Annotated in this window: 106 protein-coding genes, 27 pseudogenes and 1 riboswitch (2 of these 134 cut by a window edge); of the genes and pseudogenes, 65 read left to right on the top strand and 68 right to left on the bottom strand. The window is 51.8% G+C overall.

Annotation, left to right across the window (positions count from 1 at the left end; translation table 11 throughout):
• The 7 genes from BJF97_RS30915 to BJF97_RS30945 all read left to right on the top strand — a co-directional run.
• Positions 1–507, top strand: the end of a protein-coding gene (locus BJF97_RS30915; RefSeq protein ID WP_001054786.1) for a TerD family protein. Its footprint begins 651 nt before the window's first position; only the last 507 of its 1,158 coding nucleotides appear in the window; the start codon falls outside the window, past its left edge; it ends in the stop codon at positions 505–507.
• A 22-nt stretch (positions 508–529) separates the two neighbouring features.
• Positions 530–1,039 (top strand): tellurite resistance TerB family protein, encoded by a 510-nt coding sequence (locus BJF97_RS30920; protein ID WP_070083097.1) that lies wholly within the window; start codon positions 530–532, stop codon positions 1,037–1,039.
• Complete coding sequence (terC, locus tag BJF97_RS30925; protein ID WP_000255079.1) at positions 1,008–2,048, top strand: tellurium resistance membrane protein TerC; 1,041 nt, start codon at positions 1,008–1,010, stop codon at positions 2,046–2,048. The genes BJF97_RS30920 and terC overlap by 32 nt, the downstream gene beginning before the upstream one ends.
• Before the next feature lie 48 nt (positions 2,049–2,096).
• Positions 2,097–2,675 carry a tellurium resistance membrane protein TerD gene (terD, locus tag BJF97_RS30930; protein ID WP_000116680.1) on the top strand — a complete coding sequence of 193 codons (579 nt, stop codon included), beginning with the start codon at positions 2,097–2,099 and terminating at the stop codon, positions 2,673–2,675.
• Between the two features lie 68 nt (positions 2,676–2,743).
• Positions 2,744–3,319 carry a TerD family protein gene (locus BJF97_RS30935; RefSeq protein WP_000301247.1) on the top strand — a complete coding sequence of 192 codons (576 nt, stop codon included), beginning with the start codon at positions 2,744–2,746 and terminating at the stop codon, positions 3,317–3,319.
• A 428-nt stretch (positions 3,320–3,747) separates the two neighbouring features.
• Positions 3,748–4,989 (top strand): vWA domain-containing protein, encoded by a 1,242-nt coding sequence (locus tag BJF97_RS30940; protein WP_001053340.1) that lies wholly within the window; start codon positions 3,748–3,750, stop codon positions 4,987–4,989.
• A gap of 90 nt (positions 4,990–5,079) precedes the next feature.
• Positions 5,080–5,535, top strand: coding sequence for a hypothetical protein (locus tag BJF97_RS30945; protein WP_000374058.1), 456 nt, complete (start codon positions 5,080–5,082; stop codon positions 5,533–5,535).
• Positions 5,536–5,775: 240 nt separating this feature from the next.
• Here the strand turns inward: BJF97_RS30945 and BJF97_RS30950 are convergent, their stop codons facing one another.
• Positions 5,776–5,967 (bottom strand): DUF7706 family protein, encoded by a 192-nt coding sequence (locus BJF97_RS30950; protein WP_000398479.1) that lies wholly within the window; start codon positions 5,965–5,967, stop codon positions 5,776–5,778.
• A 91-nt stretch (positions 5,968–6,058) separates the two neighbouring features.
• Complete coding sequence (locus BJF97_RS30955) at positions 6,059–6,400, bottom strand: hypothetical protein (protein WP_001151572.1); 342 nt, start codon at positions 6,398–6,400, stop codon at positions 6,059–6,061.
• A gap of 625 nt (positions 6,401–7,025) precedes the next feature.
• Here BJF97_RS30955 and BJF97_RS33620 point away from each other — a divergent pair.
• Both BJF97_RS33620 and BJF97_RS30960 read left to right on the top strand, forming a co-directional pair.
• Positions 7,026–7,246: pseudogene (locus BJF97_RS33620) on the top strand (type I restriction-modification system subunit M N-terminal domain-containing protein); the annotation flags it as partial.
• Between the two features lie 140 nt (positions 7,247–7,386).
• The gene (locus BJF97_RS30960) at positions 7,387–7,641 is read left to right on the top strand and encodes a hypothetical protein (RefSeq protein WP_000880375.1); all 255 of its coding nucleotides are present in this window, start codon (positions 7,387–7,389) and stop codon (positions 7,639–7,641) included.
• A 2-nt stretch (positions 7,642–7,643) separates the two neighbouring features.
• Here BJF97_RS30960 and BJF97_RS30965 read toward each other — a convergent pair whose 3' ends face one another.
• The 3 genes from BJF97_RS30965 to BJF97_RS30975 form a co-directional block, all read right to left on the bottom strand.
• Entirely contained in the window at positions 7,644–8,189 is a 546-nt protein-coding gene (locus BJF97_RS30965) for a 3'-5' exonuclease (RefSeq protein WP_335604640.1), read from the bottom strand.
• 111 nt (positions 8,190–8,300) lie between these two features.
• Positions 8,301–9,305 carry an IS110-like element IS4321 family transposase gene (locus BJF97_RS30970; RefSeq protein WP_000427623.1) on the bottom strand — a complete coding sequence of 335 codons (1,005 nt, stop codon included), beginning with the start codon at positions 9,303–9,305 and terminating at the stop codon, positions 8,301–8,303.
• Positions 9,306–9,383: 78 nt separating this feature from the next.
• A complete protein-coding gene (locus BJF97_RS30975) occupies positions 9,384–9,818 on the bottom strand; it encodes a mercury resistance transcriptional regulator MerR (RefSeq protein WP_010981353.1) in 435 nt (144 codons plus the stop codon).
• A gap of 67 nt (positions 9,819–9,885) precedes the next feature.
• Between BJF97_RS30975 and BJF97_RS33625 the strand changes: the two are divergent.
• The 5 genes and pseudogenes from BJF97_RS33625 to BJF97_RS35320 all read left to right on the top strand — a co-directional run.
• A pseudogene (locus BJF97_RS33625) lies at positions 9,886–10,101 on the top strand (mercury(II) reductase); the annotation flags it as partial.
• A 14-nt stretch (positions 10,102–10,115) separates the two neighbouring features.
• Complete coding sequence (gene merB, locus BJF97_RS30980; protein ID WP_000761850.1) at positions 10,116–10,754, top strand: organomercurial lyase MerB; 639 nt, start codon at positions 10,116–10,118, stop codon at positions 10,752–10,754.
• Between the two features lie 111 nt (positions 10,755–10,865).
• The gene (gene merD / locus BJF97_RS30985; protein WP_000995361.1) at positions 10,866–11,231 is read left to right on the top strand and encodes a mercury resistance co-regulator MerD; all 366 of its coding nucleotides are present in this window, start codon (positions 10,866–10,868) and stop codon (positions 11,229–11,231) included.
• Positions 11,228–11,464 (top strand): broad-spectrum mercury transporter MerE, encoded by a 237-nt coding sequence (merE, locus tag BJF97_RS30990; RefSeq protein ID WP_005413392.1) that lies wholly within the window; start codon positions 11,228–11,230, stop codon positions 11,462–11,464. The genes merD and merE overlap by 4 nt, the downstream gene beginning before the upstream one ends.
• Before the next feature lie 48 nt (positions 11,465–11,512).
• Positions 11,513–11,800, top strand: a pseudogene (locus BJF97_RS35320) (DUF3330 domain-containing protein); the annotation flags it as partial.
• A gap of 38 nt (positions 11,801–11,838) precedes the next feature.
• Here the strand turns inward: BJF97_RS35320 and BJF97_RS31000 are convergent.
• Genes BJF97_RS31000 through BJF97_RS31015 form a run of 4 tightly spaced genes read right to left on the bottom strand, consistent with a single transcriptional unit; the run spans position 11,839 to position 16,321 of the window.
• A complete protein-coding gene (locus BJF97_RS31000) occupies positions 11,839–12,453 on the bottom strand; it encodes a recombinase family protein (RefSeq protein WP_010981357.1) in 615 nt (204 codons plus the stop codon).
• A gap of 60 nt (positions 12,454–12,513) precedes the next feature.
• Positions 12,514–13,731: a TniQ family protein gene (locus BJF97_RS31005; protein ID WP_011405615.1), complete on the bottom strand. Its 1,218-nt coding sequence runs from the start codon at positions 13,729–13,731 to the stop codon at positions 12,514–12,516.
• A complete protein-coding gene (locus tag BJF97_RS31010) occupies positions 13,728–14,636 on the bottom strand; it encodes a TniB family NTP-binding protein (RefSeq protein WP_000393453.1) in 909 nt (302 codons plus the stop codon). Before BJF97_RS31010 ends, BJF97_RS31005 begins: the two co-directional genes overlap by 4 nt.
• Positions 14,637–14,638: 2 nt before the next feature.
• Positions 14,639–16,321, bottom strand: a complete 1,683-nt coding sequence (locus tag BJF97_RS31015) for a Mu transposase C-terminal domain-containing protein (protein WP_010791757.1) — start codon at positions 16,319–16,321, stop codon at positions 14,639–14,641.
• A gap of 46 nt (positions 16,322–16,367) precedes the next feature.
• Here BJF97_RS31015 and BJF97_RS35575 point away from each other — a divergent pair.
• A pseudogene (locus BJF97_RS35575) lies at positions 16,368–16,472 on the top strand (NTP-binding protein); the annotation flags it as partial.
• Positions 16,473–16,619: 147 nt separating this feature from the next.
• On the opposite strand, the gene BJF97_RS31020 reads toward BJF97_RS35575, so the two are convergent.
• Entirely contained in the window at positions 16,620–17,324 is a 705-nt protein-coding gene (locus tag BJF97_RS31020; RefSeq protein WP_059331711.1) for an IS6-like element IS26 family transposase, read from the bottom strand.
• A gap of 361 nt (positions 17,325–17,685) precedes the next feature.
• Between BJF97_RS31020 and BJF97_RS31025 the strand changes: the two genes are divergently transcribed.
• On the top strand, positions 17,686–19,368 hold the full coding sequence (locus tag BJF97_RS31025) for a methyl-accepting chemotaxis protein (protein WP_070083098.1): 1,683 nt from the start codon (positions 17,686–17,688) through the stop codon (positions 19,366–19,368).
• Positions 19,369–19,743: 375 nt separating this feature from the next.
• Here the strand turns inward: BJF97_RS31025 and BJF97_RS31030 are convergent, their stop codons facing one another.
• Positions 19,744–20,766, bottom strand: a complete 1,023-nt coding sequence (locus BJF97_RS31030) for an IS110 family transposase (protein WP_000156887.1) — start codon at positions 20,764–20,766, stop codon at positions 19,744–19,746.
• Positions 20,767–21,271: 505 nt separating this feature from the next.
• Here BJF97_RS31030 and BJF97_RS31035 point away from each other — a divergent pair.
• The 4 genes from BJF97_RS31035 to BJF97_RS31050 all read left to right on the top strand — a co-directional run bounded on the left by BJF97_RS31035 (position 21,272) and on the right by BJF97_RS31050 (position 25,520).
• Entirely contained in the window at positions 21,272–22,750 is a 1,479-nt protein-coding gene (locus tag BJF97_RS31035) for a SulP family inorganic anion transporter (RefSeq protein ID WP_032951231.1), read from the top strand.
• Between the two features lie 17 nt (positions 22,751–22,767).
• A complete protein-coding gene (locus BJF97_RS31040; RefSeq protein ID WP_032951234.1) occupies positions 22,768–23,595 on the top strand; it encodes a universal stress protein in 828 nt (275 codons plus the stop codon).
• Between the two features lie 96 nt (positions 23,596–23,691).
• Positions 23,692–23,880 (top strand): hypothetical protein, encoded by a 189-nt coding sequence (locus tag BJF97_RS31045; RefSeq protein WP_223226815.1) that lies wholly within the window; start codon positions 23,692–23,694, stop codon positions 23,878–23,880.
• Positions 23,881–24,311: 431 nt separating this feature from the next.
• A complete protein-coding gene (locus BJF97_RS31050) occupies positions 24,312–25,520 on the top strand; it encodes an IS256 family transposase (RefSeq protein WP_048213841.1) in 1,209 nt (402 codons plus the stop codon).
• Here the strand turns inward: BJF97_RS31050 and BJF97_RS31055 are convergent.
• From BJF97_RS31055 to BJF97_RS31070, 4 genes are all read right to left on the bottom strand, one after another.
• The gene (locus BJF97_RS31055; protein WP_070083099.1) at positions 25,511–25,711 is read right to left on the bottom strand and encodes a thioredoxin family protein; all 201 of its coding nucleotides are present in this window, start codon (positions 25,709–25,711) and stop codon (positions 25,511–25,513) included. The two genes, BJF97_RS31050 and BJF97_RS31055, sit on opposite strands and share 10 nt — an antisense overlap.
• Before the next feature lie 13 nt (positions 25,712–25,724).
• Positions 25,725–26,726: a permease gene (locus tag BJF97_RS31060; RefSeq protein ID WP_032951239.1), complete on the bottom strand. Its 1,002-nt coding sequence runs from the start codon at positions 26,724–26,726 to the stop codon at positions 25,725–25,727.
• A 156-nt stretch (positions 26,727–26,882) separates the two neighbouring features.
• A complete protein-coding gene (locus BJF97_RS31065) occupies positions 26,883–27,425 on the bottom strand; it encodes a sigma-70 family RNA polymerase sigma factor (protein ID WP_032951250.1) in 543 nt (180 codons plus the stop codon).
• 117 nt (positions 27,426–27,542) lie between these two features.
• A complete protein-coding gene (locus BJF97_RS31070; protein ID WP_025714552.1) occupies positions 27,543–27,725 on the bottom strand; it encodes a hypothetical protein in 183 nt (60 codons plus the stop codon).
• Between the two features lie 118 nt (positions 27,726–27,843).
• On the opposite strand from BJF97_RS31070, the gene BJF97_RS31075 reads away from it, so the two are divergent.
• From BJF97_RS31075 to arsH, 11 genes are all read left to right on the top strand, one after another.
• Entirely contained in the window at positions 27,844–28,197 is a 354-nt protein-coding gene (locus BJF97_RS31075; protein WP_025714553.1) for a metalloregulator ArsR/SmtB family transcription factor, read from the top strand.
• A gap of 56 nt (positions 28,198–28,253) precedes the next feature.
• Complete coding sequence (locus BJF97_RS31080) at positions 28,254–28,733, top strand: arsenate reductase ArsC (protein WP_032951254.1); 480 nt, start codon at positions 28,254–28,256, stop codon at positions 28,731–28,733.
• Between the two features lie 24 nt (positions 28,734–28,757).
• A complete protein-coding gene (gene arsD, locus BJF97_RS31085; RefSeq protein WP_032951256.1) occupies positions 28,758–29,123 on the top strand; it encodes an arsenite efflux transporter metallochaperone ArsD in 366 nt (121 codons plus the stop codon).
• Positions 29,114–30,913, top strand: a complete 1,800-nt coding sequence (arsA, locus tag BJF97_RS31090; protein ID WP_191225709.1) for an arsenical pump-driving ATPase — start codon at positions 29,114–29,116, stop codon at positions 30,911–30,913. Before arsD ends, arsA begins: the two co-directional genes overlap by 10 nt.
• Positions 30,914–30,953: 40 nt before the next feature.
• Positions 30,954–32,243 (top strand): arsenic transporter, encoded by a 1,290-nt coding sequence (locus BJF97_RS31095; RefSeq protein WP_032951259.1) that lies wholly within the window; start codon positions 30,954–30,956, stop codon positions 32,241–32,243.
• Between the two features lie 57 nt (positions 32,244–32,300).
• Positions 32,301–32,729: a glutaredoxin-dependent arsenate reductase gene (gene arsC / locus BJF97_RS31100; protein ID WP_025714558.1), complete on the top strand. Its 429-nt coding sequence runs from the start codon at positions 32,301–32,303 to the stop codon at positions 32,727–32,729.
• 72 nt (positions 32,730–32,801) lie between these two features.
• Positions 32,802–33,296: an arsenate reductase ArsC gene (locus BJF97_RS31105; protein WP_032951261.1), complete on the top strand. Its 495-nt coding sequence runs from the start codon at positions 32,802–32,804 to the stop codon at positions 33,294–33,296.
• A 153-nt stretch (positions 33,297–33,449) separates the two neighbouring features.
• The gene (locus BJF97_RS31110) at positions 33,450–33,947 is read left to right on the top strand and encodes a phosphatase domain-containing putative toxin (protein WP_025714560.1); all 498 of its coding nucleotides are present in this window, start codon (positions 33,450–33,452) and stop codon (positions 33,945–33,947) included.
• Between the two features lie 277 nt (positions 33,948–34,224).
• Positions 34,225–35,238 (top strand): permease, encoded by a 1,014-nt coding sequence (locus BJF97_RS31115; protein WP_032951263.1) that lies wholly within the window; start codon positions 34,225–34,227, stop codon positions 35,236–35,238.
• Between the two features lie 102 nt (positions 35,239–35,340).
• Positions 35,341–35,664: an ArsR/SmtB family transcription factor gene (locus BJF97_RS31120; RefSeq protein WP_032951265.1), complete on the top strand. Its 324-nt coding sequence runs from the start codon at positions 35,341–35,343 to the stop codon at positions 35,662–35,664.
• Positions 35,665–35,672: 8 nt separating this feature from the next.
• The gene (arsH, locus tag BJF97_RS31125; protein WP_032951268.1) at positions 35,673–36,395 is read left to right on the top strand and encodes an arsenical resistance protein ArsH; all 723 of its coding nucleotides are present in this window, start codon (positions 35,673–35,675) and stop codon (positions 36,393–36,395) included.
• Positions 36,396–36,632: 237 nt separating this feature from the next.
• Here the strand turns inward: arsH and crcB are convergent, their stop codons facing one another.
• The 7 genes and pseudogenes from crcB to BJF97_RS31160 all read right to left on the bottom strand — a co-directional run bounded on the left by crcB (position 36,633) and on the right by BJF97_RS31160 (position 41,878).
• Positions 36,633–36,986: a fluoride efflux transporter CrcB gene (crcB, locus tag BJF97_RS31130; RefSeq protein ID WP_032951270.1), complete on the bottom strand. Its 354-nt coding sequence runs from the start codon at positions 36,984–36,986 to the stop codon at positions 36,633–36,635.
• 104 nt (positions 36,987–37,090) lie between these two features.
• Complete coding sequence (gene eno, locus BJF97_RS31135; protein WP_032951272.1) at positions 37,091–38,380, bottom strand: phosphopyruvate hydratase; 1,290 nt, start codon at positions 38,378–38,380, stop codon at positions 37,091–37,093.
• Between the two features lie 16 nt (positions 38,381–38,396).
• Positions 38,397–38,822 carry a universal stress protein gene (locus BJF97_RS31140; protein ID WP_009652877.1) on the bottom strand — a complete coding sequence of 142 codons (426 nt, stop codon included), beginning with the start codon at positions 38,820–38,822 and terminating at the stop codon, positions 38,397–38,399.
• Positions 38,819–39,727, bottom strand: a complete 909-nt coding sequence (locus BJF97_RS31145) for a DHHA2 domain-containing protein (RefSeq protein ID WP_032951275.1) — start codon at positions 39,725–39,727, stop codon at positions 38,819–38,821. Before BJF97_RS31145 ends, BJF97_RS31140 begins: the two co-directional genes overlap by 4 nt.
• 77 nt (positions 39,728–39,804) lie before the next feature.
• Positions 39,805–39,873: riboswitch (Fluoride riboswitch) on the bottom strand.
• Between the two features lie 146 nt (positions 39,874–40,019).
• Positions 40,020–40,487, bottom strand: coding sequence for an NAD(P)/FAD-dependent oxidoreductase (locus BJF97_RS35325; protein WP_050593594.1), 468 nt, complete (start codon positions 40,485–40,487; stop codon positions 40,020–40,022).
• Between the two features lie 276 nt (positions 40,488–40,763).
• The gene (locus BJF97_RS35330; RefSeq protein WP_223195099.1) at positions 40,764–40,976 is read right to left on the bottom strand and encodes a hypothetical protein; all 213 of its coding nucleotides are present in this window, start codon (positions 40,974–40,976) and stop codon (positions 40,764–40,766) included.
• Positions 40,977–41,019: 43 nt separating this feature from the next.
• Positions 41,020–41,878: pseudogene (locus BJF97_RS31160) on the bottom strand (MBL fold metallo-hydrolase).
• A gap of 154 nt (positions 41,879–42,032) precedes the next feature.
• Between BJF97_RS31160 and BJF97_RS33660 the strand changes: the two are divergent.
• The 8 genes and pseudogenes from BJF97_RS33660 to BJF97_RS31195 all read left to right on the top strand — a co-directional run bounded on the left by BJF97_RS33660 (position 42,033) and on the right by BJF97_RS31195 (position 46,466).
• Positions 42,033–42,344: pseudogene (locus BJF97_RS33660) on the top strand (metalloregulator ArsR/SmtB family transcription factor).
• Positions 42,334–42,762, top strand: a complete 429-nt coding sequence (locus tag BJF97_RS31165; RefSeq protein ID WP_032951277.1) for a YeeE/YedE family protein — start codon at positions 42,334–42,336, stop codon at positions 42,760–42,762. The pseudogene BJF97_RS33660 and the gene BJF97_RS31165 overlap by 11 nt, the downstream one beginning before the upstream one ends.
• A gap of 40 nt (positions 42,763–42,802) precedes the next feature.
• Positions 42,803–43,234 (top strand): DUF6691 family protein, encoded by a 432-nt coding sequence (locus BJF97_RS31170; protein ID WP_032951278.1) that lies wholly within the window; start codon positions 42,803–42,805, stop codon positions 43,232–43,234.
• A 36-nt stretch (positions 43,235–43,270) separates the two neighbouring features.
• Entirely contained in the window at positions 43,271–44,068 is a 798-nt protein-coding gene (locus BJF97_RS31175; RefSeq protein ID WP_009652868.1) for a sulfite exporter TauE/SafE family protein, read from the top strand.
• 467 nt (positions 44,069–44,535) lie between these two features.
• A complete protein-coding gene (locus tag BJF97_RS31180) occupies positions 44,536–44,856 on the top strand; it encodes a DUF134 domain-containing protein (RefSeq protein WP_032951283.1) in 321 nt (106 codons plus the stop codon).
• Positions 44,831–45,292, top strand: a complete 462-nt coding sequence (locus BJF97_RS31185) for a NifB/NifX family molybdenum-iron cluster-binding protein (protein WP_009652880.1) — start codon at positions 44,831–44,833, stop codon at positions 45,290–45,292. The genes BJF97_RS31180 and BJF97_RS31185 overlap by 26 nt, the downstream gene beginning before the upstream one ends.
• 232 nt (positions 45,293–45,524) lie before the next feature.
• Entirely contained in the window at positions 45,525–45,875 is a 351-nt protein-coding gene (locus BJF97_RS31190) for a PaaI family thioesterase (protein WP_223195104.1), read from the top strand.
• 114 nt (positions 45,876–45,989) lie between these two features.
• Entirely contained in the window at positions 45,990–46,466 is a 477-nt protein-coding gene (locus BJF97_RS31195) for a Dps family protein (protein WP_009652867.1), read from the top strand.
• 301 nt (positions 46,467–46,767) lie between these two features.
• On the opposite strand, the gene BJF97_RS31200 is transcribed toward BJF97_RS31195, so the two are convergent.
• The gene (locus tag BJF97_RS31200; protein ID WP_032951288.1) at positions 46,768–47,118 is read right to left on the bottom strand and encodes an ArsR/SmtB family transcription factor; all 351 of its coding nucleotides are present in this window, start codon (positions 47,116–47,118) and stop codon (positions 46,768–46,770) included.
• A gap of 160 nt (positions 47,119–47,278) precedes the next feature.
• Here BJF97_RS31200 and BJF97_RS31205 point away from each other — a divergent pair, with 160 nt between their 5' ends.
• From BJF97_RS31205 to BJF97_RS31225, 4 genes and pseudogenes are all read left to right on the top strand, one after another.
• Complete coding sequence (locus tag BJF97_RS31205) at positions 47,279–48,937, top strand: FAD-dependent oxidoreductase (RefSeq protein WP_009652879.1); 1,659 nt, start codon at positions 47,279–47,281, stop codon at positions 48,935–48,937.
• Between the two features lie 94 nt (positions 48,938–49,031).
• Positions 49,032–49,415: pseudogene (locus BJF97_RS31210) on the top strand (IS6 family transposase); the annotation flags it as partial.
• A gap of 91 nt (positions 49,416–49,506) precedes the next feature.
• Positions 49,507–50,450, top strand: a pseudogene (locus tag BJF97_RS33670) (integrase core domain-containing protein).
• 13 nt (positions 50,451–50,463) lie between these two features.
• Positions 50,464–50,766: pseudogene (locus BJF97_RS31225) on the top strand (DDE-type integrase/transposase/recombinase); the annotation flags it as partial.
• A gap of 194 nt (positions 50,767–50,960) precedes the next feature.
• Here the strand turns inward: BJF97_RS31225 and BJF97_RS31230 are convergent.
• The 7 genes and pseudogenes from BJF97_RS31230 to BJF97_RS31255 all read right to left on the bottom strand — a co-directional run bounded on the left by BJF97_RS31230 (position 50,961) and on the right by BJF97_RS31255 (position 56,296).
• Positions 50,961–51,701 (bottom strand): sulfite exporter TauE/SafE family protein, encoded by a 741-nt coding sequence (locus BJF97_RS31230; protein ID WP_032951290.1) that lies wholly within the window; start codon positions 51,699–51,701, stop codon positions 50,961–50,963.
• Between the two features lie 9 nt (positions 51,702–51,710).
• On the bottom strand, positions 51,711–52,334 hold the full coding sequence (locus tag BJF97_RS31235; RefSeq protein ID WP_007372374.1) for an FmdE family protein: 624 nt from the start codon (positions 52,332–52,334) through the stop codon (positions 51,711–51,713).
• Positions 52,335–52,882: 548 nt separating this feature from the next.
• Positions 52,883–53,262 (bottom strand): annotated as a pseudogene (locus tag BJF97_RS33675) (transposase); the annotation flags it as partial.
• A pseudogene (locus BJF97_RS31240) lies at positions 53,259–54,199 on the bottom strand (IS110 family transposase); the annotation flags it as partial. The pseudogenes BJF97_RS31240 and BJF97_RS33675, both read right to left, overlap by 4 nt.
• 137 nt (positions 54,200–54,336) lie before the next feature.
• Positions 54,337–54,708, bottom strand: coding sequence for a winged helix-turn-helix domain-containing protein (locus BJF97_RS31245; protein WP_009651828.1), 372 nt, complete (start codon positions 54,706–54,708; stop codon positions 54,337–54,339).
• Positions 54,709–54,727: 19 nt separating this feature from the next.
• A complete protein-coding gene (locus BJF97_RS31250) occupies positions 54,728–55,540 on the bottom strand; it encodes a sulfite exporter TauE/SafE family protein (RefSeq protein WP_007372378.1) in 813 nt (270 codons plus the stop codon).
• A gap of 114 nt (positions 55,541–55,654) precedes the next feature.
• Entirely contained in the window at positions 55,655–56,296 is a 642-nt protein-coding gene (locus BJF97_RS31255) for a recombinase family protein (RefSeq protein ID WP_009651826.1), read from the bottom strand.
• Positions 56,297–56,463: 167 nt separating this feature from the next.
• Between BJF97_RS31255 and BJF97_RS31260 the strand changes: the two genes are divergently transcribed.
• The 3 genes from BJF97_RS31260 to BJF97_RS34890 all read left to right on the top strand — a co-directional run bounded on the left by BJF97_RS31260 (position 56,464) and on the right by BJF97_RS34890 (position 61,651).
• A complete protein-coding gene (locus BJF97_RS31260; protein ID WP_070083100.1) occupies positions 56,464–59,529 on the top strand; it encodes a Tn3 family transposase in 3,066 nt (1,021 codons plus the stop codon).
• Positions 59,526–60,548, top strand: coding sequence for an IS110 family transposase (locus tag BJF97_RS31265; protein WP_000156887.1), 1,023 nt, complete (start codon positions 59,526–59,528; stop codon positions 60,546–60,548). The genes BJF97_RS31260 and BJF97_RS31265 overlap by 4 nt, the downstream gene beginning before the upstream one ends.
• Before the next feature lie 314 nt (positions 60,549–60,862).
• A complete protein-coding gene (locus BJF97_RS34890) occupies positions 60,863–61,651 on the top strand; it encodes a hypothetical protein (protein WP_187418277.1) in 789 nt (262 codons plus the stop codon).
• Positions 61,652–61,841: 190 nt separating this feature from the next.
• On the opposite strand, the gene BJF97_RS31270 is transcribed toward BJF97_RS34890, so the two are convergent.
• On the bottom strand, positions 61,842–62,726 hold the full coding sequence (locus BJF97_RS31270) for a RepB family plasmid replication initiator protein (RefSeq protein WP_004186900.1): 885 nt from the start codon (positions 62,724–62,726) through the stop codon (positions 61,842–61,844).
• A 1,227-nt stretch (positions 62,727–63,953) separates the two neighbouring features.
• Here BJF97_RS31270 and BJF97_RS31275 point away from each other — a divergent pair.
• Positions 63,954–64,436, top strand: a complete 483-nt coding sequence (locus tag BJF97_RS31275) for a hypothetical protein (RefSeq protein ID WP_004210306.1) — start codon at positions 63,954–63,956, stop codon at positions 64,434–64,436.
• A 242-nt stretch (positions 64,437–64,678) separates the two neighbouring features.
• Here BJF97_RS31275 and BJF97_RS31280 read toward each other — a convergent pair whose 3' ends face one another.
• Positions 64,679–64,993, bottom strand: a complete 315-nt coding sequence (locus tag BJF97_RS31280) for a hypothetical protein (RefSeq protein WP_070083101.1) — start codon at positions 64,991–64,993, stop codon at positions 64,679–64,681.
• A gap of 975 nt (positions 64,994–65,968) precedes the next feature.
• Here BJF97_RS31280 and BJF97_RS31290 point away from each other — a divergent pair.
• Both BJF97_RS31290 and BJF97_RS31295 read left to right on the top strand, forming a co-directional pair.
• Positions 65,969–66,181, top strand: a complete 213-nt coding sequence (locus BJF97_RS31290; protein WP_004210286.1) for a hypothetical protein — start codon at positions 65,969–65,971, stop codon at positions 66,179–66,181.
• Positions 66,182–66,274: 93 nt separating this feature from the next.
• A complete protein-coding gene (locus tag BJF97_RS31295; RefSeq protein ID WP_070083102.1) occupies positions 66,275–66,553 on the top strand; it encodes a type II toxin-antitoxin system TacA family antitoxin in 279 nt (92 codons plus the stop codon).
• Between the two features lie 346 nt (positions 66,554–66,899).
• Here the strand turns inward: BJF97_RS31295 and BJF97_RS31300 are convergent, their stop codons facing one another.
• On the bottom strand, positions 66,900–67,904 hold the full coding sequence (locus BJF97_RS31300) for an IS110-like element IS4321 family transposase (RefSeq protein ID WP_001567384.1): 1,005 nt from the start codon (positions 67,902–67,904) through the stop codon (positions 66,900–66,902).
• A gap of 360 nt (positions 67,905–68,264) precedes the next feature.
• Between BJF97_RS31300 and BJF97_RS31305 the strand changes: the two genes are divergently transcribed.
• The 3 genes from BJF97_RS31305 to BJF97_RS31315 all read left to right on the top strand — a co-directional run bounded on the left by BJF97_RS31305 (position 68,265) and on the right by BJF97_RS31315 (position 71,147).
• Positions 68,265–68,684 (top strand): DUF2946 domain-containing protein, encoded by a 420-nt coding sequence (locus tag BJF97_RS31305; RefSeq protein WP_077270239.1) that lies wholly within the window; start codon positions 68,265–68,267, stop codon positions 68,682–68,684.
• Positions 68,685–68,766: 82 nt separating this feature from the next.
• Positions 68,767–70,830 (top strand): TonB-dependent copper receptor, encoded by a 2,064-nt coding sequence (locus BJF97_RS31310; RefSeq protein ID WP_032435791.1) that lies wholly within the window; start codon positions 68,767–68,769, stop codon positions 70,828–70,830.
• A 56-nt stretch (positions 70,831–70,886) separates the two neighbouring features.
• A complete protein-coding gene (locus tag BJF97_RS31315; protein ID WP_023313931.1) occupies positions 70,887–71,147 on the top strand; it encodes a DUF2534 family protein in 261 nt (86 codons plus the stop codon).
• Positions 71,148–71,243: 96 nt separating this feature from the next.
• Here BJF97_RS31315 and copC read toward each other — a convergent pair whose 3' ends face one another.
• Both copC and BJF97_RS33700 read right to left on the bottom strand, forming a co-directional pair.
• Positions 71,244–71,615, bottom strand: coding sequence for a copper homeostasis periplasmic binding protein CopC (copC, locus tag BJF97_RS31320; protein ID WP_025861851.1), 372 nt, complete (start codon positions 71,613–71,615; stop codon positions 71,244–71,246).
• 58 nt (positions 71,616–71,673) lie between these two features.
• Positions 71,674–71,871 (bottom strand): annotated as a pseudogene (locus BJF97_RS33700) (helix-turn-helix domain-containing protein); the annotation flags it as partial.
• On the opposite strand from BJF97_RS33700, the pseudogene BJF97_RS33705 reads away from it, so the two are divergent.
• From BJF97_RS33705 to BJF97_RS35580, 3 genes and pseudogenes are all read left to right on the top strand, one after another.
• Positions 71,864–72,190, top strand: a pseudogene (locus BJF97_RS33705) (Tn3 family transposase); the annotation flags it as partial. The pseudogenes BJF97_RS33700 and BJF97_RS33705 sit on opposite strands and share 8 nt — an antisense overlap.
• Before the next feature lie 78 nt (positions 72,191–72,268).
• Positions 72,269–73,273, top strand: coding sequence for an IS110-like element IS4321 family transposase (locus tag BJF97_RS31325; RefSeq protein WP_000427623.1), 1,005 nt, complete (start codon positions 72,269–72,271; stop codon positions 73,271–73,273).
• 333 nt (positions 73,274–73,606) lie between these two features.
• On the top strand, positions 73,607–73,768 hold the full coding sequence (locus BJF97_RS35580) for a replication initiation protein (RefSeq protein ID WP_077270240.1): 162 nt from the start codon (positions 73,607–73,609) through the stop codon (positions 73,766–73,768).
• Between the two features lie 157 nt (positions 73,769–73,925).
• Here BJF97_RS35580 and BJF97_RS33715 read toward each other — a convergent pair whose 3' ends face one another.
• From BJF97_RS33715 to BJF97_RS31340, 4 genes and pseudogenes are all read right to left on the bottom strand, one after another.
• Positions 73,926–74,081 carry a colicin release lysis protein gene (locus BJF97_RS33715; protein ID WP_071561715.1) on the bottom strand — a complete coding sequence of 52 codons (156 nt, stop codon included), beginning with the start codon at positions 74,079–74,081 and terminating at the stop codon, positions 73,926–73,928.
• Between the two features lie 107 nt (positions 74,082–74,188).
• The gene (locus BJF97_RS31330) at positions 74,189–74,446 is read right to left on the bottom strand and encodes a bacteriocin immunity protein (RefSeq protein WP_227525358.1); all 258 of its coding nucleotides are present in this window, start codon (positions 74,444–74,446) and stop codon (positions 74,189–74,191) included.
• 1 nt (position 74,447) lies between these two features.
• Positions 74,448–75,504, bottom strand: a pseudogene (locus BJF97_RS31335) (klebicin B-related nuclease bacteriocin); the annotation flags it as partial.
• Between the two features lie 148 nt (positions 75,505–75,652).
• Positions 75,653–76,633: an IS5-like element IS5 family transposase gene (locus BJF97_RS31340; RefSeq protein WP_070083104.1), complete on the bottom strand. Its 981-nt coding sequence runs from the start codon at positions 76,631–76,633 to the stop codon at positions 75,653–75,655.
• A 366-nt stretch (positions 76,634–76,999) separates the two neighbouring features.
• Here BJF97_RS31340 and lldD point away from each other — a divergent pair, with 366 nt between their 5' ends.
• Positions 77,000–78,178 (top strand): FMN-dependent L-lactate dehydrogenase LldD, encoded by a 1,179-nt coding sequence (gene lldD, locus BJF97_RS31345; RefSeq protein WP_001572339.1) that lies wholly within the window; start codon positions 77,000–77,002, stop codon positions 78,176–78,178.
• Positions 78,179–78,491: 313 nt separating this feature from the next.
• On the opposite strand, the gene BJF97_RS31350 is transcribed toward lldD, so the two are convergent.
• The 3 genes from BJF97_RS31350 to BJF97_RS31360 all read right to left on the bottom strand — a co-directional run bounded on the left by BJF97_RS31350 (position 78,492) and on the right by BJF97_RS31360 (position 82,566).
• A complete protein-coding gene (locus tag BJF97_RS31350) occupies positions 78,492–79,472 on the bottom strand; it encodes an IS5-like element IS5 family transposase (RefSeq protein ID WP_070083104.1) in 981 nt (326 codons plus the stop codon).
• Between the two features lie 368 nt (positions 79,473–79,840).
• Positions 79,841–81,106: a hypothetical protein gene (locus tag BJF97_RS31355; RefSeq protein WP_004118118.1), complete on the bottom strand. Its 1,266-nt coding sequence runs from the start codon at positions 81,104–81,106 to the stop codon at positions 79,841–79,843.
• Between the two features lie 212 nt (positions 81,107–81,318).
• Positions 81,319–82,566, bottom strand: coding sequence for an MFS transporter (locus tag BJF97_RS31360; RefSeq protein WP_017146651.1), 1,248 nt, complete (start codon positions 82,564–82,566; stop codon positions 81,319–81,321).
• A gap of 373 nt (positions 82,567–82,939) precedes the next feature.
• Between BJF97_RS31360 and BJF97_RS31365 the strand changes: the two genes are divergently transcribed.
• The 6 genes from BJF97_RS31365 to BJF97_RS31390 all read left to right on the top strand — a co-directional run bounded on the left by BJF97_RS31365 (position 82,940) and on the right by BJF97_RS31390 (position 88,556).
• Positions 82,940–83,788: an iron-sulfur cluster-binding protein gene (locus tag BJF97_RS31365; protein ID WP_016151336.1), complete on the top strand. Its 849-nt coding sequence runs from the start codon at positions 82,940–82,942 to the stop codon at positions 83,786–83,788.
• Complete coding sequence (locus tag BJF97_RS31370) at positions 83,781–84,722, top strand: dihydroorotate dehydrogenase (RefSeq protein ID WP_004118113.1); 942 nt, start codon at positions 83,781–83,783, stop codon at positions 84,720–84,722. The genes BJF97_RS31365 and BJF97_RS31370 overlap by 8 nt, the downstream gene beginning before the upstream one ends.
• A gap of 36 nt (positions 84,723–84,758) precedes the next feature.
• Positions 84,759–86,015 carry a Zn-dependent hydrolase gene (locus BJF97_RS31375; RefSeq protein ID WP_004118110.1) on the top strand — a complete coding sequence of 419 codons (1,257 nt, stop codon included), beginning with the start codon at positions 84,759–84,761 and terminating at the stop codon, positions 86,013–86,015.
• Positions 86,012–87,088 (top strand): dihydroorotase, encoded by a 1,077-nt coding sequence (gene pyrC / locus BJF97_RS31380; RefSeq protein ID WP_016151338.1) that lies wholly within the window; start codon positions 86,012–86,014, stop codon positions 87,086–87,088. Before BJF97_RS31375 ends, pyrC begins: the two co-directional genes overlap by 4 nt.
• 164 nt (positions 87,089–87,252) lie before the next feature.
• Positions 87,253–88,149, top strand: a complete 897-nt coding sequence (locus BJF97_RS31385; protein WP_004118106.1) for a helix-turn-helix domain-containing protein — start codon at positions 87,253–87,255, stop codon at positions 88,147–88,149.
• A gap of 80 nt (positions 88,150–88,229) precedes the next feature.
• Positions 88,230–88,556 (top strand): hypothetical protein, encoded by a 327-nt coding sequence (locus BJF97_RS31390; protein ID WP_032435793.1) that lies wholly within the window; start codon positions 88,230–88,232, stop codon positions 88,554–88,556.
• Between the two features lie 238 nt (positions 88,557–88,794).
• On the opposite strand, the pseudogene BJF97_RS33730 reads toward BJF97_RS31390, so the two are convergent.
• Positions 88,795–88,977: pseudogene (locus BJF97_RS33730) on the bottom strand (integrase core domain-containing protein); the annotation flags it as partial.
• Positions 88,978–89,032: 55 nt separating this feature from the next.
• Here BJF97_RS33730 and BJF97_RS33735 point away from each other — a divergent pair.
• Positions 89,033–89,728, top strand: a pseudogene (locus BJF97_RS33735) (IS1 family transposase).
• 14 nt (positions 89,729–89,742) lie between these two features.
• Here BJF97_RS33735 and BJF97_RS33740 read toward each other — a convergent pair.
• From BJF97_RS33740 to lacI, 4 genes and pseudogenes are all read right to left on the bottom strand, one after another.
• Positions 89,743–89,883 (bottom strand): annotated as a pseudogene (locus BJF97_RS33740) (maltose acetyltransferase domain-containing protein); the annotation flags it as partial.
• A 65-nt stretch (positions 89,884–89,948) separates the two neighbouring features.
• Positions 89,949–91,202 (bottom strand): lactose permease, encoded by a 1,254-nt coding sequence (gene lacY / locus BJF97_RS31400; RefSeq protein WP_046654864.1) that lies wholly within the window; start codon positions 91,200–91,202, stop codon positions 89,949–89,951.
• A 51-nt stretch (positions 91,203–91,253) separates the two neighbouring features.
• The gene (lacZ, locus tag BJF97_RS31405; RefSeq protein ID WP_042948535.1) at positions 91,254–94,313 is read right to left on the bottom strand and encodes a beta-galactosidase; all 3,060 of its coding nucleotides are present in this window, start codon (positions 94,311–94,313) and stop codon (positions 91,254–91,256) included.
• Between the two features lie 107 nt (positions 94,314–94,420).
• Positions 94,421–95,502: pseudogene (lacI, locus tag BJF97_RS31410) on the bottom strand (DNA-binding transcriptional repressor LacI).
• 586 nt (positions 95,503–96,088) lie between these two features.
• Here lacI and BJF97_RS31415 point away from each other — a divergent pair.
• Complete coding sequence (locus BJF97_RS31415) at positions 96,089–97,093, top strand: IS110-like element IS4321 family transposase (protein WP_001567384.1); 1,005 nt, start codon at positions 96,089–96,091, stop codon at positions 97,091–97,093.
• Positions 97,094–97,435: 342 nt separating this feature from the next.
• Positions 97,436–97,633, top strand: a complete 198-nt coding sequence (locus BJF97_RS33745) for a diguanylate phosphodiesterase (protein WP_231792067.1) — start codon at positions 97,436–97,438, stop codon at positions 97,631–97,633.
• Positions 97,634–97,655: 22 nt separating this feature from the next.
• On the opposite strand, the pseudogene BJF97_RS34570 reads toward BJF97_RS33745, so the two are convergent.
• The 21 genes and pseudogenes from BJF97_RS34570 to BJF97_RS35350 form a co-directional block, all read right to left on the bottom strand.
• Positions 97,656–97,914: pseudogene (locus tag BJF97_RS34570) on the bottom strand (IS66 family transposase); the annotation flags it as partial.
• A gap of 49 nt (positions 97,915–97,963) precedes the next feature.
• Complete coding sequence (tnpB, locus tag BJF97_RS31420) at positions 97,964–98,257, bottom strand: IS66 family insertion sequence element accessory protein TnpB (protein ID WP_070083105.1); 294 nt, start codon at positions 98,255–98,257, stop codon at positions 97,964–97,966.
• Between the two features lie 98 nt (positions 98,258–98,355).
• The gene (fecE, locus tag BJF97_RS31425; protein WP_004152282.1) at positions 98,356–99,123 is read right to left on the bottom strand and encodes a Fe(3+) dicitrate ABC transporter ATP-binding protein FecE; all 768 of its coding nucleotides are present in this window, start codon (positions 99,121–99,123) and stop codon (positions 98,356–98,358) included.
• Entirely contained in the window at positions 99,124–100,080 is a 957-nt protein-coding gene (fecD, locus tag BJF97_RS31430; protein ID WP_004118246.1) for a Fe(3+) dicitrate ABC transporter permease subunit FecD, read from the bottom strand.
• Positions 100,077–101,075, bottom strand: a complete 999-nt coding sequence (gene fecC / locus BJF97_RS31435) for an iron-dicitrate ABC transporter permease FecC (RefSeq protein WP_004118243.1) — start codon at positions 101,073–101,075, stop codon at positions 100,077–100,079. Before fecC ends, fecD begins: the two co-directional genes overlap by 4 nt.
• Positions 101,072–101,974, bottom strand: a complete 903-nt coding sequence (fecB, locus tag BJF97_RS31440) for a Fe(3+) dicitrate ABC transporter substrate-binding protein FecB (RefSeq protein WP_004118241.1) — start codon at positions 101,972–101,974, stop codon at positions 101,072–101,074. The genes fecC and fecB overlap by 4 nt, the downstream gene beginning before the upstream one ends.
• Positions 101,975–102,018: 44 nt before the next feature.
• The gene (gene fecA, locus BJF97_RS31445; RefSeq protein ID WP_017146589.1) at positions 102,019–104,343 is read right to left on the bottom strand and encodes a TonB-dependent Fe(3+) dicitrate receptor FecA; all 2,325 of its coding nucleotides are present in this window, start codon (positions 104,341–104,343) and stop codon (positions 102,019–102,021) included.
• An 86-nt stretch (positions 104,344–104,429) separates the two neighbouring features.
• The gene (gene fecR, locus BJF97_RS31450; RefSeq protein ID WP_070083106.1) at positions 104,430–105,383 is read right to left on the bottom strand and encodes a ferric citrate uptake sigma factor regulator FecR; all 954 of its coding nucleotides are present in this window, start codon (positions 105,381–105,383) and stop codon (positions 104,430–104,432) included.
• Positions 105,380–105,901 (bottom strand): RNA polymerase sigma factor FecI, encoded by a 522-nt coding sequence (fecI, locus tag BJF97_RS31455; RefSeq protein ID WP_001572456.1) that lies wholly within the window; start codon positions 105,899–105,901, stop codon positions 105,380–105,382. Before fecI ends, fecR begins: the two co-directional genes overlap by 4 nt.
• Positions 105,902–106,377: 476 nt before the next feature.
• Positions 106,378–106,800 (bottom strand): annotated as a pseudogene (locus BJF97_RS31460) (Mu transposase domain-containing protein); the annotation flags it as partial.
• 7 nt (positions 106,801–106,807) lie between these two features.
• Positions 106,808–107,116: pseudogene (locus BJF97_RS34575) on the bottom strand (integrase core domain-containing protein); the annotation flags it as partial.
• A 16-nt stretch (positions 107,117–107,132) separates the two neighbouring features.
• Positions 107,133–108,209: an IS110 family transposase gene (locus BJF97_RS31465; RefSeq protein ID WP_000227969.1), complete on the bottom strand. Its 1,077-nt coding sequence runs from the start codon at positions 108,207–108,209 to the stop codon at positions 107,133–107,135.
• Positions 108,210–108,481: 272 nt separating this feature from the next.
• Positions 108,482–108,670 (bottom strand): annotated as a pseudogene (locus BJF97_RS33765) (DDE-type integrase/transposase/recombinase); the annotation flags it as partial.
• A gap of 80 nt (positions 108,671–108,750) precedes the next feature.
• Positions 108,751–110,258: pseudogene (ltrA, locus tag BJF97_RS31470) on the bottom strand (group II intron reverse transcriptase/maturase).
• Positions 110,259–110,766: 508 nt separating this feature from the next.
• On the bottom strand, positions 110,767–110,892 hold the full coding sequence (locus BJF97_RS35440) for a hypothetical protein (RefSeq protein WP_257786681.1): 126 nt from the start codon (positions 110,890–110,892) through the stop codon (positions 110,767–110,769).
• A gap of 37 nt (positions 110,893–110,929) precedes the next feature.
• Positions 110,930–111,509, bottom strand: a pseudogene (locus BJF97_RS34580) (IS3 family transposase); the annotation flags it as partial.
• A 34-nt stretch (positions 111,510–111,543) separates the two neighbouring features.
• Positions 111,544–111,684, bottom strand: a pseudogene (locus BJF97_RS33790) (maltose acetyltransferase domain-containing protein); the annotation flags it as partial.
• 83 nt (positions 111,685–111,767) lie between these two features.
• Positions 111,768–113,004: pseudogene (gene lacY / locus BJF97_RS31480) on the bottom strand (lactose permease).
• A 94-nt stretch (positions 113,005–113,098) separates the two neighbouring features.
• Positions 113,099–113,356, bottom strand: coding sequence for a hypothetical protein (locus tag BJF97_RS35385; RefSeq protein WP_236945579.1), 258 nt, complete (start codon positions 113,354–113,356; stop codon positions 113,099–113,101).
• Between the two features lie 49 nt (positions 113,357–113,405).
• Positions 113,406–113,540 (bottom strand): annotated as a pseudogene (locus BJF97_RS35405) (hypothetical protein); the annotation flags it as partial.
• A gap of 13 nt (positions 113,541–113,553) precedes the next feature.
• Positions 113,554–113,811, bottom strand: partial view of a beta-galactosidase domain 4-containing protein gene (locus BJF97_RS35350; RefSeq protein ID WP_148722768.1) — the end only. Its footprint extends 513 nt past the window's final position; 258 of the gene's 771 nt are visible here — the last part of the coding sequence; the start codon falls outside the window, past its right edge; it ends in the stop codon at positions 113,554–113,556.

Genomic DNA, 113,811 nt, shown 5'->3' on the forward strand with positions numbered 1-113,811 from the left:
CACCGGGGCAGCGGCAAATCAGGCTTTGCAGGCATGTTCGGCTCCAAAGGAATCGACCTGGATCTGGGGGCCTTTGTTGAGCTTCAGGACGGGTATAAATCGGTCATTCAGGCGCTCGGTAATGCATTCGGTGATTATCGCGATGAACCGTATGTTCAGCTCAAGGGCGATGACCGGACGGGTGATGTATCAGACGGCGAGTGGCTGCATATCAATGGACGTGAATGGAAGCATATCCGCGAAGTGCTGATTTACGCCTTTATTTATGAAGGTGTTCCCAGCTGGGACAAGACTGATGGTGTGGTCACCATTCATGTGCCGGATCAACCGCCCATTGAGACCCGCCTGACCGAAGGTGAAAACCGTCGCACATTGTGCGCCATTGCCAGACTCGTAAACGAAAACGGCGCAATTAAAGTCGAGCGAATTAACCAGTACTTCAAAGGCCAGGACGAAATGGACCGGGCATTTGGCTGGGGATTTCGCTGGAGCGCCGGTTCTAAATAACACAGCAACAAAGGAAACAGGTATGAGCTTTTTCGACAAAGTTAAAGGTGCCATTAACTCAGGCCGTGACGAACTGACCCGCCAGGTTGGCCGTTTCAAAAACAAAAAATTCATGCAGGGCACCGTTGCTGTATGTGCCCGTATTGCCGTATCGAGTGACGGCGTAAGTTCGGAAGAAAAGCAGAAAATGATGGGCTTTCTGCGCTCTTCAGAAGAGCTGAAGGTCTTCGATACCAATGAGGTGATTGAGTTCTTCAATAAACTGGTTTCAAGCTTCGATTTCGATGTTGAAATCGGCAAGGGCGAAACCATGAAATACATCCTGGCGCTGAAAGATCAGCCTGAGGCCGCTCAGCTGGCCTTACGTGTTGGTATTGCCGTTGCGAAAAGTGACGGTAACTTCGATCAGGACGAGAAACTGGCCTCCCGCGAGATCGCTATCGCGTTGGGCTTCGACCCGGCTGAATTTGGCCTCTGTTCCACATCCCTAAGGGTAAAATATGGTTTCCACACACATCGGCTTCCCGACTGAAACGGTCATTGTTTTTATTGCGCTTTCAGTCGGTGCCATCTTTATTGACCTGTTTATGCACCGTGATGACAAGCCTATTTCGCTGAAGAGTGCGGCGCTCTGGTCCGTATTCTGGGTTGTGGTTGCGATGGCATTTGCCGGTTTCCTCTATATCCACCACGGTGCTGAGGTTGCCAGTCTGTTTGTCACGGGTTATGCGCTGGAGAAAGTGCTGTCGGTCGATAACCTGTTCGTCATGATGGCCATCTTCTCCTGGTTCGCCGTTCCGGATCGTTATCGCCACCGTGTTCTCTACTGGGGGATCATTGGTGCCATTGTCTTCAGGGGCATCTTTGTCGCCATCGGTACGAGCCTGCTGAGTCTGGGGCCGTATGTTGAAGTTGTCTTCGCTATTATCGTTGCCTGGACAGCGGTCATGATGCTTAAAAGCGGTGATGACGATGATGAAATTGAGGATTACTCCCAGCATCTGGCTTACCGCATGGTTAAACGCTTCTTCCCTATCTGGCCGAAGCTCAGAGGGCATGCCTTCCTGCTTAACCAGAAGGAAGTGGATGCTGAACTGGCGAAACCAGAAAACAGCGATGTCACCATTGGCCGTGGTAAAAAAGCGGCGCTGTATGCGACCCCGCTGTTCCTGTGTGTGGCTGTGGTTGAACTCTCGGACGTAATGTTCGCGTTTGACTCGGTACCGGCAATCATTGCCGTCAGTCGTGAACCGCTTATCGTCTATAGTGCCATGATGTTTGCTATCCTGGGCCTGCGTACTCTGTACTTTGTCCTTGAGGCACTGAAACAGTACCTGGTTCATCTGGAGAAGGCCGTTATCGTGCTGCTGTTCTTCATCGCGGCAAAACTCGGCCTGAATGCGACCGATCACATCTGGCATCATGGTTACAGCATCGCGGCAACAACCAGCCTGTATGTTGTACTGGGTGTACTGGCGCTGGGCATTCTCGCAAGCGTCATGTTCCCGGGCAAACCTGAATCTGAGGAAAAGGGGAGTTAATCCCCTTAAGTGTTAACCTGAACAATTACTAATCGAAGAGGTTATTTTATGAGTGTTTCTCTTTCCAAAGGCGGGAACGTCTCCCTAAGTAAAGCAGCTCCGTCAATGAAAAACGTCCTGGTGGGCCTTGGCTGGGATGCGCGTTCAACAGACGGTCAGGACTTTGACCTGGATGCTTCAGCATTCCTGCTGGCCTCAAACGGCAAAGTGCGCGGCGATTCAGATTTCATCTTCTATAACAACCTGACGTCATCCGACGGTTCCGTAACGCACACCGGCGATAACCGCACCGGTGAGGGCGATGGTGATGATGAATCGCTGAAAATTAAACTGGACGCCGTCCCGTCTGAAGTTGACAAGATCATCTTCGTTGTGACCATCCACGATGCTCAGGCTCGTCGCCAGAGCTTTGGTCAGGTATCCGGTGCGTTTATTCGTCTGGTTAATGACGATAACCAGACTGAAGTTGCTCGCTACGATCTGACCGAAGATGCGTCCACTGAGACTGCCATGCTGTTCGGCGAGCTGTATCGCCACAATGGTGAGTGGAAATTCCGCGCAGTAGGTCAGGGTTATGCTGGTGGTCTGGCATCTGTATGTGCTCAGTACGGCATTAACGCGTCCTGATCAAAAAGTAACTTTTCTACCCGGGGCTGTTAATGCAGCCCTCATTCAACTGTTTGCAGGAGCTAAAAATGGCAGTTTCTCTCGTAAAAGGCGGCAATGTATCTCTGACCAAAGAAGCACCAACCATGAATGTTGCTATGGTTGGCCTAGGCTGGGATGCCCGTGTAACCGATGGTCAGGGTTTTGACCTGGACGCTTCCGTGTTCGCAGTAGGCGAAGACGGTAAAGTGTTGTCAGATGCGCATTTCATTTTCTTCAATAACAAAACCAGCCCTGATGGCGCGGTAGAGCACCAGGGCGACAACCGTACCGGTGAAGGCGACGGCGACGATGAGCAGGTCAAAATCGATCTGACCAAAGTCTCAGCAGATATCAAAAAACTGGTGTTTGCCGTTACCATCTATGATGCAGAAGCGCGTAAACAAAACTTCGGCATGGTGAGCAACAGCTTCATGCGCGTTTACAACAACGACAACGGCACGGAAATTGCCCGTTTCGATCTGTCTGAAGATGCCTCAACCGAAACCGCTATGGTCTTCGGTGAACTGTATCGTCATGGCGCTGAGTGGAAGTTTAAAGCTGTCGGTCAGGGCTTTGCCGGTGGCCTGGCGGCTCTTGCCTCCCAGCACGGCGTTAACATCTAAAATAACGCTGAATCATACCCCGGCAATGCCGGGGTTTTTTTTGGTTGCGATCCGCTATCAGGAGGGGGGGGGCAGAAAGGGTTCGGGAATCTCAGAAAGCAGAGAGATGTTAATTCTGACGTGAGCCTTTTAAAGGCAGGAAACGGATTTTTCTCTGGTTGCTGGTTAAAGCCTGTATTCCGTGCCTTATATCAACAGCATGCCCCTCTGATATATGTTACGTTTGCGACTTATGAAGGCACGGGTTCTGGAAGATAAAATACCCGACCAATGGAAATTCCAATTCAACAGGTATAGAAACTTCAACGTGATGAAATATGGTGTCACACCATATATACGCCTCACCAGAAATCCAGCGTCCTGAACTAAGCCAGGGGAACCTATATAAACGCTGCGCTTTAAAATAATCAAAAATCAGGAGAGTTAATGTGAATCTACAATCCGGACAAAACATACCACTTCAGCAATCTGCGATCAGGCTGAATCTTCAGTACCCTACCAAATCCGGCTTTAAAGGCGAACCCGATACCTGCCTGTTCCTGCTTAATGCTCAGGGAAAGGTCAGCGGCGATTCTGACTTTATCTTTTACAATAATCTGTCTTCTCCTGAAGGGGCAGTAAAGCTCGTTACCGGTTCTCAGCAGTCCAGCATTGAGATAGCACTGGATCGTGTTCCTGCGAACATCAGTAAAATTGCAATCACAGTTGTCATTGATGGTGAAGATACCATCAGTGGGCTCAGTTCGTTGAGCATGCAGGCTCAAGGAATCGCTGAGTTCCAGGCTGAGACTCAGGGCCGCAGTGAGAAAGCAATTATCCTGGGTGAAGTATATCGGCACAATGGCGCCTGGAAGCTTCGTGCGCTCGGGCAGGGTTTCAACGGTGGTCTTGAGCCTCTGGCCATTAGCTATGGCGTTGATGTCGCACAGCCAGCTCCGCAGCCAGCAAAGCCTGCTCGTATCAGTCTGGAAAAGAAACTGGAAACCAGATCTCCGCGCCTTGTAAGCCTCGCTAAAAAAGCCTCGGTCAGTCTTACTAAAAATAAACTGGACACCCTTGAGGCAGCGGTTGCATTTGTACTTGACGCATCCGGCTCAATGAGTGGCCAGTTCAGTAAGGGTAACGTTCAGTCTGTGCTGGACCGCATCGCCGTTCTTGCCGCCCAGTTCGACGACGACGGTGAAATGGATGTCTGGGGATTTGGAGAGAAGCATAAGAAGTATCCAAACGTCACACTGGACAACCTGGACACATATATTCAGTCCATTCGCGGGGCTGGAAAGCGTTCAGCCTGGGAGAACCTGCCGGGCCTCGGAGGGACAAACAACGAGCCTCCTGTGATGGAAGAAATAGTCGACTACTTTAAGGACTCGAAAATCCCGGTGTATGTTGTATTTATTACCGATGGCGGGATCAGCAAGACCCGGGCGATTAAAGATGCAATCCGGCGTTCTGCCAACTACCCCATCTTCTGGAAGTTTGTCGGCCTGGGTGGTTCAAGCTACGGTATCCTCAAAAATCTGGATGACTTTACTGACCGCCGGGTTGATAACACCCACTTCTTTGCCATGGATGATTTCGGTTCGATTAGCGATGAAAAGTTATATGATAATCTACTGGAAGAATTCAGACCGTGGATCGATGAAACAAAAAGGTTAGGCATCCTTTAATACGCACAGTTTGAGCTTGGTTGAATGAGCTCTACAGCAGCTTAATACTGTAGAGCCTTTGTTCATTGGAAATCGTACAGGGAGGCGCATATGGACCGCATCAAGTACCTGAAATGGATAGCTGAAGAATCACCAAGTACGGCTCAGCAGCTGGTGGCCTGGTTAAACAGAGCAAGGCACTATACGCCCGACATGAAAGAGCATCAGGCAGGTGTACAGATTCAAGAAAAGGGGATTGTTGTAGGGCTTAGACAAAGTACTAATCGTTATCATGGAGATTGTCTGACCATACATGTGGTACGGCTTCCGGAAGAAATACAAAACAAGGGATGGTTTAAGTCTTTTCTGAAGCTTTGCTGTGAATCGAATCCCTGGTGCGATGTTGTAATAGAAGACGTGAAAAACCCATATTTATTAAGCTTTTGTAAGAAACTAAACTTTACTGTATTAGATGAATTTTACCCGAATACTTACATAGTAAACACAGATGCCATTATGAGTTTACCTATCCCACCCTTAGGGAGATACGAAACCTATCTTTATTAAACCTGCGAACCTTTACCGGTTGCGTGGGGAGCGGATGGACTTCGGCTAAAGAAAAATCACATCGTCTATTTTGACCAGAAAAAGCTAATCTGCTTGATGTAATGCAGAAACGCATTACATTAATATCTTCTCCCAACAATCACCTGAACAATTCCCTGATTGCTTTTCACCTCATACCAGTGCTGGCTCATAGTTAGTCCTTAAGCAAATTTGTTATCGGAATAAAGAACGAAGCCAGCCTCATCGAGGCGCATAACCTTCTTCCCTTAACGCCTGTTGTAATTTTTCAATTGCGCTTTTCATTACCCAGGCTTCTTCGTCACTCACAGCACAGCCACGAAGATCGCTCCAGCTCAGACGTTTAACTAATTGAGCAAGGGCCATAGTTTCATTCTCATCAAGCTGCAAACTCAGTGTCTCAATACCTTCCACTATCTAACCTCCCTTATACTGAAAAATGGCGCTTTATTTCTGACCAGATGCCGAAGCCTTGAATGCGGCCGGAACTGCCGTTGTTTCTACTTTACAGAAATGGAATTAAAAAGTGGTGGTGCTGGGCACGTTTCTTTTCCAGTCGGGGTTTAAGCCAGAGCCGAAACTCATTCAACTTCTCAGCAGCCAAAACCGCTTCAACGGGGAAAACTTTATATTTACCCTGCTGCTGAGGTTCACCCAACCATCGCCTGATGGCTCCGTCAGTCCATAAACGAGTCTCTTTGAGCCTGGTTACAGTGACCCATTTCCTGGACCATTCATCAAATTGTCGCTGGCGATCCCGATAACGTTGTTCTTCCTGCTGACGAAGCCAGTCGCGATCAACAGCGAATTTTCGGTATCCAACAAAGAGCCCTTGTACTTTGGCCATGACAACATTCCGGTTTGCTTAGAACTGTTCAGACAGACATGTCAGGGATAAAGCTGAAGAAAAAGGTACAACGAAGAATAACCAAGACATAGGCCTGCCGGGTAAGTGGTGCGGTGCACAGGACTGTCGGAAAGTACGCTCAGAGAGGGTCGTTTAAGCATGATGCACCACCGCCAGCCAGCCTTAATAATGGTAATGTACCACTGGGTTACCAGACAGACCAGTAACGCATCAAACATAAAACTGTTTTTTAAAAAACGTCAGGAACGTAGCCTGACCTTTTAACCAGTGGTGTAAAAAACATACAGATTGCTCTGAGGTATGAGGTTCAGCAACTAGCCTTGTCGACGCAGAAACATTAAGTAATCAATAGCAGCTATCGCAAACAATGGTGAAAACCACCACGTGCTTTTCAACAAGCCAAGCGGCAGAAAGAGTACAGTTGCCATCGAATAAACAAAAACACGAACCATACCATCTGTAATAAACATAGGCTATTTGCAATCTGAGGTTGGATTGTAGATTTTAGTTAGAAATGGATCAAAGTCCGTTTTGTGCAAAACTTGGTTGACAACCCTCTTTTGGAAGATGTGCCGTTTCGTGCAAAAGTTGGTTGGAGGCCAAGATGGCAGAGTTCGTAGGTTCGGCTGCTTCGCAAGCTGATTTCATTTGGAAGAACGCGGAAGACCTGTGGGGGGGGATTTCAAGCATACCGACTTCGGCAAGATCATTTTGCCGTTTACTCTGCTGCGTCGATTGGAGTGCGCACTGGAGTCTACACGGGAAGCATCGCTCGATAGCCAACCAGCCACGATTGAGTTCTTAGAAGCAGAGTTCAGTGTTGATTTCGATGCGCTGCTATCTTGACCGCCAATCAGACCCGCATGGTTCAGGTTTGTGTATGAGAGTCCCCAAATGGCTGTAGTTCTAACCAAAGCCTTGATTGAAGCCGGCCGCGCCGGAAATAGTGGGTACAGAAAAGGCAGTTGCTTGCGCTGGGCGTAAGTTACCCGCCGAAAAGCGGCTGGATCGAACGACTGATCGGCACTGAGGTATCTGACGAGCAGTACGAACGCTTTCTGGGGCACAGCACGAGCAAGCAGGCTGAACAGATCCTACGCGGAGAGCAGCCAGCCAAGGGGCTTCAGTATGCAAAGCGAGCGAAGAAGCTCGCTTCTGAAAGAAAAGCCACAATTGATCTGGATAACGAGCACCTGTCTGAAATCGAAAAGTATCGGTAGCCCTAGACTTTTAGCCGCTGAAGATCTCTTAGATACCATTGGTGAAACTTGCTGAAGTCAGCCTTCTGTTTCTCTACCGTGCTGTTATAGATCGCATCACTGGTAACCGCACAAGCAGTCCAGCCAGCCTCATAGACGAAGCGAGTAGCTATCGGTGACTTCTTCGGGGTGCTATCCCAGCGGTTTTTGAGCCACCGCGCAAGCCCTTCATCAAGAGGGACCACCAGATTTAGCTGCTGTTTTGTGCGAGTGATACCGACATAAAACAGCCGACGTTCCTCCTCGATTTCCTCTTCGGCCGGAGGGGTGTTCATCGATGTGCGAACGCTGTAAACATCATCGGGTTTGCCGCCAGGAAATTCCTGCTCATTCAGCCCGATCAGGGGTCGTCTCAGAAAACGGACTCTATGGTCACTCCCGTTTTTGCAACACCGATTTTGACGACAAGTTGGCTTGCTTGAATCTATCCGGCGTCTGAATGGGATTTTATTCCCGCGCCTTGATGAGTTCCGCGCCTGATGAACCTCCAGAAAATATACGGCTTCAATGAGCCTTTCCGTTTTACAGGTTCCTCAACAGGCCGGTGGGCCGTTAGTATCATCAATATCAGTATTCGCAAAACCAGATCAGTAATTCTTTAAACCGGTGTATTTCTGCCGTTATGCTACATAAGTTTGCTGTCGTGCCGTTAGGGCCCAGGCTATTCTGGCCAGCTTGTTTGCCAGAGCACAAGTGACGACAAAGTTGCTTTTCCGGCACAGTAAATCCCTGACCCAATCGGCCAATTTGCCAGACTGGTGTTCCAGTTTTTGTATGAATACCCTGGCACATTGAACCAACAAAGTTCGGATCTTTTTATTACCTCGCTTACTAATTCCCAGCAATGTCGTCCTACCTCCCGTGCTGTACTGCCGAGGTACAAGCCCTGTTGCCGCCGCAAAGTCACGGCTGCTGGCGTACTGCTTCCCGTCGCCAATCTCAGTTGAAATAGTACTCGCTGTCAGTGTTCCGACGCAGGGAATGCTCAGCAAGCGCTGTCCAACCTCATCTTCGTCCAACTTTCGTTTCAACTGGGATTCCAAATCTTTAATCTGCTCAACAAGATAGTGATAATGCTGTTGTAATTTCAGCAATAACTGGCTGAGGTAAAGAGGCAAACTATTATCCTCAAGAATGGTACTCAGTCGGCTAATAACGGCAGCTCCTCGGGGAACGCTAATGCCAAATTCCAGCAGAAAAGCATGCATTTGATTGGTTGTTTTTACCTTATCCTGAACCAGGGATTCACGGACACGATGCAGAGCCCGCATTGCCTGCTGAGATTCCGTTCTGGGCTGCACAAAACGCATAGACGGACGCGATGCAGCTTCACAAATAGCTTCGGCGTCGACAAAGTCGTTTTTATTGCTTTTAACGAACGGGCGGACAAATTGTGGTGATATCAGCTTTGGGGAATGCCCCAACTCTTCCAACTTGCGTGCCATAAAGTGAGAACCGCCACAGGCTTCCATTGCGATGGTTGTAGCGGGGCATGTCGCCAAAAATTCGATCAACTTTGGCCGGGTAAATTTTTTACGGTAAACAGCCTTCCCGCGACGATCCTGGCAATGAATATGGAAAGAGTTTTTACCCAGATCGATACCAATGAGCGCAATGTTTTCCATGATAGTTCTCCGAATGAAAGCCTGTCCTCAGCATAGTACCGGGAAGGAGGGAGTGACCATCTCATTAAATAAAGCACGCTAAGCTGTGGAAGCCCCTGCCAAGCTCGTTCCACCTTGCAACGACGCAATCAGCGGACACGAAACATTCCCCTGCCGCGAATGGCAGGCGCACACCAGGTCAGACAGCACAGCCTCCATGCGCGCCAAATCGGCCATCTTCTCGCGCACGTCTTGGAGCTTGTGCTCGGCCAGGCTGCTGGCCTCCTCGCAGTGGGTGCCATCGTCGAGCCGCAGCAACTCGGCGATTTCATCCAGGCTGAAGCCCAACCGCTGGGCCGATTTCACGAATCGCACCCGTGTCACGTCCGCCGCGCCATAGCGGCGAATGCTGCCATAGGGCTTGTCCGGCTCGGGCAACAAGCCCTTGCGCTGATAGAACCGGATGGTCTCCACGTTGACGCCGGCTGCCTTGGCAAAAACGCCAATGGTCAGGTTCTCCAAATTATTTTCCATACCGCTTGACTCCGTACATGAGTACGGAAGTAAGGTTACGCTATCCAATTCAAATTCGAAAGGACAAGCCGAGGAAGGTAGCGGACGACTCATTGGGGTACAGGCAGTGGCCCCGGAAGCGGGCGAGCTGATCCAGACGGCGGTGCTCGCGATCCGTAACCGCATGACCGTACAGGAACTGGCTGACCAGTTGTTCCCCTACCTGACGATGGTCGAGGGGCTGAAGCTCGCGGCGCAGACCTTCACCAAGGATGTCAAACAATTGTCCTGCTGCGCAGGATGAAAGGAGATGGAACCATGAAGCTCGCCCCATATATTTTAGAACGTCTCACTTCGGTCAATCGTACCAATGGTACTGCGGATCTCTTGGTCCCGCTACTGCGGGAACTCGCCAAGGGGCGTCCGGTTTCACGAACGACACTTGCCGGGATTCTCGACTGGCCCGCTGAGCGAGTGGCCGCCGTACTCGAACAGGCCACCAGTACCGAATATGACAAAGATGGGAACATCATCGGCTACGGCCTCACCTTGCGCGAGACTTCGTATGTCTTTGAAATTGACGACCGCCGTCTGTATGCCTGGTGCGCGCTGGACACCTTGATATTTCCGGCGCTGATCGGCCGTACAGCTCGCGTCTCATCGCATTGCGCTGCAACCGGAGCACCCGTTTCACTCACGGTTTCACCCAGCGAGATACAGGCTGTCGAACCTGCCGGCATGGCGGTGTCCTTGGTATTGCCGCAGGAAGCAGCCGACGTTCGTCAGTCCTTCTGTTGCCATGTACATTTCTTTGCATCTGTCCCGACGGCGGAAGACTGGGCCTCCAAGCATCAAGGATTGGAAGGATTGGCGATCGTCAGTGTCCACGAGGCTTTCGGCTTGGGCCAGGAGTTTAATCGACATCTGTTGCAGACCATGTCATCTAGGACACCGTGATCGGATATCGACCCAATGTTCTACGGCACCGGCATCGGATTCGCAGCGCGCGGATTGAACTCGGCGAAACGGTATATGCATTGCCGTGAACCGACCAAAAGGAGGTGTTCGATGAACGCCTACACGGTGTCCCGGCTGGCCCTTGATGCCGGGGTGAGCGTGCATATCGTGCGCGACTACCTGCTGCGCGGATTGCTGCGGCCAGTCGCCTGCACCACGGGTGGCTACGGCCTGTTCGATGACGCCGCCTTGCAGCGACTGTGCTTCGTGCGGGCCGCCTTCGAGGCGGGCATCGGCCTCGGCGCATTGGCGCGGCTGTGCCGGGCGCTGGATGCGGCGAACTGCGATGAAACTGCCGCGCAGCTTGCTGTGCTGCGTCAGTTCGTCGAACGCCGGCGCGAAGCGTTGGCCAATCTGGAAGTGCAGTTGGCCGCCATGCCGACCGCGCCGGCACAGCATGCGGAGAGTTTGCCATGAACAGCCCCGAGCGCATGCCGGCCGAGACGCACAAACCGTTCACCGGCTACCTGTGGGGCACGCTGGCCGTGCTGACTTGCCCCTGCCACCTGTCCATCCTCGCTGCCGTGCTGGCCGGCACAACCGCCGGTGCATTCCTTGTCGAGTATTGGGTCATCACGGCGCTCGGTTTGACCGGCCTGTTTCTTCTGTCACTGGCGCGGGCGTTGCGGGCATTCAGGGAAAGATCATGAGCGCTTCCCGGCCGGATGGATGGACTACGGCGGAGGGCCCAAGCGTTCGAGCGCGGGCAAGGCTTTCTGTTCGCAAAGCCGATGCCGGCGGCGGCATTCGCCGTCTTCGTCAGTCAATGGAGGGGTGCCACCATGAATGCAAATGATCCGACCGCCACCAGTTGCTGCGTGTGCTGCAAGGAAATTCCGCTCGATGCCGCCTTCACACCGGAAGGCGCGGAGTACGTCGAGCACTTCTGCGGGCTGGAGTGTTATCAACGTTTCCAGGCGCGGGCCAGCACTGCGACCGAAACGAGCGGCGAACCGAACGCTTGCGGTTCGCCGCCGTCAAATTGAGACAAACCACGCTTTCGCTACGTCGCCTCATGTCGGCATCAAATTCGGCTGAGTAGCTTCTCGCCATCTGGACGTAGCTCGCCCTTGGGTGAAATATGCCGATACAGGGTCTGCCGCGTGATGCCAAGTTCCTGGCACAGGTCGCCGACCTTGGTCTCTGACTGCCCCATTGCCGCCATCGCCAGCCGCAGCTTGGCGGCGGTCATCTTGAACGGCCGGCCGCCTTTCCGGCCGCGTGCCCGTGCTGAGGCCAGGCCCGCCACGGTGCGCTCGGCGATCAACTCGCGCTCGAACTCGGCCAGCGCGGCGAAGATACCGAAGACCAGCTTGCCGGCGGCGGTCGTGGTGTCAATGGCCGCGCCGTGCCCGGTCAGCACCTTGAGGCCGATGCCGCGTCCGGTCAGGTCATGGACGGTATTGATCAGATGGCGCAGGTCGCGCCCGAGCCGATCCAGTTTCCAAACGACCAACGTGTCGCCTGGCCGTAGTGCCTTCAGACAGCTCGCCAGACCGGGACGATCCTCGCGTTTTCCGGACGCTTGGTCTTCATAGAGATGCGCCGGATCAACACCGGCCGCGACCAGCGCATCGCGCTGCAAGTCCGTCGCCTGGGAGCCATCCGCCTTCGATACTCGCATGTAGCCAATCAGCATCTTGTACCTGTCACATATACGTTCGATTATGTGACAGTTTGCATCGGGAAGCTCTGCACGTCAAAATTTGTCACTTAACCCGTCATTCTGTCTAAGGCATGCAAAGGGTAGGCTAGGCTCATAATGTGACAGAAATTCCGGGGGGATGCCTTCCTTCGCGAAGGTGGCGCGCAACTGTTCCAAGGAAGCGGGGTCGCGCCGACCATAGGAAGCCAACGCGAACAGCGAGCGTGCCGTCTCGGGGTTGTGTCGTGCTTCAATGATGGCCTCATCAATGGCCTGGATTGCACGCTGCCAGTGATCGACGGGTTCGGGCTTCGGCGCTTTCGCCGGCAGGCCACTGGTGAACCCGGTTTGGGGCTCGGACCAGAATAGCTTTGCGTGCTCGCCTGGCGGGCTTATATCCCTCACCTCAATCAAGCTGATTGCCGTTGCCGCCGCCTCCAGCATCTGCAACCGTACTGCCGGGTTCAGGGTTTCATACGGTCGCCACAGACTTTGCCCAGCACGCAGCGGATGCCCGCAGCATTCCCAGATTTGGCGGAGATACCCCGCGTAGGTGCCGCACGTCGAAAGCGGGGTGTTCAGCTCATCGAGCAGCGTGCGTAGCAGCCTAAACCACAATCCGGCGTGGATGCGTCGGCGCGGCAACTCCACGTGGCCGGTCGTCAGTGCCTGCCAGGTACGCTGGTCCATCGCCGCAATCGCGTCGCTGGCAGTGCGCGGTTCGGCGTCGGCGTTCTCCCAGCCGAGAAACCGCCCTGGCACGCCCCAATAGGATTCCAGCCAGCAGCCATGCAGTGGGCAGCTCAGCATCAGGGGCAGCTTCCACGCGAGCAGTACGGCTTGGTTCTCCGGATCGTTCAGACAGAGCGGGCAGGCGCGATGTATCGGCTGGCTGGGCAGCCAGGCACGCCAGCTCGTGATGGATCGCGTCCTACGGCGGAGTTTCGGCAGCAGCACCGAGAGCTGGAACGCATAGGTTTCCAATGCATCTGGAATCTGATCATCAAGGCTGTCCAGTAGCCAAGGCACCCAGCCGGCGAAACTCATGCAACGCAGCCGGTCCGGCTCGATGCCGCTCCGCTGGGAGAGCATCGCCAGCAGCGCCAGTGGTGGCGCGGTGTCCAGGTCATCAACCTGGCCGTGACCAAGATCGTGCTCCAGCAGCTCGGACACCTCCATGTGATAGCAAAGGGCCACGCGGTTGAGCCACGAAGACAAGGCTTCGCCTTCCCTGGGAGCCGGATGCAGTGGCCAGTGTGGCGCTGGCTTCACATCAGTTCCCGCTCGAATTGCCGCCGCCGCTCGCTGGGACCGGTGTAATCGGCCATGCTGAGCGTGCGATGGTTGATCGCTTCCTCACCGCTCTCCACGGCAGCGACGGCCGCCGCCATCAACAGGTGCGCCAGCTCGCCGATGGTGCCCTCGCTGCGCGTGAGCAGGTAGCGGGCCATATCCAGCGTGGCAATCGACGAGGGTCGCCGCAGCGGGAGCGAAGCCGCGAAGCTGGCCAGCAGTGAGCAGCAATCGTCGTTGGCCTCCCACACCGGCAGCATCATCGGCTCGAAGCGGTTTTCCAACTGGTCGTCCGAGCGGATCGCCAAGTAGGCATCGCGTGTGCCGACCCCGACCAGCGGGATGCGCAGCTCGTTGCCGAGGAAACGCAGCAGGTTGAGGAATTCCCGGCGGTTGACGCTGTTGCCGGCCAGGACGTTGTGCAATTCGTCGATCACCAGCATGCGCACGCCGACCTTGCGTAGCAGTGCCAGCGCCAATTGCTCCATTTCCGGCAGCCGTGGGCGCGGGCGCAATGGCGCGCCCATCGCGGCAAGTAGCGCGACGTAGAAGCGGATTACCGACGGTTCGGATGGCATCTGCACGACCAGTACCGGAATGTGCTCCTGGTCGGCGTCGGAGCTGGCCGGGTGGGTGCGGCGGAATTTCTCGACGATCATCGACTTGCCGTTGTTGGTTGGACCGACCAACAGCAGGTTGGGCATGCGTTGTTTGTTCGGCCACGCATACAGGGCTTCCAGCCGATTCAGCGCCTCGACTGCTCGCGGATAGCCGATCCAGCGGTCAGCGCGAAGGCGATGGATGCGTTCGTCCGCCGGAAGACGGGCCAAGCCCTGGGCCACCGGCATCAGGTGGGACAAGTCGATGATGGGATATTCTTCCACGGCTACCACTCCTCAATCTGGTCGAACGGTTTGGCAGGTGGCTGGTTGTCTGCCTGCGGGTCAGCCATGTCCGCGTCCGGTGGTGGCGTGGTTTTGAAAAGAACTGCCGTTGCCTTGAGATGCTGGCGTCGATCCGCGTCGCGCCGCGCCTTGCGCGTAGCTTTCTGCGCGGTGGACACGATTTCGCGCATCTGGCCGATCATGCGAAACAGCGCCGACTCATCCACCTGTTCGCGCCCTTGCTGCCGCAATTTCGCCAGCGCCTGTCGTTGTTCCCAGAGGGTGACAGCCGGGTGCGACAAGGTGCGGTATGGAATTTCCAGATAGTGCTGCCCCTCCGGCTCCAGCACCCAAATGCGGCTGATGTCGCGCGGGTCGCGCCGGATCAGGAACGCAGGCAAGCGGTCGCGCCGAGCTATCCACGGCTTGAGCGCATCGGCGTAGTAATGGATGTGGTCGATGACGAAGCCGGTGCGGGTCAGCGTGCGGCGGATGATGGGCAGAAAATCGACCAGAAAAGCCGTGGTGCGAGTGATGACGGTTGGCACGCCGGTCCGCGCGATAGCTTCGGCCCAGCGCGCTGCCGGCGGCTGGAGCAGGCCGTTGTGCACGGAGCCGTGGTAGGTGCCGACCGCCAATGTGAGCCAGCGCTCCAGCTCACGCAGCGTCAGGGCGGCCTTGTTTTCGGAATCGTAGTCGCCGCGCTGGTCAGGGTTGGAGAAGGTCGTCCCTGGCAATTCGTCGTGGATCATCTGCATCGCCGTGCCGATGATCCGTTCCACGATGCCGCCGTAGTGCGGCTGCCCGAGCGGGCGATAGTCAAGCCGGATGCCATGCTGCTCGCAGCCTCGGCGTAGCGCTTCGCTCTTGAACTCGGCCGCGTTGTCCAGGTAGAGCAGCCTGGGCTTGCCGCTCATCGGCCACTCCATTTCTATGTTCAGACCCTCCAGCCAGGGACGCTTGTCGCAGGCGACATGCACAAGGCACAGGCCGACCGAAACAGATGACGGCGCTTCCAGCGTGACGACCATGCCGAGCACGCAGCGGGTAAACACGTCGATGGCGATGGTCAGATACGGACGGCCAATCGGTTGCCGGTCGCGCTCGTCCACCACGATCAGGTCGATGACCGTGTGATCAATCTGCACTTGTTCCAGTGGCGCGGTCACGGCGGGAGGCTCACCACCGACACCTTGCAGGCTGCGGGACGCATCCTGACCTTCCCGGCGGCGAGTGGCCTTGAGCGGATCGAGGCCGGCGATCCGCAGAGCCACGGTGTTGCGCGCCGGCGCCCGCAGCTTTTGCGCTTTGCAAGCCTGCGCGACCTCGCGGTGGAACGCTGCCAGGCTACGCTTCTGCTTGGTCAGGAAGCGCTTTTGCAGCAACTCGCGGATGATGCGCTCAACTGATTCCGGCAAGCGTCCCTTGCCTTTTCCGCCGCCGGATCGGCTGCGAGCCAGGTCCGTCACAAGCCCAGCACCTTGCCGGGCACGGCGGATTAGGACATACACCTGCCGCCTGGACAGGCCAAGCGCGTGAGCAGCGGCATCGGCGGCTTCATGCCCGACCACATCAAGCGCTGCCAGCGGCCCGATGATTTCCGCCCGTTGCCGGGCCTGCGCCCAAGCCGCATCGGGCAGGGTGGCCACGCCTTGCTCGGCAATCAATGATGTGTCTGACGCCATGCTCACACCTCGCTTTGGTGCACACGAGTATTGAGCATAGTCGAGATTGGTGCAGATGACTTCTGATATTGCGTTGTCAGGAGTCGCCTGCACATCTGGCGTTACGCCCCGTCAATTGGTGCAGTCGTCTTCTGAAAATGACACGCGCCGGTTGCCTTGGCGGGCTTGTCACAAACCTACGTTTTCAAGAAGAAGGAAACCGCATGCCCCGCCGTTCGATCCTCTCCGCCGCCGAGCGCGAAAGCCGGCACTGTTGCAAAGTTAGCGATGAGGCAGCCTTTTGTCTTATTCAAAGGCCTTACATTTCAAAAACTCTGCTTACCAGGCGCATTTCGCCCAGGGGATCACCATAATAAAATGCTGAGGCCTGGCCTTTGCGTAGTGCACGCATCACCTCAATACCTTTGATGGTGCCGTAAGCCGTCTTCATGGATTTAAATCCCAGCGTGGCGCCGATTATCCGTTTCAGTTTGCCATGATCGCATTCAATCACGTTGTTCCGGTACTTAATCTGTCGGTGTTCAACGTCAGACGGGCACCGGCCTTCGCGTTTGAGCAGAGCAAGCGCGCGACCATAGGCGGGCGCTTTATCCGTGTTGATGAATCGCGGGATCTGCCACTTCTTCACGTTGTTGAGGATTTTACCCAGAAACCGGTATGCAGCTTTGCTGTTACGACGGGAGGAGAGATAAAAATCGACAGTGCGGCCCCGGCTGTCGACGGCCCGGTACAGATACGCCCAGCGGCCATTGACCTTCACGTAGGTTTCATCCATGTGCCACGGGCAAAGATCGGAAGGGTTACGCCAGTACCAGCGCAGCCGTTTTTCCATTTCAGGCGCATAACGCTGAACCCAGCGGTAAATCGTGGAGTGATCGACATTCACTCCGCGTTCAGCCAGCATCTCCTGCAGCTCACGGTAACTGATGCCGTATTTGCAGTACCAGCGTACGGCCCACAGAATGATGTCACGCTGAAAATGCCGGCCTTTGAATGGGTTCATGTGCAGCTCCATCAGCAAAAGGGGATGATAAGTTTATCACCACCGACTATTTGCAACAGTGCCGTTAAAGTTTACCGGACTGTTGCCGATAATCTTATTAACGTTGTGACAGCCCTCTACGCAACGGTAGACCCCATAGACATTGTCAGATTTCAGACCAGCCCTCACCGGCTTGTCTTTTTTGGCAGGACGCTCCGGGGTATTAAATGGTCGTGTCTGACACACTCCATTCAGGCACACTGATACCGATAACAGATCTCGTTAATCAAAATATGATTCCTCATAAATAAGTCTGGAGGCACCAGTTATTTGTCAGGGACACCGGGGTCCGAAATAACCAGTTTCATTCACGAGTAATAAAATGAAAATCAAAGACTTTAGTGTGGGTATCAGGCTGGCTGGCAGCTTCAGCCTAATTCTGGTTCTTGTCATGATCATGACAGTGACCGGAGTGGGGTACCTGTACTCTATGCTCACTTCCACCGAGCGCGTGACGGATGAATATCTTCTGCAGGAGCGTATGGCGAATGAATGGCAGACCGGTATTGAATCAAACGGTGCGCTTGGACTGGTTCTGCTGACGTCGGGGGACCCGGATATCAGGACATATGCACAGCAGCGGATAGAGAAAACCGCTGCTCGCGTGGATATACTGCAGGATAAATTTAACAGGGAGTTTACTTCAGAGCAGGGTATTAAGCTGCTGAAAACCATTGGTGAAAAGCGTCAGGTGTATGCAGATACCCTGGTAAAAGCTCTTCAGATCAGTGAGCAGGGGGACCGTGAAGCCCTGAACAACTTCATTCGGTCACAGCAGTTACCGATCATAAATGACTACATTGCCAGTCTGCAGGCACTGGTGGAATACGAAAAAACAAGCATAGATAAAGCGGATGAAGTTATCCATGATAATGGTACGACAGCCATACTGACACTGATCATCACTGGGTGTATGGCGCTTCTTCTGGGAGGTGTGCTGGCATGGCTGATCACCAGAAGCATTACCTGTCCGTTGATTTCAGCCGTCCGGATTGCCCGGGAAGTGGCGGAAGGTAACCTGTGTGTGGAGATTAAAGTGGACTCACAGGACCAGCTGGGGCAACTGATGCAGGCACTGCGTGATATGTGCGGGAGTCTGAGTAACACCGTCCGGGAAGTACGTCAGGGAGCGGACAATATTGCGCTGACTGCAGCAGAAATCAGCAGTGGTAATACAGACCTGTCAGCCCGCACCGAAGAGCAGGCTGCCGGTGTGGAACAGACGGCGGCCACTCTGGAACAACTGACGGCCACCATAAACAATACTGCCGGCAATACAGCACAGGTTTACCAGTTTGTGACAGAAACAACGGCCATTGTGAAACAGAATGGAGTGGTCATGAGTGAGGTGTCTTCCCGGATGCAGGAGATTTACGACACCTCGTCTGAAATGACAGCCATCATCCAGGTCATCGACGGGATTGCCTTCCAGACCAACATTCTCGCGCTTAATGCTGCCGTGGAAGCCGCACGCGCCGGCGAGTCCGGCCGTGGATTTGCGGTTGTGGCCGGAGAGGTTCGTAATCTGGCTCAGCGCAGTGCTTCTGCCGCGCGGGAAATAAAAGAGCTCATTGATGACTCCGTTTCCCGCATTGCATCCGGCCGTACCCTGGTTGAAAAAGCAGACAGGGGAATGGAGGATATCATCAGTAACGTCCAGAGCATGGAAGGGCTGATTGACGAAATAGCCAAGGCCAGTCGTGAGCAGGGAGATGGTATTGCCCAGATTAACAGCGCCATGGGCCAGATAGACAGCACCACCCAACAAAATGCAGCTCTGGTGGAACAGTCTGCAGCCACTGCCGCTTCGTTGCAGAATCAGTCACGGATTCTGCAGGAGAAGGTGAGCGTATTTCGTCTCCGTGATAATAAAAAACGCGATGCTGAACGAAAAAATACCATAGTACCGACAATCAGCAACACCAGCCCGCAGAGTAAGGTTAAAGCGGTAAAGTCCGTTCGTGAAACGGAACAACACGCCAGCGAGAACTGGGAAACCTTCTGACCCCCGACAACAGCGGGATCCTGTCGTTCCCGTTTTGTCAGCCATAATCTCCCGGCATGGTGTTCGCACTGTGCCGGTTATTTAGGGGTCAGTTTGGATATCGAAAATTATTGTACTATAAGGACTTCCCCGGCATGTCAAAGCCGGTATTTATGGTTTCTGTCTGCTCTTCAGTAAAAATAAAGGGGAGAGACTGCGGTACTATAAACGGCCATGATGAATCGTCATCGATTCGGGCCCTGATGAAAGACGCGCGTGAGGTTCTTGTTCGTTAAGCGGATACGTATATCCTGTACAATAGCCAGATAGGCCTCACGGGGTCTAACCCTTTATCATCAACGAATTGCAGGTCAGATGGTTATACAGCTTCGAGCTTTAGTTGACTGAGTACAGCCGGAAATCATCACCGTAATGTAGTGATGCCCAACACAGCCGCGCATTTTTGGCGGCGATGGCCACAACAGCCCGCCAGTACCCTCTGCGCTCAACCAACATACAAACCCAACGGCTGAATGAGTCAGTCCTTTTCCCGGCGCCAATAAGCACTGAACGAGCCCCCTGAACCAGAAGCGTTCGCAGATACGAATCACCGGCTTTTGTGATCCTGCCGAGTTTCGACTTTCCCCCGCTGCTGTATTGTGATGGCGTCAGCCCCAGCCAGGCTGCCAGTTGACGTCCATTTTTAAAATCATGTGCATTACCGATACTGGCGACCAGTGCACAGGCCGTTGTGGGACCAACGCCCTTTAGCTCCATCAGCCGCTGACTGCGATGATCTGTTTTGGCTATGTGGGACAAAATTCGGTCATATTCAGTGATGTTAGCTTCAATGCGATCAACGTGTTCCATCAAATCATCAACACATTGCTGAACCTGAAGCGGTAAAGAGCTCTTCTGCACAGAAACCATGTGGCGCAGGGCATCAGCACTTTGTGGCGCGATGACACCGAATTCAGATATCAATCCTCGCAGACGATTATACGTTGCTGTTTTCTCTTCGATAAAACCCTGACGGGTACGATGTAAACACTGCATGGCCTGCTGGCTTTCGTCTTTCACTGGTACGAACCGCATATGCGGACGACGAACAGCTTCACAGATAGCCTGAGCATCAGCTGCATCATTTTTTCCTGATTTTCCGGCCATACGATAAGGCGATACAAACTTAGCAGCCATCAGACGTGGCTCATGACCATACTGCCGAAACAATCTTGCCCAGTAGTGAGCCCCGGAGCATGCTTCCATCCCGATAACACAGGGAGGCAAACTTGCAATTAACTCAGGAAGTGCAGCACGCGATACTTTAGGCTTAACCAGAACAGTTCTACCATTTTGATCAACACCGTGAACAGCAAACACATTTTTAGCAAGATCGATACCGACAGTCGTGATAGTCATAACGAATTCCTCCGGGACGATGTGTACCCCATGATTGCACAAGAGTTAATCAGGCGCATAATCAGGGGAAGTCCCTTCCATTCGTTAAGCTCATTTTTTATCATTTCTGGTTTTTTTGGAAACGTAATATTCTGGATGTTAAGACGGTCATGCGGGGACATTGAACACAGATAATCATGTCCAGGTACGAACGTCCCATATAGAGTGTGAGCATTGATCGTGCTGTATTTTCGTTTATAGTAGATAGATTCTGTATCATACAGAGCACGTGGTCAGCACTAAAGTACATTACGCTGACTTATTCTGTTCACTGAGGGCTGAGTACCTGCTTTCAAGGATTTATCTGCTGATCATGCGCATTACGCCACCCTGAGTTTTCCCTTCCTCCGCCGTACTGAGCGAGCCTCAGAACGCACGTAATAACATCCCGTCTGCGGATGTGTTTTATCGTATTTGAAACCTATGTCCTCCGGGGCTAACTACATCTAAAAACTGAGAAATTACTATGTTGCTGTCCTCGACGCGTAAGGACTGGCTGGGTAACGTCCGTGGTGACGTGCTGGCTGGTATTGTTGTCGCGCTCGCACTCATTCCAGAAGCGATCGCCTTTTCCATTATTGCCGGTGTTGACCCTCAGGTGGGGCTTTACTCCGCTTTCTGTATCCCGCTGATTATGGCCTTCTTTGGTGGTCGCCCGGCGATGATATCTTCATCAACGGGGGCAATGGCGCTCCTGATGGTGACCCTGGTGAAGGATCATGGACTGCAGTACTTACTGGCTGCCTCCGTACTGACCGGCGTATTCCAGCTGATAGCCGGTTATCTTAAACTCGGCGGGCTCATGCGCTACGTCTCACGCTCCGTGGTAACCGGATTCGTTAATGCACTCGCGATCCTAATTTTCATGGCGCAGTTACCTGAGCTCACCAATGTGACCTGGCATGTTTATGCTATGACGGCAGTAGGGCTCGCCATTATCTACCTCTTCCCGTATCTGAATAAAACAATCCCCTCACCCCTTGTCTGTATCGTGGTGCTTACGGCTATTGCCATATGGCTGCATCTGGACGTGCGTACGGTCGGGGATATGGGCAAACTGCCTGACAGTCTGCCGGTCTTCCTGGTGCCGGACATCCCGCTGAATCTTGATACGCTCCTGATTATTCTCCCTTACTCCGCAGGCCTCGCCATTGTAGGGTTACTGGAATCAATGATGACAGCCACGATTGTGGACGATATGACGGATACCCCCAGTGATAAAAACAGGGAATGCAAGGCTCAGGGCATCGCTAATATCTGCACCTCATTTGTCGGAGGAATGGCGGGCTGTGCAATGATTGGTCAGTCTGTTATCAACGTGAAATCCGGCGGTCGGGGCCGTCTGTCCACCCTCACTGCCGGTGTGGTCCTGCTGTGTATGGTAGTCTTTCTCAGGGACCTGGTCTCGCAAATCCCTATGGCCGCGCTTGTCGCCGTAATGATCATGGTTTCGGTTGGTACCTTTTCATGGCGTTCAGTTACCGACCTTAAAAGCCATCCCATTTCTACCAGCGTGGTGATGCTGGCAACAGTGGTGGTGGTGGTGGCCACTCATAATCTGGCATTCGGGGTACTGACCGGTGTGCTTATCGCTTCCCTGAATTTTGCCACTAAAGTGGCGCGTTTTCTGGCTGTCTCTTCAGAACTCAGGGAAGAGTCCCGGCTCTATAAGGTCACCGGGCAGGTGTTCTTTGCCTCCGCCGACCGCTTTATGGCGTATTTTGATTTTCGCGAAGCGGCAGAGAAAGTTGTCATTGATGTTACGCATGCCCATTTCTGGGATATCACGTCGGTCAGCGCACTGGATAAGGTGGTTATTAAATTCCGCAGAGAAGGAACAGACGTTGAGATCCGCGGGATGAACGAAGCAACCCGTACTATCGTTGATCGCTTTGGTGTTCACGATAAACCCGAAGAAGTCGAAAAACTGATGGGAGGTCATTAATGTCAGGATTTAATGCTATGGACAACACCGTTATTGCCTGCGTGGATGGATCGTCATCAACACGCGCCGTGTGTGAGTATGCAGCCTGGGTTGCCGGGAAGCTTGACGTTCCTCTTGCCCTGCTGCATGTGCTTGAAAAAAATGAACAACCGGCAGTTTCTGACCTTACGGGGGCTATCGGTATTGACAGCCGGGAGCAACTGACGCAGGACCTTGTCCGGATAGAAGGGGAGCGTAACCGCCTGCTGATGACTCAGGGACGCGCCATTCTTGCCGGATGCGCGGAACTGCTCAGCCAGATCGGTATCCCGGATGTTCAGCAACTTCAGAAACATGGCGCACTGGATATCATCCTGGCTGACCTGAAAGGTATTCGTATGATGGTGCTCGGTCGCCGGGGAGCACAGAACCCGGTTGGCAGCAATCTGGAGAGCATTATCCGCCTGCAGAAAAAGCCGGTAATGATTGTACCTGAAACTTTTTCTGTACCTTCAAGAGTCATGTTTGCGTTTGATGGCAGTGAGGAAAGCCGGAGAAACCTGCGTCGACCGACGCTCAGCCCTCTGCTGCAGAGCCTGGAATGTCATATCGTAATGGTTAACGGCGATGCTCATACCCTCGAAGAGGCAAAGCGTAGTCTGCAGTGCGCTGGCATCAGTGCGATATCCCGGTTAGCTGAAGGACGCTCGGTAACGGAGGCGCTTTGTCGTTACGCCGCAGACAACGGCGTGGATTTGATTGTCATGGGGGCATATGGGCACTCTTCCCTGCGACGTTTTTTCATCGGCAGTAACACAACTGCGATGCTCGAACAGACCAGAGTCCCGCTGTTAATGCTCAGATAAGTCGGAACCCGGAGGAAACTCCGGGAAAACTTAATTCAAGACTGGCATTAAAACCCTGAGTCGGGAAGAAAAGGCGACATTATGCAGAAAACCCTTATGATTGATGAAGTTCTTGCGCTTGCCCGGCTTAGCCAGGTTGCATTTGATAAACCCATAAAATATATGGATGACACGGATGCTGAACTCATCGCTCGTTTTAAAAAAACCATCACACCAGAACTTATTGAGCAGATGTGTCTCAGAATACTTGAGCTTGAAGCGAAGTTTCAGACTTTAAACGAATAAGCGTCAGGAATATGATAATTAAAGGCTGAACAGGGACTGCAGTAAGACGGCCAGCGGTCAGAGAGCAAAAAACGGGACTGAACTGGCTGTGATAAGTGAGATATCAGAGTGTTAACTTTACCTGCTGTGGCGGAGCTCCGCGACAGAGATGAAGGTATACCTTCATCTCTGGGTCTGAACTTTTCATTAAAAAAGGGGCTGCCGGGAGTCCTCTACAGAGATCAGAGCTTGATATTTCAGGCAATGAACGAACAGGAATTATTTCCCTGCCTGCAGGTCAGAGCCAGCTTTCGATAATGTCTCTTGATGGTATTCCTCCGGTATGTACAACGATGTTATCAACGACAACCGCCGGGGTCGAGCCTGTACATAAATTTGTGTAATTGCCTGATTTTGATATGTTCAATTCAACATCAAAGGCAGGTTACTTTATGGACGAAAAACAGTTGCAGGCTCTGGCTAATGAACTGGCCAAAAATCTCAAAACTCCCGACGATCTTAGCCAGTTCGATCGTCTGCTGAAGAAAATCAGCGTTGAGGCGGCTCTCAATGCTGAGATGTCTCACCATCTGGGGTACGATAAAAATCAGCCTAAACCGGGCTCCAATACCCGCAACGGCTACTCAACAAAGACCGTAGCGACTGCGGATGGTCCACTTGAACTGCGTACTCCCCGGGATCGCGAAGCCACCTTTGAGCCTCAGTTGCTGAAGAAAAACCAGACCCGCATCACCGGGATGGATAATCAGATTTTATCCCTGTACGCCAAAGGGATGACCACCCGCGAGATAGCGACTGCATTCAAAGAGATGTACGACGCGGATGTCTCGCCAGCGCTGGTCTCAAAAGTCACTGACGCCGTCATGGAGCAGGTTGTTGAGTGGCAAAACCGGCCACTGGATGCAATCTATCCTATTGTTTACCTTGACTGTATTGTCCTTAAGGTCCGGCAGGACAGTCGCGTCATCAATAAATCCGTGTTCCTGGCGTTGGGCATCAACATCGAAGGCCAGAAGGAACTGCTGGGTATGTGGCTGGCCGAAAATGAAGGCGCGAAGTTCTGGCTGAATGTGCTGACAGAACTGAAGAATCGCGGCCTGAACGACATCCTCATCGCCTGTGTCGACGGACTGAAAGGCTTCCCGGACGCCATAAACGCGGTATATCCGGAGGCCCGCATCCAGCTGTGCATCGTACATATGGTGCGCAACAGCCTGCGGTTCGTCTCCTGGAAAGATTACAAGGCCGTTACCCGCGATTTGAAGGCGATTTACCAGGCGCCGACGGAAGAAGCAGGTCTGCAGGCGCTGGAAGCGTTCGCCAGCGCCTGGGACAGCCGCTATCCGCAGATAAGCCGGAGCTGGACGGCAAACTGGGTGAACCTTGCGACGTTCTTCGCCTACCCGGCAGATATCCGCAAAGTCATCTACACGACCAACGCCATTGAGTCACTGAACAGCGTGATCAGGCATGCGATCAAAAAGCGCAAGGTGTTCCCGACGGATGAGTCAGTGAAAAAGGTCGTGTGGCTGGCAATCCAGGCCGCCTCACAAAAATGGACGATGCCGCTGAGGGACTGGCGCATGGCAATGAGCCGTTTTATCATCGAGTTCGGTGACCGCCTGAGCGGTCACTTCTGAGAAAAGGCATTTACACAGAATGGTGTACAGGCTCCCGGGGTCGCCATCACTTTGTGTTTCATTATTTCAGACAGTGACTCCACTTTTTCAAGCTGAATAGCGACGCCTCTCTCATCAGCCACCTGCTGGATAAGCCGGATGGTTGTTTTACAACCGGAACAGCCTGTACCCAGTACTTTTACATGCTTCATTTTATAATCCTCTTCAGGGAATTAACGGGAATACAACGTTAAAAATCCAGCCAACCAGTGTGAAAGAGGTCAACAACAGCAACAGCAGGGTGCACAGTAATTGCCACTTCATCACCTGTTTGAGCAGAATGAACTCAGGAAAGCTGGCAGCCACAGTGCTCATGCAAAAAGCCAGAGTTGTCCCCACTGGCAGGCCGTTCGTGATCAGACTCTCCATCACAGGGATCACACCGGTAGCATTGGAATAGAGAGGTATGCCAACCAGCACAGCTACAGGGACAGTCCACCACTGACCGGCACCGAGATGCGACGCGATCCATCCGTCGGGCACAAATCCATGCAATGCCGCACCAAGTCCTACTCCGAGAATGACCCAGAGCCAGACACGCTTAAAAATGGTGAGAGTTTCCTCTTTAGCAAAGGCATGTCGCTTTGAGAGAGGCATATGCGGTGCCATGGTAGATTGTCGGATCTCATCAGTTTGATGTTGCTGCCCGTCTCTGAGGGCATCGGCGGCAAAATCGGCTAACCAGCGTTCGGCCTTAATCCGATCAAGAAAAGCACCGCCAGCCATACCAACAGCCATTCCGACAGCAATATAAATGAGCGTGAACTTCCATCCGAGCAGGCTGACCAGAAGCAGGACGGCGACTTCATTGATAAGGGGGGATGTGATGAGAAAGGCCATGGTAATCCCGAGGGGGATACCAGCCGAAGTAAACCCCAGAAATACCGGGATACTTGAGCAGGAACAGAACGGAGTAACGGCGCCAAAGCAGGAGCCCAGTAAATACCCCATTCCACGGTGCTTACCTGCAAGATAGTTTCTTACCCTCTCAATATCCAGCGAGGCCCGTAGTATGGCCACAAAGTAGATCATGACCAGCAAGAGAACGAAAATTTTGCTCACGTCTTCGACAAAAAAGTGGATCGCCTCCCCGAGTTTGGTTGCAGGACTCAGACTAAGGCATTCATAGACCAGCCAGGTGGCAAAATCAGTGAAAATCTGGAACATAACGGACAGGCCTCACGACGGTTGTTTTTCGGGAAGACGCTGTTTGACAGAAAAGGATGCAGTTTTTTTCGATTTATTTCATTTGCTGAGAAATGTTATTGAACAGGATTTCACTGCAATAGCTTATCGGTAACCCCAGAAGGGGAAACAGATTCTTTACTTGGGAGTGAAACAACATACCCGACCATACTCATCCAGTCTGATCTGGCAATTGCTGGAAAGTTTCCTATGCAGCCTATCCCTCGCCCGGGATAAACGCGATTTGGTTGCCGCAAGTGTCAGACCATTTCGGTCTGCAAAATCAGCCTGTTTCATCCCCTCAAGATCACAGAGCGTAAGGATAATCCGATCAGACTCTGCCATTTTATCCAGGATGCGGGGCAGACAACCAGCCAGTGAGTCGACAGTTTCAGGCGTATTATCCGGCAATGATAAATCATCGTGGAGAGGCATAAATGGACGCTGCTGGCGGCTTTTATCAATAAGCAGATGCCGGGCAACCTCAAACAGCCAGGCTCTGGCATTCACGATGGCACAGAATTTCCCCTGTTGTCGTATTGCCCGGAGAAAGGTTTCCTGTATCAGATCATCAGCATCAGCCTCATTACCCACTTGTCTGAGTAACCAGCAAAGAAGTTCGTGTTCATGCTTCTTCCACGCCTTCATAAGGCAAGGCGGCGTGCCGTTCAGTTGCTCCATTTATGACTCTCTCGTTAAATACACCGCATAGCGGGAGGATATTGGTTCTGATGCTGTCGGGGATGGGGTCCGGGAACTGTCGGTGCCATGATGATGTGATGGACTGATAGCATCCGATCAGTTATCCACCTTTCGGAAACCTCTTCCTGCAACAGGGTATGCTGTCTTGTGTTCAGTATCATGCAGTAAACCGTCATGCGCAATACCATCAATTTCCGCGCATTCGGTTCCGGATAAAACGTCAAAAAAGCGGTCCGGAATCTGCCTGATAAGCCAGCTAATGACTTTTTCGATACGCATGTTAACCCCCTTTACTCAGCATCATAATTATAGATTGTAATATTCGATTTTTCGAATGTGTTGTTGACATGAATTCAGAGAGGACTAAGATGAAGCCGAACGAAACCATGGAGTATTTATGTCCCCAATCACCGCGCTTCAGCTTTTCAAAAATCTCTCGGATGAAACTCGCCTGAAAATCGTGCTGTTGCTGAGAGCGTCAGGAGAACTCTGTGTTTGCGAGCTTTGCGGAACGCTGGAGGAATCTCAGCCCAAGATATCCCGCCACCTTTCCATGCTACGGGAAAGTGGGCTGCTTATTGACCGCCGTGAGGGTAAATGGATCCACTATCGGCTTTCAGCGCACATGCCCGCCTGGGCGGCGGCAGTCATTGAGCAGGCTTATTTGAGCCAGGAAGAGGAAATTGCGCTTCTGGTCAGACGGGTTGCCCGTAACAGTTCCACAACCGGTGGCAGAGCGGTGTGTCTTTAACAGATATAAAAATCCATTAGTACATATATGATTTAACGAATTTATAGGGTGGCATTATGAATATACTATTTTTGTGTACCGGTAATTCCTGCCGCTCCATCCTGGCCGAAGCAACATTTAATGCGCTTTCACCGAAAGAGCATCATGCATTCAGCGCCGGCAGCCAGCCAAAAGGTGAAGTCCATCCCCGTTCCCTGGCTCTTCTCAGAATCAAAGAGATACCCACGGATGGGTACTACAGTAAATCGTGGGACAACCTCCCGGTGACACCTGATGTGGTGATCACGGTGTGCGGTAATGCGGCTGGTGAAACCTGTCCTGCGTATCTTGCTCCGGCAGTCAGGGCACACTGGGGAGTGGAGGATCCTGATAAGGCTACCGGGAGTGATCAGGAAATCGACGCTGCTTTCGAAAAGGCCTGGCAAATTCTTCATCACCGGATTGAAGCTTTTCTGTCGCTTCCGTCATCAGTCATTTCCGGCCCTGAAGAGCGTCTTCAGGCTGAACTGAACCGGATCGGTGAGACCATTTTTTAACTTAAACCTGAAGGAATAGAGATAATGAAAACACTGTCAGTATATGACCCGGCACTTTGCTGCAGTTCTGGTGTGTGCGGTACGGAAGTTGATCAGACTTTAGTGTCATTTTCCGCAGACGTGACATGGCTGAAACAGCAGGGTGTTTCGGTGGAACGCTTTAATCTGTCACAGCAACCGATGGCGTTTGCTGAGAATCCGACAGTTAAAGCCTTTCTTGAACGCTCCGGCGCTGAAAGCCTGCCATTGATTCTGCTGGATGGCGAGTTCGTCCTGTCCGGGCGCTATCCGACGCGCCAGGACCTGGTTCGCTGGTTTGGGATTGTTGAGGAGAAAGCTGGTAGAGCTCCGGTAAAAAGCTGCTGCGGCGGCAACACTTCATGTTGCTGAACTCAGCCGGACAGGAGCCCATCGTGAACTATCTGAACAGTATTCCGAAGTTTCTCTTTTTTACCGGGAAAGGCGGGGTCGGAAAAACCTCGCTTTCCTGCGCAACGGCTATTCGTCTTGCTGATGAGGGAAAACGTATCCTGCTGGTCAGTACCGATCCGGCGTCAAATGTGGGGCAGGTTTTCGGGCAGCAGATCGGTAATACCCTGACGGTCATCTCTGCCGTCCCTGGAATCACAGCGCTTGAGATCGATCCGCAGGCGGCTGCACAACAATATCGTTCCCGCATCGTTGATCCGGTTAGAGGCGTTCTTCCCGAAGAGGTGGTGCGCAGCATTGAAGAACAGTTATCCGGTGCCTGCACAACAGAAATTGCTGCCTTTGATGAGTTCACCGGCCTGCTGACCGATGACGCGTTACTGAATGATTTTGACCATGTGATTTTTGATACCGCCCCTACAGGACACACCATTCGCCTGCTCCAGCTGCCGGGAGCCTGGAGCAGTTTTATCGAGACAAATCCTGACGGTGCGTCCTGCCTTGGTCCGCTGGCCGGACTGGAAAAACAACGAGAACGCTACTCGCACGCCTTATCGGTACTGGCAGACGGGGAAAAGACACGGATAATTCTGGTCGCCCGCGCTCAGCAGTCAACGCTGGCTGAAGTCGCCCGCACGCATGATGAACTGCTGCATGTCGGTCTTAAGCACCAGTACCTGGTGATAAACGGGATGATGCCGGCCGGAGAAGCCTCACAGGACAATCTTGCCAGTGCGTTGTACCAGCGAGAACAACGTATTCTTTCCGGAATGCCGCCGGTACTTACCGCACTACCGACTGACAGGTTAAGCCTGCAGCAGGAAAATCTGGTTGGAGTGAAGGCACTTCGGCGTCTGCTGGACAAAGATAACATCCCATGTGTATCAGCTGATGCGATATCACGCTCTGAGGTCATCTCTGCACCGTCCCTTGAAACGCTGGTTGATGATATTGCCAGGGACGGACATGGTCTGGTGATGTTGATGGGCAAAGGGGGCGTGGGAAAGACCACTCTGGCCGCTGCTGTCGCCGTGGCGCTTGCAGACAAAGGGTTTGATGTTCACCTGACCACCTCCGATCCCGCAGCTCACCTTGAAAACACCCTGAACGGACAATGCCATAATCTCCAGGTCAGTCGTATCGATCCGCATACGGAGACAGAGCGCTACCGGGAACATGTTCTTGCCACGAAAGGAAATGCTCTGGACACACAGGGACGCGCGTTACTGGAAGAAGATTTACGCTCTCCCTGTACGGAAGAAATTGCCGTGTTCCAGGCGTTTTCCCGTGTGATCAGGGAAGCCGGGAAGCGTTTTGTGGTCATGGATACAGCCCCGACGGGCCATACCCTGTTGCTGCTTGATGCGACGGGTGCCTACCATCGTGAAGTGGCCAAACGGATGGGAGATAAGGGACATTATCTGACACCAATGATGCAGTTGCAGGATCCTGAGCGGACCAAAATTATGCTCGTTACCCTGCCTGAAACTACCCCAGTTCTGGAAGCTGCCGGTTTACAGGAGGATTTGCGCCGGGCCGGGATTGAACCCTGGGCATGGCTCATCAATAACAGTCTGGTCGCAACAGAGACAACTTCACCGCTGTTATTGACGAGGGCCGCACACGAAGCTACTCAAATCAATAAGGTCAGGACCGAGCTGGCCTCTCGTATGGCGCTGATCCCTCTGCAACAGGAAGCGCCGACGGGTATTGAGCAACTGCAACGTCTGATCCGTCAGGCGGAAAAATAATAAAGAAGGGCGGGTATCGTTCTGCCCGACAGGAGGTTTTATGTGGCTGGCTGCAGCTATTTTTATTCTGACCATTGTACTGGTCATCTGGCAACCCCGCGGACTGGGAATTGGCTGGAGTGCGATGCTCGGCGCCGCACTTGCACTGATTTCAGGCGTGGTTCACGTCGGTGATATTCCGACCGTCTGGCATATCGTCTGGAATGCGACGGCAACATTCATTGCGGTCATTATCATCAGTCTGTTACTCGACGAATCGGGTTTCTTTGAATGGGCTGCTCTGCACGTCGCACGCTGGGGAAACGGGCGCGGACGCTGGTTGTTTACCTGGATTATTTTACTGGGTGCTGCGGTAGCGGCCCTGTTTGCCAACGACGGAGCGGCGCTGATCCTGACACCTATCGTAATTGCCATGCTACTCGCTCTGGGATTCAGTAAAGGCACAACGCTGGCGTTCGTCATGGCAGCAGGGTTTATCGCGGACTCAGCCAGCCTGCCGCTCATCGTTTCGAACCTGGTAAACATCGTCTCGGCAGATTTCTTTAAACTCGGGTTCAATGAATACGCGTCAGTTATGGTGCCGGTTGATATCGCTGCCATCATTGCCACACTGGTGATGCTGCATCTGTATTTCCGCAAGGATATTCCTGCAACCTATGAAATCTCCCGTCTGAAAGCACCTGAAGAAGCTATCCGCGATCTGAACACCTTCCGGACAGGCTGGGGCGTACTGGCTCTATTGCTGATCGGGTTCTTTGGTCTTGAACCTCTGGGGATCCCCGTCAGCGCAGTTGCTGCTGCCGGGGCACTTATTCTGTTTCTTGTCGCCAAAAAAGGACATGCGATTAATACCGGAAAGGTGCTTCGCGGAGCCCCCTGGCAGATTGTGATTTTCTCCCTGGGTATGTACCTGGTGGTCTACGGGCTGCGTAATGCCGGACTGACTGACTACCTGTCAGCCGTACTTAATCAGTTTGCCAGCCAGGGGCTGTGGATGGCCACGCTGGGCACGGGCTTCCTGACCGCCTTCCTCTCCTCGATCATGAATAACATGCCAACCGTCCTGGTGGGAGCACTGTCTATTGATGGCAGCACGGCGACCGGGGTGATTAAAGAGGCCATGATTTACGCCAATGTTATTGGCAGCGATCTGGGACCCAAAATCACCCCTATCGGCAGTCTGGCCACCCTGCTGTGGCTACATGTACTGGCGCAGAAAGATATCCGGATCTCCTGGGGATATTACTTCCGGGTCGGCATTGTAATGACCCTGCCCGTGCTGTTTGTGACGCTTGTTGCCCTGGTATTACGTTTATCCGTTTCGTTGTGATTAACCTGGCTCCGGTCGTCACGGACCTGTGCCCGTCAAACCTGAAGAGAGTGATTTATGAGCGCAATTACGATTTATCATAACCCGGCCTGCGGTACGTCCCGTAATACCCTCGAGCTGATCCGCAACAGTGGTGTGGAACCCACGGTCATTTTATACCTTGAGACACCGCCAGCGCGTGCTGAGCTGGTCAGGCTCATCGCTGATATGGGGATCAGCGTGCGTGCCCTGCTGCGAAAAAATGTGGAGCCTTATGAGCAACTGGGCCTGGCAGAGGATAAATGGAGTGACGATGAGCTGATTGATTTTATGCTGCAGCATCCCATCCTGATCAATCGTCCTGTTGTGGTCACACCTGTGGGTACCCGGCTGTGCCGTCCGTCTGAAGTGGTGCTGGATATTCTGCCGGATGCACAAAAGGGAGCGTTCAGCAAAGAGGACGGCGAACAGGTGATTGATGCCCAGGGGCAGCGTGTCGCGAAGTAATCCCAGCGGTCGGGCTGTCAGCACCTGAGCGGCCCGATCATACCTTTCCGGCCTGACATAAGGTAAGCCGCGATGATGAGTAAAACATACAATGTCCTGTTCCTGTGTTCCGGGAATTCGGCACGAAGCCTGTTTGCTGAAGTGCTGATGAACCAGCTCGGCGGGGGAAAATTCCGGGCATTCAGCGCCGGTACTCAACCGGCAAGTTCACCTCACCCGCTGACGCTCAGGGTGCTTAACGATCAGGGATTCAGTACTGAATTCCTGAAAAGCAAACATCTGCAAAACTTTCAGCATCCGGATGCTCCGCAAATGGATTTCATTTTTACGCTGTGTGACAAGATGGCGGGAGAAGGATGTCCGGTGTTCCCGGGCGGCCCCATAACAGCTCACTGGGGGTTCCGGGATCCAGCTTCAGCAGAGGGTACCGATAAGGAGAAGTACCACGCCTTTGTGGAGGTTGAAAAACAGATAGCCACGCGCATCCGGCTGTTTCTGAGCCTTCCCCTGGATAAAATCGACCGGATTTCATTACAGCATCAGCTGCAGGCAATGGGACATACCTGATCTGACGAACAATAAACCGTAACCGATCGGTCTCCCTTCCTTACAAACCCTGACTGCGCCCTGAAAACGTTATCCCGGCTGATACAAACAGCACGGATAAGGTAACGGCATAACGTCGAAGATTAATAAACCATTAGCATGGAGCCTTTATTGATGTTTCACCCGTTTGATATTCTCACCCTGGACAATGGCGCCAGGCTGATATTTACCCCCTGTCCGGGAACCAGAGGGGTGCCACTTGCTAATTCATTGAAATCATTAAAAGAAGCCGGGGCACAGGCTGTTATCACCATGATGACGCTGGCTGAACTCAGTGAAAATGAGGCTGATGCCCTCCCGTCACTGTGCGCTGACTTTTATATGGACTGGTTTCACCTCCCCGTAGAAGACAGCTGTGCACCTGAAGCCCCATTTGAACAGGCATTTGCCCGGGAAAAAACGAATCTGCTGGCGATCGTCAGGTCTGGCGGAACGATGGTTATCCATTGTCATGGAGGTTCTGGCCGGACAGGGATGATGGCCGCTATCCTGATGCTCGAGTCAGGGTATCTGCCTGCTCAGGTGAAAAAACAGGTCCAGCTAATCAGGCCAAAATCACTGACTTCTCCGGTGCAGGTCAGTTATCTTAACAGGCGATACGGCTACCAGTAACAACGGCATAATGGTCAGACTGCCCTGCCAGTCGAAACGTATCCATCAGGGGCAAACCTGTCCCCTGATGGTCCGGGGGCGTGATATGTGTCTTTCAAATGCCCGGCAAGCCGGACACTGCACTTTGTTCCGGCGTCAAGATCACAGGCGATATACCAGTGACCCCTCTCTTTTCCTGCTTTACATTTCTATGTTTCCAGAAATATGATTTACAGTAATGGTTGTTTGTATTACCCTTGCTTAATATTCGATACATCCGGAAATACAGGAGGGTTATATGTCCGCAGAACTGCAGGATGTCGCCGGCATGTTTGCCTTACTCGCCGTCGAACTGTCGGCTTTATTTTTACTCATCAGTTTACTCGTTGGTGTACTGCAAAGGCATGTTCCGCCGGCACGTATCGAGGCATTACTCAGTGCTGGCCGCTTCAGAAGCTATTTTCTGGCGGCGGGCCTGGGGGCTATCACGCCGTTTTGCAGTTGCTCAACCATTCCTGTGCTGAAGGGACTCATCCGCGCGCGCGCCGGATTTGGCCCTATGATGGTCTTTCTCTTTGCATCTCCTCTACTGAACCCGGTCATTATTGCCCTGATGGCCGCGACATTTGGGTTAAGCCTGACGCTGATTTATGCCGGCGCCGCGCTTCTGGTATCACTAATTGCGGGATGGTTACTGCAGATTCTGGGTTTTGATAAATACATACGCAGCGGGGTACATGAGGGGAGGGCTTCCAGCCAGACAATTAAACGCGGCAGTACTGTGAGCAGTAAAAGTCCCTGCTGTGGCGAACACCTGTCCGGAAACCACTCCCGTCAGGCTGACATGACGAGAGCTGTACCGGAAAATTGTTGTAAACCGCAATCTGACGTTAATGCCTTACCCCGCCGTTACAGAGGCTTATGGCGTGATACCTGGGCTGACTTCAGAGGTGTTTTCCCCTACCTGATCGCCGGGATAGCTATCGGAAGTATAATTTATGGTTACCTGCCCACGACGTTACTTGAACAGTATGCCGGACCGGCAAATCCTTTTGCCATTCCTGCTGCGGCGATTATTGGTGTGCCCCTTTATATCCGGGCTGAAGCGGTTATTCCTCTGGCGGCTGCATTACTGGCCAAAGGGGTGGGGGCCGGAACGGTTCTGGCCCTTATCATCGGCAGTGCAGGTGCCAGCCTGACGGAACTGATCCTGTTGCGCGCCCTTTTCAGGTTCAGGCTGCTGGCAGCATTCGTGCTGGTCATTATTTCGATGGCGATAATGGCTGGCTACACAGCTTATCTCTTTTTCTGAACAGCCCGTAAATGCGCCCCTGGACATTACTGCTGTCAGATTTACAGGATTGCTATATTTTAAAATTCCATTATTCTGGAAATACAGATTTAAGGAGGTGTTATGGATATTGTTAAGGCGGCAGATGCACTGAAGGAGCTGGGTCATCCGACCCGGCTCGGCATCTTCAAGGAACTGGTTAAATTTGGATATACAGGCTTGCCTGTCGGGGAGTTACAAAAGCGTCTCGATATCCCGGCGTCGACGCTAAGCCATCACCTGTCTGCCCTGTTGTCTGTGGGGCTTATACGCCAGGAAAGGCAGGGGCGCACTCTGTACTGCCAGCCACAGTATGAACAACTGAGCCAGATTGTCGGATTTTTGCTGGATGAGTGTTGCATGGGCAGCGCAGCCAGTGTTTCAACAGTTACATCAACCCGTGAGTAAAGTCTGCAATGAACAAATTGAATGACAGCCTGCCAAATATCATCCCTCACATTTTCAGCGTGCCGGATTTCACTGATAACCCTGTATCTGAAACCCCAGTGCATGCACCGCGTATTTTGATGCTGTATGGATCTGTACGTGAACGTTCTTACAGCCGCCTGGCGACGGAGGAAGGCGCACGCCTGCTCACCGCCATGGGGGCTGAAGTCCGTATTTTTAATCCGTCAGGGCTTCCCCTGCCAGATGATGCTCCGGATACCCACCCGAAAGTTGCCGAGCTCCGTGAACTGGTGCGATGGTCGGAAGGGATGGTGTGGTGTTCCCCTGAACGTCATGGGGCAATGACCGGGATTATGAAAGCACAGATAGACTGGATCCCACTGAGCGAAGGAGCTGTACGCCCTTCCCAGGGGAAAACGCTGGCGGTGATGCAGGTCAGCGGTGGCTCCCAGTCTTTTAATGCGGTAAACCAGATGCGTATTCTTGGCCGCTGGATGCGAATGATCACCATCCCGAATCAGTCATCAGTCGCCAAAGCCTGGCAGGAATTTGATGAAGAAGGCAGGATGAAGCCCTCAGCCTATTACGACAGGATCGTGGATGTGATGGAAGAGCTGATGAAGTTTACGTTGCTTACCCGGGGAAGAACGGCCTGCCTGGTTGACCGCTACAGTGAACGTAAGGAAAGTGCAGAGGCACTTTCTGCGAGAGTTAATCAGCGCAGTATATAGTATGTCAGGGTACCTGCGGTGTCAGCGTTAGGGGCTCACAGAGGAGGGGTTCCGTAAACCCACCTCTGTTTGAGTAGCTGAATGTCTGCCCAGGTAAATGTCGCGGACTGTAATTGTCTTTAGCCGGATTACCGGCATTGCCTCCAAAGCCCTTCACCGGCACAGTTGTTCTCAGGGTACACCATTAATTATGTGCTTGATTATGCCTGGAGGTTAGTTTTGCCTGGTACCTGAGAATCATATAAGACACGCTATCAGATAAAAACCCGCCGCGGTCATCAGCAGCGATCCCATCACGTGCACCAGTACGGAGGTGAAAGCCCACGTGTAATTTCCTGCCTGCAATAAGGTGAAAACCTCGACAGAAAATGTTGAAAAGGTAGTCAGCCCCCCACACAGACCGGTGACGATCAGCAGTTTCCAGGCCGGATCTACGTGAGGATGACGAATGAAATATGCCATTGCGCCACCAATGATAAATGCTCCCAGCAAATTCACTACCAGGGTTCCGGGTGGAAGAGACGGGAAGAAACTGTTGAATTTCATCCCAAAAAACCAGCGGATAATACATCCCACGGCCCCACCAATCATAATTGCTGCCAGCTGACTCAATGCTGCGTACCCCACCTAAGAAGAATTAAGGCGTATACCGGACTCATCCGGTATACGCTGCTCTGATGTCCGTGATATGCCCGTCAGAGATGACGAACAAAGGCGTTTATACCTGCATACCGGGCTTCGTTGCCCAGCTCCTGCTCGATGCGCATAAGCTGATTGTATTTTTCAATTCGTTCTCCGCGGCAGGGTGCGCCGGTTTTAAGGTGTCCCGCACGCAGCGCCACCGTCATATCGGCGATAAACGTGTCCATGGTTTCACCGCTGCGGTGCGAAATAAAAGCCCCCCATCCGTTTTCATGACACAGTGAAACTGCGTCAAATGTCTCGCTGAGCGTGCCTATCTGATTAAGTTTAATGAGGGCTGCGCTGGCAAGGTTTTCCTCAATGCCACGGCGGATATACTTCACATTGGTCACGAACAGGTCATCACCGACCAGTTCAGCACGCCCGCCCAGTTTGTCGTGCAGATATTTCCAGCCAGTCCAGTCATCCTCTGCGAGTCCGTCTTCAAGCAGAATTACGGGGAACTGGTTCATCAGTTCCCCGTAATAATCCGTCATCTCTTCAGCACTCAGGGCGCTGTTTTCGGTGCGAAGATGATATTTCCCGTCACGATAAAATTCGCTGGAAGCCGGGTCCATACAGATACTGATGTCTTCCCCCGGACGGTAACCGGCTTTTTCAATGGCCTGAACGATGAATTCCAGAGGCTCTCTGTTTGATGAGACGGCAGGGGCAAATCCGCCTTCATCACCCACCGCAGCAGAGAGATCCCTTGACACAAGGATCTGACGCAGGGCCTGATAGACTTCACTGCCCTGACGAACCGCCTCAGTGAGCGTTGATGCACCGTGCGGTGCTATCATGAACTCCTGAAAGTCAGCGCCCTGACCCCGGGCATGAACGCCACCATTAATAATATTCATGCACGGAACGGGCAGAAGACCGGCATTAAGCCCCCCAAGATAGCGGTACAGTGGCTGACGGGTGACCTGTGCAGCCAGTCTCGCTACTGCCAGCGATACACCCAGAATGGCATTGGCGCCGAGCCGGCTTTTGTTCTCCGTGCCGTCAAGCTCCCGCATAATATTATCCAGCCGCCGCTGCTCCCGCACATCGGCTCCCCTGATGGCATCACAGATTTCAGTATTGACGGCCTTAACAGCATCAAGCACCCCTTTGCCACCAAAACGCCCCGGGTCACCATCGCGGCGCTCAGTTGCCTCCCGCGAACCGGTACTGGCCCCGGAGGGCACTGATGCACGAGCCATCAGCCCGTCAGAAGTCCAGGCATCCACCTCTACAGTGGGGTTACCGCGGGAATCAAGTATTTCGCGAGCGGTGACTTTTTCCAGTATAAAATTCATGGCAATCTCCTGTAACTCAGTCGTAAATGTGTTTAATCAGAACATCCACGTTCAGGTGGTTAACGTATTCAGCTGAACGTGAGGTCAGCGTGCCCATAAACCGGTTACGGTGACCTGCAATCACAAGATCCGCACCGGTATCGGTGATGCATTTCTGTATATCCTCGAAACGCCGCATGGTGACCAGCTCACGGGCGTCAACGTGCTCATCCACCGAGGATGTCAGCTCACTGAGCAGCGCCTTCGCCTGGACAACATCCCTGGAGACGGCATCGTCCATCAGGCTGTCCGAGACATAGTTCATCTCCCGGTAGTCGTTACAGATATGGGCAAGCGTGATTTTCATCTCAAGCAGACGGGACAGAGCCGCCGCCAGTGCGAGAAGGGGAACGCCATCCTCTTTCCCCTGAACCAGAACAAGTGCGTGAGTATAGATTTTCATAGCTGTCTCCGGCCTTGCCTGAGGAAATGTTCGAGCCAGGGCAGAAGTTGTTTCTTGCGGCTGACCATGCCCGGTAAGGAGCATGATGTGGCATTACCGCTCTCCGGTCCGGCGAAATAGAGTGTTGAAAAACACTTATTGATATCGGTTACCATCAGCACGATCAGCCCGGCTCCCGTATTTACCACCATCTGCGCCATCGTATTCCGCAGTTCCTCCAGTAAAGGAGCGACCTGATCAGGTGAGCTCACCTCCAGTTGGGCAATACGCACATCTGTGCCTGCGAGCGAAAAAGTCTTAAGATCTTTATTCAGAATCTGACCGGCCGTCTGTCCGGTGATATCGGTTTTAGCGGCCATAAGGCCGTGAACAAAAGCTTTGTGTTTTATTCCCGACAGCACGAAAAGCTCAGCGGCTGTCCGGATATCGTCTTCCGTCGTGGTGGGTGAATGCAGGTTTACCGTGTCGCTGAGCAGCGCACCAAGAAGCAGGATGCCGAGAGTCGGGGGCATGGTGCGGCGCATTTCTGCATCCATCAGCAACCAGAGTACTGTTGCGCTGCTACCTGCCGGTTTTATCCAGACCTCCAGCGGCAGTAAGGTGGCCAGACCTCCCAGCCGGTGATGATCGATAATTCCGATGATATTACTCTCAGGAAGGTCAGCAGGCCCCTGCGCCGGTTCGGTAAAATCGACCAGCCATACCCGTTCCCTTTTCAGGGGGAAATCGAGAAGGGGGGGCAGGGGGATACCGGCTGTTTCAAAAATATAGCGGGTTTCCGGGTTCGCTTCACCGTTCCTCCACGCACGGGAAGGACGGCCCTGTCGGGAAAGCCAGTCAGCTGTGACAGCGGCGGTACAGATGGCATCACTGTCAGGATTGAGATGACCAAAAACATTAATCAAAGATGTATCCCCGTTAAGGGAAGTATACAGGCCAGAAGGATTTATGAACGGCCTGACATACCTCCTGAAATTCAAGAGTCATATCAGGCGTCATCAGCCCCGGACGGGGCGGTTGGGAAAGGTGGAACGCCATCACCTTGACAATAGTATAAGTCAGAAAAAAGAACCTGTCAGCCAGCTTTTTTCCTTACAGCGAGCCGCTAATGAAACGTAAAATGTAAGGCATTAAAATGATTTTATGCACTGTGAAGCCCTTGACTCAGGTAACCCTAGGCTCTGAACTAACTGTTAATCATGGGCTCCGTTTGGGAAAGTGAAAATATTGTACGTAAGGCGGTTTTTTATATTGCAGTGGCCCGATCAAAGACCGACCGGACCGAGTGCTAACTGTCTCCGAAGATAATTTTTTCGAGATTCTGTAAGTCCTGCTGTGATTGCTCATTGAGATGGACCTCTGCCTTGTCGTACCGGGCACCAACCAGGCACTTCTGGCTAATTGCGTATCTGGTTTTACACCAATAGCCAGCAACACCATCCCCGTCGCCAACACCTCGCCCGTATTCAAACTGAGCTGTAAAAGCTGGGTATCACCCACCTGCGTAATCGCTCCCATACCCGATTGCAAACGCAAATTGACGCCCTTCTGCCGGAGCTCCTGGTGTAATACGGCAATCATCTCGGCATCAAGTGGGGTCATCACTTTGGCACCCAACACCAACAATGTCACCCTGAGCCCCAGATTGACCAGTGCCTCCACCATTTTCAACCCGATACCCCCAGACGACCGTGGCATGTGTTAGCCGATGTTAGTGGATATGCGCCAGAATGTTATTCATATCCGGCAGCATACGCAGAGTAAAGACACCAGGGAAGTCAACGCCCTCCAGGGGAGGACGAATTGCGTTTCGCTGAGCAGGAGTTTTTCATAGCTCTCGTGGCAAACCTCCCCCGTCTGCTCATTCCTGATGTGGACCACTTTCTTGTTAGCCTCGATCTGCAACACCTGATGCTCAATACGGACATCAATGTTGAAACGTTAAATAAAATCCTGCGGTGCTTTCAAAAGCAATTGCTGGCGTTCGGGGATCTCGCCTCCGATGTGATAAGGCAGACCACAGATGGCCAAAGATACATAGGCACCACGCTCTAACAGAATAATCTCGAGCGTTTCCGATAAACGCCGGGCCCTCACTGTAGCCGAAGCTCCCCCAGCCACACCACCGACAATCACTAACATGATTTTACTCATGATCAACACCATTCCATTTCAGCCAACTATAACCCCTGCTTGGTTACAGATGATTTAAAGAGATTTTTAAATAACAGACGCCATTATCTTCCGCTGACGGGAATTCACCGGCCCGGATATTGATCTGAATCGACGGTAACAGAAGTGCCGGGTGGCCAGAGTTTTATCCCGCGCCTGCCGAAGCGCCACAAAGGCGGCCAGATCGTTCCCATCATGGAAATGAATATTGGTCGCCCGCTGTTCGGCTACGCTGCTCTGCCATTGGGGCTCCCTGTCTGCAGGGGATAGTCATGGCACACATATAAACGGGTCTGTGCCGGAAAACTGAGGATCTTACGGATGGAATGATAAAGCTGCTGCGCATCCCCACCCGGGAAATCACAACGCGCGGTGCCCACATCAGGCATAAAAAGGGTATCGCCAAGGAAAATCGCATCAGCAATCTGGAAAGCCATATCTGCTGGCGTATGGCCAGGAACCTGCAACGCCTGCACTGTCAAGCCCCCCAGTTAAAAGGTTTCACCGTCAGTCAGCAGATGGTCAAACTGTGATCCATCCAGTGCAAAGGTGTGCTCAAGGTTAAAAATGGGCTTGAATATCCGCTGAACTTCGACAACTTTTTCGCTGATGGCGATGTTGCCGCCGCCCCTCTCGCGCAAATAATGGGCTGCCGAAAGATGATCGGCATGGGCGTGAGTTTCCAGTAACCAATTGACGGTCAGTTGCTGCTTTTTCACGAAATCTATCAGCCGATCGGCGGAGGTTGTCTGAGTCCGGCCGGATTTCGGATCATAGTCCAGAACCGGATCAATAATGGCCGCAATCCCCCCAGTTCTATCGGCCAGCACGTAGCTGACAGTACTGGTAGCCGGATCGTAAAAACCCTCGATAAGTGGTGTCATGGTGAACTCCTAATCTGGACGTTGCATGATGTATCTTCACACAGGCTCGCTTTGATTATATAATATTATATTATATAAGAATTAAAAGTGTTATCGCGAACGTGGATCAGAACAAAGAGAACTCATGAGTAACGTGTTTATTGGCCATAAAAAAATGCGTGATACCGCCAGTGCAGCCACCGCCGTATTGCGTGCTTTGGCAAATGATGACCGGCTACTGCTGCTGTGCCACCTCAGTCAGAGACAAGCTTCTGTGGGGCACATATAAAGTGCTATGGGGATTGGGCAACTGGCATTGTGACAGACGTTGGAAGTCATTCGACGCCTGCAACTCGTGGCAACGCGCCGTGAGGGAAAACAGTTTTTTTACCGAATTGATGAGCCGAATATGTTGATATTACTCATTACCCTCTATCAACTTTACTGTCAGGAAGATGACACAGAAGGTGTTAACCATGACCATTAATCTGGTGCAATTCACTCCGTTACTGAGTTTCTTAGGGGGGGTATTGATCGGCTGTGCGGCCTGGATATTGCTCCTGTTCTGCGGACGTATTGCAGGGATCAGTGGCATAATCGGGGGTGCGCTCTCAGCGGCTACCCGAGATCGTGGCTGGCGTCTGGCTTTTCTGATCGGCATTATCGTCTCGCCTCTTTTATATGGCCTCGTTCATCCGCTTCCTGTGATCGAGGTTTCTGCCTCCTGGCCTGTCCTGATGATCGCCGGGTTGCTGGTTGGGATCGGAACCCGCTACGGTTCGGGGTGTACCAGCGGCCATGGGGTTTGCGGTCTGTCGCGTTTATCCTCCCGTTCTCTGGTAGCTACGTTGACGTTTATGGGGGTTGCTTTTATCACCGTCTGGCTGATGGGATTGTGGATTTAGTCAAGCTTGCTCGCACAGTAAATCGCTCAAGGGGACATATATGAATCTGTTTTTTTCTCTGTTGGCAGGTGCGATATTCGGCGTTGGATTAATACTCAGCGGCATGGCAAACCCTGCAAAAGTGATTGGTTTTCTGGATATTACCCGCATCTGGGATCCTTCTCTGGCTTTTGTAATGGGTGGAGCCATCAGCGTGGGTTTCTTCGCTTTCCGGTCAGTGAAACGACGCACCCACTCGGTGTGCGGTGGCGCGATAAATCTGCCGACCAGCAAACAGATTGACAAGCGTTTGATTGGAGGGGCTATTCTGTTTGGCATTGGTTGGGGACTGGCGGGCATTTGCCCTGGTCCTGGACTGGTATTACTTGGTGCAGGGATGATCAAAGGTATGGGTTTTGTTGGTGCAATGGTCGCTGGCATGCTGCTTTTTGAACAGCTTGAACGTAAACGAGCGAAGCGTCATGCATCGTAATTCTGCCCCGAACGTTGTCAGCCATCAGTAACGCCTATGGTCATTTCGTTACTGTCAGGTCTGCTCGTGGGAGCAGTGCTCGGCATCACAGGAGCGGGTGGTGGCATTTTTGCCATTCCCACCCTGGTGATGGGCATGGGATGGGCACCACAACAGGCTGCTCCGGTGGCCCTGGTCGCCGTCGCCGGGAGTGCGGCTCTTGGAACCTTTGAGGCCTGGCGCAAGGGCCTGGTGCGCTATCGTGCCGCTATTGTGATAATACTGGCGGGCGTGCCCATGACGAGCGTTGGGTTATGGGTTGCCCACCGAACTTCCCCTGCGTTGCTGAGCCTGCTGTTTGCGGGGGTAATGCTAATCGTCGCGTGGCGATTGGTTCGGGCCCCCGAGATAGTTGCCAGGCATACTTATCCCGTCGAACTGGATGAACACACCGGACGATTTATCTGGGCTGTAAACACATGGTTGCTGTTTCTCATGTTCGGAGCTGTTACCGGTTTTATGACCGGGCTATTAGCCGTGGGTGGAGGATTTATTATCGTCCCGTTATTGCGGCAATTTACCCCCCTTCCTATTCACAGTTGCATCGCAACCTCGCTGATGATTGTCGCATTGGTAAGTATAGGCGGGATTGCAGTGGCAGTGATACAGGGTGCCACTCTGCCCTTGCCTTTTACTCTCTGGTTTGTGCTTAGTGCTGCGACAGGGATGTCGATTGGCCGAAGGCTAAGCCAGCATTTACCTGAACATATTGTGCAGAAGGGGTTTTCCGGACTACTGATCGTCGTTGCCCTGGGGATGGTATTTAATGCCGTTATGATGAAGTTTAGTGGCTAAGATCAATATGATTGCCGACAGAGATATAAAAGCTCAAGGATAATGAATTCCTTGCTTTATTGTTTCGAACTTATCTGTCGCCTGCAATACCACGGGATTGCTATAACCAGCGACGAACCCGTTGCGTATAGCGTTTCCATTCCAACCCGAAACGTTTTCGAAGCTGTTCCTCTTCAATATCGATATGCAATCTGGCAACTACATTGCAAGTTCAAACCTCATCGAGATAGGTTTTATTAATTAATAGCAGAATGAATCGTCACGGACAATCTTGACACTTCCGAGCCAACTATAAAGGTATAAGGCAGAATCGCCTACCGGTTCAGAGTCATTCCATAGTTCCCTTTGGTATGCTGCACACTCCCAGACTCAAGAGGCAAAGCAAAAAATTCTCCACCGGTGAGCAGAGTATATTGCATATGCCAGTTTACGAGTGTATATATAGCATATACCAATAAGGAGCCTTCATGCCAAGACCCAGAATTCCCCGTAACATCTGTGGCCGCCCTGCGGATACCTGTTTTAAGCCCAATGCGCGACCGATGAGCCAGCTTGAACATGTTCATTTAAAAGAAGATGAGTTTGAAGCGTTACGACTGGTCGATTTACTGGGCATGCAACAGCAGGAAGCGGCTGTTGCAATGAGGGTTTCAAGACAGACACTGGCCAATGTCCTGAAAGCGGCCCGTTTTAAGGTTGTGGACTGTCTCACTCAGGGCAAGGCCTTAATAATGCACTCTGAAAGGGAAGGAGTTACACAAGATGATCACAGCCATTCCAGTGAATGACGACCGGGTAGCAAATCATTTTACCAAAGCGAGTCACCTTGTCCTAGTGGATGAGCGCGGTGTGGAGCTCAGCCGGACAGAAAATCCCGCGCTGGGCGCAGATTGTTCAGGTAAACGGAAGCTGGTTGACCTTCTGGTTCAACAGCAGGTCAGCCGCGTTGTGGTCCGTAACATCGGGGAACGGATGCTGGGTAAATTATTGGGGCATCAGATCGCGGTGTACCAGACTGACTGTGGCCGTCGTTTGTTCACTGAACTGTGTGATCCGGATACCCGTGTTCTGACTGAACTGAATAAGCCGGAGCAGGGGCGCCAGTCCTTTAATCATGAGGCGAAAGGGAAAAAATGCTGTAACTCTGACGGGAACACAGCAGAAAATGCGTGCCAGGGTGGGCGTCAGCATCATCACGGAAACGGGCGCTGTTGCCATTCATGAGTTTATTTCATCACGGGCGGTGATTTTTATCAGACCCGTACTGTGTATAAACCAGGAGCCGGAATGAATGATGCCGGGAAAGACACTCAGCTGACTGAATTCCTGATGCCTCCCGTCAGTACAACCGGACGCTGAACAGAAACAGATGAATTGTTATCTTGATGCCAGAAATGCCCATAACTGTTGTATGGTTTGTGGTTCCCTCGACAACAACCCTGATACGGTGAACTTAATGTTTTCAGAATACCCGGATGGATCTGTATGTGCTGACTACACGGCCGATCACAGACATCAGGGGTATACGGGTCTTTTACATGGCGGAATGACGAGTACCTTGCTGGATGCCGCAATGACTCACTGCTTGTTTATGCAGGGAGTGCAGGCCCTGACGGCTGAACTGACTGTCAGATTCATTTCACCCGTTTGTACCGGTGACAAGCTGATGGTCTGTGCCAGACTGCTTGGGCAACGCAGGGGGGTTTACCAGCTCGAAGCATGGCTGGCAAAGGGACAGCAGAAAGTGGCTCGTGCCACGGCGAAATTCATTGTCCCGTCGCAGGATATTGCTCTGGCGCATGGCTAGTGTGGCAGACGCCAGGTGTAACTGGTTATTATAAAAATATGAAGCGTGTTTTGCTCAGACCGGAAAGAATAATGGCATATCGTATATCCCACTTAAACAGTGTAAGAGGTAGTTATGAGTAAACAAATAATTGATATTGGTATTCCTGAATCATCCCGGGTGGAGATTGCAGACGGTCTGTCCCGGCTTCTTGCTGACACCTATACCCTGTATATAAAAACACATTACTATCACTGGAATGTAACTGGCCCCATGTTTAACAGCTTACATTTAATGTTTGAAAATCAATACAATGAGCTGGCCACTGCTGTTGATGATATCGCTGAACGTATACGCTCGCTCGGATGCTTCGCGCCCGGCACATATCATGAATTTTCACGTTTAACAGCGGTTAATGAAGACAAGGATATTCCGGCAGCAAAAAACATGATTGAGAATCTTGTCCAGGGCCAGGAGACTGTGGTTAAAACTGCGCGCTCCCTGTTCCCTGTTGTTAATAATGCGAATGATGAAGCCACAGCAGATCTGCTTACACAACGTATCCAGTTACATGAGAAAACTGCCTGGATGTTGCGCAGCCTGCTTGAATAATGTAAACCGGTGGCAGCAGAAAAAACGGTTTGTCAGCCACAGGCCATTGCTGTCAGTGCAGTACCATCCGTGCTGCCGTGGCTGTTTTTTCTGACCGTAATAGTATAAAAACCGATAAATCAATAAGTTAAACAGTGAACGCGTGAGCGATAAATACAGTCCGGACAGGCATTACCGATGGGTATATCCGGACCACTGTCGCTTTCCCGTTATAATATCGCAGATACCGGCCAGGCTCTTCACAACCTGACAGGGTTAATGCTGCAATGATAAAACGGTTTGCGTGGAAAGCAGGATCACATTATTCGTTGTTATGGCTTCCTTTACCTGTGCCTGCCTGCGGGCAGTAGAGATCATACAAGGTATTTAACAACGTCATGATACGGTTATCCTCAATACGGTAATATACCATTTTACCTGCCCGTCGGGTCTCGACAAGCTTCAGGCGGCGCATTACACCCAGTTGCTGAGACAGGGTCGGCTGAGTGATACCGACTGCAGCTTCCAGCTCGGCCACATTCGCTTCCCCATGGCTTAACTGGCACATCAACAGCAACCGGTCGCTGTTAGCCAGTCCCCGTAAGACATCTGCTGCCCCCAGGGCTGCATTTTTCATATCGGTCTGACGTTTTGTGTCTTCATTCATGGGCATTGCTGGTTTCTCACATTCTGTATTTTTATATAATGTTATTTAGTATACTGATGGTGCCATAATTTTGCCACCGTGTTCGCCAGGTCTGCAGCGTCCAGCTGGCCTGGGTAACTAATTATATCTGGCAGACATTTTGCCCCGAGTGAACAGAGAGGATGTAATGAAAATAGTGATTGTTGGTGGTGTTGCCGGCGGTGCGTCCGCTGCAGCCAGAGCTCGCCGGTTGTCAGAAGATGTCAGTATTGTTGTGTTTGAACGGGGAAGCGATGTCTCTTTCGCCAACTGTGGATTGCCTTATCATATAGGCGGAAAAATTCCGTTACGGCAGTCACTTATTCTTAAGACTCCGGAGGATTTTAAATCCCGCTTTAACATAGACGTCCGTACCTGCCATGAAGTGACGTCAGTGGATCCGGTTAATAAAACAGTGACAGTTAAAAATTTGACCTCAGGTGAGATCCATACCGAAGTATGGGATCGTCTACTCCTCAGTACCGGAGCCGCGCCGGTTGTCCCTCCTTTGCCCGGGCTACAGCAAGAGGGCGTCTTTACGCTCCGAAATCTTACTGACATGGATGCTATCCTGGCGTGGATTGAGCAACATAACGTCGCTCACACCACGCTTGTCGGGGGGGGATTCATCGGACTTGAAGTGATGGAGGCTCTGAGCGAACGGGGGATCCGTGTTACCCTGCTGGAGATGGAGGAACAGGTTATGGCTCCGGTTGATCCTGAAATGGCATCAGCCCTGCATCAGGAAATCCGGAATCATGGCGTGGATCTGCGTCTCAGAACGGCACTCACCGAGGTGCTGCGGACAGAAACGGGATTCCGCGTTGCACTGTCTGACGGTGGCTTTGTGCAGACCGACATGGTTATTCTCGCCATCGGGGTAAAACCTGAGAACAGCCTTGCCACAGTAGCCGGGCTCGAAGTGGGTAAACGGGGAGGTATAAGCGTCAATGCCTGTATGCAGACCAGTATTCCTGACATCTACGCCGTGGGGGATGCAGTTGAAACACCTGACCTTGTCTTTCAGGAACCCGCTAATATTCCTCTGGCTGGGCCCGCCAACCGCCAGGGACGCATTGCTGCTGATAACATGCTTGATCACCACAGCCTTTACCATGGCAGTCAGGGGACATCCATTTGTAAGGTATTTTCGCTGAGTATTGGCAGCGTCGGTGCGAATGAAAAGCAACTGAAAGCCCATGGTACCCGATACGAGAAGGTTTACGTCCATGCTGCTGATCATGCCGGTTACTACCCTGGGGCTACGATGATCAGTCTGAAACTGCTGTTCAGCCCCGATACCGGTAAAATTCTGGGGGCCCAGGCGTCAGGGAAAAAAGGGGTTGATAAACGCATCGATGTTCTGTCTGTCGCGCAGCGCGCGGGACTTACCGTCAACGATCTCGAGCATCTTGAGCTGACTTATGCCCCGCCTTTTAACAGTGCAAGGGACGTTGTTAACCAGGCCGGTATGGTGGCGGCAAATGTCATCAGGGGAGATACGGCCATATGTCATGTCAGCGATGTTTTGCAACGGGAACCGGGCAGTTATTGTTTAGTTGATATTCGTTCTCCTGAAGAACTGAAACAATTTGGCGAATATCCTGATGCGCTATCCATCCCTCTGGATTCTCTGCGGGAGAATCTTGAAAAATTGCCTGTAGATAAAGAGATTTTTATCGGTTGTCAGAGTGGTCTGCGCGGGCATGTGGCATACCGTATTCTGCAGGCTCACGGCTTCCGGACATATAATCTGAGTGGTGGCTTTATAACCTGGCAGGCGGTTATGGAGTCGATGAATCAATAAGAGATGAGGTGCCATACACATGGCACCTCATCTGGTTCTGACGCATTAAGACGTCGCCGGGTAACATACTGTTTTTTTATAATGTTACCTGCCCATGCTTCTGATACGAAAAGCTTTTAAGCGCCTGCACTATCCCATTGATGTTATTGCTCAATGTGTTCGCTGGTATCTGACTTACGCCCTCAGCCTGCGCAATCTCGAAGATATGATGACGGAGCACGTCGTTATCGTTGACCATTCCACTCTTCATCGCTGGGTTATGCGCCTGGCACCGTCGTTCCGCCAGTATAAGCGTAATGTAGGTCGGCGGTGGCGGATGGACGAAACTTACATTAAAATCAAAGGCCAGTGGAAATATCTGTACCGGGAGGTTGATACCGCGGGGCAGACCGTCGACTTCCTGTTGACCGCCAGACGCGACGCTGCGGCTGCCTTACGCTTCTTTCGCAAGGCCATTCGCCACCACGGTGAGCCTGAGTAGACTGGCTCCATGAATCTCCAGACAGTTGGTATCACTTAAATTAGTGATAGTCTTAATACTAGTTTTTAGACTAGTCGTTGGAGTCCGGATGATTGATGTTTTAGGTCCGGAGAAGCGCAGACGGCGCAGCCTTCAGGAAAAAATCGCCATTGTTCAGCAGAGCTTTGAACCCGGTATGACCGTGTTGCTGGTTGCCCGTCAGCATAGTGTTGCTGCCAGTCAGCTGTTCCTGTGGCGTAAGCAGTACCAGGAAGGTAGTCTCACCGCCGTTGCTGTGGGTGAACAGGTTATACCCGCGTCGGAACAGGCATCTGCGATGAAGCAAATTAAAGAGCTACAGCGCCAGCTGGGCAAGAAAACCATGGAAAACGAGCTGCTGAAAGAAGCCGTTGAATATGGCCGACAAAAAAGTGGATAGCGCACGTGCCCTTGCTGCCGGAGGATGGCGAATAAGCCTTGTCAGCTGTTGGCTACGGGTCTCACGTGCGCAACTGCATGCTATGGCTCGTCGGTCGAAGAACTGGCAGGAGCGTCGACGCAAGCGCAAGCCTGATGATATTGAAGCTCTGGATCGTATCCATACCGTTATCGGCGATCTGCCTACGTATGGTTAGCGTCGGGTGTGGGCACTGCTGCGCAGACAATCAGAAACGGACGACATGGCGGTGATCAATGCCAAACGCGTATACTGAATCATGCGTAAGAATGCGCTGTTTGCTTGAGCGTAAACCGGCAATACCGCCCTTGAAGCCGGCGCATACAGGGAAGGTAGGACTGGAGCCTAAACATACGGCGGTACGTAGCCCGGAAAGCAACGGGATGGCAGAGAGCTTCGTGAAAACGATGAAGCGGGATTACATCAGCATCATACCGAAGCCGGACGGGTTAACAGCGGTAAAGAACTTTGCAGAGGCCTTCGAACATTACAACGAATGGCATCCGCATAGTGCACTGGGGTATCGTTCGCCACGGGAATATCTACGGCGGCGAACCAGTAATGGGTTAAGCGATAAAAAGTGTCTGGAAATATAGGGACTAATCTACTGAGGTTGTAACCATCGATAAAAGCGGTGCCAACATGGCGGCGCTGGCCACACTCAACGCCAGTAAACCTGAAGAAGAAACCATCACCATCAGGCAGAGTAAATACCTGAACAACCTGATTGAGCAGGACCATCGGAATATCAAACGCCGAATACGACAGATACTGGGGTTCAAATCATTTCGGCGAGCGCAGACGATAATGGAGGGCATTGAGTTAGTGCATATGATACGTAAAGGGCAATATCAGCATCCCGCTGAAGAGCCTTTATCACCGGCGGAACAATTTTACCTGTTGGTTGCCTAAAATATAGACAGCGCAATAATTACTGACTTGTCTACGCTAATGCGACAGAACCCAACGAGCTGGATTGCCAATCGGCGAAGACCTCTACGGCAGAAAATCCGAGCGTAACAACGAGCGGCCAATACAGCTTCGCTCCGGTTGAGTTGCCATGAATATGGCCATCGTGTGCTTACATGATTTTGATTCCGTTTATTTTACAAAAGCCCCCAGATGATCTTGACGGCGGTCCCTAACAGGACGAATCCAATGATGTATTTAAGCTGTTGCCCTTTGAGTTTTTCGCTCATTAACCACGCGCCAAATGCAGCCCCTCCCGCCGATGCGATACCGGTGGCACCGACCAGCGAATAATCCATTCCCGAAAGCGTTGCGTGGGCAAAGAAACCGGTCAGAGAAGCAAACACGACCACGAAAGAAGCGGTTGCTGACGCCCGTTTGGGTTCCAGCCCGGCCCCCACGAGTGCCGGGACGATGATGCTGCCACCTCCAACCCCTAACAGGCCACCGACAAAACCCGCAACACCGCCAAGGGACAAACTACTCAACATCTGGCTTCGCGCACTACGCTGAATTCCAGAAGATTTTGGCGCGTACAACAACATCATGAGGCTGGCAAAAATAAGAAAACCGGAGAACAGCCACAGTAGAAAATGGCGGTCTAACCTTTGGCTGACATGAACCCCGATTGGCGACAAAACCACGGCCACAATCAAAATGGGGAGTGCCAACCGCCATTCGACCAAACGCTTGCGAATGAATGTCGTTGTCGACACGCTCGTCGATATGGCATTCAGAAGCAAGGCGGTGGCCATCGCTGCATGAATTTCGACCCCTAGTGCCAAGAAGATCGGAACCAGAATAAAAGCGGCTCCGACTCCGGCCATGGCCATGATAGCGGTTAGAAAAAACGTTGCAACGGCAGCGATGGCAAGCATTTCAATTCCTTAGCAAAATGAGGATACAGTATGTCCAGCCAGTTTTTCCTGGCAAGGAATGCAAAGCCGTCCCGCTTCCGTGTCGATCAGTTTATCGACAAAGACACGTTCCCCACATTTGGCGCATAGTTCCGTGTCAAAGCAGCTTTTACCGCGTGGAAGTTCAAACGGCTTCTTTAGCCCGATATCGAGAAACATTTCTTCCGGCATCGATATGACCTTGTTAACCAGGGGGTCAGTGACTTCGGCGGGAATATCCTGTGGCGCTATGCCTTGTTTGCGTTGGGCAACAAAAGGCGAGTTGAGCATGTTGCCGAAAAACTCGTCCTTTAGCCGTACACGTACTGAGCGCCCGGTCTTCACGTCTATCAGAGTGAAAGCCATCTTGTTGTAATAGCGCTTCTCGATGTTCGACTTGCCGTAGGTGCATCCCGTAGCCGACATTACGCCATCCAGAAAGCATCCCGCAGCATGGCCTTTCCCTGTTTCTGCTATGACATGCAGCTCCTTGTCTTCTGCCCGTTCCACACCGAGCGCTCTCATCGCTGCTTGCGCAGCACGGTAGCCTAAAGGCATTGCTGGACACTTATGGCCGTGAAAGACCATCGCCGCTTCGAATTCATCGTGTGTCATTACTCTATCTCCTTCGTGAGTCGCGTAGCTTCCTGATGAAGCCACTATCTTGAAGACGAATGAACTCGCAAAAGGATGCAGAAATTTTCTTCGAGATTGATTTCAGTAATCCTCACGCCGAGGTGCGTGGTAACAAGCCCGACCACTGTAGTCAAAGTGCACTTGGCAATTACGTATCAACACCTCGCGCAACCGCTGACGAATTCTCCGTAACCTAGACTTCACGACGGAAAGACTTAACTCATGAGTATCGGCAAATTCTTGCTTACAAATGCTGTGCTGGGGGCAGTTTGGATATCGAATCTATGGTCACTCCCGTTTTTGCAACACTGATTTTCGACGATATCATTGGCTTGCTTAAATCTATCCAGCGTCAGAATCGCGCCACGATGAGTTCTGCGCCTGATGAACCTCAGAAAAATCATACGGCTTCAGATGAGCCATTCCGATATACAGGTTCTTCAACAGGCCGGTCGGCCGTTTGTATCATCAATGATCAGCATTCGCAAACCAGATAGGTGATTGTTTAAAAATTTATTGTTAGAGACTTACGACGCGAACGTCTGTTGTCGCGTCGTAAGCACCCAGGCTATCCTGGCCAGCTTGTTTGCGAGTGCGCAGGTCACAACAAAGTTGCTTTTTCTGCACATTAATTCCCTGGCCCAGTTTGCCTTTCTGGTGTTCTAGTTTTTGTTTTTTGTATGAACACTCTGGGGCACTGGACCAGTAATATTCGGATCTTTTTGTTGCCTCGTTTGCTGATCCCCAACAGAGTTGTTCGACCACCGGTGCTGTACTCACGTGGAAGCAGCCCCGTTGCCGCTGCGAAGTCACGACTACTGGCGTAGTGTTTCCCATCGCCAAGCTCAGTGGAAATAGTACTGACCGTGAGCGTTCCCACACAGGGAATGGTCAATAGACGTTGGCCACAACAGCCTGCCAGTACCTTCTGCGCTCAACCAACATACAAACCCAACGGCTGAATGAGTCATTCCTTTTCTCAGCGCCAATAAGCACTGAAAGATCCCCCTGTACCAAGAGCGTTCGCAGATACGAATAACCGGCTTTTGTGATCCTGCCGAGCTTCGGCTTTCCGCCGCTGCTGTATTGTGATTGCGTCAGTCCCAGCCAGGCGGCCAGTTGACGTCCATTTTTAAAATCATGTGCATTACCGATACTGGCGACCAGCGCACAGGCAGTTGTGGGGCCAACGCCCTTTAGCTCCATCAGCCGCTGACTGCGATGATCTGTTTTGGCCATGCGGGACAAAATTCGGTCATATTCAGTGATGTTAGCTTCAATGTGTTCCAGCAAATCATCAACACATTGCTGAACCTGAAGCGGTAAAGAGCTCTTCTGCACAGAAACTATGTGGCGCAGGGCATCAGTATTTTGTGGCGCGATGACACCGAATTCAGATATCAATCCTCGCAGACGATTATACGTTGCTGTTTTCTCTTCTATGAAACCCTGACGGGTGCGGTGTAAGCATTGCATTGCATCGCCTGCTGGCTTTCGTCCTTCACGGGTACAAATCGCATATGTGGGCGACGAACCGCTTCACAGATAGCCTGAGCATCAGCTGCATCATTCTTCCCTGATTTGCCGGCCATGCGGTAAGTAGACACAAATTTAGCGGCCATCAGACGTGGCTCATGACCATACTGCCGAAATAACCTTGCCAAGTAGTGAGCCCCAGAGCATGCTTCCATCCCGATAACACAGGGAGGCAAACCTGCAATGGACTCAGGAAGAGCAGCACGCGAAACTTTAGGTTTAACCAGAACAGTTCTGCCATTCTGATCAACACCGTGAACAGCAAACACATTTTTAGCAAGATCGATACCGACAGTCGTGATAGTCATAACGAATTACTCCGGGACGATGTGTACCCCATGATTGCACAAGAGTTAATCAGGCGCATAATCAGGGAAAGTCCCTTCCATTCGTTAAGATGATTTTTTGTACGGTTATGGCCCGATCAAAGACCGAGCCGAATGGGTTAACTCTCACCGAAGATAATTTTCTCGAGATCCTGCAAGTCCTGCTGTGATTGCTCGTTAAGGTTGGCCTCTGTTTTGTCGTACCAGCTAAGTAACTTCTGGCCAAGTGGTGTCAAAACCGAGCCTCCACCTTTGCTGCCGCCTGTTGACGTGATGACCACGGGCTTACCTATCCCTTTGTTTAACGTATCAATCAGGAGCCACGCCCTTTTATAGGGTATACCCAAATCTTTTGCGGCGGCTGACAGGGAATGAAACCCATCTATAGCGCGCAATAGATCGATTTTACCCGGCCCCAGCGAGATGTTGTCATTAATGTAAATTCGGGGTCTGACCAAAATAAAATCAGATATAAGCGCTTTTTTATTCATCCTGATACCTTTCTCGAAATTATTTTTGCCGGGTGTGTTTGAACGTTTTGATGGCGGAGATAAGAAGGATCACCCCAAGTAAAGTCATAAGTACTTTAACCGGGAACAGGCCGACCAGAAGTCCGCCAATTGCCGCACCAATCACAGATCCGATGACCATCCATACAAACAGCGGCCTTTCTTTTTTCAGAATCTGGAAAGCATCTGCATTTGTATAACGGGAAAAACCAACAATCATTGTGGGCAGGCTAATCATCAATGACAGGCTTCCGGCCAGTTTGATATCAACCCCGAACAGGATAACGATTGTGGGGATCAGAAGCTCACCGCCTGCCACACCGAGCAATGCTGCGACTATCCCGATAAAGAACCCTGAAATCACACCTGCAATAATTGTGGCAATACCGGGTTGAAATAACCCGCCGGAAATACTGTGCAGTGGTAGCCATGCTTCTGAGAACATGACGAACGACAGTAAAACAAGGAGGAGCAGAATGATTCTGTCCAGCCAGATTCTGGACATCTTAATGGCGCGGCCTGCGGCCCACCATGCCCCAATAAGACTTCCTGCCAGTAAATTCATGACAATATCAAGATGCTCTACCAACTGATCGGTGGCTATCGATTTTGTGCGGAAAATTAGAGCGATAGCGACAACAGCGAGGCTCATTGCTTTGTTAAAGATGACGGCTTCCAGGGTGGGTATTTTGAAACTACCGATCAGGACGGGAAGGCGAAACTCAGCCCCACCGAGCCCAATCAGCCCTCCTAAAGCCCCAATTACCGCGCCTGAGAAAAAACCTTTTCCATTCCTTTTTGAAACTGATGACATGCATTCCTCTCTGATTCGTTATGTCATTCTTGACATAACGATGAGCATAGCATTTCAGATGATAAGTTTGATAGTACGTTGTATAGGCGGGAATTGATCCAGCTTAAAGCTGATTCAATCAGTACCGGTGATTTTATTAAGCGCCTGTATCCGACAAACCTGAGAAGAACTGTAGCCGGTTGCTTCTGCTGTCTCCCGTATACTGAGTTTCTTAACCTGTCGGTAGTACAACACCTTCTGGTGTCGTTCACTGTCTGCCTGCTTGCCCCGGTATTTACCCAGGGAATGAGCACGCTCAATTCCCTGTTGCTGTCGCTGGCGACGACTCAGCCAGTCCTTATGCGACATTGCGGCCATCAGATCGATCAACATATTGTTGATCGCCGTGATAACTGCGCGGGTTATCGGGTCAGCCTGTGAAGGATCTTTATCTGACAGAGCCTGCCATGAAGTTGGGACGTCAAGACTGACGATCCGCAGTTCATGTTGCTCAATCTGCTTTTTCAGCGTCATCCAGTCGCTGTTGCTCAGACGGGTCAGACGGTCTATCTGCTCGACAAGTAAAATATCATTGTGGTGACTGTCCATTAGCAGGCGTCCCAGCTCCGGGCGGTCGAGTTTTGTTCCGCTGATATTCTCCCGGTAGTAACTGGCTATTTTATACCCTCGTTCCTGAACGAACTGCTCCAGCATATCTTTTGCTCGATCGGCAAACTGATCTTCCGTCGACGCTCTCAAATAAGCTCTGATGAACATTTTTTCACCGCATTATCGCTTTTAGGTTATTGCATTTATTCTATCGCATATAGGTTATGTCATTCATCGTGTACCGTCACGTTTTTATTATGGCGTCAGGGTGTACCCTTATGCGATAACCATTTTTGTTAAAAATACCGCATCGGATAATTTATGAGGGAAACTATATGGCAAGGAGGCAGATTCTTTCTCTGTCGGAAAGAGAATCATTACTGGCATTGCCAGACGATGAGTTAACGCTGACCCGGATGGCCTATTTCAGTGAGCATGATCTGGCGCTTATCTGTGCTCACCGTAAACCCGCCAGCCGTTTTGGTTTTGCCGTCCTTCTTTGCTATCTGAAAAATGTTGGCTTTGCCCCGGATAAAAAAATCCCACCCTCTGATGCACTGCTGAAACATATCGCCAGCAGGCTAAATCTTACCGGTGATCTCTGGCCTGCTTACCTTTCCGGCAGGGATACGACCCGGCGCGAGCATTTAACCGAACTGTACCGCTATCTTGGCGTGAAGGCATTTACCGGCAAAATACAGCAGGACTGTATTACACACCTGCTGTCGATGGCGACGCGTACTGATAAAGGTATTCTCCTGGCCGAAGAGATGCTGGTCTGGCTCCGGCAGAACAACGTAATAATCCCCGCGATTGATGTCGTGGAGCGTACCTGTGCTGAGGCCATGGCAGGCGGCGATAAAATCGTATTTCAGACTCTGAATGCCCCGTTAACTCCGGCTCACAGGGATGCCCTGGATCGTTTACTTGAGTCATCGGATAATCAGTCTTCCAGGCTGACATGGCTTCTGCAACCGCCGGGTAAAATCAATGGTAAGAACGTGCTGCAACATCTTGATCGGCTCAGCAGCGTTGAATCGCTGGCATTACCGGAAGGTATAGATCGTACCATTCACCAGAACCGGTTGCTGAAACTGGCGCGGGAAGGCCGGAAGATGAGTAGCCGTGATTTGACCCGATTTTCAGCAACCCGGCGTCATGCGATCCTGGTGTGCGTGCTGGAAGAAGCCAGAGCCACACTGACAGACGAAGTGATTGAGTTGCATGAGCGAATGCTGAACAGCCTTTTCAGCAAAGCCAAAAGAACACAGGCAGAGCGCCTTCAGCAGACCGGAAAGCTGATCCAGTCAAAACTGAGGCAGTACATCGATGTCGGTCAGGCGCTGTCTGATGCCCGCGATTCCGGTGACGATCCATGGCTCGCAATAGAAAATATACTCCCATGGCCTGAATTTGTCGCCAGTCTGGAGGAAACACGCCATCTCGCCAGAAAAAATAATTTTGACCCGCTGCATATTATTACCGAGAAATACAGCATATTACGGAAATATGCCCCACGCATGTTATCCACTTTACAGTTAGTCGCAACCCCGGCAGCGCAACCTCTGGCTGATGCGCTGGTTGTGATCAAGGATATGTACCTGAAGCACTCACGTAAAGTTCCGGCGACTGCGCCGCTTGAGTTTGTCCCTGAAAGCTGGCACAGGGTGGTGATTACACCTGCGGGTATTGATCGGCAGTATTATGAATTTTGTGCGCTCAGCGAGCTTAAGGGAGCGTTGCGCTCCGGGGACATCTGGGTTAAAGGCTCACGGCGCTACAAAAATTTTGATGATTACCTCATTCCCGAAAAGGACTTTGACAAACTCACTCCGGCGCTGCCACTGCCCGTATCTGCTGATTACCATGAGTACATTACCAGCCGTATGACCCTGCTTCAGTCCAGACTTGAAGAGGTCAATGCCATGGCAGCCCTTGGTGAACTGCCCGATGTGGAAATTTCCGACAGGGGCGTAAAAGTCTCTCCGCTGGATAACTGCGTACCGGCGCAGGTTTCACCGCTGGCAGAGCTGGTTTACAGCATGCTACCGCGCCCTAAAATCACGGAAATTCTCGATGAGGTAAACGGCTGGACGACGTTTACCCGACATTTTTCGCATATAAAAAATGACATTACCCGTCCCGATACCCGCCTGCTTCTCACCACCATTCTTGCGGATGGCATCAATCTTGGCCTGACAAAAATGGCAGAAGCCTGCCCCGGGAGTACCAAATCATCACTTGAAGATATTCAGGCATGGTACATCCGCGACGAAACCTATTCAGCCGCCCTTGCAGAACTGGTAAACGCGCAGGGGAAAAGGCCGCTGGCGGCATTCTGGGGAGACGGGACAACATCATCATCAGATGGACAGAATTTCAGAACAGGCAGCACTGGCCGCTACGCAGGACAGGTTAACCCGAAATATGGGCAGGAGCCCGGACGACAGTTTTATACCCATATTTCGGATCAATACAGCCCGTTTTACACCTGCATAATAAGTCGGGTCAGGGATTCAACCCATGTTCTCGATGGCTTGCTGTACCACGAAAGTGACCTGAAAATCAGGGAGCATTACACCGATACCGCGGGTTTCACCGATCATGTCTTTGCCCTGATGCATCTGCTGGGATTTGCGTTCTGTCCGCGAATCAGGGATCTCCATGACAAGAAGCTGTTTATCAAAGGGAAAGCAGACCAGTACCCGGCGCTTCAGTCACTGATATCAACGACCAGCCTGAACCTGAAAGAGATCGAAATTCACTGGCGTGAAGTGTTGCGTCTGGCAACCTCGATAAAGCAGGGAACAGTGACGGCATCCCTGATGCTGAAAAAGCTTGCCAGCTACTCAAAGCAAAATGGACTTGCCAAAGCACTGAGAGAAATTGGCCGTATTGAACGAACGCTGTTTATGATCGACTGGTTCCGCGATCCGGCACTTCGTCGGCGGGTCCAGGCGGGACTGAATAAAGGAGAAGCCCGTAACGCGCTGGCGCGCGCGGTATTCCTGCACCGTCTGGGTGAAATCAGGGATCGTAAACCGGAAAATCAGAGCTATCGCGCCAGTGGACTGACGCTGCTGACGGCAGCTATCTCGCTGTGGAATACCGTCTATATGGAAAGAGCGGTCGATGCCCTGAAGCGTAAAGGGGTGAAGATCAACGATCAATTGCTGTCGCATTTGTCCCCGCTAGGCTGGGAGCATATCAATCTGACAGGCGATTATATCTGGAAAAGCAACCGGATACCGGCTTCCGGTAAGTTTCGTCGGTTGAGACCCGCTAAAGTCGAAAGGTCAAAAAATAGCCTTAACGAATGGAAGGGACTTCCCCTGATTATGCGCCTGATTAACTCTTGTGCAATCATGGGGTACACATCGTCCCGGAGGAATTCGTTATGACTATCACGACTGTCGGTATCGATCTTGCTAAAAATGTGTTTGCTGTTCACGGTGTTGATCAAAATGGTAGAACTGTTCTGGTTAAGCCTAAAGTATCGCGTGCTGCACTTCCTGAGTTAATTGCAAGTTTGCCTCCCTGTGTTATCGGGATGGAAGCATGCTCCGGGGCTCACTACTGGGCAAGATTGTTTCGGCAGTATGGTCATGAGCCACGTCTGATGGCTGCTAAGTTTGTATCGCCTTATCGTATGGCCGGAAAATCAGGAAAAAATGATGCAGCTGATGCTCAGGCTATCTGTGAAGCTGTTCGTCGTCCGCATATGCGGTTCGTACCAGTGAAAGACGAAAGCCAGCAGGCCATGCAGTGTTTACATCGTACCCGTCAGGGTTTTATCGAAGAGAAAACAGCAACGTATAATCGTCTGCGAGGATTGATATCTGAATTCGGTGTCATCGCGCCACAAAGTGCTGATGCCCTGCGCCACATGGTTTCTGTGCAGAAGAGCTCTTTACCGCTTCAGGTTCAGCAATGTGTTGATGATTTGATGGAACACGTTGATCGCATTGAAGCTAACATCACTGAATATGACCGAATTTTGTCCCACATAGCCAAAACAGATCATCGCAGTCAGCGGCTGATGGAGCTAAAGGGCGTTGGTCCCACAACGGCCTGTGCACTGGTCGCCAGTATCGGTAATGCACATGATTTTAAAAATGGACGTCAACTGGCAGCCTGGCTGGGGCTGACGCCATCACAATACAGCAGCGGGGGAAAGTCGAAACTCGGCAGGATCACAAAAGCCGGTGATTCGTATCTGCGAACGCTTCTGGTTCAGGGGGCTCGTTCAGTGCTTATTGGCGCCGGGAAAAGGACTGACTCATTCAGCCGTTGGGTTTGTATGTTGGTTGAGCGCAGAGGGTACTGGCGGGCTGTTGTGGCCATCGCCGCCAAAAATGCGCGGCTGTGTTGGGCATCACTACATTACGGTGATGATTTCCGGCTGTACTCAGTCAACTAAAGCTCGAAGCTGTATAACCATCTGACCTGCAATTCGTTGATGATAAAGGGTTAGACCCCGTGAGGCCTATCTGGCTATTGTACAGGATATACGTATCCGCTTAACGAACAAGAACCTCACGCGCGTCTTTCATCAGGGCCCGAATCGATGACGATTCATCATGGCCGTTTATAGTACCGCAGTCTCTCCCCTTTATTTTTACTGAAGAGCAGACAGAAACCATAAATACCGGCTTTGACATGCCGGGGAAGTCCTTATAGTACAATAATTTTCGATATCCAAACTGACCCCATCCTCAACGCTGGCGGGTAAACGTGACCGCTGACGGTAGCTATCCTCAACGCTGGCGGGTATGCGTGGCCGCTGACGGTGGCTATCCTCAACGCTGGCGGGTAAACGTGGCCGCTGCCGGTGCTCATCCTCAACGCTGGCGGGCAAACGGGGGCGCTGACGGTGCTTATCCTCAACGTTGGCGGGTAAGCGGGGCTGCTGACGGTGCTCATCCTCAACGCTGGCGGGTAAGCGGGGCCGCTGCAGGTGCTCATCCTCAACGCTGGCGGGCAAACGGGGCCGCTGACGGTGGCTATCCTCAACGCTGGCGGGTAAGAGGGGCCGCTGCCGGTGCTCATCCTCAACGCTGGCGGGTAAACGTGGCCGCTGAAGGTGGCTATCCTCAACGCTGGCGGGTAAACGTGGCCGCTGACGGTGGCTATCCTCAACGCTGGCGGGTAAGCGTGGCCGCTGACGGTAGCTATCCTCAACGCTGGCGGGTAAGCGTGGCCGCTGACGGTGGCTATCCTCAACGCTGGCGGGTAAACGTGGCCGCTGCCGGTGCTCATCCTCAACGCTGGCGGGCAAACGGGGCCGCTGACGGTGGCTATCCTCAACGCTGGCGGGTAAACGTGGCCGCTGACGGTGGCTATCCTCAACGCTGGCGGGTAAACGGGACCGCTGCCGGTAGTCATCCTCAACGCTGGCGGGTAAACGGGACCGCTGCCGGTAGTCATCCTCAACGCTGGCGGGTAAGCGTGGCCGCTGTCGGTGGTCACCGTCAACGCTGGCGGGTAAACAGGGGCGATACCAGTGACCATCCTCAACGCTGACGGGTAAGCGTGGTCGCTGCTGGTGGTCATCCTCAACGCTGGCGGGTAAACAGGGTGCTGCTGGTGTAAAGCCTCATCCCTGGAGGGTAATTACCTGGTGCGGTTTGCTGCGTTAGCTAAAAACCCGAACTCTTGAAACTACACTCTGGAGTCAGTGTGTAATGTAAATGACTGATTTTACCTAAATAACTCAGGTAACTTTTTTGTTTCGACTAAGAATGACCAGTACATAATCCCCACGATTTTTTTCTATCGTGTATTTTAAAAAACCAGCTTCATCCAGTTGCTCTAACGCTTTTTTTATCGTCGCATTCTGAGCACCTTTGTGTGAAGTCAGCTGCAACCGTTCTCTTAAGCGGTCGAATCCAATGCGATAAAAATGGTCAGGTAATTCAACTAGATAAAGATACAGTGCCTGGGCTGATTCTTTTCGAGACAGGGTCTTCAATATTTTTAAGTAAAGTCGGGTCTTCCCGTCGACACGATACAGAGTATTCAAATCCGGATTTGGCCTGATAATGACCTCATCGGTTCCCTCATCATAGTAAGAAGTAGACACCAGGCTCATGTCGATCTTTACTTTTTTCCCTTCTACTGTTGAGTTTTTGATGAACTGGAAATGGGTGTGCTGGATCCGTGTCAGTGAGTCGCTAAAACGTTTCCTTAACCTTGAATCAACTCGTTTTGTAGCAAGCCCACAACTGAAAGCAAAATCAATAAAATTGACCCTAACAGTCCCATCAGGCTCAAGAAACGTGTTGGCGAGTGTGTCCACGATCCCTAGCCAGACTTTGAAATCCGTATCCATATCAAGCCTGGGCCCAAAAATACTAATCTTTTCGTACCCCTCTCCAGCGATAGAAGAAAGACGACACAACTCAGTCGTTGCATCGATGACATGACCTCGTGCCATAGGGTCGCTGCCATCCTTGACTGTCGGAACAAAGACCCCCAATCGCAGTAGCGATTTAGGTTGAATACTCTGTTTTGAGTTAGGAACCAAATGTATAACTTCACCAGAACTTTTATCTTGCTCAGTGATAATTAGCGCTAACTGATTGTTATCATTGGCCATTTTATAAAATCCCAGATGTGGATATTTTTACCAGATTACCCGCTGGCGTTGATAAAATCTACCCTCTGGCGATGATAATTGCCCCGTTAGCGTTGATGGTATACCCTCTGGCGATGATGGTTCACCCGCCAGCAATGATAGAATACCCGCCAGCGTTGACAGAGATGGCCTGAGAGCCCCGTAGTTCAAGGCCTCACTAAAACGTTATTCTTTTATTAGTCTTTTTTGTCCTTTTCTTAGCTTTAGTTAAGCTTCTGTTATTATTCTAAGCTGTGGATAAACACCATCATCAATAGTCAACAATCCGGGCAAGACAGAATCACCAGACAGCAAGGGAGAAACTTACCAGAAGTCGGTCAGACACTGTTTGAAACCGACCGAAGCACCGCCTGAAACCAACCCATTCTTTCTCCATACGACGCTGCAACTGTTTCAGTTCGATCGTTGTTCACTCCTCTGCCCGGCATGCAGTATGCAGTGACAAACAGAATTCGTCTGGCCCGACAATAAATTCACCAGCACGCTGTTGGCTGACATTATCATGCTGCCATTTGCCGAAACTGAATCACCCGATCGTCAAGGTTCTCGACTGAGCAGATAATTCAGAGGAGGGGAGACAGGTATCGTTTGATACTCTTCAGGCAGGTACAATTTTCCGGAATGCCCGGATTAATATGTGGTAATTATGATTTTCGGGCATCAAATGTAACGACAGAGTTACCTGACTGACAGGTATTCACCTGACGGCCAAAGGCATCAACAATAACCGCAACCGTCGTCTCCGACACAGTCAAAACAGACGGAAAGGTGAGGACTGACGTCCTTCCATACCGTGTCTACTGGATGCTCTGCCATGATCCGGGAACGGGTCAGTATTGGATGCACCAGAGTCGATACCAGGAATGTCTACTGCAGGCGACAACGATCTAAATTTTACATCGAGCGTTATTCTGGCTGCGTTGTGTCTACTGTATGCGATACCCTCTGCTTCGTGATTAAAACTCAAACAATATTATCAGGACATACCGCAGTTCCTGTCTTTTGTGTCGACTACAGTAGACCAGCGGGAAAAGAGGGGGGAGGGGTAACCTGTATACCATAACGCAAAAGCGATAATCCAAAAGAGACAGCCACATGCACTAAATCAGATCGGTTTCCTGATTTTTGTTGAACCGGATACTTAATGCTAATGTATGCGTACATTAGCTTTGGCTGAGGACAAGATTCGTGAGAGCTGAAACGAAAGAAGCTATGCGGATGTTTTTGGGGGGACGTTGCTACACGGCTAAACAACTCGAGAAGGACTATCTCTCTGAAGTGGCAGGTTACAGCGACGACCGCTGGGAAGCGCCGCAAAGAGCTGCCCGGCTGGCGGCAGCGGTAAAACGCTACAAAACCTCTGAGATGCTGCGTTTTATTTTTGCCACCATCGCGTATGATCCCGACCCGGATCTGACCCCGCTTGCCGTGAGGCGGCTGTGTCAGGCCTTGTTCGGCAGAACCGGTAGCCAGTGGCTTATAGTGGAAATTTTCGGGGTGAAGGGACGGCAGCACCGCAGCGATGACAGCACTCCGGAGGCCGTTGAAAAAATGGCAACCAGATATCGTCACGCCGCAGGGCTGCACTGGGCGGCAACTCTGGCGGAAATTGAGCGGGTAAAGCGCAACTATCAGACCCAGGTTAAGGCATCCAGGAAGGGAGAAGGGTAAATAACATAAACTTAAAACTAATGTACGCATACATTAGCTTTAAGCTAAAGTGGCTATACCACCAGTTTTTGTATCCAGATGGCTTACTGACATGTTTCCCTGCACGGTTATTCAGGTCTGAATGCGACAGGGGCCTACATCACAGAAGGGGATTGAGAACTGGAATGCGCTGGTCTGTTTTGCACCAGCGCTACGGGGTTTTTATACCACACACAGGTTTCAGCTGGTGGGCATCACGGCAGCTACCTGAGCTTACTGTAGTGTTTTTGCCCAGCCCGATACTGTTTTATTGCAGCCTGTTGGCAGGCTACAGAGTCAGCCGGGGCGATGTCTGGATTTTCTTTCAGTGCGTCAATTGTGGCCTGCACCATGCCCTTGTCCAAACCCCATGTGGGAGAGTAGGGATTATTGGCTTCTAAAGGGACTTTCAGTTCCAGTTCATCTCGTTTAGCACACGTTTTATTTGCCTGGTAAGTAAGGTCTGGGTCTGCAAGGATTTTAGCGGATACACCAAAACTCGCCAAAACCAGACACAGGGTGATACTTGTCGTTCGCATGTTTTATCCTTATTAATCGTCACTGATAATCAGAGTGGTCTGGGATGCTTCTTTCTCCACGCTATCCACATTCTGTGTTCAGTCCTGATGTTTCCTTCAGAAGTTACTTTATTGTGCTTCGTGGTCGGAGGAGAGGCTAAAACGCTTTCAAGCGTTTCACCAGCATCGAATCGCGCGTACAGCTTGTAATCGGCGGCATTCGTGTTTGTCGGCTCACATTTGCCATGGCTCATTTTTATCATCCTTTGCGATAAGAACTTAACTCTGCCAGGTACCAGCTGCTGGCGCCATAAACGAATTGCTTCTCCCGGTGGTAAGCACCTCAGGCATCGTCATCCCGGAGTACCAGGTTTTAATACGTAGTGAAGGTCTTGCTCAATACTCGCCGGACGGAATTATTCTTCATCACCGGCAGGGGATGCAGTGCAGGAATGCACTTTATAGCAGTTCACCCGGCGGGACAATTCATGAAAGCTGGTGGGATCGGACCATCACACTCAAAACGTAAGACAACATGCCTTATAGTCCTGCAAAGCCTTTACCCCGGAGTGCCACGCTCTGCGTGGGTCGCGACTGTGCACATTTTCGGCATATTCTTTTTTTCTTTTTTTTTATTTTTTCTCTTTTTTTCGTCCGCGCGGCGGGGGCCGGGTCGGGCACGATGAAGGTCAAGACTCTCAAGGGTATGTTGTCTTACGCATGTTCTTTTGCTGCCTACAGCATTTGCCGGCGATCAGAATCAGGAGAATGGCCATCGCCAGTTTTCCCTCATTTATGGCATACAGTAGACATCAATCCGGTGTAAGGTACCGGTTCTGACCGGACTATTTCCCCTGGGGCTGCTGTTCGTTACAGCTCTGAGCTGATACCGTGGATACGCGGTTTGTTCTTACGCTTATCACCGAAAGTGGCGAACGGGCCTTACGGGCGAACGCTTTAACAGAATTAACACCAGCTTTGTTAGGGAGATAATAAGTGAACATCGAAGCGAAGCAGTTTCTTACCGGCAGCGGCAGAAGAGTACTGACAAATGAGGGCAGACAGGGTATGGGGGGAGTTGCTGGTGTAGGCTCTTCAACCGAGAAAATGGTGGGCTACGTCGCTGAAGCTGTTTTTGAAAACTGCGGCCAACTGGATAACCAACAGCTCGATGACATTATCAGCTGGATACAACTTTATAAGTCCTGAATGATGCATGAGTGTACAATGCAGCTCGTGTTTCTAACCGACGAAGCGTGCCAGAGTTGAATTGTATATAAATCTGCTACACATGGGGTATCTATGAAACCTGACGTTCGTGAAGCTCCGATTAGTATCCGAGCCAGAAAATCACAGCGTGACCTGATCGACATGGCCGCAAGCCTGGTCTCAAAATCACTGACTGATTTTATGCTTGAGGTCGCCTGCAGGGAAGCACAGAACATTCTGCTTGATCGACGCCTGTTTCTCCTCAATCACAACCAGTTTAAGGCGTTTATAGAGGAGCTTGACGCCCCAATAACGCCGGAGCGCAAGACGCGAATCGATAACCTGATGAACCGCAAATCACAATGGGAATGAGAGCGCCTGAATCCCTGACGGCTGAACATAACATCGCTGATGTTCTGTTGCCAGGTGCCTGCCCTTAATGGGCTCCGTTTGGAAAACGGAATCTATGGTCACTCCCGTTTTTGCAACACCGATTTTGACGACAAGTTGGCTTGCTTGAATCTATCCGGCGTCTGAATGGGATTTTATTCCCGCGCCTTGATGAGTTCCGCGCCTGATGAACCTCCAGAAAATATACGGCTTCAATGAGCCTTTCCGTTTTACAGGTTCCTCAACAGGCCGGTGGGCCGTTAGTATCATCAATATCAGTATTCGCAAAACCAGATCAGTAATTCTTTAAACCGGTGTATTTCTGCCGTTATGCTACATAAGTTTGCTGTCGTGCCGTTAGGGCCCAGGCTATTCTGGCCAGCTTGTTTGCCAGAGCACAAGTGACGACAAAGTTGCTTTTCCGGCACAGTAAATCCCTGACCCAATCGGCCAATTTGCCAGACTGGTGTTCCAGTTTTTGTATGAATACCCTGGCACATTGAACCAACAAAGTTCGGATCTTTTTATTACCTCGCTTACTAATTCCCAGCAATGTCGTCCTACCTCCCGTACTGTACTGCCGAGGTACAAGCCCTGTTGCCGCCGCAAAGTCACGGCTGCTGGCGTACTGCTTCCCGTCGCCAATCTCAGTTGAAATAGTACTCGCTGTCAGTGTTCCGACGCAGGGAATGCTCAGCAAGCGCTGTCCAACCTCATCTTCGTCCAACTTTCGTTTCAACTGGGATTCCAAATCTTTAATCTGCTCAACAAGATAGTGATAATGCTGTTGTAATTTCAGCAATAACTGGCTGAGGTAAAGAGGCAAACTATTATCCTCAAGAATGGTACTCAGTCGGCTAATAACGGCAGCTCCTCGGGGAACGCTAATGCCAAATTCCAGCAGAAAAGCATGCATTTGATTGGTTGTTTTTACCTTATCCTGAACCAGGGATTCACGGACACGATGCAGAGCCCGCATTGCCTGCTGAGATTCCGTTCTGGGCTGCACAAAACGCATAGACGGACGCGATGCAGCTTCACAAATAGCTTCGGCGTCGACAAAGTCGTTTTTATTGCTTTTAACGAACGGGCGGACAAATTGTGGTGATATCAGCTTTGGGGAATGCCCCAACCCTTCCAACTTGCGTGCCATAAAGTGAGAACCGCCACAGGCTTCCATTGCGATGGTTGTAGCGGGGCATGTCGCCAAAAATTCGATCAACTTTGGCCGGGTAAATTTTTTACGGTAAACAGCCTTCCCGCGACGATCCTGGCAATGAATATGGAAAGAGTTTTTACCCAGATCGATACCAATGAGCGCAATGTTTTCCATGATAGTTCTCCGAATGAAAGCCTGTCCTCAGCATAGTACCGGGAAGGAGGGAGTGACCATCTCATTAAATATCCTACGCTAAGCCTATTTCTTAAACAGCATAGCAGACAGTTCAGAGCTAAAAGCGGATGTTAATGTCTGCCTCTATGAAACGCGCCATTGCGAATTTACCGCTGTTCAATACTCTTTTGACATACTGCCAGCTCTTAAACATACCACGTCAGCAGATTTTTCAATCATGAGCTAAAAGGTGAATTCTTTTAACATTTGCAAATCAAATAAGATACACTAACGCCCATATAGTCATGACCGGGTAACATTTTGTACGGGCGCAATCGTTTCTTCTTCATTGCAGCATGTATGGCATTGCTCTCAGTAGCCATGTTGTTCATTGCGCCTGTCATATCTAAATCTTTAGTTCACCATTCCGACTGTGTGAGTTCAGCGATTACGACTGCCATGCCTGAGCATCATGGTATGGCTATGTCAGGAATGCACCACGACATGGCTATGCCGGAACACTGCGATCAAAACCTCACCATGGTTCATCCCATGATGGCGGGACACGCTATGTCCCCGATGGAAGAAATTGCCTGTGGGTACTGTCATTTACTGATTCATCTGCCTTTCGTCCAGTTCGTGCTGACGATAATGCTCTGGCTGATGTTACTCTGCGTTCATCTGTCTCTTCCTCTACAGGCCATTTTCTCACCGATTTTCCGCGCCTGGGCACCTCAGCGTGCCCGCGCCCCTCCTGCTGCTTTTCTTTCTGCGAATTAATTACTCACAAAAACAGACGTAATCTGCTGGCTGTCTCGGGACAGGCAAGCTTGCTTACGCCAGAAAAACAGTAAGGCAAATAATGAAAACTCAACGCTTTGTACGTACCCCTCTTGCAGTTCTGATTATGGCATTCCAGACGAATGCCGTTAATGCTCAGGAGAGTCACGATCACGCAACTATGGAGGATGATTCCGTTATGGTTGTTACGGCTCCTGCCTCATCGCCGCTGGAAGTTGTCACGTCCCCAAAAAGACCTCGTCAGCCTGTCCCGGCAAGTGATGGTTCCGATTACCTGAAAACCATCCCCGGTTTTTCACAGATACGGGCCGGTGGCACGAATGGCGACCCGGTTTTCCGCGGTATGTTCGGATCGCGTCTGCGTATCCTGACCAATAATGGCGAAATGCTGGGGGCCTGCCCGGCCCGAATGGATGCCCCCAGCTCTTATATCTCCCCGGAAAGTTTTGACCTTCTGACGTTGACCAAAGGACCGCAAACGGTCCTTTGGGGGCCGGGTAACTCTGCAGGGACAATTCGTTTCGATCGCGAGCAGCCGCGTTTTGATAAACCCGGCGTACAGGGAAATGCCAGCCTGCTTGCTGCCTCGAACAATCGCTGGGATGAGAATGCGGATATCAGCCTGGGTAGCGAAGATGGATATTTGCGCCTCATGGGTAACAAATCACGTTCCGATGACTATAAGGATGGTAATGGCGATCGCGTCCCCTCAAAATGGGATAAATGGAACGGCGATATGGCGCTCGGCTGGACGCCTGATAAAGATACCCTGATTGAACTGACGGCAGGGAAAGGGGACGGGGAATCGCGTTATGCGGGTCGCAGTATGGACGGCTCCCAGTTCAGGCGAGAAAGCCTGGGTGCCAGGTTCGAAAAATCAAATATCGGGGAGGTATTCCAGAAATTTGAAGCGAATGTCTATTACAACTACGCCGACCACATTATGGATAACTATTCACTTCGTTCACCCGACGGTGGTATGTCAGGAGGTATGTCGGAAGGAATGACAGACAGCGGCATGGGTGACTCAATGGATGCAGGCATGTCAATGGATATGAATATGCCAATGGCGATGGAAGTCGACAGACGTACTGTTGGCGGTCGTATGATGGGCACATGGGAGTGGGCGGATGTGGAGCTGAGAAGCGGCGCCGATACCCAGCTGAATACCCATCGTAATAAAATGGATAACAGCTGGGTCAAAGATGCCCGTTTCCATGATTATGGTCTCTTCAGTGAACTCACCTGGAATACCTCTGATTCAAGCAAGTTAGTGGGGGGCGCTCGCCTTGATCGTGTCCTCGTGGATAATTTTTCCGGGAAAGGCTCCTCAGAGCGAACGGACACCCTTCCTGCCGGGTTTGTACGTTTCGAGCATACCCTCGCAGAAATGCCGCTAATGCTGTATGCCGGGCTTGGGTATACAGAACGTTTCCCGGACTACTGGGAACTGTTTTCCCCCACCTACGGGCCTGACGGCACCTCAGACGCGTTTGATAAAGTGAAAACTGAAAAAACGACCCAGCTTGATATTGGCGCACAGTATTCCGGCAAACGTACAAACGCCTGGGTTTCTGCTTATGTCGGTCACGTAAATGATTTTATCCTTTTCCGCTACGATCCCAACGATGCATATATCAGCCAGGTCGATAACATCAACGCCACCATCATGGGAGGCGAAGCCGGTGTCAGCTATAAGCTGACCGACAGCTGGAAAACCGACGCCAGTCTGGCCTATTCCTGGGGCAGGAACATGGAAGATGGTAAACCCCTTCCGCAAATGCCTCCTCTCGAAGCCCGTCTGGGATTATCCTGGGAAAGTGGTAACTGGAGCAGTACCGGGCTGGTACGTCTGGTCAGTAGCCAGCATCGGGTGGCGATTAATGAAGGTAATGTGGTGGGCAAAGATTTTGACAGCAGCGCCGGTTTTGCCGTGGTTTCCGCCAATGCCGCTTACCGCGTGAACAAGTACTTTAAAGTGAGCGCCGGTGTCGATAATCTTCTGGACAAAGATTACAGCGAGCATCTCAACCTGGCGGGTAACAGTAGCTTTGGCTACTCCGCCAATACCTCCGTTAACGAACCAGGAAGAACATTCTGGGGCAAAATTAATGTGACATTCTGACCGGTCCCGGTTCGAAAGGGCCGGGTTGTTTATTCAGAAAATATGAGGAAATTGTTATGTTGAAAATTCTCAAAACTCCGGAAGGGAAAAAGTTTCTTATTGCTGTGGCTTGTGTGTTTATCGTTGCGGTATGCGTGGTGTCAAAAGCCGCGTTCCAGGGCGTGGAAGACCAGTACAATCTGCCGATGGATACCTGGGACACATCCCTGTTTATCATCCAGGGCGCATGGGTGGCCATTTACAGCTTTATGTTCACCATTGTGGGGGCGCTGCCTTTCGGGTTTTACTTTCTCAGCCCTAAAGATGATTCAGAATAACTGAATGCGCGTTTGTTGTTCACAACCGGAACGTAAGCGCATTCAAAAATGTATCGTGTCATTTACACTGGCACGATACATGTCTACTTCGGCCTTTTACTTAACAGTAAAGGTATATTTTCCCTGTGTTTTATGACCATCTACTGAAAGAGCTGTCCAGTCGACTTCATATTGTCCTTTATCGAGCGTTGTGCTCACAGGCACTATTAACGTCGCTTTGTCTTTTGGATCAAGGGCTGGTTTACCGGCCGGAATAATATGGCCGTCTGCATTTTTTAATTCCGCTTTGGAAAAAGAGGGCTCAAGAGATTCTGTAAAGCTCAATGCCAGCTGTTTAGGGGACTCTGTTAGTTCAGCCTTATCGGCGGGGACAGCAGTCTTAAGATGAGCATGCGCCATCGCCTGCTGGGATACAAAGAATGAGGACAGCCCCATCACTAAGACCGGAAAAATTGCAGGTATTTTCATTTTTACTCCATCGGTTGTGTTTACATCTGATTCAGGTCGGTATCTTAATTATAAGCATTCAGTAATCCGGTAATACAGCATTGCGTTTCTGATTACCCTCTCTAACCCGGATTATTGTTTGCCGGGATGTATTAAATTCCCGAGCAACTGCGCTGATGGTGGTTCCGGCGTTTAAACGATCAATCACTGCCCGTTGCTGTTCTTCATTTAGGCTTGAAGGGCGGCCAAACCTTTTTCCGTCTGCCTTTGCCCTTGCGCGAGCAATCTTTATGCACCGACTGGGGGAAATCAGAGATCGGGGACTGGAAAACCAGAGCTACCGGGCCAGCGGACTGACGTTGCTGACTGCGGCGATCTCACTGCGGAATACGGTTTATATAGAAAGAGCAATAGATTCTTTGAGACGAAAAGGGATCCCGCTAAATGAACAGCTTATTGCTCATTTGTCCCCGCTGGGATGGGGGCACATAAATCTGAGTGGGGATTACGTCTGGCGAACAAACCTCAAGTTGGGACAGGGTAAATACCGCTCATTACGCTCAGTGGATAGCAGTCTGTACAAAAAACAGTCTTAGCGTAGGATATTTAATGAGATGGTCACTCCCTCCTTCCCGGTACTATGCTGAGGACAGGCTTTCATTCGGAGAACTATCATGGAAAACATTGCGCTCATTGGTATCGATCTGGGTAAAAACTCTTTCCATATTCATTGCCAGGATCGTCGCGGGAAGGCTGTTTACCGTAAAAAATTTACCCGGCCAAAGTTGATCGAATTTTTGGCGACATGCCCCGCTACAACCATCGCAATGGAAGCCTGTGGCGGTTCTCACTTTATGGCACGCAAGTTGGAAGAGTTGGGGCATTCCCCAAAGCTGATATCACCACAATTTGTCCGCCCGTTCGTTAAAAGCAATAAAAACGACTTTGTCGACGCCGAAGCTATTTGTGAAGCTGCATCGCGTCCGTCTATGCGTTTTGTGCAGCCCAGAACGGAATCTCAGCAGGCAATGCGGGCTCTGCATCGTGTCCGTGAATCCCTGGTTCAGGATAAGGTAAAAACAACCAATCAAATGCATGCTTTTCTGCTGGAATTTGGCATTAGCGTTCCCCGAGGAGCTGCCGTTATTAGCCGACTGAGTACCATTCTTGAGGATAATAGTTTGCCTCTTTACCTCAGCCAGTTATTGCTGAAATTACAACAGCATTATCACTATCTTGTTGAGCAGATTAAAGATTTGGAATCCCAGTTGAAACGAAAGTTGGACGAAGATGAGGTTGGACAGCGCTTGCTGAGCATTCCCTGCGTCGGAACACTGACAGCGAGTACTATTTCAACTGAGATTGGCGACGGGAAGCAGTACGCCAGCAGCCGTGACTTTGCGGCGGCAACAGGGCTTGTACCTCGGCAGTACAGCACGGGAGGTAGGACGACATTGCTGGGAATTAGTAAGCGAGGTAATAAAAAGATCCGAACTTTGTTGGTTCAATGTGCCAGGGTATTCATACAAAAACTGGAACACCAGTCTGGCAAATTGGCCGATTGGGTCAGGGATTTACTGTGCCGGAAAAGCAACTTTGTCGTCACTTGTGCTCTGGCAAACAAGCTGGCCAGAATAGCCTGGGCCCTAACGGCACGACAGCAAACTTATGTAGCATAACGGCAGAAATACACCGGTTTAAAGAATTACTGATCTGGTTTTGCGAATACTGATATTGATGATACTAACGGCCCACCGGCCTGTTGAGGAACCTGTAAAACGGAAAGGCTCATTGAAGCCGTATATTTTCTGGAGGTTCATCAGGCGCGGAACTCATCAAGGCGCGGGAATAAAATCCCATTCAGACGCCGGATAGATTCAAGCAAGCCAACTTGTCGTCAAAATCGGTGTTGCAAAAACGGGAGTGACCATAGAGTCCGTTTTCCAAGCGGACCCCTCATTCCACGCCTGACACTCAGTTCCGGGTAGGCAGTTCGCTCCAAGCTGGACTGTATGCACGAACCCCCCGTTCAGTCCGACTGCTGCGTCTTATCCGGTAACTATCATCTTGAGTCCAATCCGGAAAGACATGCAAAAGCGCCACTGGCAGCAGCCACTGGTAACGGATTTAGAGGAGTTGGTCTTGAAGTCATGCGCCTGTTAAGGCTAAACTGAAAGAACAAGTTTTGGTGACTGCGCTCCTCCAAGCCAGTTACCTTGGTTCAATCACCTGCAAGTGTTTGAACCTTCGGAAAAACCGCCCTGCAAGGCGGTTTTTTCGTTTACAGAGCAAGAGATTACGACGATCCAAATGGGATCTCAAGAAGATCCTTTACGGATTGCCGTTCGTACCGCTATCAAGCGTGACTCCGGTCACCGTCGATGAAGGTGAAACAGCCCCACCTCCGGTGTCTCGAACATTATTGACCTGACATGCTGCCAGAACCACAGAAACGGTAACAACCCCTAGGAAAAGTAATTTTTTCATATATCACCTTTTATTTTTATTATTCTAGGCAAATGGATATCTAGTAATTATTCTTCAAATCCAGAGTTACAAATGAGCGGGCTCATAACTTGAACCCGCAAATTCAATCACGCTTTTTTAAAACCTGGCTTACCGTTAGCAGCTCGCCATTCCTTTACGGTTTTAACAATCCCTTTCGCCGAAGAATCTTCGCCTACCTTAGGCTTGAAGATGAGGTTCCAACCAGCAGGATGCTCTGTTAGTTGGGCGAACGAATAAATAGCATCATCGTTCTCTTTGTCAGTTGGAAAATCAGCAGCGATTATTTTACTAACAAAACCAGTAAATTCTTCTTCCGTAAAATCTGAAATTTTATTACCAGCCATTTTATTTTCCTTTATGTGTCTCAATATGATTTTTAGGTGTTAGCGCCTTAATGTTATCGACATCCATAACAGCCCCTCTTTGAGATATTTCTTTTTCGTGGTGTAATTCAATTTTAACACGTTTCCCTACTGATTCTAAAAAGTCCGCAGTAGGTGCCCTTCCAGCTTTCATCTGATTAATATCAGCTTCACTAAATTGCTTGCTCAGTGCAGAATCGTCAGCAACCGCTTTCCAGAACGCCCGACGGAAAGAATCAAAACTACCGAAAGTCTTCCCGCGTAATTTATCCGCAATCTGGGAAGGAACAGGAGCACCATCCCCGGTACTGGCCCCCCCCCATCCAGTTATTGCCAACGTTCTGCCCTTTGCCGCTCACTGTACCGGGCATGTTACGAGGGCTACGGTACATCACATACAGCGGTTTTAGGCCGGATTCCGGAGGAAACACCAGAATAATATCGTCAAAATCGAGGTCATCCGCTACCGGCGTCACGGTTTTATCTGTAGCCTGTGGCGCCGAAATCTGATCACCGGTATGCAGAATACGCTCCGGTAGTGGTACCGGCCCGCTTAGCGTCAGTGGTCCGTTTGCACCAGGTGCGTCAGCCGGGCTGACAAAAATAGTTTGCGCCGGAACATCTGCGACAGCGGGAAGAGTATAGCCCCAGTAGCCGGTTTCCTTATCCAGTACAGCACGAGCGACCTTCACGGCACCGGCAGTATTGGTTTTGACCAGCTGAACATCCAGAATGCCACTATCATTCATAACCAGACGGCCACGAACCGGCATACTGACAGATGTTTTCTGATCTGCTGCTTTATTCAATGCCGCGGTATCAGGCAGACCAAATGCATCGCCAGGCATCATCGAACTGATATCCCGACCGGGCACCATATCACTACCGACGCCAACTGATTTCGATAACACAAGACCGGCAATGGTTAATGCTACCGGGTTAGCCACCACAGCGACACGTAACGTCGCCACAGCCTCGCTGATGAAAGCTCCCAGGCTGGCCGCAGCATCAGCCGCCAGAGTAAAACTTCCACGTGACGCAGGGAAGGTGCGAATAAGCGGGGAAATTCTTCTCGGCTGACTCAGTCATTTCATTTCTTCATGTTTGAGCCGATTTTTTCTCCCGTAAATGCCTTGAATCAGCCTATTTAGACCGTTTCTTCGCCATTTAAGGTGTTATCCCCAGTTTTTAGTGAGATCTCTCCCACTGACGTATCATTTGGTCCGCCCGAAACAGGTTGGCCAGCGTGAATAACATCGCCAGTTGGTTATCGTTTTTCAGCAACCCCTTGTATCTGGCTTTCACGAAGCCGAACTGTCGCTTGATGATGCGAAATGGGTGCTCCACCTTGGCCCGGATGCTGGCTTTCATGTATTCGATGTTGATGGCCGTTTTGTTCTTGCGTGGATGCTGTTTCAAGGTTCTTACCTTGCCGGGGCGCTCGGCGATCAGCCAGTCCACATCCACCTCGGCCAGCTCCTCGCGCTGTGGCGCCCCTTGGTAGCCGGCATCGGCTGAGACAAATTGCTCCTCTCCATGCAGCAGATTACCCAGCTGATTGAGGTCATGCTCGTTGGCCGCGGTGGTGACTAGGCTGTGGGTCAGGCCACTCTTGGCATCGACACCAATGTGGGCCTTCATGCCAAAGTGCCACTGATTGCCTTTCTTGGTCTGATGCATCTCCGGATCGCGTTGCTGCTCTTTGTTCTTGGTCGAGCTGGGTGCCTCAATGATGGTGGCATCGACCAAGGTGCCTTGAGTCATCATGACGCCTGCTTCGGCCAGCCAGCGATTGATGGTCTTGAACAATTGGCGGGCCAGTTGATGCTGCTCCAGCAGGTGGCGGAAATTCATGATGGTGGTGCGGTCCGGCAAGGCGCTATCCAGGGATAACCGGGCAAACAGATGCATGGAGGCGATTTCGTACAGAGCATCTTCCATCGCGCCATCGCTCAGGTTGTACCAATGCTGCATGCAGTGAATGCGTAGCATGGTTTCCAGCGGATAAGGTCGCCGGCCATTACCAGCCTTGGGGTAAAACGGCTCGATGACTTCCACCATGTTTTGCCATGGCAGAATCTGCTCCATGCGGGACAAGAAAATCTCTTTTCTGGTCTGACGGCGCTTACTGCTGAATTCACTGTCGGCGAAGGTAAGTTGATGACTCATGATGAACCCTGTTCCATGGCTCCAGATGACAAACATGATCTCATATCAGGGACTTGTTCGCACCTTCCCTTGGGGGGCTGGTTTGTTTGTTCCTTTTTGGCGATTGACCACATCGCACAATCCGGGCTGAGTACCTTCAAAGTTATCTACTTTCCGCGCAGTTATTTATCAAATATTGCTGTCAGAGAATGAACACATTTTCAGCAGAAATACTTCATCAGAAAAATCACCAGCGTTTAAAAAACAGGTTATTCCCTTTCTGCATGACCGGGATTCTAAAATTTCATTTCCCCCCTCATTTCATTGGACCTATAGTCTTTCTGCCTACAGAACATAAATTTAGTTAAGATCTATAAGGAAAGAAAAATGATCGTTTCAGCTCCCGCCGATTATCGTGAGGCCGCCCGTCATCGCCTTCCTCGATTTCTGTTTGATTATATTGATGGCGGCGCAGTAGCAGAAAATACCATGCACGCGAACTCAACTGAACTCGCCTCAATTGCGCTGCGTCAGCGGGTGCTTTGTGGTGTTGGCGACCCGACGCTGACGACTAATATCCTTGGAACGTCATGGGCAATGCCGGTCGCGCTGGGTCCTGTAGGAGCCACTGGCATGTACGCACGGCGCGGCGAAGTCAAAGCGGCGCGAGCCGCAACCGACGCCGGCATCCCTTATACCCTTTCCACGGTATCGGTATGCCCGATAGAAGAAGTTGCGCAGCATGCCTCCGGAGAGCTCTGGTCACAGCTGTACGTGCTTAAAGATCGCGGTTACATGCGCAATGCTCTCGAACGCTCGTGGGCCGCAGGGATGAAAACGCTGGTTTTCACCGTCGATATGCCCATCCCCGGCTCGCGCTATCGCGATAATCGCTCGGGTATGTCCGGACCGTGCGCCACTCTGAGACAATATCTGCAGGCCTGTACCCACCCCCGTTGGGCCATAGACGTTGGGCTGGCTGGCAGACCCCTGTCGTTTGGCAACATTGAAACCTACACCGGACACAAGATGACGATGGACGACTATATGGGGTTTATAAGCAATAACTTCGACCCCTCCATTGCATGGCACGATTTGGAGTGGATACGCGACAGCTGGAAAGGGAAGCTGATTATCAAGGGTATCCTTGACCCTGAAGATGCAAAGAATGCCGTCCGTCTGGGCGCTGATGGCATTGTGGTTTCTAATCACGGGGGCAGGCAGCTTGATGGCGCAATTCCAACGGCCAGGGCGCTACCTCGGGTGGTAGATGCCATCGGCGATGATCTCACGGTTCTGGTCGATTCAGGAGTGCGTTCCGGGGTGGACGTTATCCGGATGCTTGCCCTTGGCGCAAAAGGGGTACTGCTGGGACGTTCATATATTTATGCGCTGGCGACGGCAGGAGAAGCTGGTGTCGCACACCTGCTGCGCCTGTATGCTGAAGATATGAAGGTAACGATGACTCTGACGGGCGCAGCATCACCGGCGGATATTCACGCTGACTGCCTCGACCGTTTAGAGAAAGATATGGCGCAGCTAGCCAGGACGCATTCTGGACAATAGAACCATGAGACCAGACCCACGCTATGCTTACACGGGTCTGGTCGCCCACTAAAAAGTTTACTGGAGTTCAGCGAGAATTTTTATCGGGAAAAACGCAGCCGATGAAAGAGTGCACTGAGCTATCCAATACCACCATGACAGGCGTCACCGTCACTCCCAGTCGCTAGGGAAGGTGCGAATAAGCGGGGAAATTCTTCTCGGCTGACTCAGTCATTTCATTTCTTCATGTTTGAGCCGATTTTTTCTCCCGTAAATGCCTTGAATCAGCCTATTTAGACCGTTTCTTCGCCATTTAAGGTGTTATCCCCAGTTTTTAGTGAGATCTCTCCCACTGACGTATCATTTGGTCCGCCCGAAACAGGTTGGCCAGCGTGAATAACATCGCCAGTTGGTTATCGTTTTTCAGCAACCCCTTGTATCTGGCTTTCACGAAGCCGAACTGTCGCTTGATGATGCGAAATGGGTGCTCCACCTTGGCCCGGATGCTGGCTTTCATGTATTCGATGTTGATGGCCGTTTTGTTCTTGCGTGGATGCTGTTTCAAGGTTCTTACCTTGCCGGGGCGCTCGGCGATCAGCCAGTCCACATCCACCTCGGCCAGCTCCTCGCGCTGTGGCGCCCCTTGGTAGCCGGCATCGGCTGAGACAAATTGCTCCTCTCCATGCAGCAGATTACCCAGCTGATTGAGGTCATGCTCGTTGGCCGCGGTGGTGACTAGGCTGTGGGTCAGGCCACTCTTGGCATCGACACCAATGTGGGCCTTCATGCCAAAGTGCCACTGATTGCCTTTCTTGGTCTGATGCATCTCCGGATCGCGTTGCTGCTCTTTGTTCTTGGTCGAGCTGGGTGCCTCAATGATGGTGGCATCGACCAAGGTGCCTTGAGTCATCATGACGCCTGCTTCGGCCAGCCAGCGATTGATGGTCTTGAACAATTGGCGGGCCAGTTGATGCTGCTCCAGCAGGTGGCGGAAATTCATGATGGTGGTGCGGTCCGGCAGGGCGCTATCCAGGGATAACCGGGCAAACAGATGCATGGAGGCGATTTCGTACAGAGCATCTTCCATCGCGCCATCGCTCAGGTTGTACCAATGCTGCATGCAGTGAATGCGTAGCATGGTTTCCAGCGGATAAGGTCGCCGGCCATTACCAGCCTTGGGGTAAAACGGCTCGATGACTTCCACCATGTTTTGCCATGGCAGAATCTGCTCCATGCGGGACAAGAAAATCTCTTTTCTGGTCTGACGGCGCTTACTGCTGAATTCACTGTCGGCGAAGGTAAGTTGATGACTCATGATGAACCCTGTTCCATGGCTCCAGATGACAAACATGATCTCATATCAGGGACTTGTTCGCACCTTCCCTAGCTTTATGGGTAATCTATTCCACATGTCATAGGGTCCCTAAAAGAGAACGTTTCTTTTTCCAGGGATATTTACAGAAAGCAGACTAAAGTGTAATTGCCGCCAGAAGGCGGCAAAAGATATGGTAAATATGGCAAGTGTATAAATATACTGTATCAGTACATCCGAATGGCTCTGTCAGATTTTAATGGCATACGTACTCCAAAATACAATATTGGAATTTGAGTGTATAAAAGTTCCAGAAGCTTATTGGTGTTTGATGTGCTTAAAAACGCAACGTATGCTACAGTTATTATTAATCAAAAATCATATGCTAATTGCACTCTATTTTGAATAAACTCGCGCTCATATAATGGCGATGTCTGGATGCCGAAGTAATCTGAAATACTCAGCCCCTTCAACTCATTGCCAAAGTTATAACGTGCAAATAGCAGATATTCAGACTGGTTGATGCTTTTGGCATCTTTCGCGGGTTTGACATCCAGAAAGGAATAACGAGATCCTAGCGTCCATTTATCAGAATAAGACCATGTAAGTTGCGTCGAAAAAGCATTTCCGGCACCGGTCATCGGGGTGCTGGTGAAATAGGGTTTTGCAAAATAAGGGTCGGAAGAGGTTTTGTAGGCATAAGGCGTAACCAACGCGCCATTCTTGTAAGCGTCGGCTTCGGGAAATATTTTATCGTAGCCCACCTGCCAACTGAGAGTGTTCAGCGGGTAAACGACCAGTTGCATCCCGAGCGTGCGGTTCTCAATTTTTCCTAGCACACTGTCACCGGTATTTTTGCCATAAAATCCCTGTATCCCCAGATCTGGTTTCCACAGAATATCAGGGGCTACGTAATGCACTTCAGCCCAGACAATATTGGTAATATCGGCGTATTTCTCACCCCATAGCTGAGAAGTGAAGTAGCGTTGACCAAGATCGCGTTTTTTCGCGAGCCCCAGCGCGATCAGGCCATCAGTTTTTCCGCTGAAGGTATTGTCCTGAGCCAGACGTGATGTGCGGGTGAATGTTGAATCAGCATAACTTTTATAACTGAAAACCCGTGTCACGCGGATAAAATCAGTGTCATTACCATACTTCACGTCAACTGCACGATAAAGGTAAGGTAGTACCCGGGCATTGGAATAGTCGCCGAGGAAAGGCAAGTTAAGATGCTGGTTACCGGCGGTGATCGACAACAGTCCCTGGCGCCATTTGAGGTAAGCTTCATCAACGCCCCCACTGTCATGGGCCAGTTCAGCGACCGAGTCCGAGCCTGCCAGCAGGTTGGTTTGTCCTTCTACTCCCACGGCAGCCTGAAAACCATAAAAAGGTGCTGTGGTATACGTGATATATCCGCCAAGAGTGGTGGAGTCCTGATTGAGTCCACGTGCGAAATAGGCGTTGTGGGTTGAGTAAGAAAACAGTCGGGCGCTGCCGTGAATACTGCCACAACCAATAGCCTGAATCAGGCTCTGGCTATTAGTTGTTGAGCACGCATTACTGTCAACAGGATCCGCAACCGCTCCCTGCATATATATAGAAAAAAATACAGCTGCCGATATCATTTTATAGCGCATTTATCACTCCTGATGATGTTTTTTAAATTGAGTCATATCCTGAGAAAACCATACAGTTAATTAATTGCAAAAACATGCCGCCATAAGGATGGCTAAGCGCAGATGTTTTTCTGTTAATAACTATTTCGTGAGTGGAATACTGTGGCCCCGTAATTCCATGATATAAATCATACGGGGCGTTATCGTTATTCAGAAATATAAAGGTTTATTAATTAATCCAGTTCCTTACCTTTCAACTCAGGGATAAGGAATATCGTGGCAATAATATCGATAACATAAATCGATGCCAGAAGGGCAATCGCCAGATGGAAAGAGTACATTGCGGCAATCGCACCGATCAGCACCGGGCCAAATCCACCAACACCTCGGCCAATATTAAATAATACGTTTTGGGCGGTTGCACGGGCAGCGGTAGGATATGCTTCAGAAATCAACGCCCCATATCCGCCAAGCATGCCGTTAACAAACATCCCCAGAAGAGCGCCGGCCCATAACATAGTTAAAGGATCGGTAAGCTGTGCATAAAACACAATAGATACCGCAGCACCGGCCTGGAAAAGAATAAAAGCAGGTTTTCTTCCGATACGGTCGGCAAGCTGGCCAAAAACCCAAATCCCCGCCATCATCCCGAGTATAGTGACCGTGGTCCACATTGCCGATTTTGTCAGACCAAAACCCAGCTGTTTGGCGAGATAGGCTGGCATCCAGATCATTATCCCGTAATAGCCCAGGTTCTGGACTGAGGTCAGGATCGCAATCCCTGCGCTAATTTTGGTCGTTGCCTTGTCTTTTACCAGTAAACGGAACGACTCAAGCATGGAGGTTTTTTCTGCAGCGCTCTGGTTAACAAAAACATCAGGCTCATGCAGACGGTGGCGGATAAACCAGGCAATCAATGCCGGAATTACACCCACAATGAACATGCCGCGCCAACCGATAAACGGCAGGAGCATCGGCGTAAGCACGGCGGCAAGCAGGACGCCGGCCTGCCAGCCTAACGCAACATATGACGAAACGCGTGAGCGGTGACGTGCTGGCCATGCTTCGGCAGCCAGCGCCATCCCGATGCCGAACTCGCCACCAAGGCCGATCCCTGCAATGGTGCGGTAAATCAGTAGGTCCCAGTAACCGGTGGCAAAAGCGCATAATCCGGTAAAGGTAGCAAATAGCACAATTGTCCAGGTCAGAACGCGGACGCGGCCATAGCGATCGCTCAGAGCGCCAAAAATAATGCCTCCCGCAACAGCGCCAATCAGCGTCCATGTTACCAGGGAACCTGATTGTGTAGGGGTCAGGTTAAGATCTGCTGAAATAGCATGCAGCATGAACCCCAGGATCAGCAGGTCAAAACCATCCATTGCATAACCGATCGCCGAGCCAAGCAGCGCTTTCCAGCTGTAACCGGTAATTTCCTCTGAGGAAGCCGTTCCGCATCCCTCCGACGAACGAACATTATTCATTGAATCCACTATTACGCTCCTTAAGACCATTTTGGTGCACACAAAATTAGGAATTGCTTCATCATGGTGCACTTGCGGTTAATTATGATATAAATATCGTTTTTGATACTGGTGTGTAGCAATTTTAATGCCAATAATGAGATGAAATAAAGGGAGGATGCCTGGTCTCGAAGAGATTTAAGAATTTTGTTTTTAAGTAACTGTATGAATTTATTTGTTATTTTATATTCGGATGACTGCCGAAAAGAACCGATTTCAGATCTTGATGCCGTCATTGAGGACGTATAAAAAAATACACTTGTATCTATTTTGATACTTGTGTCATATATAATACTCACAATCGTTCTATTCACCACGTAGATGGGTATTCATAATGGGTGACACAAGCTGTTTCAATCGTCATGCCCGCCAGGTAGCGTCACATCGCTGCCTGGTGTCAGAGCATCGCTGGGTTAACAAACGCTATAAATATTTGCGCCTCTCCGCAGCGGTGGATCTCCATAGCGCGACCCTGCCTGGGCAGTTTTATATGCTTAAATGCCCCAATGTGAAGTCGTTACATCCTTTCCTGCTCAGGCCCATGAGCGTTTACGGTACCGGGCCTGCGCCTGGAACCATCGAGTTTTTGTACAATGTCGCAGGGGCGGGGACACAAGGGCTGGCTGAGTTGCCTGAAGGTAGTGAGATGGATATTGTCGGGCCGCTCGGTAATACCTTCACTCTAAAGCCTGAATTCCGTCGGGTTATGGTGGTTGCACGTGGTGTGGGCCTTGCCACTATGGCTCCTTTGCTGCAGCAAGCTGCTCGTGCCGGTATCGTTCTCACCATTGTTATGTCGGCACGAACGCCGGAAGACCTGATGCGTAATGCGTTCCTGCGCGGCATCGATGCTGATGTTCATTGCCTTTATGACAGCGATGGCACCTCGGCAATGAGTGCGCTGGATAAGTTACTGCATGATATTCTTGGCAAGCATCACCACGACATGATTTATACCTGCGGCTCACACCGTATACTTCGCCTGCTTCAGTCCATCCTGGAGGTGTTCCCTGATACTGGAGGCGAGGTCGCGCTTGAACAACGCATGGCGTGTGGAATGGGCGTTTGTCTCTCTTGCGTGAGGCCGATCCAGCAGAACGGACGGATTGAATTTCTGCGTGTCTGCCGTGAAGGCCCCGTCTTTCCTATTCGTTCTGTTGTCGGGGAGGTGGAGTTTGCCTGAACTTAATGTGAGCCTCGGCGCACTGGCGCTCAAAAATCCTGTGATGCCTGCTTCCGGCTGTTTTGCTATTGAGTACAGTGAAGCGCTCGATTTTAACCAACTGGGTGCAATGGTGTTGAAGAGCGTTTCCCCGATATCACGCCCGGGTAACCCTGTACCTCGTGTCTGTGAGACTCGGGGTGGCATGATGAATGCGATCGGCATTCCCAGTCAGGGGCTTGAATATCACCGGTCGCAGATCATTCCTGCCTATTCGGCCTTTTCCACACCGCTGATCGTGTCTATTTCCGCCGACACCTCAGAATCATTTGCCAGCGCAGTCGCTGAGATGGCGCTACCTTCGGTTGCGGCAATTGAAGTGAACATCTCCTGCCCCAACCTCGAAGCAGACGGAATGGCCTTTGCCATGTCTCCAGACACAACCTTTGACGTCATCAGCACTATCCGACGGAAAAGTGATTTTCCGCTTTGGGCCAAACTCACCCCGAACGCCGGTAACGTGGTTGACATCGCGCTGGCCGCAGAAGCTGCAGGAGCCGACGCGGTGGTGATGGGGAATACGATGTTAGCTATGGCAATTGATATCCACACTCGCAGACCCCGTCTTGGGAATGTGATGGGGGGATTATCGGGGCCGGCGATAAAGCCTGTCGCACTGCGCATGGTTCATCAGTGTTATCGCGCTTTGAAGATCCCGGTCATTGGCTGCGGGGGGATCGCCTGCGCCGACGATGCGATTGAATTCATGTTGGCTGGCGCCACGGCAGTCCAGGTGGGAACTGCATCTTTTATCGATCCGGGGATAATGCAGAAAATCATTCATGGCATTGAGGATTATTGCACCGAACACCGCATCAGCCGCGTCCGCGACATCATCGGTCAGGTCAATATTGATGAACAACTCGCCTCCCGCTGGTATGAATTTGCGCAGTGAGCCTCCAGGGCGTCAATGAAAGGTTAATGAGCTGAAATGTTTATTTCTGATTACCGACAGTTAGCAACGAATTTATTCTCAGATATTTACCAGCTGAGCTTCGATGGTGTGGGCGTCACTCGGCAAAGTTACGGGCCAGGCGAGACGGCCGTAGCAGATTATCTTAGCCGGTTCGCCAGAGAAGAAGGGCTGAGCGTCCACATCGATCGTGCCGCTAATCTGATTTTCAGTCAGAAGGGCGTCAATGAGGATACTCCTGCAGTCTGGATCGGCTCTCACATCGATTCTGTCCCTCAGGGGGGAAATTTCGATGGTCTTGCGGGCGTTATTGCTGGACTGCTGATTCTGGTTGCCAGCCAGCGAGAGAACCGCCGGCTGCCTGTGCCGGTTAAAGTGGCGGCCTTTCGAGGGGAAGAAAGTGCCTGGTATGGTCGGGCTTATATGGGATCCAGTGCGATATTTGGCCGCTTAACGGCGGAAGATCTACAACGTCAGCAGCGAATCAGTGGTGAGACGCTTGGCAACAGCCTTGGAAAGCTGGGCGCTGATATCGAGGCTATCTGCGCCCAGCAACCGTTGGTTGAGACAAAAAATATTCTCGCCTGGCTTGAGTTACATATCGAGCAGGGGCCGGTACTGGTTGAAAAATCGCTGCCGCTTGCCGTGGTCAACGGGATTCGGGGGAATGTCCGCTTTAACACTATTCACTGTTTTGGGGATGCCCAGCATTCAGGCACCGTTCCTCGCGATCTTCGCCACGATGCGGTCTGCGGCGTCTCCGACTTAATTATGCGTCTGGATGCACGCTGGCAGTCACGGTTATCTGCGGGGGACGACCTTGTTGTCACGTCCGGGATCTTTCAGACCGATGTGCAAGAACATGCGGTGACCCGAATTTCAGGGCATGTCAGTTTCAGCCTCGAGGCGCGAAGTCTTAATTCCTACACCCTGACTGCGTTTGCTGAGGAGATTATGGCTACGGCACATCAAGTGAGTGAGGCGCGAGGCGTGACATTCAGGTTTGACAGCCCGGTACTCACGGAGCCCGCTACGTTAGACCATTCCGTGTTTGCCGCCCTCAAACATAGCTGTGAGGCGCTGGCAGTCAATCACCTGGAATTAGCCAGCGGCGCGGGCCATGACTCCGCAATTTTTGCTCGCCAGGGGATCCCGAGCGGCATGGTGTTTGTCCGGAATCAGAACGGGTCGCACAATCCGCATGAGGCAATGGAAATGGACGATTTTCTGCTGGGTGTCGGAGTCATTCAGCAGACGCTTGAGGAGTGGAAATGAACAAAACTCCTGTATCAGCAGAGAAAAACGGATTATTGACGTTGCGACGGCCTGACGATTTTCACCTCCATCTACGTGACGGTGAAATACTAAAGGCTGTTCTGCCCTTTACTACAAAGCAGTTTGCCCGTGCGGTGGTTATGCCTAACCTGAATCCGCCTGTCACAACAGTGGCTGCAATGGAAGCCTATCGCGAAATCATCCTTGCCGCGGTGCCGCAAGGCCATGATTTTACGCCTTTGATGACGCTATATCTCTGCGATGACACTCTGCCGGAAGTCATACGTGTCGGGCATCAGAAGGGCATTCTGACCGCCGTGAAATGGTATCCCGCAGGGGCGACGACCCATGCAGAATACGGTGTCACGTCTGTTAGTAGAATACGCGGCTGTCTCGATATACTTCAGGCGTTGGGGATCCCACTTCTCATCCACGGTGAGAGCACTCGCCCGGACGTGGACATTTTTGACCGGGAACGCGTTTTTATTGAAGATACGGTGATGGAACTACGGTGCAATTATCCACAGTTAAAAATAGTGCTTGAGCATATTACCACCCAGGATGCTGTTCGCTACATACAAGAGCAAGAGGATGGCCTGACTGCGGCAACTATCACGCCTCAGCACCTGCTTTTCAACCGCAATGTGCTGTTTAACGGGGGGATTCGGCCCCACTATTACTGTCTGCCGGTCTTGAAAAGAGAGTATCACCGTCAGTCGTTGTTGAAGGCCGCAACCTCTGGTGACCGTCGTTTTTTTGCCGGCACGGATTCCGCCCCTCATCCTCGTACGGCCAAACTAGCCGCTTGTGGTTGTGCCGGTATTTTCAATGCTCCATCAGCACTCGAATGTTATGCCACGGCGTTTGAAGCGGCGGGTGCACTGCCACATCTGCAAGCCTTCGTCAGTGAATATGGGGCAAGGTTTTACGGACTGCCGTTAAACACGGGGACGGTCACCTTAGCGCGACAACCGTTGATTCTGCCTGAACCGCTGGTAGTGACTGAGCATGTTCAGATAGACCCATTTCCCGGCGAGGTCTCCTTAAACTGGCGTCTGGTCGGCAACGAATAAACGCCACTCTGCGGGGAAGATGCTCCTGCAGGCAGTGACGTTAGAGGACGGTTATTTTTGCTGATTCTGACCAGTCAGTGGACCCTTTTATCGAGCAGGGAGTTGTTATTCCTGAAAGGGTCTGTATTCTCTATTTTGATACTACTGACATGAATTAAAACAAAATGGCTGATAACTGGAATTCATCGATTGATTATGTTGCGATAGGCGAGCGTCTCAAAGCATACCGGATTGGCGCATCGCTCCAGGCTGAAGACGTTGCGGAACAGTTGGGTGTTTCCCGGGCGGTGATCTACCGTATTGAACGGGGGGATATTGTCAAAATTGAGACGCTGGATCGACTGGCTCAGGTTCTGGAAACGTCTTTGGCATCACTGTTGGGGGTGGAATCGGAATACTACCCCACGGCGCTGGGGTTGTTTGAAAGAATGCGCCAGTTGGAAAGCGTGAGCGACAGAATTTTAGCCCACTTCGAACCTGTTTCATTGCTGCTGACGTCGGACAGTTATCTCGACGTCCTCAGGAAAATGTTAAAAGAGAGCAAAACCAGTAAAAGTCATGGTGAGGCTGACGAAAAGAATATTGATGCGATCATTAGTATTCTGATTGAACGCCGTACTTACTTTGAGCAACGTAAACCCCACATCATCAGCTTAGTTGGGTTACGTGAACTGGAGCGATTTATTCACACAGGTATGGTAGGGCGACTTGATTTACCAGAAGATATCTATTCACAACGGGTAAAAGCGGCACGCCATGAAGTGATAAAGCTGGCCGATCTGATGGAAAGTGAGCCACTGGATATCCAGATTGGCATCATTGATGAGGCCATGCCGTCTTCATCGTTTCAGGTATTGTCAGGCCCCTCGCACAGCGTGATGGTAACAAGTCCCTTCAGATTGGGGGAAATGCCAAATGTTTACAATGGCATAGGTACTGTAACCTATGCGCCAGAAGCGGTAAAAAAACATGAAGATCTGATGATCAGATTATGGAGAAAAGCCCATAAGGGACGAGAGGGGGCCGATCTATTGAGAAAACTGTTAAAGGATATCTGCTAAGACATGTGCTCTGAATCTATTTCAGAAAACGTTGTAAACAGGTATGTAGAAATGATTGAAATTGAGGTACTGGAGGCACTATGACGTTTGATGAGATCAAAGAACGATTTGCTGGAGCAGGTACGGGAACTGATGCTTTCCGCGGGCTGTACAACGAGACCTTCGAGTTAATGAACGCAGATAAGGAAAATGCCGCGGTTTATTTCTTAATCGGCGTGGCAGCACGGTCATACGTTCTCAGATATGACGACCAGGCCGTCGACCCCGATTTTGCGGAACAATCTAAACAAACGATGAGCGCTTTAGTCGACAAAATTGCCTTTGCACTTCATCAACCAGCGGAAGACAAAATAAAAATCGCCAGTGAAGTCGCGTCTGAGTATCACTGGAAAGTCACCAGTTTCTGAATCAATTGATGACATGTGGTCGAATAAGCCGACCTTACGGATAGCGGAAGAACGGTTTATTGCCAGGCATTAATCCTGCAAGAAAGACCTTCTCTTCAGGGCTACTTCAACTCCACGAATCTCCGACTGATCACGTAGACGACCAATCACTGAGGAACTAGGATTGGTCTTTTTCTTCACGAGCATTTGTGGGCCGTGACCGGTACGCGTGACCTGCCCCCAGGATTAGATACAACCGTCAGTTAGTAAGGTCGGTTTGTTTACCTTCACATTTTCCATTTCGCCACCGTGCTGCAAACTCTGATGGCGTCTGATAATTCAGTGCTGAATGTGGACGACACTCGTTATAATCCTGCCGCCTGTCATTAATGATTTTCCTTGCGTGAACGATATCGCTGAACCAGTGCTCATTCAGGCATTCGGTGATGCTGCCAACTTACTGATTTAGTGTATGATGGTGTTTTTGAGGTGCTCCAGTGGCTTCTGTTTCTATCAGCTGTCCCTCCTGTTCAGCTACTGACGGGGTGGTGCGTAACAGCAAAAGCACTGCCGGACATTAGCGCTATCTCTGCTCTCACTGCCGTAAAACATGGCAACTGCAGTTCACTTACACCGCTTCTCAACCCGGTACGCACCAGAAAATCATTGATATGGCCATGAATGGTGTTGGATGCCGGGCAACCGCCCGCATTATGGGCGTTGGCCTCAACACGATTTTACGTCACTTAAAAAACTCAGGCCGCAGTCGGTAACCTCGCGCATACAGCCGGGCAGTGACGTCATCGTCTGCGCGGAAATGGACGAACAGTGGGGATACGTCGGGGCTAAATCGCGCCAGCGCTGGCTGTTTTACGCGTATGACAGGCTCCGGAAGACGGTTTGCGCACGTATTCGGTGAACGCACTATGGCGACGCTGGGGCGTCTTATGAGCCTGCTGTCACCCTTTGACGTGGTGATATGGATGACGGATGGCTGGCCGCTGTATGAATCCCGCCTGAAGGGAAAGCTGCACGTAATCAGCAAGCGATATACGCAGCGAATTGAGCGGCATAACCTGAATCTGAGGCAGCACCTGGCACGGCTGGGACGGAAGTCGCTGTCGCTCTCAAAATCGGTGGAGCTGCATGACAAAGTCATCGGGCATTATCTGAACATAAAACACTATCAATAAGTTGGAGTCATTACCCTTTTTTCAACTTCTGATGGATGCGAGTGATTGAACTCATACATTAATGTTTTCCCACGAAGTCTTTTTTCAGGTAAGCCTTCGCACATATCGGTAAATAGCTTGCCTGCTTTTATTTTTTCTGTCATCGACATGTTCATTTTTAACATTCCGTCCTGATAAGTTGGTCGGATAAGGCGCTCGCGCCGTATCCGACATTAATTTCTTAAGCGACTTCATTCACCTGGCGACGCAGCAGGGAAAGTGGGTCGGGGCCGCTAAGCGTGAACACGGAAATTAAGGTGAAGCCCAGCGCCACCAGACCCAGCACCAGGTAAGCGCCCTGGAAACCGATGCTTTCATACATATTGCCCGCCAGAATAGACATAAAAATCATCGTCAGTTGCTTAAAGAAGCAGAAACAGACCAGATAAATCGTCGCTGAAAAACGCACTTCAAACTGGCTGGTAATATATTTAAAGCTGCCCACCAGCAGGAACGGTACTTCAAACATATGCAGCGTTTTCAGAATAACCACTTCCAGTGCTGAGGTAGCGAACGATGAGCCAATAATACGTACTGACATAATAGTGCCAGCCAGCAGCAGGGCGTTTTTCCCACCGATGCGATTAATGATCAGTGGCGCAAAAAACATAATCGAGGCGTTAAGTAATTCGCCCATTGTCGTTACGTAGCCAAATACCCGCGTACCCTGTTCACCGGTAGCAAAGAACGAAGTAAAGAAATTAGCAAACTGTTGGTCAAAAACATCGTAGGTGCAGGAAACGCCAATAACATACAGTGACAAAAACCACAGTTTTGGCTGTCTGAACAGTTCCAGCGCCAGCTTAAGGCTAAATGCCGAATGGTTGGCACCTACCGCATTGGCAACCGTGGCAGAAGAGGGCGCATCCGTTTTGGCGAAAAAGAGTAAAACGGCGAGGAGGAGTGCACAGCCAGAACCCAGCCAGAAAACAAACTGATTATTGATGGTGAACATGATGCCGACAATCGAGGCACACAGCGCCCAGCCAACACAGCCAAACATCCGCGCGCGACCAAATTCGAAATTACTGCGACGGCTGACTTTCTCGATAAATACCTCTACTGCTGGCGCACCGGCGGTAAAACAAAAGCCAAGATAAATACCACCAACAATCGCTCCTACTAAAATGTTGTATTGTAACAGTGGCCCGAAGATAAAAATAAAGAACGGCGCAAACATCACTAACATGCCGGTAATAATCCACAGCAGGTATTTTCGCAGTCCGAGTTTGTCAGAAATCAGACCAAACAGCGGTTGGAATAATAGCGAGAACAGAGAAATAGCGGCAAAAATAATACCCGTATCACTTTTGCTGATATGGTTGATGTCATGTAGCCAAATCGGGAAAAACGGGAAGTAGGATCCCTTGATAAAAAAGTAAAAGAAAAAGAATAAACCGAACATCCAAAAGTTTGTGTTTTTTAAATAGTACATAATGGATTTCCTTACGCAAAATACGGGCAGACATGGTCTGCCCGGTTATTATTATTTTTGACACCAGAGCAACTGGTAATGGTAGCGACCGGCGCTCAGCTGGAATTCCGCCGACACTGACGAGCACCAGGAGTCGTCGCCACCAATTCCCATATGGAAACCGTCGATATTCAGCCATGTGCCTTCTTCCGCGTGCAGCAGATGGCGATGACTGGTTTCCATCAGTTGTTGTTGGCTGTAGCGGCTGATGTTGAACTGGAAGTCGCCGCGCCACTGGTGTGGGCCATAACTCAATTCGCGCGTCCCGCAGCGCAGACCGTTTTCGCTCGGGAAAACGTACGGAGTATACATGTCTGACAATGGCAAGTCCCAGCGGTCAAAACAGGCCGCAGTAAGACGGTCGGGATAATTTTCTTGCGGCCCTAATCCGAGCCAGTTTACCCGCTCTGCTACCTGCGCCAGCTGGCAGGTCAGGCCAATCCGCGCCGGATGTGGCGTATTGCTCGCCACTTCAACATCAACGGTAATCGCCATTTGACCACTTCCATCAATCCGGTAGGTTTTCCGGCTGATAAATAAGGTTTTCCCCTGATGCTGCCACGCGTGGACCGTGGTAATCAGCACCGCGTCGGCAAGCGTATCTGCCGTGCACTGCAACAACGCTGCTTCGGCCTGGTAATGGCCCGCCGCCTTCCAGCGTTCGACCCAGGCGTTAGGGTCAATGCGGCCAATGTCATTATCCAGCGGTGCACGGGTGAACTGATCGCGCAGCGGCGTCAGCAGTTGTTTTTCATCGCCAATCCACATCTGTGAAAGAAAGCCTGACTGGCGGTTAAATTGCCAACGCTTATTACCAAGTTCGATGCAAAAATCCGTTTCGCTGGTGGTCAGTTGCGGGATGGCGTGGGGCGCGGAGGGTTGTGTCACGCTGAGGTTTTCCGCCAGACGCCACTGCTGCCAGGCGCTGATGTGCCCGGCTGCTGACCATGTGGTCGCGTTCGGTTGCACTACGTGAACCGTTAGCCAGAGTTGCCCGGTGCTCTCCGGCTGCGGTAGTTCAGGCAGTTCAATCAACTGTTTTCCTTGTGGAGCGACATCCAGAGGCACTTCACCGCTTGTCAGCAGCTTGCCATCCAGCGCCACCATCCAGCGCAGGAGCTCGTTATCGCTATGACGGAACAGGTATTCGCTGGTCACTTCGATGGTTTGCCCGGATAAACGGAACTGGAAAAACTGCTGCTGGTGTTTTGCTTCTGTCAGCGCTGGATGCGGCGTGCGGTCGGCAAAGACCAGACCGTTCATGCAGAACTGGCGATCGTTCGGCGTATCGCCAAAATCACCGCCGTAAGCCGACCACGGGTTGCCGTTTTCATCATATTTAATCAGCGATTGATCGACCCAGTCCCAGACGAAGCCGCCCTGTAAACGGGGGTACTGACGAAACGCCTGCCAGTATTTAGCGAAGCCACCAAGACTGTTACCCATTGCGTGGGCATATTCGCAAAGGATCAGCGGACGCAGTTCTCCAGGCAGCGAAAGCCATTTTTTGATGGACCATTTCGGCACAGCCGGGAAGGGCTGGTCTTCATCCACACGCGCGTACATCGGGCAAATAATATCGGTTGCGGAGGTGTCGGCTCCGCCGCCTTCATACTGTACCGGGCGGGAAGGATCGACAGATTTAATCCAGCGATAGAGCGCATCGTGATTAGCACCGTGGCCTGATTCATTCCCCAGCGACCAGATGATCACACTCGGGTGATTACGATCGCGCTGCACCATTCGCGTTACGCGTTCGCTCATCGCGGGTAGCCAGCGCGGATCATCGGTCAGACGATTCATTGGCACCATGCCGTGGGTTTCAATGTTGGCTTCATCCACCACATACAGGCCGTAGTGGTCGCACAGCGTGTACCACAGCGGATGGTTCGGATAATGCGAACAGCGCACGGCGTTAAAGTTGTTCTGCTTCATCAGCAGGATATCCTGCACCATCGTCTGCTCATCCATGACCTGACCATGCAGAGGATGATGCTCGTGACGGTTAACGCCGCGAATCAGCAACGGCTTGCCGTTCAGCAGCAGCAGACCATTTTCAATCCGCACCTCGCGGAAACCGACATCGCAGGCTTCTGCTTCAATCAGCGTGCCGTCGGCGGTGTGCAGTTCAATCACCGCACGGTAGAGATTCGGGATTTCGGCGCTCCACAGTTTCGGGTTTTCGACGTTCAGACGTAGCGTGACGCGATTGGCATAACCGCCACGCTCATCGATAATTTCACCGCCGAAAGGCGCGGTGCCGCTGGCGACCTGTGTTTCACCCTGCCACAAAGAAACCGTCACCCGCAGCTCATCGCGCAGCTCGCCGTACATCTGAACGTCTGCCTCCAGTACAGCGCGGCTGAAATCATCATTAAAGTGAGTGGCTACATGGAAATCGCTGATTTGCGTGCTCGGTTTATGCAGCAACGAGACGTCACGGAAAATGCCGCTCATCCGCCACATATCCTGATCTTCCAGATAACTGCCGTCACTCCAGCGCAGCACCATCACCGCGAGGCGGTTTTCTCCGGCGTGTAAAAATGCGCTCAGGTCAAATTCAGACGGCAAACGACTGTCCTGTCCGTAACCGACCCAGCGCCCGTTGCACCACAAATGAAACGCCGAGTTAACACCATCAAAAATAATTCGCGTCTGGCCTTCCTGTAGCCAGCTTTCATCAACATTAAATGTGAGCGAGTAACAACCTGTCGGATTCTCCGTGGGAACATACGGCGGATTGACCGCAATGGGATAGGTCACGTTGGTGTAGATAGGCGCATCGTAACCGTGCATCTGCCAGTTTGAGGGGACGATGACAGTATCGGCGTCAGGAAGATCGCGCTCCAGCCAGCTTTCTGGTACCGCTTCTGGTGCCGGAAACCAGGCAAAGCGCCATTCACCATTCAGGCTGCGCGACTCTTGGGAAGGGCGATCGGTGCGAGCCTCTTCGCTATTACGCCAGCTGGCGAAAGGGGGATGTGCCGCAAGGCGATTAAGTTGGGTAACGCCAGGGTTTTCCCAGTCACGACGTTGTAATACGACGGCCAGTGAATCCGTAATCATTGTCATAGTTGTATCCTGTGTGAATTGTTATCGGTAACATACGAGCCAGACACATAGAGTGTAAAGCCTGGGGTGCCTAATAAGTGAGCTGACTCACAGTAATTGCGTTGCGCTCACTGCCCGCTTTCAAGTCGGGAAACTTGTCGTGCCAGCTGCATTAAGGAATCGGCCAACGTGCGGGGAGAGGTGGTTTGCTTATTGGGCGCCAGGGTGGTTTTTCTTTTCACCAGTGAGACGGGCAACAGCTGATTGCTCTTCACCGCCTGGCCCTGAGAGAGTTTCAGCAAGCGGTCCACGCTGGTTTTCCCCAGCAGGCGAAAATCCTGTTTGATGGTGGTTAACGGCGGGATATAACACGAGCTGTCTTCGGTATCGTCGTATCCCACTACCGAGATATCCGCACCAACGCGCAGCCCGGACTCGGTAATGGCGCGCATTACGCCCAGCGCCATCTGATCGTTGGCAACCAGCATCGCAGTGGGAACGATGCCCTCATTCAGCATTTGCATGGTTTGTTGAAAACCGGACATGGCACTCCAGTCGCCTTCCCGTTCCGCTATCGGCTGAATTTGATTGCGAGTGAGATATTTATGCCAGCCCGCCAGACGCAGACGCGCCGAGACAGAACTTAATGGGCCCGCTAACAGCGCGATTTGCTGGTGACCCAATGCGACCAGATGCTCCACGCCCAGTCGCGTACCGTCTTCATGGAAAAAATAATACTGTTGATGGGAGTCTGGTCAGAGACATCAAGAAATAGGGCCGGAACATTAGCGCAGGCAGCTTCCACAGCAATGGCATCCTCGTCATCCAGCGGATAGTTAATGATCAGACCACTGACGCGTTGCGCGAGAAGGTTATGTACCGCCGCTTTACAGGCTTCGACGCTGCTTCGTTCTACCATCGACACCACCACGCTGGCACCCAGTTGATCGGCGCGAGATTTAATCGCCGCGACAATTTGCGACGGCGCGTGCAGGGCCAGACTGGAGGTAGCAACGCCAATCAGCAACGACTGTTTGCCCGCCAGTTGTTGTGCCACGCGGTTGGGAATGTAGTTCAGCTGCGCCATCGCCGCTTCCACCTTTTCCCGCGTTTTCGCAGAGACGTGGCTGGCCTGGTTCACCACGCGGGAAACGGTCTGATAAGAGACACCGGCATACTCTGCGACATCGTATAGCGTTACTGGTTTCACATTTACCACCCTGAATTGACTCTCTTCGGGTGCTATCATGCCATACCACGAAATGTTTTGCGCCATTCGGAGGGGGCACGCCGAAGTGAGATTCAAAATGCCGACGTCAGTTCACAGGTGGGTAATGATACCAACGTGTTGATTTCGTATTTTCACTGACACCAGGATCATCCTGATGTTACAAGGATTGAATGACTACAGATTAAAATAGTCATCAACAGGTTGACAGCATTACCCTGTCTGGCTATAGAGTAAGAATCGTACCGGAATTGAGCATTTACCCTCAGTACCTGCCGATGAAAAAGCAGTCTGCCCTGACATACTGAACAATCCCTTCTCATAAGATGCCTCTCTTTTGCTGTTTAAAGAGCTGAGCAGTCCGGGCGGAGACTGACCTCGTTCCGCTTTCCAAGCGACCCCCTTGTTGAAAGTGCGACAAAAGAGATAGGGCGAATGACTATACTTCGCTCATAGCTGCCCGTCATGCCAGCTCAAAAAACAGGCTTAACGTAGGATATTTAATGAGATGGTCACTCCCTCCTTCCCGGTACTATGCTGAGGACAGGCTTTCATTCGGAGAACTATCATGGAAAACATTGCGCTCATTGGTATCGATCTGGGTAAAAACTCTTTCCATATTCATTGCCAGGATCGTCGCGGGAAGGCTGTTTACCGTAAAAAATTTACCCGGCCAAAGTTGATCGAATTTTTGGCGACATGCCCCGCTACAACCATCGCAATGGAAGCCTGTGGCGGTTCTCACTTTATGGCACGCAAGTTGGAAGGGTTGGGGCATTCCCCAAAGCTGATATCACCACAATTTGTCCGCCCGTTCGTTAAAAGCAATAAAAACGACTTTGTCGACGCCGAAGCTATTTGTGAAGCTGCATCGCGTCCGTCTATGCGTTTTGTGCAGCCCAGAACGGAATCTCAGCAGGCAATGCGGGCTCTGCATCGTGTCCGTGAATCCCTGGTTCAGGATAAGGTAAAAACAACCAATCAAATGCATGCTTTTCTGCTGGAATTTGGCATTAGCGTTCCCCGAGGAGCTGCCGTTATTAGCCGACTGAGTACCATTCTTGAGGATAATAGTTTGCCTCTTTACCTCAGCCAGTTATTGCTGAAATTACAACAGCATTATCACTATCTTGTTGAGCAGATTAAAGATTTGGAATCCCAGTTGAAACGAAAGTTGGACGAAGATGAGGTTGGACAGCGCTTGCTGAGCATTCCCTGCGTCGGAACACTGACAGCGAGTACTATTTCAACTGAGATTGGCGACGGGAAGCAGTACGCCAGCAGCCGTGACTTTGCGGCGGCAACAGGGCTTGTACCTCGGCAGTACAGTACGGGAGGTAGGACGACATTGCTGGGAATTAGTAAGCGAGGTAATAAAAAGATCCGAACTTTGTTGGTTCAATGTGCCAGGGTATTCATACAAAAACTGGAACACCAGTCTGGCAAATTGGCCGATTGGGTCAGGGATTTACTGTGCCGGAAAAGCAACTTTGTCGTCACTTGTGCTCTGGCAAACAAGCTGGCCAGAATAGCCTGGGCCCTAACGGCACGACAGCAAACTTATGTAGCATAACGGCAGAAATACACCGGTTTAAAGAATTACTGATCTGGTTTTGCGAATACTGATATTGATGATACTAACGGCCCACCGGCCTGTTGAGGAACCTGTAAAACGGAAAGGCTCATTGAAGCCGTATATTTTCTGGAGGTTCATCAGGCGCGGAACTCATCAAGGCGCGGGAATAAAATCCCATTCAGACGCCGGATAGATTCAAGCAAGCCAACTTGTCGTCAAAATCGGTGTTGCAAAAACGGGAGTGACCATAGATTCCGTTTTCCAAGCGGCCCCCATATTGAATGGCTGACGGTACTGGATTTCGATGAGATAAAAATAGACCGTATTTTTATTGCCAATATTGATGACCCGGTGAAGCGAGCGCTACTTGTTTCTGTGGTGAAAGGGTTACGTGGTACTGGCAAACCACTGGTGTTTGAAGGGGTGGAAACGCCAGGACAGTTTGAATTCGTCTGTTCTCTTGGCCCCGGTTACCTAGTTCAGGGCTGGTATACCGGAAAACCCGAAACAATATCTGCGATGAATATTCAGGGTTAAAACGATACGGGGCCCGGCCCGTATCGGCAACCCGACCCGTCAGCGTATCGCTTTCTGTCTGAAGCCGGTTCAGGTCGGCTTCTATCTGCGCGATGCGGCGGGAGATTTATTCAGAACGACTGCCGAAGTTCATCCGGCGAATCTTATCCAGCTGCGCCTGCAGATGGTCTATTTCGCGCTCCCGGTCGGCCTGCTTTTCCAGCAGGGCGCGGTTCAGCGCTTCCTGTTCGGACAGGCGCTGTTTCAGCAGAAGGATGTCGTCAGGGGGAGGTGTTGTTCATAAGCCCGCATTTTACCAGGCTTATTCAACGACAACCAGGATAAAGAGGCCTACAACATGGTCAGGGACGTAAGCAGTCTTTTAGGCTGCCGCCAGTCGATGCCTTCCAGAAGCATTGCCAGCTGCGCCGGGGTCAGGAACACTTTGCCATCGCGGGCAGAGGGCCAGGCGAAGCGGCCGCGTTCCAGCCGTTTGGTCAGCAGGCTCAGCCCGTCGCCGGTGGACCACAGCAGTTTGACTTTACTGCCGCTGCGGCCCCGGAAGATGAAGACATGGCCGGACATCGGGTCATCTTTCAGCATCGTCTGCACCTTTGCGGCGAGACCATTGAAGCCGTTGCGCATGTCGGTGATACCGGCAACCAGCCAGATTTTGGTGCCTGTTGGCAGGTGGTTATCACTTCCTTTATCTGTCCTGTGATGATCCTTATGACTTCGCCAGACTACTTCACCACACACATGGGTCTGCCAGATACCGGTTCAGGATGGATTTCCGCTTCTACGCTGAACACCGTCTTTAGAAGCTCTGGTTTCATCACTGCTTCCGGAGCACCTTGCGCCATCACGCGACCGCTTGCCAGTACCACCAGATGATCGCAATAGCGGCTGGCCTGATTCAGATCGTGGAGTACCGTCACTACGGTTTTCCCCTGCCTTTTGAGTTCAACCATCAGGCGCATCAGTTCAACCTGATGATTGATATCGAGGTAGGTCGTAGGCTCATCAAGAAGAATGAGTGGGGTATCCTGTGCCAGCACCATCGCCAGAAACGCACGCTGGCGCTGGCCGCCGGAAAGCTGGGTTAACCTGCGGTCAGCCAGATTGCGCGTCCGGGTCTGACTCATTGCCACGTTGACCCGCTCGTTGTCTTCCGCGGAGAGTCGCCCCCACAACGACAGCCACGGGCTGCGGCCGTAGGAAACCAGTTCCCGTACAGTGATCCCCTCGGGGGATAAATGGTGTTGCGGCAGTAAAGCCAGGCGGCGAGCCAGCTGGCGGGCGGAAAAACCGGCTATGGGTTTTTCATCAAGCAATATCTCGCCAGAGTCTGGTGTTAACAGGCGAGAAAAACAGTTCAACAGCGTCGATTTCCCGCAACCGTTAGGGCCGAGCAGGGCCGTGATTTTTCCGGCAGGCAGGGCGAGAGAAAGTCCATCCAGCACGGTTTGTGCGCCATAGCTGACGGTCAGATTTTCAGTACGTAATCTCATTTATCGCATTCTCACAAGCAGCCAGACAAACCACGGTGCGCCGATAATGGCGGTCAGCACGCCTGCCGGAAGCTCCAGCGGCGGATGAATGATTCGTGCCAGCAGATCGGCAATGACCAGCAACAACGCGCCCGTCAGGGCCGAAACGGGCATCAGCCAGCGGTGACGCCCGCCGGCGATCCTGCGCACCATGTGCGGCACGACGAGACCAATAAAACTTATCGGGCCACAGACGGCTACGCCGGTTGCTGTCATCGCGACAGCCAGCATCAGCCCCTGGAACCGGGTGCGCTGAACCGACACGCCGAGCGTGGCTGCTCGTGCATCGCCCAGCGCCAGCAGGTCGAGATCGCGACAAAAGCGCAGGCTCAGCGGCAAAAACAGAATGAGCAACGGCACGGCAATCTTCACAAAGTGCCAGTCGCGCCCCCATAAGCTACCCGTCAGCCACAGCAGGGCACTGTTTACATCCTGCGGGTGCAGGAGCATCAGGTAATCCGTCAGGCTCGCCCAGCAGGCGGAAAGCGCCACGCCGGTGAGCGCCAGCTTCATCGGCTGGTGGGTCTTTGCCAGCATCTTCAGCAAGATCAACCCCGCCATACCGCCCGCAAAGGCCAGCAGCGGCAGCACCATCACGGATAGTGATGGCATAAGAAGCAGTGCTCCCACAGAGGCAAGGCTGGCGGCATGGTTAATGCCGAGAATATCCGGTGATGCTAGCGGGTTACGCACAATCCCCTGTACCAGCACGCCCGCCACGGCGAGGGCTGCACCGACAAACAGTGCCAGCAGCAAGCGCGGCAGTCGGTACTCCATCAATACATAATAATGCTCGCGTCCGTCCTGCCAGTCGGTCAGCAGCGCGCGCCACGGCACGGGGATCACCCCCATATGGAGTGATAACAGCGCACAGCCTGCCAGGGCAAGGGTGATGAAAATGACCAGCGCAATTTTCATCCTCGCCTCCTCACCAGCCAGACAAAGCAAGGACTGCCAATCAGCGCCAGCACTGCGCCTGCGGGCAGATCGCCGGGGAAGGCCAGCGCGCGTGCGAGTACATCTGCCATCAGCATCAGCGTGGCCCCCAGCAGCATGCTCACCGGCAGTACGTTGCGCTGATCGAAGCCTGCCCAGAAGCGCGCCAGATGTGGCACCAGCAGGCCGATAAACGCCACCGGACCTGCCACACTGACGCACGCGCCAACCAGAAGCAGCACTAACATATTGATGATCAAACGTAGTCTCGGCAGGTTCACTCCCAGCGTATGGGCGGTACTGTCGCTGACGTTGAGCAGGTTCAGTTGATTCGCCAGCAGCAACACGACAGGGACTGCAGTGACCACCACCGGCAAGAGCTGCCAGACATCCTGCCAGTGGGCGTGGGACACTCCGCCTGCCAGCCAGTAAAAGATGCCGTAAGCATGATCTTCGGCCAGCAGCAGGGTGATGCGGGTCAGGGCCATACAAAAGGCCGACAGCGCGATACCCGCGAGGATCAGTTTGTTTCTGTCCTGGGTATGACGAAACCCGCCTCCTGCGGTCATGACCAGCAGCCAGCTCACGCCGCCCCCGCATGCCGCGATGAACGACAGGGAATAGCCTGCAACCGGCGTCGGACTCAGCGCGCTGGTAAGCGCCATAGCCAGCGCCGCGCCGCTGTTAATGCCGAGCAGTGAAGGAGAGGCCATTGGGTTGTGGGTCAGGGTTTGCAGCAGCGTGCCCGCGAGCGCCAGGCTTGCGCCGATCAGAACGGCGACCAGGCTTCGCGGCAAACGAAGGTTTTGCACCAGCGCTTCTGGTAGCGTTGGCGTGTGTCCAGGCAGCAGGGCGCGGATTGCGTCTGCTCCGGAAACAGGAATGGCCGAGTAGCAAAACAGACTCAGCCAGAAAATAATAATAAGTACTGCAACGGGAAGCCCCCACAGCAGCACCGGGTGTTTTAGCGCGGTCATTTCACATCGGTAAGCGGCTGATGGTGGAAGATTTTTACCGTGTCAGCGGCAATACGCTCTGCGGCAAAAATACCGCGCATCCGCGCCCAGGCGTTACTGTCGACTGAAGCAACCTGCTGCTTCTGCGCGGCGGTTAATATCTGCCAGAGCGGATCTTGTTGCCAGCGTTTAACAATGCTCTCTTCGCGATAGTGGGCAACCAGCAGCCAGGCAGGATTGACCGCCAGCAGTTGCTCCAGGCCGATGGACGGCATGGACGCGCCCGCCATCGCAGCGGGAACGTTCAGCCCCAGAGAAGCCAGCACGCTGCCGGTCCAGGTCTCCTGGGTATGCAGGTTGAATAGCTGTTCGCGTGATGTGCCAAAGGCCACGCGTGTCCCTGTGGGAAGCTGGCTGGCCCACTGCGCCATCTTCTCTTTATGTTGTTCCAGACGCGCCTGCATCTCTCGTTTTTTACCTACCACTTCGCCGATGATAGCCGCTGAGTGCAAATTTTCAGCGTAGGTTTCGTTGCGGGACTTAAGCAGCAGAACCGGCGCGATTTGCTGCAAGGCGGTGTAAATCCCCGCATGGCGACTGCTGTCGGCAATGATCAGGTCTGGTTTCAGGGCAGCAATGGCTTCCAGGCTCGGCTGCGCGCGCGTTCCGACGGACTGCCACGGTTTCAGGTGCGCACGCACTTCGGGCAGGATGCGTTTTGCATCGTTATCGTCGGCAATACCGATCGGGCTGACGTCCACGGCGGCCAGCGCATCGGCGAACGAGAGTTCCAGCACCACAATCCGTTGTGGCGTTTTATCGAGTGTAAACGTGCCGTGTTCGTCCTGAACCGTGGCGGCAAAGGCGTGGCCGATCACCAGCAGCAGGCCTGCAAAAAGAAAACGGATAAATGCCAACATAGTCACATTCCAGCTAAAAGCCCGGCAAGCCGGGCGTTAACACATCAGAACTTCAACGACCCCTGCATATACAGCGTGCGCGGCTGGCCTGCGTAGATGCCTTTGTTGTTGTCGTCATAAGAGCGGATGAAGTAGTCCTGGTCGAAGATGTTTTTCACACCGAACGCCAGGTTCAGATCTGCCATCTGCGGGCCAAAGTCATACGCCACGCGTGCGCCCCAGAGCATGAAGCCGGGAATGCGGCCGGTACTGCCGTCGGCGCTCTCTTTCACCGTATTGGCGTTATCCGCAAACTGGCTGGACTGGAAATCGCTGTTCAGATTGAACGTCCAGTTGCCCGGCTTGTAGTCCACGCCCAGCGTGCCTTTATGTTTCGGGGAGAATGGCACCTGATTGCCATAGGTGTCGCCTTTCTCGCGGATTTCCGCGTTCACATACGCATAGCTGGCGTAGACGGAAACGTTATCAAGCGTTGGCGTTAGCGTACCCAGGTCGTAACGTGCCTGCGTTTCCAGCCCGGTATGGCGCGTTTTGCCACGTGCAGTGACGGTGTCGTTGGTCTGGTTGGAGTCGTACTGATTGTTAAAGTTAATCAGGAACAGCCCCATTTCCGCCGTCAGCGCGCCGTCGTCGTAGCGGGTACCGAGTTCCCAGGTTCGCGCTTTTTCCGGTTCCACATTGCCGCTTTGCACAGCCTTGCCAATCTGGCTGTACTGTACGGTGCCGAACGAGCCTTCAGTGTTTGCATAAAGATTCCAGCTATCAGTCAGGTGATAGAGCACGTTCAACGCCGGAAGCGGTGCGTTATAGCTCACCTCTTCGTGCGTGCCTTTGATGGCGTTGTTCTGGTATGACTCGATATGTTCGAAACGCATACCCGGCGTGATGGTCCAGTTGCCGATGTCGATTTTGTCATCCAGATACCAGGCGTGCGCCTCGGTGCCGGAACGCGTGTCGCGGTCGTAAGGGCTTGAGCCGGACGGCAACTGCCCGCTGCTGGTGGCGGTGTAGTAACGCATTTCATGCGTTGATTCATTCACATAGCGATAGCCCACGCCCACTTCGTGCGCGGAAGGGCCGATCATAAAGCTCTGGCTGTAGCGTGGCTCAATACCGCGCACCCAGTAGTTACGCGGCGAGAGGGTGATGCGTTTGCCTTGCTCCAGGTAGCCGCTGCGCAGGGTTTGGGTGTAGAACCCCTGAATGTTGAATTTATGCTGGCTGTCCGGCTGGAACTGGTAGCCCAGGCTCGCCAGCTTGCGACGGCCCCAGAAGCGGTCATACGGGCGGGTGGATTGCCAGCGATCGGCATCGTAATCCGCGCGGGACAGGCCGCCGGGCATGTCGGCTTCACCATCGTAATATTGCAGCAGGCTGTTGAAGGTGTGCACCTCATTCGGCGCATATTTGCTTTTCAGCATCAGGTCGTCGATGCGGGTGGCGCTGTGCTCGCGCCAGTCACTGCCGCGCGTGCCGGAGTAGAGCAGCGCGGTGCCAAAACCGTTGTCCGCTGTGCCGCCCACCATCAGGTTGTGCGTCTCTTTCGGGTTGTTTTGTGAAGAGGTTGGGCTGAGCTGACCTTCCACCCCCGCCTCGATACCAAAGTCCTGCGGAATGGCGCGGGTAACAAAGTTCACCACGCCGCCCACGCTCTGCGGTCCGTAACGCACCGCACCACCACCGCGCACCACGTCAATGGCATCCATGTTGCCGAGCGAAACGGGAGCCAGTGAAAGCTGCGGCTGACCGTAAGGGGCAAAGGGGACGGGGATGCCGTCCATCAGGACGGTCGAGCGGCTGGCGAGGCGTGGGTTCAGGCCCCGGATGCCAAAGTTCATCGCCAGGTCGTGGCTGCCGGTGCCGTTGTTTTCCGGCGCGCTGACGCCAGGGATGCGGTTAAGCACCTCACGCATGGTGGTTGCGCCGGTTTTGGCGAAATCCTCACGGCGGATCACGTCACGCGCGCCAGCATGTTCAAATACGTCGTTTTCACGCGCATCGCCCAGCCAGTCGCCGACCACGGTCAGGGCATCTTCTTTTGGCGCGGGCGCGGTCTCCAGCGTCCAGCTGTTATTTCCCAGCGGTTTTACCTGCAGTCCGCTGCCGTCCAGCAGCTGTTGCAGGCCGCTCTCGACGTCGTAATCTCCGTGCAGGCCGTTGCTCTGCTTGCCGCGCGTCAGGCTGGCGTCAACCGAGAGGGTAATTCCGCTGTGTGCGGCATACTGATTGAGCGCTTTGTCGAGCGATCCCGGAGCGATATCAACCTGTGCAGCAAAAGCGGAAAACGAGAGACCGGCCAGCGGCAGCAGGCTCAGACGAATGGCGTTAACCAAAGGTGTTGTTTTACGAAAAACGCGTAACGGCGTCATACCTTCTCCATCATCATTTTTGTTGTGTTCAGCTATGAGTCGAACGAGAAGGGTAAAAAGGACAATCGAAATGAGAATTATTTTTCTTACAGCGGTGAAATGTTTATCCAGTACCGCGTAATAGACTGAATTTTAACGGGAAGCGTTTGAGCGATAACGTTCAGGATCGCATCGGTATTTTTCAGCGGGAACGTCCCGCTCAGGCGCAGCCCGGCAACGGCGGGATCGCAGCGCAGAACGCCGTTGCGGTAACGGCTTAGCGTGGCTATCACCTCACCCAGCGGTTTATCGCTGAAGCTCAGGATGCCCTTCGTCCAGCTTGTACTCTCGTCATCCAGCGGTTTCACTGCGCCAAACTCAGAGGCGCTGAACTGCAGGCTTTCACCAGCGTTCACGATGCGTTTTTGCGCGGGGGCACTGGCGAGAAGCACTTCCACGGCGTGCTGCTGCACGTCAAGCTGCGTGAAATTATCCTGCTGGCGGACGGTAAATTCTGTCCCTAAAGCGGTGAGTTGGCCCTGACGGGTCAGGACGCGGAAGGGGCGTTGCTGCGCATCTTTCGCGGTAGTAATGGCGATTTCACCGTACCAGAGCCGGACGGTGCGCTGATGCGCATCATAACGCACATCCGCCGCGCTTTGGATATTCAGCGTGAGCAGGGAGCCATCTTCCAGTTGCTGACGGCTGACTGCGCCTTTGGCGGTGCGGTAATCTGCCCGCAGACCTTCGCCGGTTTCCGACTGCCAGAGTTGCCAGCCTCCGCCAGCGCCGAGCAACAGCAGTAATCCTTTCATCACGTGACGGCGGGTGAGGCGGGTATCGTGCAGCGCCCGGCTGGCAACGTCGCCAGGCACACCGCCAAGCTGGTTGCGCAGGTTTTCAACCTGCTGCCAGGCCCACTGGTTATCCTGATCCTGTTCATACCACTGTTGCCAGCGCGCTTCCTGTTGTGGGCTGACGCGCTCGCCGCTTAGCACGGCATACCAGTGGGAAGCTGAACGCAGCGCCTGACGGCGGGAATCGGTTAACGAAGGATTCATAACCCATGCTCCAGACGAAACAGCAGGCAGTGCTCGACGGCTTTCGCCACGTATTTTTTCACGGAGCTGACGGAAACACCGAGTTTGTGCGCAATCTCGCTGTATGTCAGGCCATCCAGTTGCGAAAGCAGAAACGCTTCACGTGTTTTTCCGTTTAGCCCGTCCAGCATGCTGTCGACGAGTTGTAGGGTCTCGAGCTGGCTTTCGCGTTCCTCAGGTGAAGGCGCTACCCCCTCCGGCATAAGCGCCAGCATCTCCAGATACGCTTTTTCCAGCGCGTTTCGGCGAAACAGGTCCACCATCACGCGTTTGGCGATAGTGCACAGGAAAGAGCGAGGATCGCGGATCGTCGAGAGCGTTTCGCTGCTCATTACCCGCAAAAAAGTGTCCTGGGCAATGTCATCTGCATCAAAAGCAGACTGGAGTTTGCGCGTCAGCCAACTTTTCAACCAGCCGTTATGGGTGCCATAAAGCGACTCGAACGTTAAGGAAGCTGTGGTAGTGGCACGGTCAGACATGCGGAGTACATCAAAAGTTAATTATCACGTAGCCATATTAATATGAGAATGGTTATCATTACAATTGGAAATAAAATTGTTTCCAATAAACATTTTTAAAATGTTGTTTTTCTAAGTGTTATAAGGTAGATATAAAATGGGATGGATCCTCTGCTTCTGGCATCTGTCGGTCAGAATGACATCATGATGTGGTCTGCTATTATTGACATCCTCCCCGCCCTTTAGGGCGGGGAGGATGTCAACTATGAGTGTTGCCTGAAATGTCGCCAGCCCCCGGTACAGCAGAAGTATCTCGGGCTTTCTGCGTTTGCTCCTGGTGGGTATGGCCCCCGCAAGCGGGGGGTTATTGCTAACTGTCGTTTCAACAAAAAGTAACTTTTTTCACTTTGCCCCTCAGTACAAATTAGGGGCTTGCCGCGGATGTACCATGCCTGAATATCTTCGAGTGATGATTTGGTGCGGCTTTGTTGAATAAATCAGATTTCGGGTTCCACCTGACTGACCTGCTGCCAGAGCGGGGCGTGATGCTCCGGCACGGTCTGCCAGCCGGATGCAGCCGAACAGAGACGGTGCGATGCCATCTGCTGCTCATTACTGTAGATCCGCAGTTCATCATCCAGCGAGATCCGTATTGATACCGGCTGGCCACACAGGCTTTCCGGCACGCTGTAACGGTTTCCGCCAACCTCGATATAGCCATCCCAGGAGACATGACGGATATCGAAGTAGCTGGTATCGAAGTCCGTATCCGGCAACGGCTGCAGATGCTCCTGTTCCTGCGTGAAGCGCTGTTCCGGTGTCTGCCTGAACTGGCGAAGTTCCCGCCTGTCGGCAACGTCAGCCATCCACTGCTCCAGTAGCTGATTAACCTGGGCGAAGCTGTCGAACCGGCGGTACCTGAAGTGGTCAACAAAAACTGGCCACCGCGTTAGAGTTTTTCCAGTATCGGTTTTCTGATTCGTTTGGCGGTAACCCACCATTATATTCGTGCGGTCTTAGTGCGCTGTAATATCCAACGATATAGTCCGTTATTGCGTGAGCTGCATCGCTGAAGCTTACATAGCCCGTCGCCGGCACCCATTCGTTCTTCAGACTCCTGAAGAAGCGCTCCATTGGGCTGTTATCCCAGCAGTTTCCACGCCGACTCATACTCTGCCTGATCCGGTATCGCCACAGTAACTGCCGGAACTGCCTGCTCGTATAATGGCTGCCTTGGACGCCCTTCTAAGAGTCAAGCTGTTATCGGGATACTGTTGATCCGCCTGTTTTGATTGCGCAGTAACGTGTAAACTTCGCGGGAGATATATCGCTTTAGACAGCGTATCGCTTCCATTTTTGTATGTCCTTCGGCTACACGCCTGGCGACATATTCCTTTGTTTTTGCGTCAGTTCGTAAGCGTCCGATGGCGATGATGTGAAGTGCACTATTTGCAGCACGATCTCCACCACGATTAAGTCGGTAACGGTTCGTTTTTCCAGAAGAAACGGGGACCGGGCTGACACCACACAGTGCCGCAAATCCTGATTCTGATCTTAACCGTTGAGGATTGTCTCCGGCAGTGATCAGCAACTGTGAAGCGCTTTCGTATCCGATAGCATTACGTTTAATCAGCTCAGGTGCCAACTCGTCGACAATTGCCGCAATCATGACATCCAGATCAGCGATTTCGTCATGTAACTCGAGATAGCGTCGGGCAAGGGACTTTAATGAAATGCGATAAACGTTGGTTACATTGCGGTATTCACTGGCATCAGGTCTCCAGGAACCCAGGGTCCTGATGAGCTGCATGCGCGTCATATTTCTGAGCTGTTCACGTAATTCATCCGGGGCAGAGATAATATTTGAATGGATAATCTGGAGAGCGACTCTGCGGGCTGATATTGCTGTTTTTCGGCAAGTTTTTAATACCCGCAGGGACTCAATCATGCCATCACGCGTTTTGGGAGTAACTGTCCTGATGCCTGAGAATGCTGCATGAGCGGCACATTCAGCATCAATTGTGTCACTTTTACCCCGTTTGCGTCGCTCCATCCGGTCTGGAGCAGTCACCTCAAGAACTTCTAACCCGGCGTTCTGAAAATAACGAAGCAAACCGGAACCATAGGTACCTGTGCACTCAACACCAATTCGCTTTAATGTCCCAAACGAGGTCATCCATGCCAGCATCTGCCGGTAACCTTGTCGTGTTGTGGAGAAATACTGAGTCCCAAGGACTTTATTGTTCTGATCTACGACAGCGGCAACGTGCAAATCTTTATGTGTATCCACGCCACCCACAACGGCAGCTTCGGTAACTTTATCAACCATGACAGAGCTCCTGTGAGGAAACAGAGTTGAATCTCCAGACAGATAACCCGGACAGGACAGTAACGAGACAAGCCGTCAGGCCCTTCTTGAGTCACGCGCATCGGTGAGGAGATGCCTCGCATGAAGGCGCTTCCGGCAACCGACGGGTCCAGGGCAGGACACAAAAGGTCGATCGCTGTGTGAGTCAGGATGCGGGAAGGTCTTCACTGCATCAGTAATCACACCAATCTGGTTAAACGGCAAACTAAGTGGTGGTAAAGACTGACATCGGCATTATTACTATCGCTGTGGAACATCACCCCGACGGGCTTACCACGGGTTTCCCATGCCATTTCCAGTGCTTTCATGGTGAGCCTGCTGTCCGGCGAGAACGACATGGCCCAGCCCACTGGTTTTCTTGCGAACAGGTCGAGAACAACGGCGAGGTACGCCCAGCGCTTACCCGTCCAGAGTAGAGTAAGAGGCAGGGCGTAGTCGGACTATTTCCCTGCCTCTCCTCCCCGAACCGGACGTGCACCTTTCAGCGCATCCGGCTCTCCATTTAAATGCTGGCGAACGCCATTGCCACTTCTGTAAAGCGCGATGTATACGTGTTTCTGGTCTCCGTCCTCAGATAGGGATTACCTTCGGGTAGCCGCCAGCGGAACAGCTTCTTGCCTTGCCCCACCAACCGGTACAGTATTTCGCCGCTGAGCTTGCCGTGATTGGTTTTACCAAATAAAACCCACGTTTTGCTCTGACCCGGTTTCGGTGATTTACACCACCACCTCATCAGGGAAGCGATACCTGTACGGTATTTGCGGGCCAGCCAGTGAGCCAGCTTCCAGAACACGACACGGTCGATATAACTGAAGACTTTGGCCTTAAAATCAACGAACTGATAGAACATGGCCCAGCCTTTCAGTTTTCGGTTGAGTTGTTCAGCCATATCGACTTTGCTTTCACTGTAGTTGCCTGATAACAGTGCTGTCAGCGATGCGGCGAAGTTTCTGGCTTTCTCCTGCGGGATCGTTGAGACCACTCGCATCTCGCCATAACGACTGCGTTTGCGAATGATCCTGTGCCCCAGAAAGATAAAGCCGTCATTAACATGGGTGATTTTAGTCTTATCCATGTTCAGCCTGAGTTTCAGACTGCCTTCGAGCACACCCCGACACTCCTCCCTGATGGCTTCCGCCTGTGCTTTGGTGCCTTTGACGATGAGGACAAAATCATCGGCATAGCGGCAGTACGCCACCGCGGGTTTCCACTGCCAGTTTTCTCTGACCGCCGTACTTCGGCCCCGTTGGATACTGTTATTCCAGTACCACCGATCTTTTCTGGCTTTCCCGCTCAGGTAGCGCTCATGCAGGTATTGATCGAACTCATTCAGCATGATGTTCGATAATAGCGGCGATATAACACCGCCCTGTGGTACACCTTCACTGGCCGCCCGAAAGAGACCGACATCGATATGTCCCGCCTTGATGGTTTTCCACAGCAGAGTCATGAAACGTGCGTCACTGATCCTGCGGCGTACAGCCTTCATCAGCAGTCGATGATGTACGGTGTCGAAGTAACTGGACAGGTCGCCTTCAATCACCCAGCGTCCCCGGGTTTCACCACAGTCTGTGAGCTGTAATTTCACCGTGCGGATCGCGTGGTGGACACTGCGCTCAGGCCGGAAGCCATATGAGAGCGTATGAAAATCACTCTCCCATATCGGCTCCATCGCCATCAGCATGGCCCGCTGAACAATACGATCCCGCAACGCGGGGATACCCAGTGGTCGCAGTTTGCCGTTGCTTTTAGGGATGTAAACCCGTCTGGCGGGCAAGGGCTGGTAGTGGCCTGAGAGTAATTCATCCCTGAGGATTTGCAGCTCAACAGCCAGTCTGGCCTGTAGCATTGTTTTGTTCACGCCATCAACGCCGGGGGTATGGGCCCCTTTGATGAAAGCGTGATCCGCGCCGCTTCAGCCAGCCATTCTGGTTGTGTTATCAGACGCAGCAGCCGTTGAATCCGTAGGGACGGATCGGTGGCTGCCCATGTGGCAAGCTTGCGTTGCATTTCGCTGATTATCAAAGGTCTTCACCTCGTTAGGTCAGTTAATTCACGTCGCAAACACATTCAAACTGCTTCCCTTCGCCATGTAATGGGCTTTCCCCATCGCGGACTACTACGGAAGCTCCGCCAGCCAGCGCGTCATCGGAGCCATGCCCCCTTAACATCCGTCGCTGACCTTCCCCGGTTTACCTGCCTGGACTCAGGCATACTGAGGAGGCTGCCCGTCGCACTCTTTATCCTTGCTTGCCGCAAGTTGGCAGAAGTCAGCATCGCAAGCGTGATAGACGCTGCTGCCCCGGTGTTTCGCATACATGTCAAAACACCTTCGACCGGCAGTGCTTACGTATCACTGCCAGTTCCTCCTGCACGGCCTGTCAGATCACGTAGGCCGTGGTGACGTTTTCAACCCACAGAGGCGGATTAACGGGTTCATGTTCTTCAGCCTTTCAGTACTTAACCTTGAGGATCATCTCGGCTTAGTGATCTCGCCTCAATCCCCGTTGTCAGCGGGTTACATCACCCTGCGGGCATGCCGCAGGTCACTGCCGCTCAGGTTCTCCACCGTCACACCCGTGGGATTGTTGGGTTTCTCATCGTGAGTTACCGGTTCAATATTCCAGACAGACTCGCGGTTCATTTAAGCATCCATGCCCGCCCTGAACTCCGGGCACACTATAGGTCACATCACCGCACCACACCTGATTTGGTTCCGTTACGGCGAACTGTCGCTCAAGATGATTCGGGATAGCAACGTGCTCATGACCGCCACGCTTATACCGGTGAGTCGGCTGCTGGCAACTGACCAGCCCCAGCTCTTTCATGAGTCTGCCAGCAAGCCAGCGCCCCATCTGGTAACCTCTCTGGGTTGCCATTGTGGCGATGCTTCTTGCTACGGCAGAGCCGTGGCTGATGCCATGCAGTTCAAGTACCTGGCTGCGTAATACAGCCCGTCTGCCGTCTGGCTTTTCAGGACGGTTTTTCCAGTATTTGTAGCTGCTGCGATGAACCCCGAACACATGGCAGAGAGTGGCCACAGGATAACGCGCCCTGAGTTTCCCGATTATCGAGAACTGTTCAGGGAGTCTGACATCAAGAGCGCGGTAGCCTTTTTTAATATTTCATTTTCCATTTCAATACGTTGTAGCTTTTTTCTGAGCTCACGGATTTCAATTTGTTCCGGGGTAATGGGTAGGCTTTTGGTGTTTTTCCCTGCCGTTCATCACGTAATTGTTTCACCCATCGGGCATTATCTGAACATAAAACACTATCAATAAGTTGGAGTCATTACCCTTTTTTCTACTTCTGATGGATGCGAGTGATTGAACTCATTCATTAATGTTTTCCCACGAAGTCTTTTTTCAGGTAAGCCTCCGCACATATCGGTAAATAGCTTGCCTGCTTTTATTTTTTCTGTCATCGACATGTTCATTTTTAACATTCCGTCCTGATAAGTTGGTCGGATAAGGCGCTCGCGCCGTATCCGACATTAATTTCTTAAGCGACTTCATTCACCTAGCGACGCAGCAGGGAAAGTGGGCCGGGGCCGCTAAGCGTGAACACGGAAATTAAGGTGAAGCCCAGCGCCACCAGACCCAGCACCAGGTAAGCGCCATGGAAACCGATGCTTTCATACATATTGCCCGCCAGAATAGACATAAAAATCATCGCCAGTTGCTTAAAGAAGCAGAAACAGACCAGATAAATCGTCGCTGAAAAACGCACTTCAAACTGGCTGGTAATATATTTAAAGCAGCCCACCAGCAGGAACGGTACTTCAAACATATGCAGCGTTTTCAGAATAACCACTTCCAGTGCTGAGGTAGCGAACGATGAGCCAATAATACGTACTGACATAATAGTGCCTGCCAGCAGCAGGGCGTTTTTCCCACCGATGCGATTAATGATCAGTGGCGCAAAAAACATAATCGAGGCGTTAAGTAATTCGCCCATTGTCGTTACGTAGCCAAATACCCGCGTACCCTGTTCACCGGTAGCAAAGAACGAAGTAAAGAAATTAGCAAACTGTTGGTCAAAAACATCGTAGGTGCAGGAAACGCCAATAACATACAGTGACAAAAACCACAGTTTTGGCTGTCTGAACAGTTCCAGCGCCAGCTTAAGGCTAAATGCCGAATGGTTGGCACCTACCGCATTGGCAATCGTGGCAGAAGAGGGCGCATCCGTTTTGGCGAAAAAGAGTAAAACGGCGAGGATGAATGCACAGCCAGAACCCAGCCAGAAAACAAACTGATTATTGATGGTGAACATGATGCCGACAATCGAGGCACACAGCGCCCAGCCAACACAGCCAAACATCCGCGCGCGACCAAATTCGAAATTACTGCGACGGCTGACTTTCTCGATAAATGCCTCTACTGCTGGCGCACCGGCGTTAAAACAAAAGCCTAGATAAATACCACCAACAATCGATCCTACTAAAATGTTGTATTGTAACAGTGGCCCGAAGATAAAAATAAAGAACGGCGCAAACATCACTAACATGCCGGTAATAATCCACAGCAGGTATTTGCGCAGCCCGAGTTTGTCAGAAAGCAGACCAAACAGCGGTTGGAATAATAGCGAGAACAGAGAAATAGCGGCAAAAATAATACCCGTATCACTTTTGCTGATATGGTTGATGTCATGTAGCCAAATCGGGAAAAACGGGAAGTAGGCTCCCCATGATAAAAAAGTAAAAGAAAAAGAATAAACCGAACATCCAAAAGTTTGTGTTTTTTAAATAGTACATAATGGATTTCCTTACGCGAAATACGGGCAGACATGGCCTGCCCGGTTATTATTATTTTTGACACCAGAGCAACTGGTAATAGTAGCGACCGGCGCTAAGGTGGAATTCCGCCGACACTGACGGGCTCCAGGAGTCGTCGCCACCAATCCCCCATATGGAAACCGTCGATATTCAGCCATGTGCCTTCTTCCGCGTGCAGCAGATGGCGATGGCTGGTTTCCATCAGTTGCTGTTGGCTGTAGCGGCTGATGTTGAACTGGAAGTCGCCGCGCCACTGGTGTGGGCCATAATTCAATTCGCGCGTCCCGCAGCGCAGACCGTTTTCGCTCGGGAAGACGTACGGGGTATACATGTCTGACAATGGCAGATCCCCAGCGGTCAAAACAGGCCGCAGTAAGACGGTCGGGATAGTTTTCTTGCGGCCCTAATCCGAGCCAGTTTACCCGCTCTGCTACCTGCGCCAGCTGGCAGGTCAGGCCAATCCGCGCCGGATGTGGCGTATTGCTCGCCACTTCAACATCAACGGTAATCGCCATTTGACCACTTCCATCAATCCGGTAGGTTTTCCGGCTGATAAATAAGGTTTTCCCCTGATGCTGCCACGCGTGGACCGTGGTAATCAGCACCGCGTCGGCAAGCGTATCTGCCGTGCACTGCAACAACGCTGCTTCGGCCTGGTAATGGCCCCGCCGCCTTCCAGCGTTCGACCCAGGCGTTAGGGTCAATGCGGGTCGCTTCACTTACGCCAATGTCGTTATCCAGCGGTGCGCGGGTGAACTGATCGCGCAGCGGCGTCAGCAGTTGTTT

Source organism: Klebsiella sp. LTGPAF-6F (assembly GCF_001753185.1).
Classification (GTDB): Bacteria; Pseudomonadota; Gammaproteobacteria; order Enterobacterales; family Enterobacteriaceae; genus Klebsiella; species Klebsiella michiganensis.

What these genes read in the sequence shown, in the direction of transcription:
- BJF97_RS31255 (WP_009651826.1), bottom strand. Translation starts at nt 56,296, where the DNA reads ATGTTCATCAGAGCTTATTTGAGAGCGTCGACGGAAGATCAGTTTGCC.
- BJF97_RS31195 (WP_009652867.1), top strand. Translation starts at nt 45,990, where the DNA reads ATGAGTAAACAAATAATTGATATTGGTATTCCTGAATCATCCCGGGTG.
- BJF97_RS31350 (WP_070083104.1), bottom strand. Translation starts at nt 79,472, where the DNA reads ATGAGTCATCAACTTACCTTCGCCGACAGTGAATTCAGCAGTAAGCGC.
- eno (WP_032951272.1), bottom strand. Translation starts at nt 38,380, where the DNA reads ATGAATTTTATACTGGAAAAAGTCACCGCTCGCGAAATACTTGATTCC.
- BJF97_RS31305 (WP_077270239.1), top strand. Translation starts at nt 68,265, where the DNA reads ATGGCATTGCTCTCAGTAGCCATGTTGTTCATTGCGCCTGTCATATCT.
- BJF97_RS35330 (WP_223195099.1), bottom strand. Translation starts at nt 40,976, where the DNA reads ATGAGTAAAATCATGTTAGTGATTGTCGGTGGTGTGGCTGGGGGAGCT.
- BJF97_RS30945 (WP_000374058.1), top strand. Translation starts at nt 5,080, where the DNA reads ATGGACCGCATCAAGTACCTGAAATGGATAGCTGAAGAATCACCAAGT.
- copC (WP_025861851.1), bottom strand. Translation starts at nt 71,615, where the DNA reads ATGAAAATACCTGCAATTTTTCCGGTCTTAGTGATGGGGCTGTCCTCA.
- BJF97_RS31115 (WP_032951263.1), top strand. Translation starts at nt 34,225, where the DNA reads ATGTCCGCAGAACTGCAGGATGTCGCCGGCATGTTTGCCTTACTCGCC.
- BJF97_RS31415 (WP_001567384.1), top strand. Translation starts at nt 96,089, where the DNA reads ATGGAAAACATTGCGCTCATTGGTATCGATCTGGGTAAAAACTCTTTC.
- BJF97_RS31340 (WP_070083104.1), bottom strand. Translation starts at nt 76,633, where the DNA reads ATGAGTCATCAACTTACCTTCGCCGACAGTGAATTCAGCAGTAAGCGC.
- BJF97_RS35325 (WP_050593594.1), bottom strand. Translation starts at nt 40,487, where the DNA reads ATGGTGGAGGCACTGGTCAATCTGGGGCTCAGGGTGACATTGTTGGTG.
- BJF97_RS31035 (WP_032951231.1), top strand. Translation starts at nt 21,272, where the DNA reads ATGTTGCTGTCCTCGACGCGTAAGGACTGGCTGGGTAACGTCCGTGGT.
- BJF97_RS31065 (WP_032951250.1), bottom strand. Translation starts at nt 27,425, where the DNA reads ATGGAGCAACTGAACGGCACGCCGCCTTGCCTTATGAAGGCGTGGAAG.
- fecC (WP_004118243.1), bottom strand. Translation starts at nt 101,075, where the DNA reads ATGACCGCGCTAAAACACCCGGTGCTGCTGTGGGGGCTTCCCGTTGCA.
- BJF97_RS31060 (WP_032951239.1), bottom strand. Translation starts at nt 26,726, where the DNA reads ATGTTCCAGATTTTCACTGATTTTGCCACCTGGCTGGTCTATGAATGC.
- BJF97_RS31300 (WP_001567384.1), bottom strand. Translation starts at nt 67,904, where the DNA reads ATGGAAAACATTGCGCTCATTGGTATCGATCTGGGTAAAAACTCTTTC.
- fecE (WP_004152282.1), bottom strand. Translation starts at nt 99,123, where the DNA reads ATGAGATTACGTACTGAAAATCTGACCGTCAGCTATGGCGCACAAACC.
- BJF97_RS31050 (WP_048213841.1), top strand. Translation starts at nt 24,312, where the DNA reads ATGGACGAAAAACAGTTGCAGGCTCTGGCTAATGAACTGGCCAAAAAT.
- BJF97_RS31245 (WP_009651828.1), bottom strand. Translation starts at nt 54,708, where the DNA reads ATGAATAAAAAAGCGCTTATATCTGATTTTATTTTGGTCAGACCCCGA.
- BJF97_RS31325 (WP_000427623.1), top strand. Translation starts at nt 72,269, where the DNA reads ATGGAAAACATTGCGCTCATTGGTATCGATCTGGGTAAAAACTCTTTC.
- BJF97_RS31000 (WP_010981357.1), bottom strand. Translation starts at nt 12,453, where the DNA reads ATGCTGATTGGCTACATGCGAGTATCGAAGGCGGATGGCTCCCAGGCG.
- BJF97_RS31205 (WP_009652879.1), top strand. Translation starts at nt 47,279, where the DNA reads ATGAAAATAGTGATTGTTGGTGGTGTTGCCGGCGGTGCGTCCGCTGCA.
- BJF97_RS31280 (WP_070083101.1), bottom strand. Translation starts at nt 64,993, where the DNA reads ATGCGAACGACAAGTATCACCCTGTGTCTGGTTTTGGCGAGTTTTGGT.
- BJF97_RS31185 (WP_009652880.1), top strand. Translation starts at nt 44,831, where the DNA reads ATGATCACAGCCATTCCAGTGAATGACGACCGGGTAGCAAATCATTTT.
- fecB (WP_004118241.1), bottom strand. Translation starts at nt 101,974, where the DNA reads ATGTTGGCATTTATCCGTTTTCTTTTTGCAGGCCTGCTGCTGGTGATC.
- BJF97_RS31045 (WP_223226815.1), top strand. Translation starts at nt 23,692, where the DNA reads ATGATTGATGAAGTTCTTGCGCTTGCCCGGCTTAGCCAGGTTGCATTT.
- merD (WP_000995361.1), top strand. Translation starts at nt 10,866, where the DNA reads ATGAACGCCTACACGGTGTCCCGGCTGGCCCTTGATGCCGGGGTGAGC.
- lldD (WP_001572339.1), top strand. Translation starts at nt 77,000, where the DNA reads ATGATCGTTTCAGCTCCCGCCGATTATCGTGAGGCCGCCCGTCATCGC.
- BJF97_RS31330 (WP_227525358.1), bottom strand. Translation starts at nt 74,446, where the DNA reads ATGGCTGGTAATAAAATTTCAGATTTTACGGAAGAAGAATTTACTGGT.
- BJF97_RS35385 (WP_236945579.1), bottom strand. Translation starts at nt 113,356, where the DNA reads ATGTATACCCCGTACGTCTTCCCGAGCGAAAACGGTCTGCGCTGCGGG.
- fecD (WP_004118246.1), bottom strand. Translation starts at nt 100,080, where the DNA reads ATGAAAATTGCGCTGGTCATTTTCATCACCCTTGCCCTGGCAGGCTGT.
- BJF97_RS31040 (WP_032951234.1), top strand. Translation starts at nt 22,768, where the DNA reads ATGGACAACACCGTTATTGCCTGCGTGGATGGATCGTCATCAACACGC.
- BJF97_RS31355 (WP_004118118.1), bottom strand. Translation starts at nt 81,106, where the DNA reads ATGCGCTATAAAATGATATCGGCAGCTGTATTTTTTTCTATATATATG.
- BJF97_RS31015 (WP_010791757.1), bottom strand. Translation starts at nt 16,321, where the DNA reads ATGGCGTCAGACACATCATTGATTGCCGAGCAAGGCGTGGCCACCCTG.
- BJF97_RS31175 (WP_009652868.1), top strand. Translation starts at nt 43,271, where the DNA reads ATGGTCATTTCGTTACTGTCAGGTCTGCTCGTGGGAGCAGTGCTCGGC.
- tnpB (WP_070083105.1), bottom strand. Translation starts at nt 98,257, where the DNA reads ATGCGCAACGGCTTCAATGGTCTCGCCGCAAAGGTGCAGACGATGCTG.
- BJF97_RS31265 (WP_000156887.1), top strand. Translation starts at nt 59,526, where the DNA reads ATGACTATCACGACTGTCGGTATCGATCTTGCTAAAAATGTGTTTGCT.
- BJF97_RS31270 (WP_004186900.1), bottom strand. Translation starts at nt 62,726, where the DNA reads ATGGCCAATGATAACAATCAGTTAGCGCTAATTATCACTGAGCAAGAT.
- BJF97_RS31110 (WP_025714560.1), top strand. Translation starts at nt 33,450, where the DNA reads ATGTTTCACCCGTTTGATATTCTCACCCTGGACAATGGCGCCAGGCTG.
- BJF97_RS31170 (WP_032951278.1), top strand. Translation starts at nt 42,803, where the DNA reads ATGAATCTGTTTTTTTCTCTGTTGGCAGGTGCGATATTCGGCGTTGGA.
- BJF97_RS31235 (WP_007372374.1), bottom strand. Translation starts at nt 52,334, where the DNA reads ATGACACACGATGAATTCGAAGCGGCGATGGTCTTTCACGGCCATAAG.
- BJF97_RS31080 (WP_032951254.1), top strand. Translation starts at nt 28,254, where the DNA reads ATGAATATACTATTTTTGTGTACCGGTAATTCCTGCCGCTCCATCCTG.
- arsA (WP_191225709.1), top strand. Translation starts at nt 29,114, where the DNA reads ATGTTGCTGAACTCAGCCGGACAGGAGCCCATCGTGAACTATCTGAAC.
- BJF97_RS31070 (WP_025714552.1), bottom strand. Translation starts at nt 27,725, where the DNA reads ATGCGTATCGAAAAAGTCATTAGCTGGCTTATCAGGCAGATTCCGGAC.
- BJF97_RS31250 (WP_007372378.1), bottom strand. Translation starts at nt 55,540, where the DNA reads ATGTCATCAGTTTCAAAAAGGAATGGAAAAGGTTTTTTCTCAGGCGCG.
- lacZ (WP_042948535.1), bottom strand. Translation starts at nt 94,313, where the DNA reads ATGACAATGATTACGGATTCACTGGCCGTCGTATTACAACGTCGTGAC.
- arsH (WP_032951268.1), top strand. Translation starts at nt 35,673, where the DNA reads ATGAACAAATTGAATGACAGCCTGCCAAATATCATCCCTCACATTTTC.
- BJF97_RS31025 (WP_070083098.1), top strand. Translation starts at nt 17,686, where the DNA reads ATGAAAATCAAAGACTTTAGTGTGGGTATCAGGCTGGCTGGCAGCTTC.
- BJF97_RS31105 (WP_032951261.1), top strand. Translation starts at nt 32,802, where the DNA reads ATGATGAGTAAAACATACAATGTCCTGTTCCTGTGTTCCGGGAATTCG.
- terD (WP_000116680.1), top strand. Translation starts at nt 2,097, where the DNA reads ATGAGTGTTTCTCTTTCCAAAGGCGGGAACGTCTCCCTAAGTAAAGCA.
- pyrC (WP_016151338.1), top strand. Translation starts at nt 86,012, where the DNA reads ATGAACAAAACTCCTGTATCAGCAGAGAAAAACGGATTATTGACGTTG.
- BJF97_RS31310 (WP_032435791.1), top strand. Translation starts at nt 68,767, where the DNA reads ATGAAAACTCAACGCTTTGTACGTACCCCTCTTGCAGTTCTGATTATG.
- BJF97_RS31165 (WP_032951277.1), top strand. Translation starts at nt 42,334, where the DNA reads ATGACCATTAATCTGGTGCAATTCACTCCGTTACTGAGTTTCTTAGGG.
- BJF97_RS31295 (WP_070083102.1), top strand. Translation starts at nt 66,275, where the DNA reads ATGAAACCTGACGTTCGTGAAGCTCCGATTAGTATCCGAGCCAGAAAA.
- lacY (WP_046654864.1), bottom strand. Translation starts at nt 91,202, where the DNA reads ATGTACTATTTAAAAAACACAAACTTTTGGATGTTCGGTTTATTCTTT.
- BJF97_RS31055 (WP_070083099.1), bottom strand. Translation starts at nt 25,711, where the DNA reads ATGAAGCATGTAAAAGTACTGGGTACAGGCTGTTCCGGTTGTAAAACA.
- BJF97_RS31390 (WP_032435793.1), top strand. Translation starts at nt 88,230, where the DNA reads ATGACGTTTGATGAGATCAAAGAACGATTTGCTGGAGCAGGTACGGGA.
- BJF97_RS35580 (WP_077270240.1), top strand. Translation starts at nt 73,607, where the DNA reads ATGCACGAACCCCCCGTTCAGTCCGACTGCTGCGTCTTATCCGGTAAC.
- BJF97_RS31360 (WP_017146651.1), bottom strand. Translation starts at nt 82,566, where the DNA reads ATGAATAATGTTCGTTCGTCGGAGGGATGCGGAACGGCTTCCTCAGAG.
- BJF97_RS31095 (WP_032951259.1), top strand. Translation starts at nt 30,954, where the DNA reads ATGTGGCTGGCTGCAGCTATTTTTATTCTGACCATTGTACTGGTCATC.
- BJF97_RS31030 (WP_000156887.1), bottom strand. Translation starts at nt 20,766, where the DNA reads ATGACTATCACGACTGTCGGTATCGATCTTGCTAAAAATGTGTTTGCT.
- fecA (WP_017146589.1), bottom strand. Translation starts at nt 104,343, where the DNA reads ATGACGCCGTTACGCGTTTTTCGTAAAACAACACCTTTGGTTAACGCC.
- BJF97_RS31260 (WP_070083100.1), top strand. Translation starts at nt 56,464, where the DNA reads ATGGCAAGGAGGCAGATTCTTTCTCTGTCGGAAAGAGAATCATTACTG.
- BJF97_RS31180 (WP_032951283.1), top strand. Translation starts at nt 44,536, where the DNA reads ATGCCAAGACCCAGAATTCCCCGTAACATCTGTGGCCGCCCTGCGGAT.
- BJF97_RS31200 (WP_032951288.1), bottom strand. Translation starts at nt 47,118, where the DNA reads ATGCCCATGAATGAAGACACAAAACGTCAGACCGATATGAAAAATGCA.
- arsD (WP_032951256.1), top strand. Translation starts at nt 28,758, where the DNA reads ATGAAAACACTGTCAGTATATGACCCGGCACTTTGCTGCAGTTCTGGT.
- BJF97_RS31020 (WP_059331711.1), bottom strand. Translation starts at nt 17,324, where the DNA reads ATGAACCCATTCAAAGGCCGGCATTTTCAGCGTGACATCATTCTGTGG.
- fecI (WP_001572456.1), bottom strand. Translation starts at nt 105,901, where the DNA reads ATGTCTGACCGTGCCACTACCACAGCTTCCTTAACGTTCGAGTCGCTT.
- terC (WP_000255079.1), top strand. Translation starts at nt 1,008, where the DNA reads ATGGTTTCCACACACATCGGCTTCCCGACTGAAACGGTCATTGTTTTT.
- BJF97_RS31385 (WP_004118106.1), top strand. Translation starts at nt 87,253, where the DNA reads ATGGCTGATAACTGGAATTCATCGATTGATTATGTTGCGATAGGCGAG.
- crcB (WP_032951270.1), bottom strand. Translation starts at nt 36,986, where the DNA reads ATGATTGGTGGGGCCGTGGGATGTATTATCCGCTGGTTTTTTGGGATG.
- BJF97_RS31230 (WP_032951290.1), bottom strand. Translation starts at nt 51,701, where the DNA reads ATGCTTGCCATCGCTGCCGTTGCAACGTTTTTTCTAACCGCTATCATG.
- BJF97_RS31365 (WP_016151336.1), top strand. Translation starts at nt 82,940, where the DNA reads ATGGGTGACACAAGCTGTTTCAATCGTCATGCCCGCCAGGTAGCGTCA.
- BJF97_RS30935 (WP_000301247.1), top strand. Translation starts at nt 2,744, where the DNA reads ATGGCAGTTTCTCTCGTAAAAGGCGGCAATGTATCTCTGACCAAAGAA.
- BJF97_RS33715 (WP_071561715.1), bottom strand. Translation starts at nt 74,081, where the DNA reads ATGAAAAAATTACTTTTCCTAGGGGTTGTTACCGTTTCTGTGGTTCTG.
- BJF97_RS31190 (WP_223195104.1), top strand. Translation starts at nt 45,525, where the DNA reads ATGTTTTCAGAATACCCGGATGGATCTGTATGTGCTGACTACACGGCC.
- fecR (WP_070083106.1), bottom strand. Translation starts at nt 105,383, where the DNA reads ATGAATCCTTCGTTAACCGATTCCCGCCGTCAGGCGCTGCGTTCAGCT.
- BJF97_RS30920 (WP_070083097.1), top strand. Translation starts at nt 530, where the DNA reads ATGAGCTTTTTCGACAAAGTTAAAGGTGCCATTAACTCAGGCCGTGAC.
- arsC (WP_025714558.1), top strand. Translation starts at nt 32,301, where the DNA reads ATGAGCGCAATTACGATTTATCATAACCCGGCCTGCGGTACGTCCCGT.
- merB (WP_000761850.1), top strand. Translation starts at nt 10,116, where the DNA reads ATGAAGCTCGCCCCATATATTTTAGAACGTCTCACTTCGGTCAATCGT.
- BJF97_RS31315 (WP_023313931.1), top strand. Translation starts at nt 70,887, where the DNA reads ATGTTGAAAATTCTCAAAACTCCGGAAGGGAAAAAGTTTCTTATTGCT.
- BJF97_RS31465 (WP_000227969.1), bottom strand. Translation starts at nt 108,209, where the DNA reads ATGGTTGATAAAGTTACCGAAGCTGCCGTTGTGGGTGGCGTGGATACA.
- BJF97_RS31140 (WP_009652877.1), bottom strand. Translation starts at nt 38,822, where the DNA reads ATGAAAATCTATACTCACGCACTTGTTCTGGTTCAGGGGAAAGAGGAT.
- BJF97_RS31375 (WP_004118110.1), top strand. Translation starts at nt 84,759, where the DNA reads ATGTTTATTTCTGATTACCGACAGTTAGCAACGAATTTATTCTCAGAT.
- BJF97_RS30955 (WP_001151572.1), bottom strand. Translation starts at nt 6,400, where the DNA reads ATGGCCAAAGTACAAGGGCTCTTTGTTGGATACCGAAAATTCGCTGTT.
- BJF97_RS31120 (WP_032951265.1), top strand. Translation starts at nt 35,341, where the DNA reads ATGGATATTGTTAAGGCGGCAGATGCACTGAAGGAGCTGGGTCATCCG.
- BJF97_RS30970 (WP_000427623.1), bottom strand. Translation starts at nt 9,305, where the DNA reads ATGGAAAACATTGCGCTCATTGGTATCGATCTGGGTAAAAACTCTTTC.
- BJF97_RS31075 (WP_025714553.1), top strand. Translation starts at nt 27,844, where the DNA reads ATGTCCCCAATCACCGCGCTTCAGCTTTTCAAAAATCTCTCGGATGAA.
- BJF97_RS35440 (WP_257786681.1), bottom strand. Translation starts at nt 110,892, where the DNA reads ATGAACCGCGAGTCTGTCTGGAATATTGAACCGGTAACTCACGATGAG.
- BJF97_RS30975 (WP_010981353.1), bottom strand. Translation starts at nt 9,818, where the DNA reads ATGGAAAATAATTTGGAGAACCTGACCATTGGCGTTTTTGCCAAGGCA.
- merE (WP_005413392.1), top strand. Translation starts at nt 11,228, where the DNA reads ATGAACAGCCCCGAGCGCATGCCGGCCGAGACGCACAAACCGTTCACC.